The 115,343-nt window shown below is 57.4% G+C and carries 104 protein-coding genes and 1 tRNA gene (2 of these 105 cut by a window edge); 63 read left to right on the top strand and 42 right to left on the bottom strand.

Going from position 1 to position 115,343, the window contains the following annotated elements; genetic code table 11:
- The 5 genes from J2S31_RS11655 to J2S31_RS11635 form a co-directional block, all read left to right on the top strand.
- Positions 1-8,229: the end of a calcium-binding protein gene (locus J2S31_RS11655; RefSeq protein WP_237099263.1), read on the top strand. Its footprint begins 9,810 nt before the window's first position; 8,229 of the gene's 18,039 nt are visible here — the last part of the coding sequence; its start codon lies off the left edge, out of view; the stop codon is at positions 8,227-8,229.
- A gap of 177 nt (positions 8,230-8,406) precedes the next feature.
- Positions 8,407-10,281, top strand: coding sequence for an HlyD family efflux transporter periplasmic adaptor subunit (locus J2S31_RS11650; RefSeq protein WP_237099262.1), 1,875 nt, complete (start codon positions 8,407-8,409; stop codon positions 10,279-10,281).
- A 28-nt stretch (positions 10,282-10,309) separates the two neighbouring features.
- Positions 10,310-12,460 (top strand): hypothetical protein, encoded by a 2,151-nt coding sequence (locus J2S31_RS11645; RefSeq protein ID WP_237099261.1) that lies wholly within the window; start codon positions 10,310-10,312, stop codon positions 12,458-12,460.
- The gene (locus J2S31_RS11640) at positions 12,461-14,443 is read left to right on the top strand and encodes a preprotein translocase subunit SecA (RefSeq protein WP_237099260.1); all 1,983 of its coding nucleotides are present in this window, start codon (positions 12,461-12,463) and stop codon (positions 14,441-14,443) included.
- Positions 14,444-15,268, top strand: a complete 825-nt coding sequence (locus J2S31_RS11635; protein WP_237099259.1) for an efflux RND transporter periplasmic adaptor subunit — start codon at positions 14,444-14,446, stop codon at positions 15,266-15,268.
- A gap of 32 nt (positions 15,269-15,300) precedes the next feature.
- Here the strand turns inward: J2S31_RS11635 and J2S31_RS11630 are convergent, their stop codons facing one another.
- Together J2S31_RS11630 and J2S31_RS11625 are read right to left on the bottom strand one after the other, a co-directional pair.
- Complete coding sequence (locus tag J2S31_RS11630; protein WP_237099258.1) at positions 15,301-16,260, bottom strand: FHA domain-containing protein; 960 nt, start codon at positions 16,258-16,260, stop codon at positions 15,301-15,303.
- Positions 16,248-17,480, bottom strand: coding sequence for a S1 family peptidase (locus J2S31_RS11625; protein ID WP_237099257.1), 1,233 nt, complete (start codon positions 17,478-17,480; stop codon positions 16,248-16,250). Before J2S31_RS11625 ends, J2S31_RS11630 begins: the two co-directional genes overlap by 13 nt.
- An 866-nt stretch (positions 17,481-18,346) precedes the next feature.
- Between J2S31_RS11625 and J2S31_RS11620 the strand changes: the two genes are divergently transcribed.
- The 10 genes from J2S31_RS11620 to J2S31_RS11575 all read left to right on the top strand — a co-directional run bounded on the left by J2S31_RS11620 (position 18,347) and on the right by J2S31_RS11575 (position 30,187).
- The gene (locus tag J2S31_RS11620) at positions 18,347-19,342 is read left to right on the top strand and encodes a sigma-54 interaction domain-containing protein (protein WP_237099256.1); all 996 of its coding nucleotides are present in this window, start codon (positions 18,347-18,349) and stop codon (positions 19,340-19,342) included.
- A 259-nt stretch (positions 19,343-19,601) separates the two neighbouring features.
- Positions 19,602-19,877 (top strand): hypothetical protein, encoded by a 276-nt coding sequence (locus J2S31_RS11615; protein ID WP_237099255.1) that lies wholly within the window; start codon positions 19,602-19,604, stop codon positions 19,875-19,877.
- Between the two features lie 87 nt (positions 19,878-19,964).
- Positions 19,965-22,997, top strand: coding sequence for a hypothetical protein (locus J2S31_RS11610; RefSeq protein WP_237099254.1), 3,033 nt, complete (start codon positions 19,965-19,967; stop codon positions 22,995-22,997).
- A gap of 46 nt (positions 22,998-23,043) precedes the next feature.
- On the top strand, positions 23,044-23,445 hold the full coding sequence (locus J2S31_RS11605) for a hypothetical protein (protein ID WP_237099253.1): 402 nt from the start codon (positions 23,044-23,046) through the stop codon (positions 23,443-23,445).
- 191 nt (positions 23,446-23,636) lie between these two features.
- Positions 23,637-24,008: a hypothetical protein gene (locus J2S31_RS11600; RefSeq protein WP_237099252.1), complete on the top strand. Its 372-nt coding sequence runs from the start codon at positions 23,637-23,639 to the stop codon at positions 24,006-24,008.
- A gap of 45 nt (positions 24,009-24,053) precedes the next feature.
- Positions 24,054-26,321 (top strand): TOMM precursor leader peptide-binding protein, encoded by a 2,268-nt coding sequence (locus J2S31_RS11595; RefSeq protein WP_237099251.1) that lies wholly within the window; start codon positions 24,054-24,056, stop codon positions 26,319-26,321.
- Between the two features lie 11 nt (positions 26,322-26,332).
- Positions 26,333-27,760 carry a SagB family peptide dehydrogenase gene (locus J2S31_RS11590; RefSeq protein ID WP_237099250.1) on the top strand — a complete coding sequence of 476 codons (1,428 nt, stop codon included), beginning with the start codon at positions 26,333-26,335 and terminating at the stop codon, positions 27,758-27,760.
- Positions 27,757-28,791 (top strand): LLM class flavin-dependent oxidoreductase, encoded by a 1,035-nt coding sequence (locus J2S31_RS11585; RefSeq protein WP_237099249.1) that lies wholly within the window; start codon positions 27,757-27,759, stop codon positions 28,789-28,791. Before J2S31_RS11590 ends, J2S31_RS11585 begins: the two co-directional genes overlap by 4 nt.
- A gap of 24 nt (positions 28,792-28,815) precedes the next feature.
- Entirely contained in the window at positions 28,816-29,043 is a 228-nt protein-coding gene (locus J2S31_RS11580; protein WP_237099248.1) for a hypothetical protein, read from the top strand.
- Positions 29,030-30,187, top strand: coding sequence for a radical SAM protein (locus tag J2S31_RS11575; protein ID WP_237099247.1), 1,158 nt, complete (start codon positions 29,030-29,032; stop codon positions 30,185-30,187). The genes J2S31_RS11580 and J2S31_RS11575 overlap by 14 nt, the downstream gene beginning before the upstream one ends.
- Positions 30,188-30,336: 149 nt before the next feature.
- On the opposite strand, the gene J2S31_RS11570 is transcribed toward J2S31_RS11575, so the two are convergent.
- Positions 30,337-30,412, bottom strand: a tRNA-Lys gene (locus tag J2S31_RS11570).
- A gap of 209 nt (positions 30,413-30,621) precedes the next feature.
- Entirely contained in the window at positions 30,622-30,966 is a 345-nt protein-coding gene (locus J2S31_RS11565) for a hypothetical protein (RefSeq protein ID WP_237099246.1), read from the bottom strand.
- A gap of 254 nt (positions 30,967-31,220) precedes the next feature.
- Between J2S31_RS11565 and J2S31_RS11560 the strand changes: the two genes are divergently transcribed.
- From J2S31_RS11560 to J2S31_RS11550, 3 genes are all read left to right on the top strand, one after another.
- Positions 31,221-31,856, top strand: a complete 636-nt coding sequence (locus J2S31_RS11560; protein ID WP_237099245.1) for a peroxiredoxin — start codon at positions 31,221-31,223, stop codon at positions 31,854-31,856.
- A 79-nt stretch (positions 31,857-31,935) separates the two neighbouring features.
- The gene (locus tag J2S31_RS11555; RefSeq protein ID WP_237099244.1) at positions 31,936-32,826 is read left to right on the top strand and encodes a transglutaminase-like domain-containing protein; all 891 of its coding nucleotides are present in this window, start codon (positions 31,936-31,938) and stop codon (positions 32,824-32,826) included.
- 496 nt (positions 32,827-33,322) lie between these two features.
- Positions 33,323-34,015, top strand: coding sequence for an MlaC/ttg2D family ABC transporter substrate-binding protein (locus J2S31_RS11550; RefSeq protein WP_237099243.1), 693 nt, complete (start codon positions 33,323-33,325; stop codon positions 34,013-34,015).
- Between the two features lie 86 nt (positions 34,016-34,101).
- On the opposite strand, the gene J2S31_RS11545 is transcribed toward J2S31_RS11550, so the two are convergent.
- From J2S31_RS11545 to J2S31_RS11535, 3 genes are all read right to left on the bottom strand, one after another.
- Complete coding sequence (locus tag J2S31_RS11545) at positions 34,102-34,731, bottom strand: outer membrane protein (protein ID WP_237099242.1); 630 nt, start codon at positions 34,729-34,731, stop codon at positions 34,102-34,104.
- A gap of 94 nt (positions 34,732-34,825) precedes the next feature.
- On the bottom strand, positions 34,826-35,458 hold the full coding sequence (locus J2S31_RS11540; protein ID WP_237099241.1) for an outer membrane protein: 633 nt from the start codon (positions 35,456-35,458) through the stop codon (positions 34,826-34,828).
- 86 nt (positions 35,459-35,544) lie between these two features.
- A complete protein-coding gene (locus tag J2S31_RS11535; RefSeq protein WP_237099240.1) occupies positions 35,545-37,617 on the bottom strand; it encodes a transglutaminase TgpA family protein in 2,073 nt (690 codons plus the stop codon).
- 201 nt (positions 37,618-37,818) lie between these two features.
- Between J2S31_RS11535 and J2S31_RS11530 the strand changes: the two genes are divergently transcribed.
- The 3 genes from J2S31_RS11530 to J2S31_RS11520 are packed head-to-tail and all read left to right on the top strand — an operon-like array spanning position 37,819 to position 39,233.
- The gene (locus tag J2S31_RS11530; RefSeq protein WP_237099239.1) at positions 37,819-38,319 is read left to right on the top strand and encodes a peptidylprolyl isomerase; all 501 of its coding nucleotides are present in this window, start codon (positions 37,819-37,821) and stop codon (positions 38,317-38,319) included.
- A 48-nt stretch (positions 38,320-38,367) separates the two neighbouring features.
- The gene (locus J2S31_RS11525) at positions 38,368-38,856 is read left to right on the top strand and encodes a peptidylprolyl isomerase (RefSeq protein ID WP_237099238.1); all 489 of its coding nucleotides are present in this window, start codon (positions 38,368-38,370) and stop codon (positions 38,854-38,856) included.
- Positions 38,857-38,864: 8 nt separating this feature from the next.
- Positions 38,865-39,233, top strand: a complete 369-nt coding sequence (locus J2S31_RS11520; RefSeq protein WP_237099237.1) for an STAS-like domain-containing protein — start codon at positions 38,865-38,867, stop codon at positions 39,231-39,233.
- 75 nt (positions 39,234-39,308) lie between these two features.
- On the opposite strand, the gene J2S31_RS11515 is transcribed toward J2S31_RS11520, so the two are convergent.
- Positions 39,309-39,914 (bottom strand): DJ-1/PfpI family protein, encoded by a 606-nt coding sequence (locus J2S31_RS11515; RefSeq protein WP_237099236.1) that lies wholly within the window; start codon positions 39,912-39,914, stop codon positions 39,309-39,311.
- Between the two features lie 64 nt (positions 39,915-39,978).
- Positions 39,979-41,877, bottom strand: coding sequence for an ArnT family glycosyltransferase (locus J2S31_RS11510; protein ID WP_237099235.1), 1,899 nt, complete (start codon positions 41,875-41,877; stop codon positions 39,979-39,981).
- A gap of 330 nt (positions 41,878-42,207) precedes the next feature.
- Between J2S31_RS11510 and J2S31_RS11505 the strand changes: the two genes are divergently transcribed.
- The 7 genes from J2S31_RS11505 (at position 42,208) to J2S31_RS11475 (ending at position 50,184) form a co-directional block, all read left to right on the top strand.
- Positions 42,208-42,642, top strand: a complete 435-nt coding sequence (locus J2S31_RS11505) for a c-type cytochrome (RefSeq protein ID WP_237099234.1) — start codon at positions 42,208-42,210, stop codon at positions 42,640-42,642.
- Positions 42,643-42,768: 126 nt separating this feature from the next.
- Positions 42,769-43,653, top strand: coding sequence for a phosphate/phosphite/phosphonate ABC transporter substrate-binding protein (locus J2S31_RS11500; RefSeq protein WP_237099233.1), 885 nt, complete (start codon positions 42,769-42,771; stop codon positions 43,651-43,653).
- 9 nt (positions 43,654-43,662) lie between these two features.
- Positions 43,663-44,409: a phosphonate ABC transporter ATP-binding protein gene (gene phnC / locus J2S31_RS11495; RefSeq protein ID WP_237099232.1), complete on the top strand. Its 747-nt coding sequence runs from the start codon at positions 43,663-43,665 to the stop codon at positions 44,407-44,409.
- A gap of 102 nt (positions 44,410-44,511) precedes the next feature.
- Positions 44,512-46,260, top strand: a complete 1,749-nt coding sequence (gene glgP / locus J2S31_RS11490; RefSeq protein WP_237099231.1) for an alpha-glucan family phosphorylase — start codon at positions 44,512-44,514, stop codon at positions 46,258-46,260.
- 144 nt (positions 46,261-46,404) lie between these two features.
- On the top strand, positions 46,405-46,908 hold the full coding sequence (locus J2S31_RS11485) for a hypothetical protein (RefSeq protein WP_237099230.1): 504 nt from the start codon (positions 46,405-46,407) through the stop codon (positions 46,906-46,908).
- Positions 46,909-46,942: 34 nt separating this feature from the next.
- The gene (locus J2S31_RS11480) at positions 46,943-48,514 is read left to right on the top strand and encodes an ethylbenzene dehydrogenase-related protein (protein WP_237099229.1); all 1,572 of its coding nucleotides are present in this window, start codon (positions 46,943-46,945) and stop codon (positions 48,512-48,514) included.
- A gap of 128 nt (positions 48,515-48,642) precedes the next feature.
- On the top strand, positions 48,643-50,184 hold the full coding sequence (locus J2S31_RS11475; RefSeq protein WP_237099228.1) for an NHL repeat-containing protein: 1,542 nt from the start codon (positions 48,643-48,645) through the stop codon (positions 50,182-50,184).
- A 91-nt stretch (positions 50,185-50,275) separates the two neighbouring features.
- Here J2S31_RS11475 and J2S31_RS11470 read toward each other — a convergent pair whose 3' ends face one another.
- From J2S31_RS11470 to J2S31_RS11460, 3 genes are all read right to left on the bottom strand, one after another.
- On the bottom strand, positions 50,276-51,661 hold the full coding sequence (locus tag J2S31_RS11470) for a hypothetical protein (RefSeq protein WP_237099227.1): 1,386 nt from the start codon (positions 51,659-51,661) through the stop codon (positions 50,276-50,278).
- 23 nt (positions 51,662-51,684) lie between these two features.
- A complete protein-coding gene (locus J2S31_RS11465) occupies positions 51,685-52,791 on the bottom strand; it encodes a tetratricopeptide repeat protein (RefSeq protein WP_237099226.1) in 1,107 nt (368 codons plus the stop codon).
- Between the two features lie 149 nt (positions 52,792-52,940).
- Positions 52,941-54,752: a B12-binding domain-containing radical SAM protein gene (locus J2S31_RS11460; protein ID WP_237099225.1), complete on the bottom strand. Its 1,812-nt coding sequence runs from the start codon at positions 54,750-54,752 to the stop codon at positions 52,941-52,943.
- 367 nt (positions 54,753-55,119) lie between these two features.
- On the opposite strand from J2S31_RS11460, the gene J2S31_RS11455 reads away from it, so the two are divergent.
- The 16 genes from J2S31_RS11455 (at position 55,120) to J2S31_RS11380 (ending at position 65,922) form a co-directional block, all read left to right on the top strand.
- On the top strand, positions 55,120-55,671 hold the full coding sequence (locus J2S31_RS11455) for a hypothetical protein (protein ID WP_237099224.1): 552 nt from the start codon (positions 55,120-55,122) through the stop codon (positions 55,669-55,671).
- A 244-nt stretch (positions 55,672-55,915) separates the two neighbouring features.
- On the top strand, positions 55,916-56,938 hold the full coding sequence (locus tag J2S31_RS11450) for an NHL repeat-containing protein (protein WP_237099223.1): 1,023 nt from the start codon (positions 55,916-55,918) through the stop codon (positions 56,936-56,938).
- On the top strand, positions 56,931-57,563 hold the full coding sequence (locus J2S31_RS11445) for an Lcl C-terminal domain-containing protein (protein WP_237099222.1): 633 nt from the start codon (positions 56,931-56,933) through the stop codon (positions 57,561-57,563). The genes J2S31_RS11450 and J2S31_RS11445 overlap by 8 nt, the downstream gene beginning before the upstream one ends.
- A 91-nt stretch (positions 57,564-57,654) precedes the next feature.
- Positions 57,655-58,476, top strand: coding sequence for a tetratricopeptide repeat protein (locus J2S31_RS11440; RefSeq protein ID WP_237099221.1), 822 nt, complete (start codon positions 57,655-57,657; stop codon positions 58,474-58,476).
- A gap of 61 nt (positions 58,477-58,537) precedes the next feature.
- Entirely contained in the window at positions 58,538-58,933 is a 396-nt protein-coding gene (locus tag J2S31_RS11435; protein ID WP_237099220.1) for a hypothetical protein, read from the top strand.
- A 302-nt stretch (positions 58,934-59,235) separates the two neighbouring features.
- Positions 59,236-59,715 carry a hypothetical protein gene (locus J2S31_RS11430; RefSeq protein WP_237099219.1) on the top strand — a complete coding sequence of 160 codons (480 nt, stop codon included), beginning with the start codon at positions 59,236-59,238 and terminating at the stop codon, positions 59,713-59,715.
- Positions 59,716-59,842: 127 nt separating this feature from the next.
- Positions 59,843-60,340 carry an Lcl C-terminal domain-containing protein gene (locus tag J2S31_RS11425; RefSeq protein WP_237099218.1) on the top strand — a complete coding sequence of 166 codons (498 nt, stop codon included), beginning with the start codon at positions 59,843-59,845 and terminating at the stop codon, positions 60,338-60,340.
- Between the two features lie 193 nt (positions 60,341-60,533).
- Positions 60,534-60,974 carry an Lcl C-terminal domain-containing protein gene (locus tag J2S31_RS11420; RefSeq protein WP_237099217.1) on the top strand — a complete coding sequence of 147 codons (441 nt, stop codon included), beginning with the start codon at positions 60,534-60,536 and terminating at the stop codon, positions 60,972-60,974.
- A gap of 53 nt (positions 60,975-61,027) precedes the next feature.
- Positions 61,028-61,666 carry an Lcl C-terminal domain-containing protein gene (locus J2S31_RS11415; RefSeq protein WP_237099216.1) on the top strand — a complete coding sequence of 213 codons (639 nt, stop codon included), beginning with the start codon at positions 61,028-61,030 and terminating at the stop codon, positions 61,664-61,666.
- Between the two features lie 40 nt (positions 61,667-61,706).
- Positions 61,707-61,925: a UXX-star selenoprotein family 1 gene (uxx1, locus tag J2S31_RS11410; protein WP_237099215.1), complete on the top strand. Its 219-nt coding sequence runs from the start codon at positions 61,707-61,709 to the stop codon at positions 61,923-61,925.
- Positions 61,926-61,942: 17 nt separating this feature from the next.
- Positions 61,943-62,503, top strand: a complete 561-nt coding sequence (locus tag J2S31_RS11405) for an Lcl C-terminal domain-containing protein (RefSeq protein ID WP_237099214.1) — start codon at positions 61,943-61,945, stop codon at positions 62,501-62,503.
- Positions 62,504-62,515: 12 nt separating this feature from the next.
- Positions 62,516-63,403 carry an Lcl C-terminal domain-containing protein gene (locus J2S31_RS11400; RefSeq protein WP_237099213.1) on the top strand — a complete coding sequence of 296 codons (888 nt, stop codon included), beginning with the start codon at positions 62,516-62,518 and terminating at the stop codon, positions 63,401-63,403.
- Between the two features lie 3 nt (positions 63,404-63,406).
- Positions 63,407-63,874: an Lcl C-terminal domain-containing protein gene (locus J2S31_RS11395; RefSeq protein ID WP_237099212.1), complete on the top strand. Its 468-nt coding sequence runs from the start codon at positions 63,407-63,409 to the stop codon at positions 63,872-63,874.
- Positions 63,875-63,925: 51 nt separating this feature from the next.
- On the top strand, positions 63,926-64,360 hold the full coding sequence (locus tag J2S31_RS11390; RefSeq protein WP_237099211.1) for an Lcl C-terminal domain-containing protein: 435 nt from the start codon (positions 63,926-63,928) through the stop codon (positions 64,358-64,360).
- 157 nt (positions 64,361-64,517) lie between these two features.
- On the top strand, positions 64,518-65,213 hold the full coding sequence (locus J2S31_RS11385) for a YecA family protein (RefSeq protein WP_237099210.1): 696 nt from the start codon (positions 64,518-64,520) through the stop codon (positions 65,211-65,213).
- 109 nt (positions 65,214-65,322) lie between these two features.
- On the top strand, positions 65,323-65,922 hold the full coding sequence (locus J2S31_RS11380) for a peptidylprolyl isomerase (protein ID WP_237099209.1): 600 nt from the start codon (positions 65,323-65,325) through the stop codon (positions 65,920-65,922).
- Between the two features lie 78 nt (positions 65,923-66,000).
- Here the strand turns inward: J2S31_RS11380 and serA are convergent, their stop codons facing one another.
- The 4 genes from serA to J2S31_RS11360 all read right to left on the bottom strand — a co-directional run bounded on the left by serA (position 66,001) and on the right by J2S31_RS11360 (position 70,776).
- A complete protein-coding gene (gene serA, locus J2S31_RS11375; RefSeq protein WP_237099208.1) occupies positions 66,001-67,581 on the bottom strand; it encodes a phosphoglycerate dehydrogenase in 1,581 nt (526 codons plus the stop codon).
- 109 nt (positions 67,582-67,690) lie between these two features.
- Complete coding sequence (locus J2S31_RS11370; RefSeq protein ID WP_237099207.1) at positions 67,691-68,842, bottom strand: pyridoxal-phosphate-dependent aminotransferase family protein; 1,152 nt, start codon at positions 68,840-68,842, stop codon at positions 67,691-67,693.
- A 42-nt stretch (positions 68,843-68,884) separates the two neighbouring features.
- Positions 68,885-69,343, bottom strand: a complete 459-nt coding sequence (locus J2S31_RS11365; RefSeq protein ID WP_237099206.1) for an RDD family protein — start codon at positions 69,341-69,343, stop codon at positions 68,885-68,887.
- Between the two features lie 278 nt (positions 69,344-69,621).
- Positions 69,622-70,776, bottom strand: a complete 1,155-nt coding sequence (locus J2S31_RS11360) for a hypothetical protein (RefSeq protein WP_237099205.1) — start codon at positions 70,774-70,776, stop codon at positions 69,622-69,624.
- 167 nt (positions 70,777-70,943) lie between these two features.
- Here J2S31_RS11360 and J2S31_RS11355 point away from each other — a divergent pair, with 167 nt between their 5' ends.
- The 3 genes from J2S31_RS11355 (at position 70,944) to J2S31_RS11345 (ending at position 73,681) form a co-directional block, all read left to right on the top strand.
- Positions 70,944-71,312 (top strand): tetratricopeptide repeat protein, encoded by a 369-nt coding sequence (locus J2S31_RS11355; RefSeq protein ID WP_237099204.1) that lies wholly within the window; start codon positions 70,944-70,946, stop codon positions 71,310-71,312.
- Positions 71,313-71,520: 208 nt separating this feature from the next.
- Positions 71,521-72,681 carry a deoxyguanosinetriphosphate triphosphohydrolase gene (locus tag J2S31_RS11350; RefSeq protein WP_237099203.1) on the top strand — a complete coding sequence of 387 codons (1,161 nt, stop codon included), beginning with the start codon at positions 71,521-71,523 and terminating at the stop codon, positions 72,679-72,681.
- Between the two features lie 421 nt (positions 72,682-73,102).
- Entirely contained in the window at positions 73,103-73,681 is a 579-nt protein-coding gene (locus tag J2S31_RS11345) for a TIGR00730 family Rossman fold protein (RefSeq protein ID WP_237099202.1), read from the top strand.
- Position 73,682: 1 nt separating this feature from the next.
- Here J2S31_RS11345 and J2S31_RS11340 read toward each other — a convergent pair whose 3' ends face one another.
- The 11 genes from J2S31_RS11340 to J2S31_RS11290 all read right to left on the bottom strand — a co-directional run bounded on the left by J2S31_RS11340 (position 73,683) and on the right by J2S31_RS11290 (position 85,420).
- Entirely contained in the window at positions 73,683-74,297 is a 615-nt protein-coding gene (locus J2S31_RS11340; RefSeq protein ID WP_237099201.1) for a NifU family protein, read from the bottom strand.
- Between the two features lie 82 nt (positions 74,298-74,379).
- Positions 74,380-74,910 carry a macro domain-containing protein gene (locus J2S31_RS11335; RefSeq protein WP_237099200.1) on the bottom strand — a complete coding sequence of 177 codons (531 nt, stop codon included), beginning with the start codon at positions 74,908-74,910 and terminating at the stop codon, positions 74,380-74,382.
- Positions 74,911-74,940: 30 nt separating this feature from the next.
- Positions 74,941-75,363, bottom strand: coding sequence for a dUTP diphosphatase (dut, locus tag J2S31_RS11330; protein ID WP_237099199.1), 423 nt, complete (start codon positions 75,361-75,363; stop codon positions 74,941-74,943).
- 778 nt (positions 75,364-76,141) lie between these two features.
- Complete coding sequence (locus J2S31_RS11325) at positions 76,142-77,932, bottom strand: DUF4340 domain-containing protein (protein ID WP_237099198.1); 1,791 nt, start codon at positions 77,930-77,932, stop codon at positions 76,142-76,144.
- Positions 77,929-79,473, bottom strand: coding sequence for a GldG family protein (locus J2S31_RS11320; RefSeq protein WP_237099197.1), 1,545 nt, complete (start codon positions 79,471-79,473; stop codon positions 77,929-77,931). The genes J2S31_RS11325 and J2S31_RS11320 overlap by 4 nt, the downstream gene beginning before the upstream one ends.
- Before the next feature lie 4 nt (positions 79,474-79,477).
- Complete coding sequence (locus J2S31_RS11315; RefSeq protein ID WP_237099196.1) at positions 79,478-80,245, bottom strand: ABC transporter permease; 768 nt, start codon at positions 80,243-80,245, stop codon at positions 79,478-79,480.
- Positions 80,242-81,180, bottom strand: a complete 939-nt coding sequence (locus tag J2S31_RS11310) for an ABC transporter ATP-binding protein (RefSeq protein WP_237099195.1) — start codon at positions 81,178-81,180, stop codon at positions 80,242-80,244. The genes J2S31_RS11315 and J2S31_RS11310 overlap by 4 nt, the downstream gene beginning before the upstream one ends.
- A 301-nt stretch (positions 81,181-81,481) precedes the next feature.
- Entirely contained in the window at positions 81,482-82,372 is an 891-nt protein-coding gene (locus J2S31_RS11305) for a flagellin N-terminal helical domain-containing protein (RefSeq protein WP_237099194.1), read from the bottom strand.
- Between the two features lie 141 nt (positions 82,373-82,513).
- A complete protein-coding gene (locus tag J2S31_RS11300) occupies positions 82,514-83,365 on the bottom strand; it encodes a flagellin N-terminal helical domain-containing protein (RefSeq protein WP_237099193.1) in 852 nt (283 codons plus the stop codon).
- A gap of 140 nt (positions 83,366-83,505) precedes the next feature.
- Positions 83,506-84,372 carry a flagellin N-terminal helical domain-containing protein gene (locus J2S31_RS11295; RefSeq protein WP_237099192.1) on the bottom strand — a complete coding sequence of 289 codons (867 nt, stop codon included), beginning with the start codon at positions 84,370-84,372 and terminating at the stop codon, positions 83,506-83,508.
- Between the two features lie 340 nt (positions 84,373-84,712).
- Positions 84,713-85,420, bottom strand: a complete 708-nt coding sequence (locus tag J2S31_RS11290; RefSeq protein WP_237099191.1) for a cytidylyltransferase domain-containing protein — start codon at positions 85,418-85,420, stop codon at positions 84,713-84,715.
- A gap of 78 nt (positions 85,421-85,498) precedes the next feature.
- Here J2S31_RS11290 and J2S31_RS11285 point away from each other — a divergent pair, with 78 nt between their 5' ends.
- The 3 genes from J2S31_RS11285 to J2S31_RS11275 all read left to right on the top strand — a co-directional run bounded on the left by J2S31_RS11285 (position 85,499) and on the right by J2S31_RS11275 (position 87,377).
- Positions 85,499-86,431, top strand: coding sequence for a S66 peptidase family protein (locus J2S31_RS11285; protein WP_237099190.1), 933 nt, complete (start codon positions 85,499-85,501; stop codon positions 86,429-86,431).
- A gap of 158 nt (positions 86,432-86,589) precedes the next feature.
- On the top strand, positions 86,590-86,850 hold the full coding sequence (locus tag J2S31_RS11280) for a hypothetical protein (RefSeq protein WP_237099189.1): 261 nt from the start codon (positions 86,590-86,592) through the stop codon (positions 86,848-86,850).
- Positions 86,851-86,912: 62 nt separating this feature from the next.
- The gene (locus tag J2S31_RS11275) at positions 86,913-87,377 is read left to right on the top strand and encodes a DUF3592 domain-containing protein (RefSeq protein WP_237099188.1); all 465 of its coding nucleotides are present in this window, start codon (positions 86,913-86,915) and stop codon (positions 87,375-87,377) included.
- Here the strand turns inward: J2S31_RS11275 and J2S31_RS11270 are convergent, their stop codons facing one another.
- From J2S31_RS11270 to hisA, 3 genes are all read right to left on the bottom strand, one after another.
- Positions 87,378-88,397 (bottom strand): DUF481 domain-containing protein, encoded by a 1,020-nt coding sequence (locus J2S31_RS11270; protein WP_237099187.1) that lies wholly within the window; start codon positions 88,395-88,397, stop codon positions 87,378-87,380.
- 166 nt (positions 88,398-88,563) lie between these two features.
- Positions 88,564-89,400: an imidazole glycerol phosphate synthase subunit HisF gene (gene hisF / locus J2S31_RS11265; protein ID WP_237099186.1), complete on the bottom strand. Its 837-nt coding sequence runs from the start codon at positions 89,398-89,400 to the stop codon at positions 88,564-88,566.
- Positions 89,390-90,124, bottom strand: coding sequence for a 1-(5-phosphoribosyl)-5-[(5-phosphoribosylamino)methylideneamino]imidazole-4-carboxamide isomerase (gene hisA / locus J2S31_RS11260; RefSeq protein WP_237099185.1), 735 nt, complete (start codon positions 90,122-90,124; stop codon positions 89,390-89,392). Before hisA ends, hisF begins: the two co-directional genes overlap by 11 nt.
- 228 nt (positions 90,125-90,352) lie before the next feature.
- On the opposite strand from hisA, the gene rfbC reads away from it, so the two are divergent.
- A complete protein-coding gene (gene rfbC / locus J2S31_RS11255; RefSeq protein ID WP_237099184.1) occupies positions 90,353-90,901 on the top strand; it encodes a dTDP-4-dehydrorhamnose 3,5-epimerase in 549 nt (182 codons plus the stop codon).
- Positions 90,902-90,952: 51 nt separating this feature from the next.
- Here the strand turns inward: rfbC and J2S31_RS11250 are convergent, their stop codons facing one another.
- Positions 90,953-91,612 (bottom strand): hypothetical protein, encoded by a 660-nt coding sequence (locus J2S31_RS11250; protein ID WP_237099183.1) that lies wholly within the window; start codon positions 91,610-91,612, stop codon positions 90,953-90,955.
- A gap of 200 nt (positions 91,613-91,812) precedes the next feature.
- Here J2S31_RS11250 and J2S31_RS11245 point away from each other — a divergent pair, with 200 nt between their 5' ends.
- The 3 genes from J2S31_RS11245 (at position 91,813) to J2S31_RS11235 (ending at position 95,988) form a co-directional block, all read left to right on the top strand.
- A complete protein-coding gene (locus J2S31_RS11245) occupies positions 91,813-92,583 on the top strand; it encodes a hypothetical protein (protein WP_237099182.1) in 771 nt (256 codons plus the stop codon).
- A 119-nt stretch (positions 92,584-92,702) separates the two neighbouring features.
- Positions 92,703-93,404: an ABC transporter ATP-binding protein gene (locus tag J2S31_RS11240; RefSeq protein WP_237099181.1), complete on the top strand. Its 702-nt coding sequence runs from the start codon at positions 92,703-92,705 to the stop codon at positions 93,402-93,404.
- Positions 93,405-93,408: 4 nt separating this feature from the next.
- Entirely contained in the window at positions 93,409-95,988 is a 2,580-nt protein-coding gene (locus tag J2S31_RS11235) for an ABC transporter permease (protein WP_237099180.1), read from the top strand.
- 4 nt (positions 95,989-95,992) lie between these two features.
- Here J2S31_RS11235 and recJ read toward each other — a convergent pair whose 3' ends face one another.
- The gene (gene recJ / locus J2S31_RS11230; RefSeq protein WP_237099179.1) at positions 95,993-97,741 is read right to left on the bottom strand and encodes a single-stranded-DNA-specific exonuclease RecJ; all 1,749 of its coding nucleotides are present in this window, start codon (positions 97,739-97,741) and stop codon (positions 95,993-95,995) included.
- Between the two features lie 61 nt (positions 97,742-97,802).
- Positions 97,803-98,474 (bottom strand): ribonuclease HII, encoded by a 672-nt coding sequence (locus tag J2S31_RS11225; RefSeq protein ID WP_272908780.1) that lies wholly within the window; start codon positions 98,472-98,474, stop codon positions 97,803-97,805.
- Between the two features lie 64 nt (positions 98,475-98,538).
- On the opposite strand from J2S31_RS11225, the gene J2S31_RS11220 reads away from it, so the two are divergent.
- A complete protein-coding gene (locus tag J2S31_RS11220) occupies positions 98,539-99,420 on the top strand; it encodes a M48 family metallopeptidase (RefSeq protein ID WP_237099177.1) in 882 nt (293 codons plus the stop codon).
- An 80-nt stretch (positions 99,421-99,500) separates the two neighbouring features.
- On the opposite strand, the gene rplS is transcribed toward J2S31_RS11220, so the two are convergent.
- The 7 genes from rplS to ffh form a co-directional block, all read right to left on the bottom strand.
- Positions 99,501-99,920 carry a 50S ribosomal protein L19 gene (rplS, locus tag J2S31_RS11215; RefSeq protein ID WP_237099176.1) on the bottom strand — a complete coding sequence of 140 codons (420 nt, stop codon included), beginning with the start codon at positions 99,918-99,920 and terminating at the stop codon, positions 99,501-99,503.
- Positions 99,921-99,995: 75 nt separating this feature from the next.
- The gene (locus J2S31_RS11210) at positions 99,996-100,574 is read right to left on the bottom strand and encodes an RNA methyltransferase (RefSeq protein ID WP_237099175.1); all 579 of its coding nucleotides are present in this window, start codon (positions 100,572-100,574) and stop codon (positions 99,996-99,998) included.
- Positions 100,575-100,599: 25 nt separating this feature from the next.
- Positions 100,600-101,265: a tRNA (guanosine(37)-N1)-methyltransferase TrmD gene (trmD, locus tag J2S31_RS11205; protein ID WP_371831654.1), complete on the bottom strand. Its 666-nt coding sequence runs from the start codon at positions 101,263-101,265 to the stop codon at positions 100,600-100,602.
- Positions 101,266-101,287: 22 nt separating this feature from the next.
- The gene (gene rimM, locus J2S31_RS11200) at positions 101,288-101,803 is read right to left on the bottom strand and encodes a ribosome maturation factor RimM (protein WP_237099173.1); all 516 of its coding nucleotides are present in this window, start codon (positions 101,801-101,803) and stop codon (positions 101,288-101,290) included.
- Between the two features lie 3 nt (positions 101,804-101,806).
- Complete coding sequence (locus tag J2S31_RS11195) at positions 101,807-102,037, bottom strand: KH domain-containing protein (RefSeq protein ID WP_042252102.1); 231 nt, start codon at positions 102,035-102,037, stop codon at positions 101,807-101,809.
- Positions 102,038-102,167: 130 nt separating this feature from the next.
- On the bottom strand, positions 102,168-102,413 hold the full coding sequence (gene rpsP, locus J2S31_RS11190) for a 30S ribosomal protein S16 (RefSeq protein WP_005008731.1): 246 nt from the start codon (positions 102,411-102,413) through the stop codon (positions 102,168-102,170).
- An 83-nt stretch (positions 102,414-102,496) separates the two neighbouring features.
- A complete protein-coding gene (gene ffh, locus J2S31_RS11185) occupies positions 102,497-103,846 on the bottom strand; it encodes a signal recognition particle protein (protein ID WP_237099172.1) in 1,350 nt (449 codons plus the stop codon).
- Positions 103,847-103,939: 93 nt separating this feature from the next.
- Between ffh and queC the strand changes: the two genes are divergently transcribed.
- Together queC and J2S31_RS11175 are read left to right on the top strand one after the other, a co-directional pair.
- A complete protein-coding gene (queC, locus tag J2S31_RS11180) occupies positions 103,940-104,629 on the top strand; it encodes a 7-cyano-7-deazaguanine synthase QueC (protein ID WP_272908775.1) in 690 nt (229 codons plus the stop codon).
- A gap of 122 nt (positions 104,630-104,751) precedes the next feature.
- The gene (locus J2S31_RS11175) at positions 104,752-106,500 is read left to right on the top strand and encodes a tetratricopeptide repeat protein (RefSeq protein WP_237099170.1); all 1,749 of its coding nucleotides are present in this window, start codon (positions 104,752-104,754) and stop codon (positions 106,498-106,500) included.
- A gap of 24 nt (positions 106,501-106,524) precedes the next feature.
- On the opposite strand, the gene J2S31_RS11170 is transcribed toward J2S31_RS11175, so the two are convergent.
- Together J2S31_RS11170 and J2S31_RS11165 are read right to left on the bottom strand one after the other, a co-directional pair.
- A complete protein-coding gene (locus tag J2S31_RS11170) occupies positions 106,525-107,316 on the bottom strand; it encodes a peptidoglycan recognition protein family protein (protein ID WP_237099169.1) in 792 nt (263 codons plus the stop codon).
- Between the two features lie 36 nt (positions 107,317-107,352).
- Positions 107,353-108,072 carry an SDR family oxidoreductase gene (locus tag J2S31_RS11165; protein WP_237099168.1) on the bottom strand — a complete coding sequence of 240 codons (720 nt, stop codon included), beginning with the start codon at positions 108,070-108,072 and terminating at the stop codon, positions 107,353-107,355.
- A gap of 111 nt (positions 108,073-108,183) precedes the next feature.
- Here J2S31_RS11165 and moaB point away from each other — a divergent pair, with 111 nt between their 5' ends.
- The 6 genes from moaB to J2S31_RS11135 form a co-directional block, all read left to right on the top strand.
- A complete protein-coding gene (gene moaB, locus J2S31_RS11160; protein ID WP_237099167.1) occupies positions 108,184-108,702 on the top strand; it encodes a molybdenum cofactor biosynthesis protein B in 519 nt (172 codons plus the stop codon).
- Between the two features lie 84 nt (positions 108,703-108,786).
- Positions 108,787-109,692 (top strand): RluA family pseudouridine synthase, encoded by a 906-nt coding sequence (locus J2S31_RS11155; RefSeq protein WP_237099166.1) that lies wholly within the window; start codon positions 108,787-108,789, stop codon positions 109,690-109,692.
- A gap of 990 nt (positions 109,693-110,682) precedes the next feature.
- Positions 110,683-111,783, top strand: coding sequence for a rod shape-determining protein RodA (gene rodA, locus J2S31_RS11150; protein WP_237099165.1), 1,101 nt, complete (start codon positions 110,683-110,685; stop codon positions 111,781-111,783).
- 131 nt (positions 111,784-111,914) lie between these two features.
- A complete protein-coding gene (locus J2S31_RS11145; RefSeq protein ID WP_237099164.1) occupies positions 111,915-113,450 on the top strand; it encodes an Rne/Rng family ribonuclease in 1,536 nt (511 codons plus the stop codon).
- A 184-nt stretch (positions 113,451-113,634) separates the two neighbouring features.
- Entirely contained in the window at positions 113,635-113,952 is a 318-nt protein-coding gene (gene bamE / locus J2S31_RS11140) for an outer membrane protein assembly factor BamE domain-containing protein (protein WP_237099163.1), read from the top strand.
- 31 nt (positions 113,953-113,983) lie between these two features.
- Positions 113,984-115,343, top strand: the 5' portion of a protein-coding gene (locus J2S31_RS11135) for an MFS transporter (protein ID WP_237099162.1). 59 nt of this gene lie beyond the right edge of the window; 1,360 of the gene's 1,419 nt are visible here — the first part of the coding sequence; its start codon is at positions 113,984-113,986; its stop codon lies beyond the right edge, outside the window.

Below are 115,343 nucleotides of genomic sequence, written 5' to 3'. Positions count from 1 at the left end.
GCCACCATCGAGACCACGCGCGGTTTCCTCAGCAACGGCATCAGCAACGACATGACGATCAATGCTGGTGACGACGCGGACGAGATCGTCGTCTTCCACAACCTGGCGGTGCTCACCGTCAACGGCGACGCGGGCGACGACACGATCCTCGTGCAGGCCTTCGCGCTGGTCGGTTCGCAGGAAGACAAGCGCGAGCGCACCGATGTCAGCGGCGGCGCGGACGCCGACTTCATCGCCTACGCGGTGAACGCGCCGGTCAACATCGACGGCGGCGACGGGTTCGACACGGTCATCGTGGTGGGTACGGAGTTCGGCGACGACTTCGTCATCACCGAAAACGGCGTGTTTGGCGCGGGCCTCAACGTCAACTTCACCAACGTGGAGAAGCTGGAGGTCAACGGTGCGGAAGGCGACGACCGCTTCTTCGTGCAGAGCACGGGCGAGAACTTCACCACCAGCATCGTCGGCGACCGCGGAAGCGACACGTTCTTCGTGAACGGCGAAACCCCGGCGAACGGCGTCATCAGCAACGATCTCAAGGGGCACAGCGGCATCATCACCCACAGCGTGGAAAGCACCCTGCCGGGTTCGGAATACGACGGCGCGAAGGTGGTGGGCGTGTCCTCGAACGTGGCCGACAACGACGAGCCCGCCATTGTCATCAACCAGTCGGACGGTCAGTCGCAGGTGGTGGAAGGTGGCGGTACCGACACCTACACCGTCATCCTGTCGCGGCCGCCGCGTCCGTCCACCAAGATCAAGGTCACGGCCCTGCCGCCGGAAGGCCTGGTGTTCGTGGATGATCTGGGCAACGAACTGCGTAACGAGACCACCGGCGCGCCCATCGGCGCGGAGTTGATCTTCGACGAGACCAACTGGAACGTCGAGCAGGAAGTGCGCTTCAAGGCCATTGCCGACGGCGCGGTGGAAGGCGATCACACCGCCGCCATTCAGCATAAGGTTTCCACCATCGGCGTCAGCACCGGGCCGGTGTTTGAAGAACAGCAGATTTTCGTGCAGGTGCCGGTATTCGTGCCGGTGCCCATCTTCAAGGAAATTCACCTGCCGTTCATCGGCACGTTCAATTTCTTCGTCGGCTTCGAGACCCAGTTCTCGCATTTCAACAACGTCCCCGTCGGCACCGAACTGGTGCAGGTGGGTACGGAGAACGTCGAGACCGTGGAGAGCGACGCTTTCACCGGTGTCATCGAAGCGGCGACCGGACTCAAGTCGGATCCGGTTCCGGCCACGCCGACCCTGACCGATCTCGAAGGCGGGTTCCCGACGGCGGCGACCGATCCCACCCGGCCGGACGGCCTGCGCGGTGCGTTTGTGACCATCATCGACGATCCGGCCAATCCGGATGCGGTCGGCCAGACGCGGCTCATTCTGTCCAACACCACCACCACGCTGACCCTCGACCAGGCATGGGATTCCCTGCCGTCGAACCAGGCACGGTACGAAATCCAGCAGTTCAGCGGCCTCGTCGTCCCGACGGTGGAGGTGGCCATCTCGGATTCGGATGTGGCCAGCCTCGTGGTCAGCGAGACCCAGAGCGAGACCATCGTCTCCGAAGGCGCGGCGAGCGGATGGGATATCATTCAGGTGGCGCTCAGCCAGTCGTTGGCGGTCGGCGAAATCGTCAACGTCAACCTCGACGGACACGGTCAGTTGGAGTTCCGCAACGCAGTGACCGATGCGGTCATCACGTCGATCCAATTCACCGCGGGCGACTGGGATGCGGTGCAGGAGGTTAAAGTGGTGGCGGTCGATGACGCGGTGACGGAAGGCTTCCACCGCGCTGACCTCACGCTGACGGCGGTCAGCAACGACCCGGGCTCGGATTATAACGGCGTCGAGCACACGCTGGTGGCGGACATCGGCGACAACGAATTCGCGGGCGTGCTGGTCAAACAGACCAACGGCTCCACCGACGTGGTGGAAGGCGGCGACGACGCGGGCTTCCTCGGTCAGGGCACCGACACTTACACCGTGGTGCTGACGCAGGCGCCGCAGGCGGGCGAGGTGGTCACGGTGGCGGTCACGGCTCAGCCGACGCGCACCTCGCGCACCGGCACCACGCCGCATCCGGACAGCGTCCGCGCCTTTGAAGTCGAGGTCGAAGTGTCCCTCGACGGCATCACCTGGGCGGAGAGCGTCGATGTCGAGTTCACCGACGCGGATTGGGATGTGGAACAAACCGTGTTCGTCCGCGCCGTGGACGACAACCGCGTGGATGGCGGCGACACCAAGGTGTTCGCGCCGATCCTCGATCTCGCCAACAACATCAAGGGACCGCTGTTCATCGTCGGCGGGTTCGGCGAAGACCGCTCCGGCCTGTTCGAGCGCGAACCCATCATGCTCCCCGGCGAAACCAACTTGAAGGAATCCATGGGTGACGTCCTCGCCGCGACGGAAGCCGACGAGTTCAACCCGGCGACACTGACCTTCGACCCGACCGATCCGGATGTGCTCGATTTCCTCGGTCGCACGGCGGAGACGGTGACGGCGGACGATTTCCTTGAGTTGACGGTGGAGATCACGCGCGGCGAAGGCAAGAACAAGATCCGCATCATCGAGGCGGCGGAGTTCGACCTCGACGGCAACGTGGTGCTCACGCTCAACAAGGCATGGGACATTCCGTTCGCGGAGCCGGGCGTGCCGACTGCGGCCAGCGAGTTCACCCTCTCCGACACCAACCCGAATTTCCTGGTGGACGAAGCGACGCAGACCGACCTGCTGTTCTTCAAGGACACCGACAACCCGACCAACTTCGAGGAATCGGCGTTCGCCAGCGGCCAGTTGTTCTTCGACGACAGCTTCGGCTTCACCGGCCACCGCATCACCGGTCTCGGCATGGGCGGCGACCGCAACATCGGCGGCGCATTGCAGCCGGGCGGCGTCAGCTTCCAGCAGTTGGAAGAGGTGGAGATTGTGCTCGGTTCCGGCAACAATCAGTTCACCATCGAAGACACCCACGCGGGCACGACCACGCTCAAGACCGGCGACGGCGCGGACGTGGTGAATGTCAAGAGCATCAACGGCCACACCTTCGTCAACACCGGCGAGGACAGCGACACGGTCAACGTCACCAACGACGGCCAGACTCTGGAAGACCTTTTGGGCCTGCTCACCCTGAGCGGCGACATCCCGCAGGCGGAGGTGGTGCATTTCGCCAACGGCTCGCCGGTGCAAGGGTCGGTGCCGGCAGTGGACGCCATCCAGCATCTGAACATCGACGCCACCGGCGGCACGTTCACGCTGTCCCTGGGCGGCGAGACCACGGTGGCGCTGGCGCACGACGCGAGTGAGGTGGATGTGCAGACCGCGTTGGAAGGCCTGTCCACCATCGGCGCGGGCAACGTGGCGGTCACCAAAGCGGGCAGTTTCTACCGCATCTCTTTCATCAACGCGATGGGCGGCCAGGCGGTGGACCTGCTTGCGGTCAACGATTTCAATCTGACCAACGGCTTGGGCACGCACGACATCCTGAACATCGACGACAGCGGTTACGCTGATCCGACCGTGGCGCTCCTCACGCAGACCACGCTGACCGGACTCAGCACCATGCAGACCAACGAGATCCAGACGCTGGTGGTCGATGCGACGGCGGGCACCTTCCGCCTGAGTTACGAAAGCGACGAGACGGCGGACCTGGCGCACACCATCAGCGCCGCCGATCTGGAACTGGCGCTGGAAGGCCTGACGGGCATCGGCGACGGCAATGTCGCAGTCACGCAGAACGACGACGTGTACGTCATCCGCTTCCAGGGCAATCTGACCAACACCGATGTCTCCGAGATCACCGTTAGCCTGAACAACCTGGAGATCACCACCGAGACCTATCCCGACACGTTCGAGACCGTTGCGGGCGACGCTTCGGTGCACACGCGGGTGAACGGCGACGCCGCGAACGCGGTCAACGACATGCAACAGCTCACGGTCAACGCCACCGGCGGCACCTACACGCTGTCGCTCCTCGGCCGCACCACCGGCCCCATCGCCTACGACGCCAGCGCCGAAGTGGTGCGCAAGGCGCTTCAGGTTCTGGTCGCCGATGACGAAACCGAAGAATTCAAAACCGACGTCACGGTGGACAAGTTTGGCAGGACTTACCTCATCGGGTTCCAGGGCAAGCTGAACGAACTGAACGGTCAGCCGGGCGTGGAACTGCTGGTTGTGGACGGCTCCGGCCTGACCGGCGGCGAGGCCGGCGTGGCCACGCGCATGGACGGCATCAATTACTACGGCTTCGAGACGCTGAACCTCAGCCTCGGTTCCAACAACGACATCCTGAACATCCAGGGCACCAGCCCGGGAAGCAACGGCTTCGCCGCGGCGGGCGGCATTGCGGTGACCAACATCGATCTCGGCGCGGGCAACGAGCAGATCTTCGTTTCCTCCAACGCCGATCTCGATTTCGGTTCCGCCGACGCCTTCCAGTTCCTCACCGGCGATCTGGATGACATCGAGGGCGCTCTCAATCTCGACACCGGCGACGGCCGCCACCGCCTGATGATCTCCGACGAGGGCACGGATGTGGGTGACGGTGATGTGACCATCACCGACACGCTGCCTGCGGTGTTGAACGGCCTGGCCGCCACCGCCGACATCTGGATTCAGGGCCTGTCTCCGGCGGGCATTGCCTACGGCACCGACGGCAACTTCTACGACGGCATCACTTACTGGACGGGTTCCGGCGCGGACACCATCTCCATCGACGGCTCGCATTTCGTCAACGGCGAACGCACCACGACCACGCTCAACACGGGACTCGGCAACGACAACGTCACCGTGGACCTGGACGACGGCGAGGACGGATTTTTCGTGCTCAACACCATGGGCGGCGCGGAGTCGGCGAACCCGAACCTTTTGGACGGCACCGAATCGGATGACGACGACGTCGATGCGTCCAATTCGACCCTGCCGCTCACCATCTTTGGCGGCATCGGCGACGACACGATCCTGAGCGGCAGTGGCGACGACATCATCTTCGGCGACTTCGGCCGCGTCATCTACACCAACGCGCTGGGCGCGGTGGTGGCGGTGCACGGATTCGGCGGGCGCGGAGACCGCGTCTCCAGCGACATCCTGCCGCCCAGCCTGATGTTCAGCCTGCACCGCGACCTGGGTGGATCGGACACGATTTCCGGACGCGCGGGCGGCGATGAAATCTTCGGCGGCAACAGCGGCGACACGCTGTACGGCGACGACGCCACCGAGTCCTCCGGAACGGATGACACGATCGACGTTATCTTCGGTGACAACGGCGTCATCGAACTCGAAGACGGCCTGTATGCCAAGATCAAAACCACGGACACCACCGACGCCACCGGCGGCGCCGACACCATCTTCGGCAACGCCGACGACGACATCGTATTGGCGGGCGTCAACGGCAGTGTCGATGTGATCTACGGCAACGACAGCAAGGACGTGATCCTGGGTGACAATGGTGAGCTGGACTTCACCGTGGATGGTGATCTGACCACGCTCGACACCGTCAGGACCACTGACACGCATCTGGGTGGCGAGGACCATATTTTCGGTTTCGGCGACGACGACCTGATCTTCGGCGGCACCGGTGACGACCATATCCACGGCGGCACCGAAAACGACATCATCTTCGGCGACTTCGGTTACGCGGAACTGATCGACAATATCGTGCGCTACGTGGTCACCATCGACCGCACGGAAGGCGGCATGGACACGATCTGGGGTGACGAGCACGAGGACGTGGTGGTCGGCGGCGCGAACTCCGACCGGCTGGACGGTGGCCAGGGCCGCGACCTGCTGTTCGGCGACAACGTCGAGCTAGACCGGCTGGGCGTGCTGTTCACCGATTACACCAACCCGCGCTTCCGCACGCTGACCGGCGACCGCATGTACGGCGAGACGCCGGGCGTGGACGACGGCGAGGTGCTGGTGGCGTCCACGCATTATGTGGACCCGACGGGGTCGGCGGTGTGGGCGGACTTCGATATCACCCTGCTCGATCATTCGGCCACGGATGAAGCGCTGGCTCTCAACAACTTCGGCGACGACTACATGGCGGGCGGCGCGGACGACGACCAGATGTTCGGCATGCTCGGCGACGACACCATGCAGGGCGACGGCAGCATCGATCTGCCATACGATGTCACCGCCTACCGCACCGCGCTCAACATGCTGATGGGCAACCCGTCGGTGGAGAATGCGCTGACCGACGGCGATGACTACATCGAGGGCAACGGCGGCACCGACGTCATCTTCGGCAACCTCGGTCAGGATGACATCATCGGCGGCAGTTCCAGCCTGTTCAGCCTCGTCACGGCGGAACAGCGGCCGGACGGCATGGACCTCCTGTTCGGCGGCGCGGGCACGGACTTGGCACGCAACGACATGGGCGACGACACTCTGGCGGAAGGCCACGCGCTGGATTCGGACGCCATCGCCGGTGACAACGCCAACATCTTCCGGCTGTTGCAGTCGGCCGACCCGACGCAGTTTGAGTCGTTCAACTACGACATCTATTCGGCCACCCTGAGCATCATCCCGCGGCCGGTGCAGTTGCTGGATTACACGCCGGGCGGCCCGGACATCATGGGCGTGGATGCGGCGAGCCTGGGCGACATCGGCGACAACGATGAAATCCACGGCGAGTCCGGCGACGACTTCATCTACGGCATGACCGGCAACGACGTGCTGTACGGCGAGGGTCAGGACGACGACATCATCGGCGGCTGGGGGCACGACTGGATTTCCGGCGGCACGGGCAGTGACGGTGTGCTGGGCGACGACGGGCGCATCTACACCAGCCGCAACACCTCCACCACCGCAGGCCCGTACGCAGAACCGCTGTACGGCATCGAGACGGTGGAAACCGATCTGGCGATCACGTCCAGCAGCCCGTGGTTCACGGCGACCATCAACGTCGAAGGCGAACTCAAGAAAACGGTCAACCTGACGCCGTTCAATGTGGACCCGAATGCGACGCAGAACCCGCTGTACAATGCGCAGTACGCGGACGACATCATCTACGGCGGTCTGGGCGACGACTTCCTGCATGGTGGTTCCGGCGACGACGCCATCTCCGGCGCGGAAGCGCTGGCCACCTCGGCCGCGACGGTGTACCCGGACGACGGCACGACGGATGCCGCCCGCACCGACGGCGTCAACATCGTCACCGGGTACTACACGCCGTTCAATCCGGGCAACGTGCTGAGCTTCCAGGCACTGGTGGCGGAGGAGTTCGCTGCCTACGATGAGAACGACGGCCTGCGCAAGATCATGATCGGCGGCTGGGAGTTCTTCCTCAACTTCGATGAGACGGAAGGCCCGATCGCGGAAGGCAGCACCCTGCCGACGGATGGCAACGACCGCATCTTCGGCGACCTGGGCAACGACTGGATCGTCGGCGGCACGGGCCGCGATCATACGTACGGCGGTTACGGCAACGACCTGTTGAACAACGACGACAATCTCAACTCCACTGCGGGCACCGCCGATCCGGAAGCCAACGATACGGTGGACGGTCCGGAGTACAGTTACGAGGACATCTCCTTCGGCGGCGCGGGACGCGATGTGTTGATCGGCAACACGGCGGGCGACCGGCAGGTGGATTACCTGGGTGAATACAACAGCTTCATCCTACCCTTCTCACCCTACGGACCGGGCGCCGCGACGCGCGGCCTGGAGCCGGGCATGATCCAGTTCCTCTACGACTTGTCGGAAGGCGATGGCGTTGATATGACCCGCGCCGCGGATACGGGAGGCGATCCCGCCCGCAACGGCGAGCCGCATGGCGAACTGGGCCTCGTCACCCAGCAGGATGCGGATTGGGGCGACCAGCATGGCGCTCCGGACGATCCTCAGGCCGGCAACGGTAATAACCAGTCGGACCTCAATGGCCCGCGCACCGCGGAGCCGAGCGTGACGACCACCTCCAGCAATCAGCTGTTGAAGGGCAGTGCCAAGAAGTCGGATCCGATCGTCACCGAATCCACCCCGCCGGAAACGACCACGGAAAGCGAGACGCTGGTGTTCGATGACGGCTCCGGCTCCTTCCAGGAGATGGCCACCACGGATGAGGGCTGGGTTCTGGACGGTTCCACGGTCACCGATCCGACGGGCACCAGCTACAGCGTGTTCGACATGACCGAGGAGGAATACCTGTTGCTTATCTCCACCGTCGGCGCAGTCGATGACGATGGCGACCACACCCAGGTGCTGATCGACTGGAACGCCCTTTAATTTTTATCCCGGTATCGGAACAATCGAGATGACCGGGTGCGGCTTTTGCGTTACACTGGTTGAAGACCACAATCGACAAGGAATCAATGGGATCGCTGTTCATCCCGTGAGCGCGCGAGGCTTGAGGTGCATGAGTGCGCTTGGAAACCCTTGTCTTAATGTGTAAGGATTTCTGCAATGCGTCCAGAAACCGGGTCTGAAACCAGGGGCGATCCGCGCCGCGCTTTCGCTGATCCCGCCCAATGGAAACAGCTACATGAAGCCGTAACGGCTCAGGAATTTGCCGGCGCCTGGTTGGCTCTCCAGTGCAGTCACGTTCCCGGAATCACCCGCGGCGTGGTGGTGCTGGGCGATCCCAAAACCCGCGAATACGCTCCCGCCGCATTCTGGCCTGAAAAAAAAGGCATCCCCCTTCATCTCACCGGCGCCGTGGAAATGGCCATGGAACAGCGCAAGGGAGTGATGCGCAATCCCACTCAAGTCAACGGCAAAGCGGATGCAGCCTCCAAATTTTCCTACCTCGCGCATCCTTTTCTTGTGGATGGTGATTTGTATGGGGTTGTGGGAGTGGAAGTCGCTTCCCGCAACCCGAACACCTTGCGCATCCTCATGCGTCAACTGCAATGGGGGGCGGTGTGGGTGGAGCAGTTTTATCGCCGGGACAGGGGCAAAACCCCGTCCGGCAACAAGCACCTCGCCACCATTCTGGAACTGATCACCAGTGGTCTGGAAGAGGAGCGGTTTCATGACGCGGCCAATGCCGTGGTCACCGACATGGCGGTGAAACTGGGTTGCGAACGCGTGACCCTCGGTTTTACCAAAGGCACCAAGATGAGGGTGGTGGCGTTGTCGCACAGCGCCAAGTTCAACAAGAAGACCAACCTCATCCGCGACATCAGTCGCGCCATGGAAGAATGCCTGGACCAGGCGGCAACCATCCTTTATCCCTCGCCCGACCCTTCGTATCCCTTCATCAACCGCGTGCATCAGGAGCTTTCCAAACAGCACGGCAAGTCTGGAATCTGCACGGTGCCGTTGATTGTGCACGACCACATCATCGGCGCGTTGACATTTGAATTGTCCGGTGGAAAGCGGTTTTCGCCGGAGCAAACGGAAGTGTGCGAAGCCATTGGTCAGGTGGTGGGGCCGATTTTATACACCAAGCGTCGGGACGACCGGAATATTGTCACCAAAGTTGTGTTGTCGTTCTGGAATGTTTTGACCGGGTTGTTTGGTCCGCGCAACCTGGGGTGGAAGCTGGTGTGCCTTTTGTTTGCCGGGGTGATTGCATTTTTCTCTTTTGCCACCACGCAGTTTCGCGTTTCCGCGGATGCCACGTTGCAGGGCGCGGTGCAACGCGTCATGGTTGCTCCTTTGGATGGCTACATCTCGGAAGCGCTGGTGCGGCCGGGGGACATCGTGGAAGAGGAGCAGGTGTTGTTCACACTGGACGACAAGGACCTGGTGCTGGAACGGCTCAAATGGAAAAGCGAACTGGAAAAATACCGCCGGCAGTACCGCGATGTGCTGGCCAAGTTTGATCGCAGTGAAATCCGCATTCTCAAAGCGCAGATCGAACAGGCGGAGGCCAAGCTGGAGCTTGCGGAAAAGCAGTTGGCGCGTACCAAAGTGAAATCCCCTTTTCATGGCATGGTGGTGTCCGGCGATTTGAGCCAGTCGCTCGGCGCGCCGGTGGAACGCGGCGAGGTGATGTTTGAACTCGCGCCTCTCGATACGTACCGCGTGCTGTTGAATGTCGATGAGCGCAATATCAACCATGTGAAGCTTGGGCAGAAAGGCACGCTCGTTTTGTCGGGGGCCGTGGAGCAACGCCTGCCGTTTGAAGTGACGAAGATCACGCCGGTTACGGAAACCAAGGAAGGCGGCAACTTCTTCCGTGTTGAAGCACGGCTGGGCGGCAATCCGGATTTCCTGCGTCCCGGCATGGAGGGTGTGGGAAAGATCGAGATCGGGGAACGCAAACTCATCTGGGTGCTCACGCGCGAAATGATCAACTGGTTGCGTCTGCAGCTCTGGACCTGGTGGCCATAAACTTCGCATTCTGAAACGGGAAGCCATTATGTCCCTGGATTCGATGTACAGTCCGATGTGGTATCGCGTGGCGAACCTCAAGCCGCGGTTGCGGAGCCATGCGGAGGTGCACCGGCATCATTACCGCGGACGTCTCTGGTATGTGCTTCAGGATCATTCATCCGGTCGCTACCACCGGTTGAGCCCCGCCGCCTATTACCTTGTCGCGCAAATGGATGGCCATCGCACGTTTCAGGAAATCTGGGACCGCGCGGTGGATTTTCTCGGCGACGAGGCGCCGACGCAGGACGAAATGATCCGTTTGGCGGGCCAGCTCCATACCAGTGATACCCTGCTGTGCGATGTTCCACCGGACACGCTGGAATTATTCAGCCGCCACCGGCTCCACGAAAAAATGAAATTGAAGCAGTGGTTCTGGAGCCCGCTTTCCATCCGTTTCCCTCTCCTCAATCCCGAGCGGTTTCTCGAACGCTGGCAGTCGGTGGCGCGGTATGCGTTCAACTGGTTCGGCTTCTTCCTCTGGCTGGCAGTCGTGGGCTATGCGGTATCCCTTGCCGGGGTGCATTGGGGCGGGTTGACTCAGAACCTGGCAGATCGCGTGATGACGCCGGAAAACCTGTTTGTGCTGTGGCTGGTTTATCCGGTGGTGAAACTGGTTCACGAATTCGGGCACGCCTTCGCCACCAAGGTGTGGGGCGGCGAGGTGCACGAAATGGGAATCATGCTGCTGGTGTTCATACCTGTGCCGTATGTGGAGGCATCCAGCGCGTCGGCGTTCAGTGATAAATCGAAGCGCATGATTGTGGATGCGGCGGGAATCATGGTCGAGTTGTTTCTCGCGGCGCTGGCCATGTTCGTTTGGGTCAATGTTGAACACGGGATCATCCACACCATCGCCTACAATGTGATCCTGATCGGCAGTGTGTCCACGCTTCTGTTCAATGGCAATCCCCTCCTTCGTTTCGACGGCTATTACTTTCTGTCGGATGCCATCGAGATTCCAAACCTGGGAAGCCGTTCCACGAATTTCCTGGGCTACCTGTTTCAGCGATACCTGTTCGGTGCGAAGCATGTGAAGTCGCCTGCAAACGGCTGGGGCGAACGCCTGTGGTTCCTGTTTTATGGTGTGGCGTCGTTTTTTTACCGGCTGTTCATCATGGGCGTCATCGTGCTGTTTGTGGCAAGCAAGTTTTTCATAGTTGGTGTGGTGCTTGCCATGTGGGCTCTCATGACCATGCTGGTCATCCCCATTTATAAAAAGCTCGACTTCCTGGTCCGCAGTCCGGTGATATCCGGAAAGCGCGCCCGAGCGGTGGCGCTGAGCGCCCTCTTGGTGGTGTCGCTTGCCTGGTTCATATTCAAGGTACCGTTTCCTTATGCCACGCGGGCGGAAGGGATTATCTGGCCTCCGGAGAAATCGCTTCTGCGCGCCGGAACCGAAGGGTTTATTCGTGAAGTCAAGTTTGGTTCCAATCAGCGGGTTCATCAGGGCGATGCGATCATGATCAACGAAGACCCCTTGCTCGCGGCAGAGAAGAAAGTTCTGGAAAAAGAAATGCAGGAGCTGGAGGTTCGGTACATGGCGTTGCGCTTTGAAGATCGAACGCAGGCGGAAATCAAGAAGGAAGAAATGCTTGCGGTGCGCGCCCAGTTGGAACGCATGCAGGAAAAGGAATCGCAACTGGTGGTGCGCAGTCCGCTGAACGGCACACTCATTCTTCCAAATGCGGGGGATCTGGATAACCGCTTCGTCAAGAAGGGTCAGCTATTGGGTTACGTTGTCGATTATCCTTTGAGAACCGTGCGGGTGGTGGTGCCGCAGGACCGCATCGGGCTGGTAAAAGAACAAACCCGCGGTGTTCATGTGCGTATGGCCGAACGCATCTCCGAGGTGTACGTGGCTCAAGTGAAACGGCAGGTTCCGGCGGCGACGGAAAAACTTCCGAGTATGGCGCTGGGCTTGCCCGGAGGCGGTGAGGTTGCGGTGGACCCCAGCGATGAAGCGGGAATGAAGGCGTTTAAGTCTGTGTTCCAACTTGATCTGGAGTTACCCGCCCAGGCGGGAATGCGGAGCATTGGTGAACGTGTCTTTGTCCGTTTCGATCATGGCCGGGTGCCGCTTGCGGAGCAGTGGTACCGCACCGTTCGCCAGCTTTTGCTCAAGAGGTTCGGGGTTTAAATGTTCATAGAAAATTGGGCAAGGCCCGGCGTGGCTTCTGGTCTTTATCCAGAAAAGCAAAAGAAACATGAGGGGTGGCTGGATGGCACATGGCGTTGGCTCGTTCAACACCGTGGCCCCCAATCACTGCTTCCTCCTCCCGAGGCCTACCGTTTTTTGGAACAGGTGACTCGCCTGAAGGAAGAATTTCGCGGGTTGACGGAAAAGGAAATCCGCAAGGAAGCCCGGGGGTTCCGATCTCCCCTGCATCGTCAGGGATTTCAATCCTACTATGTGGCTCGGAGTTTTGCGTTGGTGGTGGAGTGGTTTGCCCGCAATGAAAATGTGAGCCCAGGCGACAGCGAAGTGCTGGCGGGATGGGGCCTGATTCATCAACGCGCGGTGGAGTCCGGAGAGGCAAACGACAATGCGGTTTCGATCGCCCTGGCGGCGATAACGGCGGCGCTGGCGGGCCTTCCGGTGCATGTCATCACCGCAACGGATTATCTGGTGCGGCGCCATGCCTCCCGTCTCTCCCGAATTTGCGGCACGTTGGGCGTTTCGGTAGGGCAGGTGGTGGCGGGGATGGATGTTCCTGCACGTCAGGAGCAATACCGCGCGGACATCACCTTCACCACTCACAAACAGGTTGCTTTCGACTACCTGAGGGATCACCTGGCTTCCGAGGGGCGGCGCAGCCGTCTGCACTTGCACCTCGGCCGATTGAACGGAGCGGAAGACCGTGAACGCAGCCTGGTTTTGCGTGGATTGTGCTTTGGCATCATTGATGATCTGGATACGGTGCTCATCGATGATGCGCGGGCGCCACTTCTCATCTCCAGAAATACGGATTTGCCCGGTGCGCGGCAGGTTTATGAAAAGGCGCTGGAACTCTCCGCGCTTCTTCACGCCGGGATGGATTTCGAGATCGACAACATGCGGAACCATGTCCGGTTGACGTCGAGTGGACGAATTCACGTTGCGCAGATCACCGAGTCTCTGGGAGGAATGTGGTCGGGGATGGAGCGAAGCCAGGATTTGATAACCCAGGCTCTCACTGCGGTTCATCTCCTCGTTCGGGATCGGCATTACCGGGTGAGCGGGGAAAGAATCCATGCGGAAGAACGCGCCCTGCGTGCCCTGCAAATTCAGCCGTCGTGGCAACGTGGCCTGTTTCAGTTATTGGAATTGAAGGAAGGGCTTCCCAGCTCCGGGGGCCGGGAGACGCTGGCCAAAATTTCCTACCAGGAATTATTTCAGCGCTACCTGCATCTGGGCGGCATTTCCCACACCCTGGTGGGAGCGCGGAAGGAGCTGGAAAAGACATATCCGCTTAAGGTGATGCGGATTGGAAATCGAGATGGAATTAAAAGACGGGCGGGATGCTTCCGGCTGTACCCTGATGCGGAAAAGAAATGGGAAGGTGTTGTGGGACGGGTGCAGGCCCTGCATCGGTCCGGCAGGCCGGTGATCATCGGATTGCGGTCCTTGCCCATGGCAGAGTTGCTGGCGTCCATGCTCGCCAAGCGTGGCCTTCCGCATCAGGTGATTGCAGGTATGCAGGAGGAAGACGAGGCTCACCGGCTGGAGACGGCCGGGCGGCCGGGCAGCATCACTTTATTGCTTTACCATGCGGGAAAAGGAATGCGCGCGGCGGTCCATGCGGACAAGGCTGTTCACGCGGGAGCGCATGGAATCCTTGCCGAAGTCAGCGAATGCCGGCGGCATGACCGGAAGCTGATTCAACGTTGCGAAGCGGGGCAGGCTGAAGGGGATTATGACTATTTTCTTTCCCTGGAAGACGAGGTGGTCCGGATGTTTGCGCCGGCCTGGGCGGTGACAGCGGTAAGAGGATTCGGCTGGATGGGTGGCTGGGCGCGGCATATGTTTTTGAACTTGACGCAGCGGCAGGTAGAACGGCAACATGCGGTTTCGCGCGCGAAACTCATGGACACGGACAAACAAGCTGGCAAAATGCTGGCGTTTTCTGGGCGAGCGGAATAAATGAAAACAAAAGTTTCTATTTTTCTTTGGTGGATTCTGTGGTGCGGTCTTTTTCCCGTACACTCGGCGGTGGCGCAGAAGGGAACGAGTGACTTTGACTGCGTGATCGAACCGTTCATGACAGTGGAGTTGAGCACCTCGATTCGCGGAACGCTGGAGGAGGTGTCGGTGAAGCGCGGTGACTTGGTGAAAAAAGGTCAGGTGGTGGCGCGGTTGCGTTCCGGCGTCGAGGAGGCGGGAGTTCAACTGGCCAAGGCGCAGGCTGAATCGAAAACGCAGATTGAGATCAACAAGGAAAGGTTTGCGTTGAGCCTGCGCAAGTTAAAACGGGTCAATGAGCTGTACGAAAAAAACATGGTGCCGAAAAACGAACAGGACGAGGCGGCGACGGAAAAAATCCTGGCTGAACTGGAAGTCCTGAGGGCGGAAGAGGGGCATAGGATTGCCGGACTGGAACTGAACCGAGCCAGGGAGGTGTTGGATCTCCGCAGTATTGTGAGTCCCATCAACGGGGTGGTGGTGGAACGCCTGAAGTCGCCGGGTGAATTTGTGGAAGAGCAACCTGTGGTGAAGCTGGCTCAGATCGACCCGTTGAACGTAGAGGTCATTGCTCCCATTACCTACCTTGGAAAAATCAAAACAGGTATGAAAGCCACGGTGTTCCCGGAAAACCCGGTGGGTGGAAGTTACAAGGCGGAGGTGAAGATCGTGGATTCGGTGGTCGATGCCGCCAGTGGCACGTTCGGCATCCGCCTGGAGTTACCCAACCCAAAAAACAAAGTCGTCGCCGGTCTCAAGTGCGGCGTGCAGTTTCCTATTAAATAACAAACGCGATACCGCCCCGCATGCTTTGGCGGTTATTCTTCATCCAGGTGCTCAAACTCCCTGGCCCCATTGTTTAAAAACTCATCCAAAGATTGCGGTTCGAACAATGGCCCCATCCCCGGTGCCAGTTTGCTGTGATAGATGGGATCGTTCTGGAATCCCATCTGGTTGGAGTTCTTGCCGTAGCCGGCGATCAGCACCAGGATCAATGGCACCCAAATCAGCCCAAACACCTCACGCCATGTCAGGGAGTCCTTCGCCATCCGGACACTGGCCCAGAACATGCCGAGCGTTATGATGAAGTTGATGAGGTAGTCCAGGACCTGCATCCAGGTTTCATTCAAAATCCAGAAATAAATAAAGGGGTCGATGCCTTCCAAAATGAGACCCAGGAAAAGTCCAATGTCCGCGATCACGAGATTGCGCACGAAGTAGGACTTTCTGTATTTAAAAAATGTGTACAGGCTGAGCAGGCCGGCAAAGCTGAGAATGCTGGCGGCGAATCCAATTACAATGCTGTAAAACTCTTTCTTCCAGAACGAATCGCTGGGGTCCACCATACGCCCCATCCAGGTTCCCGCCGCAATGACCACCAACGAAAAAACAATGGGCACCCACGGACGGTCGATGAAGTCCCGGAACGCCATGAAGCGGTCCATCTTCCTTGTGCTTTCCACCGGGTGATTCGGAAGCAGAACCCGGAAGCGGGTGCGCCCGATACTGATGACGTCTCCGGAGTTCACCGCCACGGTCTTGTCGTGAATTTTTGGGGCGCCGTTCACCTGTGTGCCGTTTCTGCTGCCCAGATCCTTCAGGTACACCTTGCCTTCTTTGCAGAGGATGAAAAGGTGCTCCGGGCATACGAACAAATCATCAACGATGACATCGTTCGAGTACGCACGCCCGACGCGGATGCGGTCGCGATCGAACACGTGGCGCGATTCCACCGCCGGTCCCTGTGGCGCAAGCAATTCGATGATTATTCGGTCCACTGGATGCTTCCCATGAATTTCTTTAAAAACCGCCGTGCCAATGGTTCCGTCAGTCCGGCCATTCCTACCTGGATGATGTATTTGCGCGGCGAATCGCCGAGTATGGCGAAGCTCACGAACACGTCATGCAGTTTGGGGTACTTGATGTAGCGGCGCACGCAATATGCGGCCTTCCAGTTGTGCGAAGCGAGCATGACGAAACTGTTATGGCAGGAAAATTTTGTGACTTCTCTACGGGTCGCATAGGGATAAAAATGCCCCTGTGCGTATTGAGCGGAAAACCGTTTGTAGAACTCGAGAGAACTCAGGCTCTGGCTTTCCAACCAGAAAAAAGAGTAGCCGACCGTACCGGTGGAAAGGTCGGATGAAAGATAGATGTTGCGGTCGCTCTGGCACCGTTTATCGCCGTAAAAGAGAAACGCATTTTGTGAAGGATCCTCCGACCGGCTACGTCCCCAGCACTTCACGACGGAAGGCAGGATGCTTTGCGGCACCTTGAGCGCGCCCAGATTTTCGAACAGCCAGTCGGACTTCACCGCTTTCTCGATAATGTGTTCGTAGCGTTTGAGGATCTGTTCCTGAATGACCTCCGGCCAGTTTTTAGGCTCGCGTTCGGTCTTAATGCTTTTTTTCAGTTTGATCAGGTACTCCACCGGGACGAGGTAACTGAGGTCGTTGCCCTCGATGGCGACATTCACCCCGACCACCTTGCCTGCGGCATCGAAGGCCGGGCCGCCGCTCATACCTGGGTTCAATGCCGCGGACAACAGAATATGTTGATAGGGTGCATCGCCGACCAAGCCGTTGTATGTGCCTTCCAAAACCACCATGCCAACATCCAGCGGATTGCCCATGGGGTACACTCCCGTTCCCTGCCTTTGCTTGGACGATCCAAGATGGACGGGTTTTTTGCGCGACGGTTCGCCACGCAGAATGGCAAGGTCGTGTGCAACATCGATCGCCTCGACGGTGAGGTTCCCCACCTTTCGACCCTTGCGGTAGTACTCGATGCGGTACTGGTCCGGTTGATCGACCACGTCCGAGATGACATGGAAATTGGAGGCAAACAGGCCATCCTTGGAAATGCGAAAGCCGGAGCCGATGACGTATTTTTCGCGCGAGTGGATATCGATGACGCGGATCTGGTACACCGCCTGGTTGTTGCGCTGAAATACTTTTTGCGCGGTGCCGGTGAGGGCGCGGGCCGATTCTATGAACAATGTCCCGGAAGCAATCCAGAATAAAAATGTAAAAAGAAAAAGAGAGATGCGCGAGGATTTGGGTAAGTGGATCATTTTCGGACCGGCCTTCATGCAAAGGTGAACGGTAAAAAATGATTTAATTTTCGGAATACACACCCTTGTATTTTAAGGTAAGGGAAGGCGTCCGGGGAGGCAACGAAATAAAACCGTTTCAGGCCAGATAGTGACGGAAAATACGGGAGAACCGGCCAGGTCTTACCAAAAAGGATTACTTTTTGTTCAAGTTGAATAGGCCCAATTTGGCATAAGCTATCCCACTCGATGGAGGAAGGTAGGTTTTTGTATGATTGCCAGCCGCGGCGCCAACCCGGGTAGAGCGATAGAGGTCAAGTCACTGCCGAGTTTTAAGATATTGAGACCGTGAGGAATCGAGCCTCCTACCCGCTGATTGCGAATCCGATTTTTCCCGCAAGGATTTTCGAAAATCCACCCACAGGCAGTTCAGGTTTATCCTTTCAAGCTCCCCTGAATATGTTGCAATGGGCATTCTCAGCCGCACTCTTGGGTTTCTACTTGATTTAGGGTATTTATTTCGACTTCCGATTTTAAGACAAAAAATTCCCAAAGAAATTGCAATATATTTCGGAAATCCGTATAATTTCAAAAAAATATATGGAAAGTAAAATATTAATGTCGGAAAACCTTCCTCGGGGGCAACGTGAGGGAGGAGGTTGCCGGCTTCTTTGAGACCACGCCCTGTAGTCCTAAGTTCATATAAGCCCGGGTCGTAAACTTTGATCCCCTGACCTGCTTTCGGTTAATTGAACTGCATTTCGTACCCAAAGCTTCAATTTGTAAGGTGACTTATCTTTCCTAAGGATGCAATGCCGGATAAATTCAGAGCATTCAACTTAATAGGAAAATCTCCAAAATTTCAAAAAGCTTTGGATTCAATCGACAAATGCTCCCAATGCCTTGCTCCGGTGCTTATTCATGGAGAGACGGGTACGGGTAAGGAATTGACCGCCCGGGCCATTCACTACCTGAGTCCGAGGAAGGGGCGCCCCTTCATTCCGATCAATTGCGGTTCGATCCCCGAAAACCTGATTGAAAATGAGTTGTTTGGCCATGTGAAAGGTGCGTATACCGGAGCTGATAACGTCCAGCCGGGTCTCATTGCGCAGGCTCAGGGCGGCACTCTGTTTTTGGATGAAATAGCCAGTCTCCCGTTAAGTGCGCAAATTGTTTTGTTGCGATTTTTGCAGGACCGGCGTTATCGCCCTCTGGGCGGGAATAGTTTGCATGAGGCCGACATAAGAATCATTGCCGCAAGCAACGTTGACTTGCGCCTCTTGAAAAAGAAAGGAAAATTTCGGGAGGATTTCTATTACCGCCTTGATGTTTTGAGGATTTTTTTGCCCCCTTTGCGGGAACGTCTGGAAGACCTGGAACTCTTGAGCCAGTACTTTCTTCTACGCTATTCCTTGCGCTACAATTTTCCAGAAAAAAAGCTTCAGCCCCAAACTCTTTGCTGGATGCAAAACTATCATTGGCCTGGCAACCTCCGCGAGTTAGAAAATTTTATTCATCGTTCTGTCCTGATGTGCGAAGGCGATGCCATTTCGCCCCCCGATCCCGTTTTCACTGAAATGGATTCGGGCCCTCTTTATGAACTTCCTACCTCGGACAATCTGAAAAACTTTAAAGAGGCCAAGGCACAAGCCCTTGCTGAGTTCGAATCCAATTATCTTTCCCGGTTGATGACTGAAACCCATGGAAACATTACTGAAGCGGCGAAGCGGGCCGGGGATATGGATCGAAGCGCCTTGAGAAAGCTTCTGAAAAAGAATGGTATCAACAGAAAAAGCTTCATACCTTAAGCTTTGATTCCGATTTTCAACTTTTCAACTGCGTTGCTTCACACTCCCTCATGTTCAGCCGCAGATAGGATAAAAAGCACCCACCCGGGAAAGGTTTGTCCCATTCCGGTAAAGCCATTAGATATTCAGCGTTGGCAATCCATTGCCCTTTTTTTGCCGGGGTTGAAATTTCCCACCGTTACTTTTTTCTCATCCTAAACCCATTAAAAAACAAGCGTAAACAACCTCGCTCTTCCGGCATCATATTTGCTGTAACAACGTGATTGTGGAAGACATGCCTCGCAGGTCACTCGATAAAGATGTCGTTACCCTTTGGAGTTTGATCTGCGATATCGAAGGTTATTTAAAGGTTCACACTCAGGCAAAAGACAGCATAAGCGGCGTGAGGATCTGGCTGACACAGCAGAGGATGGAAGCCAGGACGGAACTGATTCAAGAAGCGCTGGATTATCTGGTAAGCCGAGGCCTCATTGTGGAGGGCGAATTGCCGGATGGAACCAAGGTTTATGGCAAGCCAGATAATTTCAACAAATGAAAGCATTGGGGTGGCTGTGATGAAAGTCCATTCGTCCGGTAACCGGAACTCGTCCCGATGGGAAACGTGGCAAAAGGAGGAGAGAGGATGATAAGCCGTATATCTGCGATATTAGGTAAAGGTGCCCCCAAGGCACCGGGGTATACAAGGTCTGTTTCACGGGTAAGAAGCTACAAAACGCTTTCGGCGATTTCCGCCAAGGCCGCCGGCTGGGTGACCCCAGACTCCCGGATGGATCGGATTGATATATCCGATTCCATGGACCCTTTTATTAAAGAGCTGTCGAAAATCATTTCCAAGGGCCAGATACCGACCAACCTCGATCTGGTGCCTATGGGGCGTGGGTTGAAAAACTCGGATGGTTCATTTGGCTCCATGACGCTGGATATCCGCAATGAATTGTTTGAAGTACTGTTCGAGCAGGAAGTATTGAAAGAACGATCCAAGGCGGTTTTTTACCAAAATTCCGGCGAGTCCATTGCTCAGTTTGGTCATTTTCACGTGTTTGGCAGTGGTATTGATCTTGGCGCGCGCAACCTGAATGATGACGCCTTGCGTGCCTGTGAGGTGCTGTCCTATCCGAACCTACTGCGCAAGACGGTGGGCACCATGGGGATAGGCTCGCAGGAACTGACGCCGTCCCAGGCCGCAATGAAGCAAAGCATCAGCCGTCCCTTTCACCGCGTTGAAAATGGGTATGACATTGGCGCCGGGTTGGATCCTGTTGCCTCCCGGGAATATGCCATTTCCCAGTGGAAGGCAAATGCATCGGTGGATCAGGTCAACTTCTTCCTCGGAAAAGGCTCCATGGTGGAGGCGTGCTTACCGGAAAGCTGGGCTTCCAAATATACCACGTCGGATGGCTTTCATGTCTATGCATTGCCGTTGCAAACCTCAGGGCTGGCCCATCCGTTGGAAGGGAGTGCATTGCACATTGTGGGTGTCCATCCCAATGGATTTTTAACGACGTATGTCATTGGCGCAGGCAAACATCCCTGGTTGCTGGTGGATCAAATGAATCAGCCGGTCGCAGGGTCCATGTGGAGTGTGCGTCATGACATTCTTGAGCTGACGCTGAACAATGATGTTTCTCTTAGGGAAACCATGGGGGCCTCTGGTTTTGAAGACGCTCAGGTGTTCATGCGCGAATACTGGGACTGGGTGCGGACGCTTGATAAGGGCGAGTGGATGCGCTGTATGAAATTGAGTGCATTTGATCAGTTGAGCCCATACATGGCGGGCTACAGTAAGTCGGAGCAAAGCCTGCTCAGCTATATTGCCGACCGGACGGTTACGGAAGAAGATTTGCTGGAATGGGACAGTTCCATGGAAGAGCGGGGTGGCCCGCCGGAGTTGTTTGATGACCCGAATGACCAGATTGAAGCCGACAAGGCCTTCGATGTGTCGGATAAATCAGAAAGGCTGATGGCAGGGTTTCACTACATGCATTCCCTTCCCCTGCAGACCACGGACCTGACGGCGGGCAATAGAATGATGTCTCACCTGAATTCTGTGAAAGGTGCGGTGGGGCAGGGTTTGGCGCTGGACCAGTCAGCGGACAACGTGACTTTCATCCAAAACCTGTCGAACCCGGCCGATCTGAAGCATCTCAAAGGCCGTCTTAAAGCCGGCGGTGGCGTTGTTTTGTGTTATCCCACCGAGCAAACACTCAAGTGTTTCTCCGAGGCCCTGAATGTTCCAGTGCAGGATGATCCGGAATCCATCGAAATGTACGGGGTGCACTGCAACGCATGCGTCATTTCTTATAAGCCGGTGTCTTCGCCGTTGCCAATTCAGGGAACCGGCAACCTGCCGCCGAACGAACAACTGCTTGGTATGGCAGAGCCCCATGTTCAACTGAGTGAAGGAGAGCAGGCGCAACAGCGTATTTCGATGGTGGTTGATGGGCTCAGGAAGGCACAGAGGCATGATGTGAATGCCGTTCATAAACGTATAACCGGTACGGAACTGAAGGCCGGTGAGAGTGGTGGCGGACCCTCAGATATCTGGGGTATGGCGAATATGAACCTGGGTGGAAACTACCGTCATTATAACTTTCATCTGGATGGCGAAAACAAAACCGTTCAATGCAGTTTCATTACCAATCTCTGGGGCGCCGCGATGAATGTCTGGGCCAACCCGGATGGAACCAAGGCTCAGCAGAAGGGGAGTGATTGGTATCTGATGATGGCGACCTGCGTGTTCGGTCCAAGCAATGCATGGCATCCCAGCTCCGATGGTTTGACCAAGGGCTGGTATGCCTATGAATACATTTTGGGACTAGCGCCGCAGGACTATCCCAACCAGGTTCCCGGTCCGGACACCTTGCAGTTGATGAGCTCTTCGCCGGACAGTTCGCCTCCTTCACCAGAAACCAGGGGCGTGTCTACCAGCCAATCCACCAATGTCAATGGCTCCATTGGGTTCTTCGGTCCCACTCTGACGGGCACCATCGGGGTTGGTCATTCATGGAGCATGAGTGACAGCTCATCGTTCTCAGTGTCTTTCTGTGATTTGCAGAATTCATCGACCAATGGCGGCAGTGGCGCCAATGGTTACTGGAGCTACACGTTCAATGACTTCACTGCGGATGGATCTCCTTCAAATTTTGAGATCAACACCTTTCAGCCCAGCGGGGCGCTGGTGTGGAAAATGCCGGATGAATACCGGAAAAAGAATACCAATTATTTCCAGGTCCAGCTGCAATTCGGCGCCACTTTCCGAAACTGGTATTACAACGATGGTTGGAATTCTCAGGATTGGAAAGTAGGTATCAGTGGAAGCAATCCGAGTGAGGGTATGGCGACAGTCAAAATAAAATTCCCGCTGGATGAGGCACAGCAAAAGGCCAAGGAAGCCGCGCAGGAAGGATGGGTGAAAACGAGCCGGGTTTGTGATGTCTGGCAATCCGACGGGCTCAGCCCGATCACTCAAACAGGCACCACTATTCCGGCGGGAACGGAAATCAGGGAGATCATCCGGGCTATCTCCCAGGTTGGTGAAAACAAAACCGATAAGGAGTTCTGGAAGGTCAAGTGCAAGGACCAATCGGTCTACAAGGGAGATTTCTATATCCCGGTCGAGCAGGCACCGGTGCAAAAACCATCCAAGAAATCGTAGTAAAAAGTCGCTAATCAATAAGTCAGATTAATGGAAGGAGTTGAAGATGGCCCAAAGTCATATCGATTACCAAAAGCAGTTACGGGACTTGTTTTCAGAATATGTGGAGCAGGTCCTGAAGCAGAAGTGGAAGGGAACCCCCAACCCGGACTTCGATCCGGATAACCCCAAGCCCTGGGTTGAAAAAAATATTCCGGGCGACTGGGAGGGCTTTGAATTCAAAGTGGATCCTATCGGCTATGGGTGCGGGCTTGAAGAGCCGGAAAAAAATCAATTCATTGTGGAACTGCCTGGCGCGCCGAATCCTCCCTCGGACTTGTCGCCCGACGAGGTTTTGGTTAGCGGCAGTCCTCCCCCTCCCCCAACTCACGACAAGTCCGGTGGCCATTCAAAGGGCGGCGGGGCGGTTTGCTGTTGTTCAAGCCTTGTCTGTTGCTGTTGCTGTTAGTGAAATGATTTCGTTCGGCAAAGATGAATTCCCGGACCGGGTCTCCGGCCAGGAATTCATCTTCGCTGGCGCCGACCAATTTTGCGTGGGAGGCTTTGAAGCAAAGGGGGCGAGCGGGTACCGGTACAGACACCTTCAAAATCGTAGCACGAAGTCACTAATCAAGAAGCCAGGTTAAAGAGGATTGTGCAATGACAAATAATGTCGACTATCAAAAACAGCTTCGCGATCTGTTTTCAGAATATATGGAGCAGGTCCTGAAGGCAAAATGGAAGGGATCTCCGAACCCGGACTTTGATCCGAATAATCCCAGGGCTTGGGTTGAGAAAAATATTCCGGGCGACTGGGAGGGTTTTGAATTCAAAGTGGATCCTATTGGTTATGGCTGTGGACTTGAAGAGCCCGAGAACAACCATTTTGTTGTGGAACTGCCTGGCGCGCCGAATCCTCCTTCGGACTTGTCGCCCGACGAGGTTTTGGTTAGCAGTGGTTCATCGCCTTCTCCAAAGGGGGTCGAGGCTGCTTGCTGTTCATCGAGTCTTGCTTGCTGTTGTTGCTGTTAGTGAATCGATCGTAAAAAACATAACGAGTTTGTGAAGCCCTGGGTGATGTCCATTCTGTATTACATATGTCCAAATTTAAATATTGTCGGTTTGGAAGGGTATACATATATATACAGTTCGGACCACTCCATTTGCTCTACCGACGCCATTTGGTGTCGAGTGGCCCGGTTTTTCAACGATCGACTATCCTCGCATTCTTCTTCATTCAGTAAAGATGAGTTCCTTGATCAGGTCTGCGGGCAGGAATTCACATTGCTGGCTTCGGCCAATTATGCTTGGGAAGCTTTGAAGCAGAGGGATTTTATTCGGGATCAAGAGTACCCGCTGTTTCTCGCTCCTCAGGTTTCAGGGCCATCCGGCTGGCAGGTGGACGAATGGGAAAGGGCCAAGGCGGAAGCCGGGTTGCTCAACAGCCCGATTGAAGTGGTGCTGGTGAAGGACTACCTGGATGAAGCCATGTGCCAGTTGAATCGTGACCGGTATGCGGAGGGCGCCTCATGGGTTCCGGTCTGTCTCTATGGTGAGAACATACTAATCGGCCCCGTGTTTTCGCCGGAAGACGGGTGTTATGAATGCCTGCGTCAGAGGCTGATCGACTGCCAGTTCCCAGCCCGGCACTATTATGCCACCCGGGAATTATACCGCCGATCCAGGGAGTTGATCGGCAGGGACCATCCCTTCACCGGCTTCTTTCAACGGAGTTTGTCCTCAGCGTATTCAGGTGACATGGCCGATGCGGTCGCCGGACTTGTTAAACGCTACCTGGAAGATTATCGATCGGGGAAAAAGCAATTCGGCAACTCCATCCTAAAAGTGAATGCCAAAACACAGGCAATGGAACGACACCCAAACCTGCCTTTCCCTCAGTGTGACGTGTGTGGCGATCCTACCCTGTGGTGGCCGGAGAGACCGGATCTGACTGAGTCCTCATCCGATGACGACTCTTCCCGTTGGCGAAGTTGGTCGGGAGAGGAAGCGGCGGCTGTATTGAAAGAATTCTGTGACCCCATTTCCGGCGCCGTCGTGTCATCCTCCGGGGACACCTCAAACAGCGATGGTTTCTTTGCCGCCAACGTCAGGCATCCGTTCTTTTTGAGTATCTGGGACAGGGAGCGTCCATTGCGGCTCAGTGATCAGAGGATTTATTACTATGGTTCAGGTCAGGCCGGCCGGCTGGATCAAGCGATAGCCTGGGCGGTTTGCGAAGCTTCTGAACGAATGTCGGCGGCTATGCCATTTGTTCCGCCGGCGAAAGAGGGAGTGCTGGTCAAGGGATCGTATCGGGAGATGAGACAGCGCTTTGGTGAATGGGTTATCCACCCCAACGCCATAGACCTGTTCAGCGAATCTCAAATTCAATCCTGTGTCGAAGAAGACAGCGAATATGATCGGCCCAGTCGTTTCGATGACGATCTGCCGGTTTTTTGGAATCGGGCATACCAGCTTGATCCGGACGAGCCCTCCCTGCTGACTTCTCAGGAAGCCTATGTGCCGTTGCAAAAGGTTCGTGCGGGAATAGGCTTTCCAGGGGCGGTTGATGTTGCGGCGGATACCCGACTGCTCTGGACGTCAAACGGCTTAGCGGCGGGCGCCACCCGCGCGGAAGCCTGTTTTTACGGACTGCTTGAACTGGTTGAGCGGGATTGCGTTGGTATCTGGTGGTTCAATCGAACTCAACGCCCATCCGTCAGCGTAGCCTGCGAAGACTCCAAATTTTATGTGGATACCAAGGCTTCTTTAAATGCCCGTGGTTATAGTCTGTGGGCACTCGATTTGCGTAATGACCTGAACATTCCGGTCTATGCCTGTGTGATTGCAAGACAGGATGATGGCCGTTCCATTGCCTTCGGATTCTCCGCGCATATCGATCCACGCATCGCACTTGAGGATGCATTGAAAGAAGCCTTGCAGACTCTATCTGCATTGGAAGATTTCTTGACAGGTAAAAACACATCCGTGCCGAAGCGCATGTCGAAATGGGTTACGGAAGCGACTTTGGAACAGGAGCGTTACCTACTGCCTGCGCAGTGCCCGGAGAATCGATTGCCTGAGCCAGCCGATGGGGTTACAGGTTGTGAACAGGGGATCCGTCACATCGTCAGGCAGTTTCAGTCCGTAGGCATTCATGCCTGCTGCGTTGATGTTTCCAGACCAGACCTGCCTGTTAAAGTGGTGCACACCTTTGCGCCGGGTTTGCGCTCCATGTGGAAGCGATTGGGCCCCGGCCGGCTTTACACGGTACCAAGAAAACTCGGTTGGCTTGGCCATGAATTGACCGAGAAGGATATGAATCCCTACTCGGTCTGGTTTTGAAGGGGGACCTCATGGAAGAACAGATTCAGTTTCGATCCTCCGTTCAGGTTGCCGTCAACGACGATCCACCTGCCGTTCAAGTGGATGGCGAGGGTTTCTATGCCTCGCGGTTCACGGGCAAGACGGCCGTCATATTGGCCGGGCTCATTTGCGAAGGATGTTTCTCCCGCAATGAAATCATCAGGGTCGCGGAAGAACGTCATGGCGTGATTCCATTCAGCACAATGATGTTTCTTGCAGACCTGGATAAAATAAATGCGCTTCAGGTCTGCATGAGCTTTGAAGATCCGGAACTGACGTTTGTCGTGGATGAAACCAAATGCTCGGATCAACTGAATGGCAAACCGGAAGACGATTCAACTCTTTATGTCGCCTCTCGCTTTCACTTGACCCGCTTTGATGGGCACGAATGGATCGTTGAATCCGCTCACGGCGATGGCCGCATCCGCAGTCGTACCCCTCAGCCATTAAACCTTTTGGGACTATTTTCAGAACCGAGATCCCTCCAGTCTGTTGTGGATACCCATAGCGGTTCCGTGCGGGAATGGAGCCGGTCTCTATGCCAGGCATTAGTGAGCGTCCGGATATTGGTTCAGCCGGAGAGTGAAGAGCAGGCGGCGCTCAGGCTATGGGATTTCCATGATTTGTTATTTCAAAGCCGGTCCCGTATCGGGCGCACCATCAACCCCGGGCTTAGACTGTTCCGCTTCAAAGAGGATCCGGGCATCCCACCTTTACCGAAAGAGCGCCCGTTCGAAGGAACACGCATGCCCCTTTGCCGGGACGACACCTGTTCGCATGAAGCCTCCCGCCCTCTCAGGCAGGTCATGCAAAGCCGTCGATCTGCCACCCAGTTTCCAGAGTCGGGATTGACGGTTGAGCAGTTGGGTCGATTTCTGGATCGATGCAACGGGAATGTGCCCGTCCCGGAGAGTGCGAAAGCAGTGCAGGCCAGCAATCGTTTTCTGGGGAATGGCAAATATGATTTCGTCAAAAAAATCTATCCCTCTGCCGGCGGAATTTATGAGCTGGAACTGTTCCTGGTTGTCCAGCAATGTGAGGGCATCGATAGCGGACTCTATTATCATGATGCCAACAGCCATGAGCTGGTGCTCATCCGGTCGATGGATGCCAGCTTACGTCACCTTACTGAATTGCAGGCCGTTCAAGGATCCATGCCCGGTGTCCTGATCATGCTGGCTTCCCGTTTTGGCCGCCTGTCTTACAAATATGAATCCTTTGCTTATTCTCTGACACTGCGCAATGCCGGTGTGCTCACAGCATATCTCTATTTGATTGCGGAGGATATGGGGTTGTCGGGATGTGCTTATGGCACGGGCAACGCGGAATGGTTTACGCGGCTGACAAACACCAACTGGTATGAATACGCCTATGTCTCAGATTTTGGTCTTGGGGCTGGAAACAAGGAACGTGAATGATGGAATTTGGACTTTCATTTTTGCCGGATTGCAGTCCTGACAACAAAAGTGGCGCTCAATATTTTCAGGAAAGCATCGACTTATCGGTTGAGGCGGAGAAGTTGGGTTATGCCTACAGCAAAATCACCGAACATTATCTGCATCCCTATGGCGGCTACTGCCCGGACCCTCTGATGTTTCTATCCGCGGTAGCGGCCAGGACCAGCCGACTGCGTTTGATGACAGGCGGTATCATCGCACCATACAGTCACCCCATTCAAATCGCGTCCAAAATCGCCATGGCAGATGCCATCAGCAACGGTCGAATTGAAGCCGGGTTCGTTCGGGGATACCTGCCTTTCGAATATGATTCATTGGGCATCCCTATGGACGAGAGCAAAGCCCGTCACGCCGCAACCGTCAAAGCCGTCGACCTGTTACTGCATAACAAAAAGGTCAGCATTCAGAATGATTATTTTGCGTTTGCCGATGCCACGATTCTCCCGAGGCCGACGCAACCGAGGATTCCCATCTGGCACGCCAGCATTTCCCGTAGCAGTATCGAGTTTGCGGCGGCGAATGGTTATGACGTGGCGCTGGTCCTGGCATTCAAACACCCGGCTTCGATTCGTGGTGCGATAGATCAGTACCGTCGGGAAAATCCCGCAGGACGTGTTTGTGTGTTTGCGCCCCTGGTGCTGGATACCGATCAGAATCGGGCGGAATCGATCGGCAATGAGCATTTAAAACGATACCACTCCGTCTGGGCCGATGCGGCCGCTTCATGGATTGGCCGGACTTCCAGGGATTTCGATCCCATGTACGGCAGTCTGACAAATGCCATCCAGACTGTGCCCGTCGAGGCCATGCGGGAATTGCGGACCACCTATTTCGGCACGCCGGATGATGTGCGGCGCCGTCTCGATGAAATGATTGAAATCATCGAACCTTCACGCATTTTGTGGAATGTGGATATCGGCTCCATGCCGATGGACCTTTCTCTTCAAACTATACGTTTGTTTGCGGATTCGATCATGAGCCACTATCAGTGAGCGGCCGCCTCAAAGGGATTAAATATGAAGCACGATCGAAGTTTGGGAGACCCTGTCACTGGCAGAGGATACCGGTCAAAAATAACCTGGCAGCTTGGAGAGTGGCCGCGTCAAAACAAGCTTTGGGTGATTGACGGGGAAGGGAACAAGGTTCAAGTGGCGTTGACGCGTGAGCTGATGTCCGCGCATCCCAAACTCGCTTCTTATATTGAAAGTGTCATTATCAGAAGACGCATCCATGATTATTTTTAAGATTCATTCCCGTTGCAATCTGGATTGTAGCTATTGCTACATGTATCGGCATCATGACGACTCCTACCTGAGAAAGCCGAAACAGGTTCCCTGGCCGGTCGTGGAGCAGGTGGCAGAAATGATCGACAGCCATTGCCGCAGTCATGACTTACATCAGTTCACCATCAGTCTCCACGGCGGCGAACCTCTATTGGTGGGAAAAGAGTATTTGGACCGGATGCTCTGTTTTTTTCGGGCGCAAATATCCGATGTGCAATTGAAATTCTCCCTGCAAACCAATGCGGTTCTGGTGGATGAAGAGTGGATTGAAATCTTCAACAAGCACGATGTGGCTGTTTGCGCGAGCATCGATGGCCCCGAACAGGCCAACGTTTTGCGCCTGACCCATGATGGCCAAAGTTCCTGGCAACAGACGGTGAACGGCATAAGGCAACTTCAGGAGGGCTGTGAACAGTTTGCCGGCGTGTTGACGGTGGTCAACCCGGCGGCAGATGGCCGGCGCGTCGTTTCTTTTCTTATAAATGAACTGAAAGCTCGATGGTTCGATCTGCTGTTGCCGGACTATTCCCATGACAGCATTCCGGAAAACTTTCAAAAAATTCAGGCCGGCTTGCGGAATTTTATGATCGGAGCCTTTGATGAGTGGTTTCTGTATGCTTTGGAAGATGGTGTGCAATGCCGACTGTTTGATAACCTGTTAGCCCGCCTGATGGGAGAGAGCAGTCATATCGACACCATCGGCCATGATGGCGCCTCCGCAATCAATGTTGAAACCGATGGGACACTGGAACCTCATGACGCTTTGCGGGTTTGTCAGGGATTTGACCGTACGACAGGTATTGTTGCGGGGGCGGGCGCTTTGGATAGGATTGGCCAGTCGGACAGCTACGTTACGGCATTACAAAAAACCCGGGAGATTCCTGATAAATGCAGAACCTGTTTTGAGTTTGATATATGTAAAGGCGGTCACGTAATCCATCGCTGGAGCCGCAGTAAAGGCTTTGCCAACCCATCCGTGCATTGCGATGTTCTATACGGCTTGATCAGACATGTTCAAACTCGTTTGGGCGGTATGTTGCTCAGCCAGGATGCCCAAACCGTATGTCAGGGTCTTACGATCACACCCCACCCTCGGCCTTCATAATATCGCGGACGACCTCCTCCAACTAAACCTGCGTCCACGCCGTTGGTTAAAAAATAATCAATCGTCTGGTCAGAGCAGTGCGGTTTTGACACAAAATAGACACAAGGGAAGGCCCGGTTTGGAAGGAAAGTTGCTGAACCATTGAAATTTGGTGAGCCGTGAAGGAATCGAACCTTCAACCTACTGATTAAGAGTCAGTTGCTCTGCCAGTTGAGCTAACGGCCCACCTTTTTATATATGTATAGATTCCTGCGCCGAATTCGCGTTCGGGTAAATTAGCACGGTTGCGGGCAAATAACAAGATGATGACTGGCGTCGCATCTCTAAATTTTGGCTCCCAAAATGAAAGCGGGATCGGGGGCTTCCCCTGCACTCATCCGGTGTCCGGCCTGCCTTCTCATAGACGGGCTTCCGTACCGCGTGGCACCCGTTTTTCACCCTAATATAAAGTTGAACACTTTGAACTGTGTTGCGCCGATGAGGGTGGACAGCCCGCCCATGAGAAGCGACGCGAACAGGTACATGAACGCCTTGTCGCGCTCGATGCGGGTTTGCACGATATCGGTCAACAGCCCCAGCCCCAAAAGGCCGAAGTAGAGCACCCGCTGGATGTTCCACAGGTTCTCTTCCCCCTTCAGCGGCTCTTCGCGAAAGCCGGGAAACCGGAATTCGTTGTAGATGCAGGCGCCATACAGCGCGATGAGGAACACCACCCAGATTTTCTTGAGCAGGGTCAGGGTCTCGTCGATTTTCTGGATGCTGGGTTCGTCGTCGGCCATGGTTGCGCGGTTCTGAGGGGGCAGTTTCAATAAAACCTTTCGCGGGATTCCGGCATCGTATCGATAAACAGACGAGAACCGTTGCCCGTCCTCCCGGCCCCTTCGGGAGGTCCGAACGGGGCACCGATTTTCTTGCAATAGTATGGTATAATCCGAGCCAATCCAACGACAAGTTTTTCTTGCCCACGGGATAAGACGGATTGGTTGGCCCTGCTCAAAGTTTCAGGTAAACCCTTATTTTGAAAGGATTTGTTATGGCTATTCGACTGGGAGACACCGCGCCGGACTTCTCGGCGGAAACCACGGAAGGAAAGATCAATTTTCACGAATGGCTAGGGGATAGCTGGGGCATCTTTTTTTCGCATCCCAAGGACTACACTCCGGTCTGCACGACGGAACTGGGACGGGTGGCCAATTTGAAGAAGGAATTCGAGAAGCGCAACGTGAAGGTCATAGCCCTCAGCGTCGATCCCCTCGACAGCCACAAGGGCTGGATCAACGATATCAATGAAACGCAGAACTGCACGATGAACTACCCGATCATTGCCGATCCGGAGCGCAAAATCTCGCAGATGTACGACATGATTCACCCCAACGCGCTGGACAACATGACGGTCCGCTCCGTGTTCATCATCGGTCCGGACAAGAAAGTGAAGCTGACGCTCACGTATCCGGCCTCCACGGGCCGCAACTTCGACGAACTCCTGCGCGTCATCGACTCTTTGCAACTGACCGCCAACTACAGCGTGGCCACGCCCGCCGACTGGAAAAACGGCGAGGACTGTGTGGTGGTTCCGGCGATCAAGACGGAAGATATTCCGGCGAAGTTCCCGAAAGGCTTCAAAGAGATCAAGCCGTACCTGCGGATGACGCCGCAACCGAACCTGTAACCGCAACATACAGGCCGGTCTGGATGGAGTGCGGTCTCCATCCAGGCCGGAATCCCTCTCACCCTTTACCGAAAGCGCTATGAAAAATTCTCCGGCAGGCAACGACTCCAGGACCACCCCCGAAAACGGCAACGCGGAAATCGATTCCCTCATCCGCCTGATGGACGATCGAGACGCCTTTGTGCGCGAGCGTGTTCAGGTGCGGCTGGTGGAACTGGGTGAAGAAGCCCTGCCGTTTCTGGAAAAGGCGCGGAGTGTGGAGAATCTGGCCCTGCGTGCGGAAATCGCCGAGGTGCTGAAACGCATCGAGCCGCGCCTGATCGGGCAGGAGTTCGAAGCACTCGCACAAACTCCCGCCAGCGAGGACCTCGATCTGGAGCAGGGGGTGTGCCTCATCATGCGCTACGGTCACCCGGATGCGGACCCGGTGCAGGTGGAGGAGATGCTGGACAGCCTGGCGGCGAATCTCGCCCCGCGCATCCGTGCGCAGGCGGGCGGGGAGGAGCTGGTGCGGGCGCTCACCGATTTTCTGTTCCACGAAAAAGGATTTCACGGCAACAAGACCGATTACTTCAATCCGAACAACAGCTACTTCGACACCGTGCTCTCGGAGAAGGCGGGCATTCCCATCACGCTCTCCGTGCTGTGCATTCTGGTGGGACAGCGGCTGGATCTGCCGATCTCCGGCGTCGGTCTGCCGGGGCATTTTGTCGCCCGATGCGATACGGGCAAGGCCCCAGTGTTTTTCGATCCGTTCAATGACGGCCGGGTGATCACCCCCGCGGGATGTGAAGAGATGGTGAAAGGCTTCGGCATCCAATTCGAGGAAAGTTTTCTTTTGCCTGTCACCAACCGCGAGATCCTGATCCGCATGCTCCACAACCTGATCATGATCTACAACCGCACCAACGACACCGACAAGGCGGAACAGCTCACCGAGTACAGCCGCATCCTCATGCAGAGGAAATGACCGCCATCGTAAGTTCTGACAAGTGAGTTTCCAGGCGGAAAGCCGGTTTGCACTATAAAATGAGAGGCGGAATTTTTGCTCCTTCCCGCATAGGGTCCCCCCCTTTTCAGTAAAGAGGTCCCGACTTTCTGGTAAAAATCCCCACCCAGGACAGAAATCTTTCGGTTTTCTGAATTCAAGCGGAAGAGACGAAATTAGCAAAAGTTGCGATTTTTCAATGGAATTTAGCCGGAGAAGGCTTGAGGTCGGGCCAACTCCAAGAGGTGGGCAGTTAACTTATTGTATTTACAGAATTTAAATTTATGTTACAATTGCATCACAGTTATTTCCATCCAAAGAGGGGGCCGGGCGCGAGGGCAGTTCTGGTTTCAGAAGGGCGATACATGATGAGGGTTGTCGGAAATCCACTAAGGAATGAGCAGGATTTTTATCACGGCGCCGGTGCGTTTTTGATTTCCTTTAGGGAACGCATCGCCAAATGGGGGAGGGCTGTGTGATGATTCCGCGTTCGATTTCCTGGAAAGCGGAGGTCGCTTTGATTTTGGTTTTGTTGTGGTCGTTTCCGCACTTCGCGTTTTCCGGCATCCGCAGTCACGACAAACCCGTGCATCTGTCGCCCGCGTCGCTTAGCACATCGAAAGAATTGTCCAACATTCTGGTGAGTGGTTTTGCATTTTCCCAGCCCGCGCGCATGTTGAAGGAAACCATTCATCGCGTGCTGGAGGTGGTGACCGAGGAAGAACTGAAGAAGGATGCGGAGCAACGCCGCATGGTGTTGCGCCGGGTCATTCACGATCGGCTGAATTTCAACCGGTTTGCGCAGTCCACCCTGCAAGGGCACTGGCAGGCGCGCACGTTTGCAGAGAAGCAGCGCTTTGTGGCCCTGCTGCAGAAACTGCTGGAACAGTCTTTTCTGCAATTCATTGAAAATTATCAGGAAGGCACCCTGCACTACCTGCAGGAAAGCGTGAAAGGCGAATTTGCGCTGGTCAAAACCCGCGTCGTCACCCCCGCCGACACGGTTTCCATCGACTACCGCATGGTGCTTGAAAACGGGGAGTGGCAGGTGTTCGATTTTCATATCGACGGCGTCAGCATCGCCCGCAACTACCGCGCGCAGTTTCAGAAAATCCTGAAACGCGAACCCTTCCAGAACCTGCTGGACCGCCTCGAAGACCAGACGGCATAGCCGCCTTCCCCGGTCTTTCCAGAAAGTCTTCTCTATCTTTCAAGAAAAAGAAACTGCGCCGTTCGAAACCGGATTCCCTTCACTTTTCAGAAACGGTAACGCACACCGAACAGGACTTGCTGCGTTTCATAAGAAGTATCCAGGTTGAGTCCGCCCAGAGTCAGGTTGGGATCCTGCAGGTATTGCAGGCGGAACTCGCCGGTGAGCGTCCAATCCGGGTTGAGATCGGTTTGGAAACCAACCATCGCCTGCCAGGCGCCGACCACGTCGGTGTTCGAATCGGGAACGTTGCCGACGAAGTTGGCGGACTTGGTCTGCACCCGCACCACGGCCAGGCCGATGCCCGCGCCGATATAAGGTTCCACCGGCAATTTGTGTTCCCGGATTTTGAGCGGGACATCGAAATATGCGTTGACCATGGTGGTGAAGGCGGAGAAACTGCCGGCTGAGGAGACACTGGTTTGGGGGTTCAGGCCCTCGAAGGAATTGCGGTTGTATCCCAGCTCGAGTTCCACACGGTACGGTCTGTCAAACTCATATCCCGCCGCGCCGAGAAAGCTGATCCCCGTATTGAACTCAAGCGTGGCCGCTCCCAGCGTGTTATCGAACTTGCCGGTTCCGCCGACCTTGCCCGAAACGTAGGGACTGCCCGCCCACGCGGTGGTTGCTCCCAATACCAGAATCCATCCTGCCATCCATACTGCAAATCGCTTCATGATTCTCCCCAAACGAACAAAAAGATTAAGATCATAGCCGAAGGCACACGATTGTCAATAGTCGTTCAGAGAAGTCGCGAAGCGTTGCTGGACCTTACTCAAAATCGAATCGCACGCCGAAAATCAGGTCGTGGCTGTCCAGGTCCGTTTGCGCGCGCACGCCGCCGAACTGGAAATCCGGATCGGTGGTGGCGAAGTAACGGTACGAAGAAAAGAAGGACAGCCGGTGATTGTGGCGGTACTGCAGGCCCGCGATGAACTGGTAAGCGAACACCGCATCGGTATCGGTGTCGGAAAAACCGAAGTTGTCTTCGAGAGAGGACGTGGCCAGGCCAAGCCCCATACCGAGGCCCACGAAAGGCTGAATCTGATGCCGGACGGGGATGTCGTAATAGCCGTTGACCATCAGCGTGGCCGCGCCCACGTCCCAGTCCCGGAATGCGGGAAGGGGCTCGTCCACACCGTTGTTGCGGAAGGCAACCTCGCCCTCAATGCGGAAGTTGTCCGGCAGGTACATACCCAGCGCCGCGCCGCCCACGCCGCCGATGCTCACATCCTGCTCGCCGCGGGGGTTGCCCGCCACGCGGGATCCGCTGAACGAGGAGTCCGCATCGGTGCGGAACGAAGGACCGATCATCAGGCTGAAGTATTTTTTGCTTGCCGCGTCCGCCGGCCCGGGGGCGGCGAAAGCGAGAACTGTCAGGGCCGCAATCAAAAAACGTCGCATGGAATTATCTTCTCCTTTTCAAAAGTGATGGGTTCATGCACACAATCGGCGGCAAGAGAACCGCGTGACTGTATTCTGCCGCTGGTTCACAACTGGCGCACCAGTTTTTCCATATGTTCGATCTGCTGTTTGGAGACGAAGTCCCGGCCGAACCGGTACCGTTCGTACAATCCGGTGATCTCGCGCACGCAATTCCGCTTGTCCGGGGCGAGGCCGGTCAGGCGTTCGAGAAACTCCAGATGCGTGGAAGATGCAGGTTTGTGGATGCCCCGCTTTTCCAGTTTGCGGAGCATCTTGCGATAGAGTTGAGCCGCGTAAGGCGGCTTGGGCATCCAGGACCATCCCCGCCAGAACGGCGAGCGCAGGAGTCCGATTAGAAGCACTGCCAGGACCAGCAGGCCCAACCAGATTTCCGACCGGTTCTTGAAAAATTGAAGGACCTCGTCCATCGACACCGAACGGAGTTTTTTGAACTGGTCGGTAAGACGGTGCGCACCGCGGTTGAAAAACTCGACCACCCGCACCTGGTCGCGCGCGGAGTATTTGACGACGTACCTCTGCCAGTACAGGCGCATCATGTCGTAAGTTCGGGACAGCGCGTTGAGGCGGTTGAGCCCCGCGGCCGGGTCTGGCGGGGTGGGGTCGTACGTCTTCCATCCTTTACCGGGGATGTAGGCCTCCACCCAGGAATGCGCGTGCGCCTGACGGACGATCATGTAGTTTCCCATCTCGTTCCATTCCGTTCCCATGAAGCCGTTCACCATCCGTGCGGGCACCCCGTTGAGGCGGAGCAGGAGCACCATGGCCGACGCAAAGTACTCGCAATGACCTTCCTTGCGCACGAACAGAAACTCATCAATGGCGGAAAGCCGGGTTTCCCGCTTCATGTTCATCGAATAGTTGAAGTGCTGGAGGTGGTTCAGGATTTTTGATGCCTTGAGTTCCTCGGGGTCCGAGTCGTTCACCAGTGTGGGCGCAAACTGGTGCAGTTGATCGCTAAGCTGGGGCAGTTGCAGATGGGGAGTCGGGCCGTTTCGCAAAAAACTCAGGTCCGGTTGCACGGGCAGGCGAAACGCATGGTAGTCCGCCCCCAGGTCCGAGATCATGGAAAACCGGCGCGGCCCCATGTGATTGTCGGTGGTTTTGAACACCTGGCCGTTGTCCATCTGGATGCGTTCGAAGGTGCCGTCTATTTTCATCACCACGCCGTGGGTGAAGATGACCGGCGAGTCGAACGATTCCATGTAGATTTCCTGCTCCACCACATCCTTGGGATTGGGCACGTGAAAGAGAACGGTATTGGTGCCGGGCCGGTGGCGGGAACGCCACACCATGGGCATGGTCGATCTCCACATCTGCCCGTCATAGTGGTCCAGCGCCACGCCGCGCCAGAGCACTTTCGATTTCGGCCGGTAGGGTTGTCCGTGGCGGGTGAATTCCACCCGCATGACGACGCTCTGGTTTTGTTTGATCTCGCCCACGTCTCCCAGCCGCACCTGATCGGAAAACCCCGTGACCGGCGAACTGCTGCTGGCCAGTTCCAGAAACCCCAGGCCGAAGCGCGGAAACGTGAGAAAGATGGTGGCGGTGATCCCCAGGCTGACCAGGATCATGAACGAAGACAGGCCGAACAGCGAGCCGCGCGCGGAGTCCGCCTCCCCTGCAAAGCGGAAATCCTGTGGGGTGGCGCGGCTTCCCACCTTTTCCACGATCATGTGGTAGAACATCAGCGCCCAGCACAAAATCAGGTAAAACGCGAGGAACATGAAGGCGAACACCAGGTCCTGCGTGAAGATGGCGCCGATCAACAGGCAGACGATGGACACCAGGTATCCGTAAAGGTAGTCGTTCAATTCCGTTTTGTACAAAAACCGGGTGAGCAGGACGAACAGCAGGAATCCCGTCACCAGGTTCAACATCTCCGGCTGAAATACAAAGTAAACCGCAGGCAGGGCGACGACTCCGATCTTCCACAGGGAAAACAGTCGGTGAGGCATCACCGGAATTTTCTTGTTCCATTCCAGTATCCAGAACGCCCCCAGCGTGGTGAGCACCAGAATCCCGAAGGAAAGTTCGATCACCTCTCCCATAAGCAGGCAGGTCACCGCGAGCAACGCCAGCAGGTAATTGAAGGTGATGAAGTACGTTCTCACGCGCATGGGAAGACCCTTGCAAATTGACAATTTCTAATTCGTTTGGCTACAATGGCGGACGTTCCAGCCAGAGCGCAGACCGGTGCCGGTGGTATCCCGCCTGCCGGACGATGCGGTTTTTTCCCCTATAGTTTAATTGAAAATCTGGGAGACAAAATGCATAACTTGATAAGAAGTGTCTTTATAACCGTTTTCATTGCGTGGGGAATGTCCACCACCGCCTGGGCGGGTGACATTGCGGTCATTCAAACCAAATTCGGCGACATGAAGATCGAATTTTTTGAAGACAAGGCCCCGGGGCATGTGAAGAACTTCAAGGACCTCGCCAAAAAAGGGTTTTATGATGGAACCTTGTTCCACCGCGTGATCCCCGGTTTCATGATTCAGGGCGGCGACCCCAACACCAAAAGCCAGCCCCGCGAGATGCACGGCATGGGCGGCCCCGGCTACACCATCAATGCGGAGTTCAACGACATCCCGCACGACCGCGGCATTGTGTCCATGGCGCGCTCGCAGGACCCGAACAGCGCCGGCTCCCAGTTTTTCATCGTCGTCAAGGATGCGCATTTTCTGGACGGAAACTACACGGTGTTCGGCCGGGTGGTCGAAGGCATGGAGGTTGCGGACAAGATTGTCAGCCAGCGCCGCGATCACAACGACAACCCGTTCGATTCTATTTCGATGAAAGTCATCATCAAGGACAAATAACCCAAACCGAAACGGAAGACACGTCTTTCATATAAAAAGGAAACCATCATGGCAAATGCAACAGCGGTGATCGAAACCGTTCACGGGACCATCGAACTGGAATTTTTCGAGGACAAGGCCCCGGGGCACGTGCAGAATTTCAAGGACCTTGCCCAGAAGGGGTTTTATGACGGCACCACCTTTCACCGGGTGATCCCCGGCTTCATGATCCAGGGAGGCGATCCCAACAGCCGCAATGAGGACCGCTCGCGGCACGGCACCGGCGGGCCGGGTTACACCATCGACGCCGAGTTCAACGACGTCAGCCACAAACGCGGAATCCTGTCCATGGCGCGCTCGCAGAATCCGAACAGCGCCGGCTCGCAGTTTTTCATCGTGGTCAATGACTCCACGTTTCTCGACAGGCAGTACACCGCCTTCGGCCGCGTGACCTCGGGCATGGAGGTGGCGGACAAAATCGTGAACGAACCGCGCGATCACAACGACAATCCCCATTCGCGCATGGAGATCAAATCCATCACTATCAAGGAAGGCTGAAGATTTCCATGGAGGATGAACTGTTCATCAATCTGTACCAGTACATCGGCGAGGACATGCTGGTCGGGCGCACCTCTCCGGACGGGTCCCCGTCCGCCGAGTCTCTCCGGAAGTACATTCTCGACAACTGGGACAAGTACGCGAAGATTTCCATTTCCTTTGAGTTGATTGTCAAAATCACGCGCACGTTTTACGATGAAGCGTTTGCCAAGCTTCTGGAGGACAAGACGCTCGATGAGTTCAACGCAAAGATTTATTTTCCGGATGCCAAGGAATCGTTCGTCAAGGAGATGAACCAGGCATTCAAACTGCGTCTGAAGATCATTGCTGCGAAGAAGGAAAGAGAAGCAGAAGCCGGAGACGGGCTGGGGTTGTGACGGAGAGGCGGGTTCGCAAGGAACCCGTCGAGCCTTCCCCCTCCCGCGGGGAAGCGGGGAAAAGGAAGTGGAGGCTCACTTCAGTTTCGTTTGTTCTATCAGGTCGATCATCGCGTAGGCAAACTCTTCCGCCACCTCTCCATCGGCGGCGGTGACGATGCGGTCGTGTATCGTGAGCTTCTCGTCCGCGACCGTTGCGCCCACGCGTTCCAGTTCCGGCAGGGAGTATTTGTCCTGCGCGGCGGCCAGCTCCAGGTTGTTGATCAACTGTGCTTCCGCCAGACAGGGAACGGCGTTGCCCAGCGCGCCCACCACCATATTGCTTTTGTAGCGGTCGATCAGCAGGATCCGCAGCAGGTTGTCCTTCCACAGGTATTTGCGCGCACCCTTGCCGCCCACCACCACGACGCCGTGGAACACACCCTTGATTTGCCGCGTACCCTTGCCGTCGGTGACGTAGCTGTCGCCGGTGATGCCCTCGATGGAATCCACGATCAGCACATCGGGCATGGCGCGCCCGCCGTTGTCGCCCACGGCTTCCTTGAACTTGCTCGAAGCCACGCGCACGTCCGCGCCTTCCTTCAGGAAAATCTCGCGCGGAATCTCCAACTGCTTCTCGTCGTAGTAATCCTTGGGGATGATCATCAGGATGTTTTTCTTCAAGCCTTCCAGACGTCCCATGATCTTTCTCGCTCCTTCCTCCCGGTCGGATACACCGCCCGGCGGTGGTGGTCAATGAGGATGGTCAGTTTATCACAATGCGGTACAGGTAATAATGGCGGTGCCGGGCCACCGGTTCCGTCCAGTTTTGAAGAAAGCGGTGGAGCAGGGCCTGATGTTCGCGGGAAAAGGCAGAGCCGGTTCCCCAAACATAATTTGAGTCGAACATCATATGGGTTGCGCCCAGCGATTGCAACCGCTGAAAAACCTCTTTTTCGTCGCGTGCGGACTCGAGCACGGTTTGCAGGGTGTGCGCTTCGAACACGCTGTCGCTGATGAACTCGCGATGAGCCAGGTACCCCAGGTTGCGCATGTAAACGAACAACACACGGCCGTTTGGAGGCACCAGCGTGTTCATCGCGCGGTAAATGGGGTACGCGCTCACGTTTCGCGCCAGGTAGGCCTCCCGCGTTTCTTTTCCGGTCAGGTACGCCAGCGGATCTTTCTTTTTCCATATCTCCGCCGTGAGCAGGGTGTTGAATGCGAGGCCCAGCGCGATCAATCCCATCCACGCGCGGTGGAGCCATGTGCCGAAATCTTGCCGTGGCGTTCGCGCCTGCCATCCTTCGAGTCCCGATACCAGCAGGAGTGACAGGAAAACCAGCGCCGGAGTGAGAAACCGGATGTACTGGAAATACACGAACCAGAAAACAATGAGGACTGCGAACACGATCGTCAGCGGACCCAGCCGCGGGCGGCGGCACAGCCACAGACCGATCAGCGACGGCATCATCAACAGGTAAACGATTCCCAGTTGCCCGTCGAAGCGAAGCGAGTGCGGCTCGCTGCGGAACGTCAGGTTGTAGGGCAACATGAGAAAGTCCGTGATGCTGCGGCCTATGCCGAACATGCGGACGTACTGGTCCATCATCAGCGCGCGGGTGGGGTCCCAGTTGATCTTGTCTTGTCCGCCCAGCACCTGCATGAACAGCGGCACAAAGGGGTTTTCCGCATACGCGTAATTGCGCGCCCACCAGGGCGCCATGCAGAGAAAGGCCACCCCGGCGAAGACGAACAGCTCGCCCAGCACCCGCCCGGCGGAAGTGCTTTTCCGCCGCACCCAGACGATCCCCAGCACCGCCAGCGGCAGTACGATGAATCCCGTCAGCTTGGTGGCGAAGGCGGACCCCGCAAACAGGCAGAGGAGCCCGAACCAGAACCCGTGCCCCGTTTCGCGCCAGCGCTCCCAGGCGTAAAACGCGAAAAAAATGAAGCCCGCCAGCGGCAGGTCCACATAAGCGGAGCCGGCGATCTCAGTGAACGTCGGCACCGAAAAAAAGACTGCGGGCACCAGCCAGCCGTAGCGGGATCCCAGGTAGCGGCGGTAGTAAGCCACCAGTCCCAGCGCCAGTGCCGCCGCCTGCGCCACGCCCAACAAAGCGGGCAGGCCCTCGACTCCAAACGTCAGGCCGAACAGGTACACCATCTCAAACAGCAGAGGGAAAAAGGAATACATGTTGTGGGGCAGGTTCATCACCCCGTGGTGTTCGAGATAGGCTTTAGGGATGGCCAGGTGATAGACCAGCGCGTCGGTACGGACCGGAGGCGCCCATGCCAGCGTGACGGCAAGCATCGCCAAAATACTGAGTGCCAGAATGGCAAAGGTTTCCAGCCCGGTCCGGTTTCTCCAGAACAGCAGAATGGACGGGCCACGCAGAGATTGCCGCAGAGTGGTGAGGAAGGGAGGAATCCGGTTCCGTGCGAATAGTAGTAGCAACGCCAGCACGGCCCAGCCCGTAGCCGGGTAGAGTCCACCTAAGAAGGTGAGCGCCGTCATCAAACCGGCCGTGGCGGTCATGCCCAAAGTAATGGAGACGGCCACCCTTTCTTCCGGCGAAGTCCAGTGGACCCCAAAGATCGAAGCAATCCGGGCGCCGAGCAGACCCCAGGTGAGGACAATCAGGATGGTCAGGAGAAGGGCCATGAAACCACGGGAGCAGAACGCAGTCTCCTTGAGTTTACCAGGAATGCCTCTGCTCTTCTAATTGGAAATGGTTGATTTAGAGTTGGTTTGTTGGCTTTGTTGAAGCCGGGCCGGGTTCCCGGTAGGAGCCCCGGGGGCGTCCTGAAAGGGTAATTTTTTATTGACACTGAACCAAGATGGAATATAATTTGGTCCTCATTTTTGCCAATGGTTAGAATATCCGCTGGGCCACCCCACATTGGTACTATAACAGATTTTTCTTGGTAACTCGTTTGCCGTCTTTGATGCATTTGGATGCCTGTTAAATCCCCTTCAGAAAGGATGATTTCAATGAAAAAATCACTGATTGCATTGGTCGTAGCCGTACTGGCCATGTTTATGGCTAACTCGGCGTTCGCAGGTGGCGACTGCCCGCAGAAACGCAAAACCAAAAAAGCGCCGGGCGCGGTTTATTCTCAGGACAAGACCGGTAGTGCTGATGCCAGCAAGGGCAAAGAGCTTTACACCAAGAAAGCCAAGCCGATGGCTTGCCAGATGTGCCATGGCGCTAAAGGCGCTGGTGATGGCCAGTTGGGTAAAGCACTGAAACCCTCTCCGCGCAATTTCACCTGTGCCAAGACCATGGCAGACGTGAGCCCCGGTCAGATGTTCCACATCATCAAAAACGGTTCTCCGGGAACCGGTATGGCTCCGTTTGGAAAAACGCTGAGCGACAAGGATATCTGGAACGTGGTCAAGTACATCCGCGAAGAATTGATGAAGTAAGTCGGTTCTTCCGGTTACAGCTTCAAGAGGGCAGGGCGCCACAGGCGCTCTGCCCTTTTTTATTTCTCGAACCGCCTCCTCATCCGGGTGTGGTATGGTGACTTGACTTTTTAGAGGGACCCGACCATGCTCCGCGTTCTTTCCGTATTGACCCTCAGTTTATTCCTTGGGACCGGCATCGCCCAGGCGGAAGAATTGGGAAGCGCCGAGCGTCCGCTCACCATGATGTTCGTGCCTTCCGGCGAGGCGCAGGTGATCCTGAAAGGCGGTGAGGAGATCGCCCGCCGCCTCCAGTCCGTCACCGGGCTTCATTTCAAAGCGTCTATCGCCACCAGCTATGCCGCGGTGGTTGAGGCCATGGGCGCGGGCAAGGTGGATGTCGGCTGGCTGACCCCCTTCGCTTACGTGCTGGCGAAGGAGCGTTACAGCGTGGAGCTTCTGCTCATCGTGCAACGCTTCGGCAGTCCTTTTTACCGAGGGCAGATCGTCACCCGCGCCGACAGCGGCATCCGCAACCTCGACGACCTGAAAGGCAAACGTTTTGCCTTTGTCGATCCCGCCAGCACGTCGGGGCATCTTTACACCAAGGCCCTGCTCAAGGCACGCGGGTTGTCTCCGGAGAAGCATCTGGGCAAGACGGTGTTCGCGGGTTCGCACAACGCCGTGGTCCTTGCCGTGCTGAAAGGCGAGGTGGACGCCGGGGCAACCTACGACGATGCCCGCGCCGAGCTGGTCAAGTCGTTCCCCGACATATTTGAAAAAATCCGCGTCATCGCCCACACCCGGGAAATTCCCAACGACACGGTGTCCGTGCGCGGGGAACTCCCTGTTGAAATCAAACAACGCGTCAAGGAAGGCTTGATCCACCTCACCAAAACTCCCGAAGGCTCGAAGGCGTTGAAGCGGACCTACGGCGTCAGCGGGTTCATGGATTTCGACGGGCTGTACGATCCGGTGCGCGAGGCCGGACGCCTGCTCAACATCGATCCCGCCCGGATGGAAGGAAAGTGAGGCGGTGCCATGCTGATCCTCGACCGGGTATCCAAAACGTATGGCGACGGCACCGAGGCGGTGAAAGAGGTGTCGTTTGAATTGAAGCCCGGCGAGTTTGCCGTGGTGCTGGGCCAGAGCGGCGCCGGGAAATCGACACTCCTGCGTTGCATCAACCGGCTGGTGGAACCGACGACGGGGCGCATCGCGCTGGATGGCGAGGATATCACCGGCGCACCGCCGCAACGACTGCGCGCTCTGCGTTGTCAAATCGGTATGATTTTCCAGAACTACAACCTAGTGGCGAGAAACAGCGTGCTGACCAACGTGCTGGCCGGGCGGCTGGGCTACACGCCGTCTTCGTTTGCCCTCATCAATCACTTTTCCTCAGGGGATGTGGACGAGGCGCACGCGACGCTGAGGCGTCTGGGCATTGCCGACAAGGCCCATAGCCGCGCCGACAGCCTGAGCGGCGGTCAACAGCAACGGGTGGGCATCGCCCGCGCCCTCATGCAACATCCCAAGCTGATCCTCGCCGACGAGCCGGTGGCAAGCCTCGACCCTGTCAGCGCGGAGTCCATCCTGGAAATTCTGAAGGATATCAACCAGAAGGACGGCGTCACCGTGTTGTGCAACCTGCATGTGCCGGAGCTGGCGCGGCGTTTCGGCAGGCGGATTCTCGGCATGAAGACCGGGAAACTGGTTTTTGACGCGTCTTCCGAAGTGCTGGACCCCGCTCAGATCGACGCACTTTATGATCTGCCCGTCTCCCCGTAGAATTTGCTTGTCTCGGACCCGGATCGGTAATACATAATAGGAGCGGGCCAGCCTTTTCGAGTTAAAGCGAATCGCTCTGATATTTTCTCACTCAAGGAATCCATGAACAGTTACCTGCGCGGCGGCATCGGCACCGAACCCACCATCGCTTACTTCAGCATGGAAATCGGCATTGCCTCGGACATCCCGACCTACAGCGGTGGGCTGGGAGTGTTGGCGGGCGACACGTTGAAGTCCTGCGCCGACTTGGGTCTGCCCGTCGTCGGCGTCACTTTGCTGTACCGCAAAGGCTATTTCCGGCAGGAGATCACGGACAAGGGCGAGCAGAAGGAGCACCCCGTCGAGTGGCGGCCGGAAGACCGTTTGCTGAAACTGCCCGGCAAGGTCGTGCTTGACGAGATCGAAGGCCGCGCCATCCTCGTGCAGGCGTGGCTGTATACCTACACCGGCAACACCGGCAAGCCGGTGCCGATTTTGTTCCTCGATACGGACATTGAGGGGAACGACGAAGCCGACCGCCACCTGACCGATTCCCTTTATGCCGGCGACTCCGAGTTCCGCCTCAGGCAGGAGATCCTGCTCGGCATCGGCGGCGTCAAGTACCTGCGCTCGCTCGGGTTCAACCGCATTCACACCTACCACATGAACGAAGGCCACTCGTCTCTGCTGACCCTGCAACTCCTGCGCGAGCACCAGCGCACGGTGTTCGAAACGTGGGACGAGGAGACCGTGTGGGACGTGGACAAGGTGAAGAGCCTGTGCGTGTTCACCACGCACACGCCGGTGGCGGCAGGGCACGACCGGTTCGGTTTCGACCTGGTCGAGCGCGTGCTCAAGACCGGCATCTCGATGAACGTGATCCGCAAACTCAGCGGTGAGGATTGTCTCAACATGACGACGCTGGGGCTCAACCTGAGCCGCTTCGCCAACGGCGTGGCGTACCAGCATGGTGATGTCTCCAGCGGTATGTTCCCGCACCACCAGATCGATTTCATCACCAACGGCATCCACACCTACACCTGGGTGCACGAACCGTTCCGCAAACTGTTCGACCGCTATGCACGGCTGTGGAACAATGATCCCAAATACCTGCGCGAGGCGATGACCATTCCGCGCGATGAGGTATGGCAGGCGCATCTCGACTGCAAGAACGAGTTGTTCGACCGCATCTCGAAGATGATGGGAGAGACTTTCGATCCCGAAATCCTGACTCTGGGTTTCGCCCGCCGCGCGGCGGCGTACAAACGCGCGTCGCTGATGTTCCGTCACCTCGACCGGCTGATCGACATCGCCGAAAACAGTCCCGGTTTGCAGATTGTTTATGCCGGGAAGTCGCACCCGAAAGATGAGCCGGGCAAAGGCCTGATCCGCGAGATTCACGAGTTTCAGAAGAAGATCGAGAAACGCACGAAGAAACTGAAGCTGGTGTATGTGCCCAATTACAACATGGACCTCGGTTATTACATCACCGGCGGGGTGGACGTGTGGGTGAACACGCCGATCCGCCCTCACGAGGCTTCCGGCACCAGCGGCATGAAGGCGGCACTCAACGGTGTGCTCAACCTCAGCATTCTTGATGGCTGGTGGGTGGAAGGGTGCATCGAAGGCGTCACCGGCTGGGCGATCGGCGACCTCGATCCCCGGCTCGATCTGTCTCCCGACGACCGCGACGATCTCGACTGCATGAACCTGCACGACAAGCTGGAGTCGGTGGTGATTCCGAAATATTATGAAGACCGCACCGGCTGGACCAGCATGCAGTGTCAGGCCATCGCCATCAACGCCTCCCTGTTCAACACCCACCGGCAGATGGAGCAGTACGTCACCAAGGCGTATTTTTCCTGCCGTTGAGCTCTTATCTGGCCCAATCAGGCGGTTTTAGGCCCGTCTATCCTTGAGTTTCATTGGTTAGGGAATTGTGATACCTTAATTTGAATAAAATTTCTTTGGTGCAGGGTGCAAGACAGGCAAGGGGGCTCCTGCAAAGGAGTGTGCATGTGGCATCAAGCCAAAATCTGGATGGCGGGAGCGGCCCTGATCCCTGTTTTGCTGGGGAGCGTCTCGTTCGCCCGGGCGCAAACGTTTGAGAACCCGGGATTCCGCCCCACCGTGGACAATCCCATCCCGATAGAACCGGGATGGAAGGACCCCACGTACCGTGGCTGGGAACTGCTCAGCGTGCCCGGTCTCATTGCAACGTATTACGACCTGAACCTGGATGGCACGTTGGATTACCAGGTCATCAGGAAAATCATTCGCAAGGCGGCGAGTGAAGAATTAACCATAAAAGAAGCCATCCAGAACGCCCGGATCGATAATTTGAGCGTTTATGTTTCCTACCCGGTCATTTACTTCACCTCGAAGTATCCCCTGTTTTACTGCCTGGGCGTGGACTTCCGCAAAAATTGTCTCAATATCTGGGTTGATATCGCCGAGGACGGTCTGAACGGCAATGAAACCAAATACACGTTATCCGATCCCAAGCCTCTGTTCCGCTAAGACCCCGCTCTTCGCTCTGAGTCTGGTTCTTGTGGTGACCCTCCTCGGTTGGCGCGGGGAACCTGCACTGGTCCACGCGCACGGCGGTGAAACCCAAAAAGAAAAACCGAAGGAAGTGAAGCCGGAGCCCTCCGGGCATTCCCACTCCGGCTCTGCCGGCAATGGCCACTCCCACGGCCAGGGACGCAGTGTGACCATCGGCGCCACGGTGTACAAGCACATGTGCATCTTCTGTCATGGCGAGGATGGCAACGGCGGCGGCAAGGCGATGGCCTATCTCTACCCGTGGCCACGTGATTTCCGCAAAGGCGTATTCAAGCATCGCTCCACGCCCACCGGGTCGTTGCCTCTCGACAAGGACATCTTCGATACCATCACCAAAGGCATTCCCGGCACCGCCATGCCCGCATGGGAAAACGCATTGACGGAAGACGAAACGTGGTCGGTGGTGGAATACCTCAAGACCTTTTCCAAACGGTTCAAGGACGAGACCCCGCAAAAACCCGTCACCCCCGGTCCGGTGCCGCCCACCAGCAAGGAAAGCATCGAGGCGGGTTATATGATTTTTAAGGAAATGCGGTGCGCGCGCTGTCATGGTACGGATCTCAAGGGTGACGGACCGATCGCCGACAGCCTGTATGACATCTGGGATCACCGCGCGTTTGTGTACGATTTGACCAATCCCAACACCTTCAAGTTCGGTTTCGATAAAGAAGACATATACATGACGCTCAGCACCGGCATCGATGGCACGCCGATGAAGGCGTACAATCACCTCACCTCCAAAGAGCGGTGGGACCTGGCGTCGTTCATCCATTCCCGCATTCAGCAGGACCGCTACCGCAAAGCCAAGTATGAAGTCACGCTGAAATCCGAACAAGTGGAAGGCGATATCGGCATCGAACCGTTCAGCGAGTTGTGGGACCCGGTGCCCGCCACCAACGTACACCTGATCGTGCTGAACGCCCGGCGCGACCCCATCACCCGCGTGGAGTTTCAATCCGTGACCAACGGCAAACAGATTGCGTTCCGCGTGCAGTGGGAGGACCCGGTTCCGAACCGCTCGTCGAGCCGCCACCAGGATTTCAAGGACGCCGTGGCACTGGAGTTCGCGCTGGGGGATGTGCTTTTGCATACGCACGGCCACAACGAGCCGTTCTTTGGCATGGGCAACCGCGAGAAGCCGGTGAATATCTGGCAATGGCGCGCCGACTGGCAAAAGGAAATTGAAACCAAGGAAGAACTGGAGCAGGCGACCGAAGGCCAGGGAATGGACATGGACGTGATGATTTTCGGCGGTGAGGTCAACCCGGTGGAATCGCTCAATCCGTTCCGCGAGGTACCCATCGAGGAGATGAACGCCGAGGGCTTCGGCACCCTCACGCCGCAACCCAAAACCAAGCAGAATATCCGCGGCAAGGGATTGTGGAAGGACGGAAAATGGACGGTGGTGTTTGTTCGGGATATCGAATCACTCAACAAGTGGGATATCCAATTCAATAAAAAACAACCCATTCTCATCGGATTTGCGGTGTGGGACGGTCTGCATCAGGACCGCAACGGCCGCAAAACGGTTTCCATGTGGCAGAGGTTGATTTTGCCTTGAACAATGGGTTGGTATAGGATATGTATTTAGGAAAAAGCCTGATAATTGAACCGTTTGAGATGCGTTGTCCGGGGGGTCCCGGCGCTGGATCGCGAACGGAGATCGTTTGAATTTTGGGAGGTGGTTCCATGTCTGACGACCAGACCAGAAAAGAGGAAGAAGCCCGGGAGAGGGAAGAGTCTCTGGAAGTGGCTGAATCCGATGTCGATGAGGTCGATGAAGAGGAAATTGATGAAGACGTCCTGACCGAAGATGAACTGGACGAGGTGGACGAGGTCGAGGAGGTCGACGAAGGTGAAAAGGAAATCGGCGCGATCATGGTCCTGGGCCAGAGTGGGTTCGAAGAAGGCCAGTCCAACCGGGGAGCGGACGACCCCAGCGACAACACGCTGGCCGAGCCGCAGTTCGTCGCGAAGTATGGCGAGATGCTGTTCGTCGCCGACCGCGGCAATCACCGGGTGCTGGGCTGGAACACGTTTCCGGAAGAAAACGGCGAACCCGCAAGCTTCGTGCTCGGTCAGGAGGATTTCTCCGACTGCCTGGAGAACCGTGGCATCACCACTACCCTGGACGAGATGACCTCGGGTCTCGGTGATGAAAGCCTCGACGGCTTCACCATCAGCAAACCGGAGGAGGACACGCTGTCCCAGCCCGCGGGCTTGGACATCATCGACGGCAAGCTGTACGTCTCCGACAGCGGCAACCACCGCGTTCTGCGTTGGAACGGCCTGCCCTCGGACGACGGCGAGGCGCCCGGACTGGTTCTGGGGCAGGACAACCTGGAATGCGGCGAGGCCAACCGGCGCGGACTGGTGGGTTCCGGCTCGCTGTTCTTCCCGTTCGGCGTGCGCTCCGGTGACGACCAGCACGTGTTTGTGGCGGACAAGGACAACCACCGCGTCCTCATCTGGAAAAAGATTCCGTTCAACAACGGCTGGAACGCGGACATCTGCCTCGGCCAGTCGGACATGGACGAGCGCGAGGCCAACCGTGGCGACTTCGAAAACGTCACTCCGGATTCGATGAGTTTCCCCACCGGTGTGTTCTACCACGCTGAGACGGGCAAGATCTTCGTCGTCGATCAGGGCAACAACCGCGTTTTGATCTGGAACAAGATGCCGTCGCACAACGGCGTGCCCGCGGATCTGGTACTCGGTCAGCCGAACTTCTACAGCCGCGATGTGAACGCAGGACAAGGTGGATACCGGTGCGACGCGGTGGGCATGTATTTCCCCACCGACGTGGTGTACGGCAGAAAAGGCCTGTTCGTTTCCGACTCCGGCAACAACCGGATTCTCGGCTGGAAAGAATTTCCGACGGAGAACGGCCAGCCTGCCGACTTCGTCATCGGCCAGAAATCGTTTTACGAAAATAAATTCAACCGCAACGGCGATCCCGCACACTGCACGCTGAACGATCCGTACGGCCTCTTCCTCGAGGAAGACCCTGAAGATGAGGACGATCCGGGCCGCCTCTACATCTGCGACCGCGGCAATGCACGGGTGGTGATCTGGGAAGAGTTGCCGATTGCGGAAGTGGAAAAACCGGAAGAGGACGAGGAACAACTGCACGCCGAGGTCGAAGACCCGGAACTGCTCATGGGCGAAGACGAGGACTTCTTCGAGGAAGACGAGATGCCGCCCGAAGAGCTGGAGGAAGAAACGGCATAACGGTTTCTCCCCAACGCAAAATACAAAAACCCCCTTCCCGAAACCGGGAAGGGGGTTTTTTTCGTTGAACGGGATGGGGCGCGCGGTGGTCTCAGCGCAGAGTCAGCCGGCAGAACTGGATGGGCGCGTCGGCTCCTGAGAAACTGCGCTGGATGTCCTTTTCCCGGTAGCCCAGCTTGCGCAGGGGTTTTTCCACGGTGCGCACTTCGCTTTCCGTCACGTACGCCACCGTGTCCGGCACGCCGCGTGCACTCAGGTTTTTCACCAACTGGGCGATGAGTTTGCGCTGTTTCTTGGGCGTTCCGGGCAGCGCCGGGTAATCCAGTTTGTTGGCGTAGGGACTGCGGTAGTGCGTGTTGAGCGCCTGCAGGGTCTCCAGCATCAACACATCCACGTCCCACGGCGCCATCCCACCCACCTGCGGGTGGTTCTGCACCAGCTCGATCAGGCTGATGACCGGCTCCTCCAGAGAGCGGTTCACGAACGCATGCTGGGGTTCGAGCTCGATGTGCTGGAAGCCCGCGGCCCGTCCCACCTCCGCCAGCAGGGGGAAGTTGACCATCGACGTGTACTGTCCGCCGTAGAGTTTGAAGTACGGCCGCCCCACCCGGTTGAGATGCGCGGTGGACAGCATGCCGTAATCGAACCCAGTGTAGCCCGCCGAATGTTGCGGATGCAGGAGCCGATGGGCTTTCTCCAGCGTGCCGAACGCGCCCACGTTGATGGGCGTGGGGATGTCGTCGTCGATCGTCTCCATGTGCTTCTGCACTACCTCGCCGAACGGCCAGTCGCCGACGTCCGTGCGCTGGAAGGCGCGTTCCCAGACGATCTGGTCGAGAAACGGCGGCTGCGGCTTGAGTGCATCGAGGTCCGCGTTCTGGAATTGCTGGAGGAAGGAGTTGAAGTCGCCTTCGATGACGGCGGGGTCGATCAGCGGTTGCAGGTATTCCTCGTACAGCGTGCCCTGGCTTTTGATCAACACACGGGTGGCGAGGTCGTCCCAGATTTCGTTGGACAGCACCCAGGTGAGCGACCCCGGTTCCGCGCCTTCCGGGTCGCGCGCATCGATGAGCGCCGCGGTATAGCGCTCTCCATGAGCCTGCAAGTCCGTGTTGGCCTCGACGCCGTTTAAAATTTCCTGCGAGTAATCGCACAGCGTGTATTGAAGGCGCGGGTACACGCGGCCTTCAGTGTCGATCTCTTTCAAGCGGTCGAGGAAACGCGCCGCCAGGTTGCCGTTGCCGACGCCCCATTCCTGCACGAGGATGGGTTCTTCGGCGGGAAGCGATCCGCAGTGGGCGTAAAAATCTTCGGCCAGCGCGTAGGCCAGACGGTGGTCGCGGCTGACGTAGGTCTGGAAATGGTGGTGGATAGCGGGACCCTTGGTCCCGTAAAAGATGTGGTTGACGTGCACCTGCCACGTATCGGCGGGTTGGAAATCGCCGAGCGCGGCCAGCTCGGTGTGGCCGGAATGCATCCTCGATCAGATCCGGTAAGAGGCTATTGTTTTTCCGCCGCGGTCTTGCCCGTGGTGGCCACCCCGCCGGGGATGCCGGACATTTCCGTCCCGCCGCCGCCCTGCGGCCGGATGAGTTCCTGATACTTGTCGTGCGCCTTGGTGGCGTCCTCGTGGCGGCCGATTTCCTTGTAGCACTGGTAGAGGTTGAGCCAGGCGCTGGCGTCGCTGTCGTTCAGGCTGACGGCCGTCTTGAATTCCTTGATGGCGCTTTCGATGCGGTTGACCGAAGCGTACAGACTGCCCAGGTTGGTGTGCGGCAGGGAGAACTCCGGGTCCAGTTCCATCGCTTTTTTGAACGCGTCGATGGCTTCGTCCACCATGTTTTTTGCGGAAAAGGCACTGCCGAGATTGCACCAGGCCTGCGGGTCTTTTTCATCCAGATCCACCACGCACTGGTGGGTGGTGAGCGACTCGTCGAAATCGCCGTTGGCAAAGTAGGCGTTGCCCAGAGCCGCGCGCAGCTCCTTGTTTTCCGGATCAAACATCAGCACCTTTTTGAGCGTGCGGATTTCCTCCAGGTGGCTCTGCAGCATGTTGTAAGCGGCGGCCAGGTTGGCGTAGGAGGTGGTGTCCGTCGCGTCCAGCTCAATGCAACGCTGGAAGGCACGCACGGCGTTTTCAAAATAATCTTTCAGCATGTAAACGCCGCCCAGGTTGAAGAACACCTCCGGGTCGTCCGGTTCCAGCTCCGCCGCGCGGTTCAACTCGCGGATGGCTTCGTCTTCCTGTGCGGACAGGGCGTAGGCGGTGCCCAGCACCTTGTAGGCACGGCCGAATTTCGGGTCCTTGCTGAGGACGGCTTTGAGTTCTTTGATCGCTTCTTCGTAGTTGCCGCCGTCGATGAACAGCGTGGCCAACTCCACCTTCTTTTCCAGGTTGTCCGGATCGTTGCGCAGTTCCTTTTTGATCTGCCGGGTTTTTTTCATGATGGCGGTTTCCAGCTTGATCTGCTCCGGGTCCCGCACTCCCAGCTCTTCAAAAATCTCCGGATGGATTTTCATGGTCATCCAGTCGGACTGCTTTTTGCTGTCCTGACGCTTGCGAAAACCCTCTACGTCAAAGTCCTCATTGACATCGATATCTGACATGAATCGAACCTCTATTCGAACGGTTGCGGTTGACCACGCCGCTTTGGGGCGGCACTGCCTGAATGTTGAAAGTATTTGAATTCTAGGTTATCGGGCGTGGGGGTGTCAAACCCAAAACCGGAGGGAGGTTCGCCGAAGGCGTTGCGGAATCAGGCCTCCACGGTTTCCGTCAAGGTTTCGTCCTGCGCCATTCTCAGGATTTCCTCGCGGCCGAAGCGGTCGAGGTACAGCAGGAAGTGTTCGCGCGACAGGTATTTCCAGATTTTGCGCGATGGAAAGCATTCATCGAGGACGGCGTCGAAATGTTCGTACACGTCCATGACCTGGTCGCGGGTCATGCCTTTTTTGATTTCGAAGTCGAAGACGATGGCCATGTCGCGTTCCGGGTCCTGCACGATGTGGTCGATAGCGAATTTTTTCGGGTTGTGGAAGATGGCGGAGTCCTTTTCCAGCGAGAAGGTGGACTGGCCGACGGAATGCACGACACCGGTGCCGCATTCGCTGTTGTCCACGGTGAACCGGATGGTCTCCTCTGCTTCTTCCAGTTCCTCGGTGGGGAAGCCGAAGAAGAGATAAAGATGGTTCCAGATTCCGGCGCGGGCGCTGTTGGTCAACACGCGGCGCTCGGTTTTCTGGTCGCACCCCTTGTCGATGATCGACAGCACCCGGTCGTTGGCGCTCTCCAGCCCGTAGAACAACATGATGAATCCCGCCCGGCAGATATCGCGGAACAGGTCTTCGGTTTCCACCGTGTCCGCCTCGAACTTGAGCATGCCCAGCGCGCGCATGTCCACATTGTTTTTGAGGATGGCCGCGGCCATGCGCTTGAAAGCGTTGGGTGAGATCGCTTCATCGGAGAACGTGAAGTATTTCGTGTTGTGCCGTTTGCCGAGGTAGTCGATGTCCTCCGCCACGCGTGATTCGTTTTCCTTGCGGTAGTAAGAATCATAGATGTGGCTGTGCGTGCAGAACGTGCACTTGCCCCAGTAGCAACCGCGGCTTGCCATGTACGGCAGGACGGGATACGGCATCAGGTATTTGTCCAGCGGCATGTCGTCAAAATCCGGACGCGCCAGTTGGTCGTACGGCAGGGACTCGGCTTTGGGATTGTGGACCACCTTGCCGTCCTGCAGGTGGATCAGGTTCGGCACCTCACTGAGCGAGCCGCCGGACTGCAATTGCTCCAGCAGACGGCGGAGCGGCAGTTCGCCTTCGAACAGAATCAGGCTGTGAAAAAACTCCTCGAACAGGATCTGCTTGTCGTCGAGGATGTCGATGTGCCGGGTGAACACGCTTCCGCCGATGACGACGTGCAGGTGCGGGTATTGTTTTCGCAGAAGGCGGGCGAGGCTGAGCCCGGCAATCACCTGCCCGATGTGGATGATGGAAATGCCCACCACACCGTACTCGTTCCAGTTCACCCGCGGCAGAAGGTGGTCTTCAAACAGGTGCAGGTACGGGTTGGCCACACGATCGGCGGTGGCGCTCAGGATGCCTTTTAAATTTTCTTCCGGGTTGCCCTGCATGAAGAACGATTCCAGGTCCACCTGGCTCGGAAAGTGTGCGAACGAGATCAGCTTCATCGCAATCTTGAGCGTGGTGTAGGCGCGCTTGTACACCGGGAACTGGAAAAACAGTTCCTCCGTGCGCAGGACCTCCTTCGCCTCTTCCACGCCGGAGTAAATCGACTCCAGGTAGTCCGGGTCGGACAGGATGTCGCGGTACACGTTTTTCACCTGGTTTTCTTCAGGCGTGTAGGCGGGGCGGGACAGGCGTTCGCGGATGATCCCGACACATTCTTCCAGGTACGGGCGGGACAGGAAGGTTTCGTATCCTTCGATATTGAAATCGAACTGATCCACCGGGTGGCCATGCGACTTCAGGTATCCGGCGAGCGTGGGCAATGCCAGGTAAGGCTGACTCGGAAACCACTGTGGTGGAAATATGAGGGCCGTCTTCATTTAAATTCCTAATTCCATTAAGAATAGGTATGGTCATCATAGAGAACCGAAGAACCCGCTGTCAATGGACGAGGGGCATTTTCAGTTGGCCGGCCGGCGGCGCGAGAGCGGGAAGAATCGGTAAAGAGGGCCGAACAGGCGCAAGTGCCCGTTTGACCGGGTTTTTAAGGAAGGCAATTGTCTTGACACCCTTTTTCCTATGTATATATAATGCGTAAAACCCAGAAAGGCCGTAAACTTTTATATCTTTGATGGTTACGACCATTTCCCGATTTGAACCGTTTGTTTTTAAGGAGATCAGGTTTTGAGCGAACACGATACCCAAACCAATCCCGAAGATACTGAGGCCCCGGAAGATGGTCAGGAGATGAGCCAACGGACTGACGACCCGATGTCCGATCTTTCGGAACTGGAAAAAATAAAAAAGGAGCTCGAAGCGGAAAAAGCCAAGGCCGCCAAAGAGCTGGAAGAAGGCGAAGAGGAAGGTGAGGATTTACGCGAGGTCGATTACCTGCAGAAGGTCATCGATCTGGCCGTGAAATTCGACCACCATGTTGGCGTGTACCTGATGGCGGGGTACATTGACTGCGGGTTGAAATACAATCACCAGTTGGCCGACAGCTACATGAAACACCTCGCCACCATTCAGGGCTTCCTGCGCCTGTTGGAAAAAGTGGACGGCGTCACCCGGGAGATGGTCACCAAGGACTGCATCGTGCGCATGCGCAATGTCATTCAGGAGATCCACAAGCACCTGGTCAAGCCGGTTTACAAGGAAGTGTCCCTGATGAAAAAGAAACCGAATATGGAGAACCTGGAGAACTTCCAGCGTGAATGGAACGAGCGGCTGAACGAGCTCCAGAACGCGTGCGATTTCGAGTACCAGATTCTCGACGTCAAAAAGTTCATGGTCAATTGATGCCGGTGTGGCCGGTTGCGGCTGGCCGGTGTTCTGACCGGGTTGTTTCCTGCCGGGGTGGTGCGCTTCCCCTCCAGGGGTTGGATGACTGGAGGGAGCTCGCCTTGTGCGGGACTCCGGGTCCCGGTCATCCTCAGGAATCCACCCCCATCGCCCCGTAACCGACCCCGAAACCAACCGCAATGACCTGAGTGCAAGTACGGTGCTTACCTTGAACAGAATGCTGATTGATTGAGGAACTGGCATGGCACAAGATAATGAAGCGGTAGAAGAAGTCGAGACCGAGGAGGTCGTCGGCGAGTCGGCCGCGATTGAGGTCCGGGAACCGGAGACGATTCCGGAAGAGAAACCGAAGTGGGCGGACGTCGATCATTCCAAGCTGTACGTATGGGTGGCGGATGCGGGCAACGACCGCATTCAGAAATTCGATGGCAACGGCCGGTTCCTGTTCGAGTTCGGCAAGCCCGCGGGGACGCGTCCCCCGTACCGTCCGGGGGAGTTCAAGGGGCCGTTCGGCGTGGCGGTGGACAAGGAAGGCAACATCTGGGTGGCGGACACCGGGTGCCACCGCATTCAGAAATTCGACCCCGACGGCGACTTCATCCTGGAGTTCGGCGGCGAGGGGTACGGGCAAAGCAAGTTTTACTGGCCGGAGGCCATCTGCGTCGAGCCCATGGGTACCGTGCTGGTGGCGGACACCCACAACCACTGCATCAAACGTTACGATGAGGACGGCGAGTTCCTGCTTGGCTTCGGCTTCGCCGGCAACTTCGACGGATTCATGAAATTCCCCACCGGGCTCGCCACCGACGCCGAAGGCAACATTTACGTTGCGGACCGCGACAACCAGCGTGTCCAGATTTTCAACGAAGAAGGGCAGTTCCTTTCCAAGTTCGGCGAATACGGGTTCGAGGAAGGGCGGTTCAATTTCCCGTCGGATCTCACGGTACGCACCGACGGCACCCTGCTGGTCGCGGAAAAAAGCCAGAACCGCCTGCAACAGTTCGACCGCGACGGCAACTTCATCGCCTCTTTCTGTGAATACGGAAAACGCGATGGGCAGTTCAACTGTCCGATGGCCATCGCCGAGGACCCGTATGGATTCGTGTTCGTGGTGGACACGCTGAACAACCGCATTCAAAAATTCGACCCGGAAGTGAATTTCGTCAGCAAGTGGGGCACCATCGGCCGGGAGGAAAAACAGTTCCAGAACCCGAGCGGCATCTGGCTTTCCTGGGAGCCGGATTGGGAGCCGAAAGATGAGTGATAAACGCACGCTGTCCGTTTGCAGGATGGCTGGGTGGCTGGCGGTAACCCTGTTTTTAATCCTTCCGGTTGCGGTTCTGGCGGAGGAGGAGAAACCTTCCACATCGGATCATGATTTCGGTGGTCAGATCCTCAGCCTCACCGAACCGCCCAAGGCCGAATTCAAAACCGACGACCCCCGGTTCCGTGACAATCAAAACGGCACCGTCACCGATCTGCAGGAAAAGCTCGTCTGGGAGCAAATGGACTCCTACCAGTCGCTCAAACAGTGGCTGAACTGGAACGACGCTCAAAACTACATCCGCAAGATGAATGAAACCGAATTCGGCGGTGCCGCCAACTGGCGCCTGCCCACGCGGGAGGAATTGGCGAGTCTGTACGACGAAAACAAGTCGGTGCCGTGGAATTATTACTGGACGAAAAACGAGGTGCACATCGACCCCATCTTCGGCAACAGCAATTGCTGTTACTGGTCGGTGGAGGAGGTGAGCGAGGAGATGGCGTGGGGATTCAATTTCATCCGCGGCAAAGCCTACCCCAGCATGAAGGGCGGCATCCAGAAATCGCTCACCGTCATCCGCGCCGTTCGCGACCTCAAGGAAAACGAAAAGGTGAGTTTGAAGTGACCCGGCCAACCCTTCATGCGCGGCAGGCCGGTTGCGGCGAGCGGGAGTCTGGTACAATGAGGCATTCATCACTTTTTAAGGAAAGCCGGGCATGAGTTCCGATCAAGAAAAGAATCCGGACGAGTTGGAAAACGAGGGAATGCAGGAAGGCGACGTGCAGGAAGGCGACGAGGACCTGAGCAGCAACTTCCGGGTGCGGGACGACGATCCCCTGGAACGCGCTCAGAAAGAAGGCGGCGAGGAGGCGGAGTTCGACCTGGAATCGCAGATCGAGGAGTTCCGCGCACAGATCGAAGAAGAGCCTGACAACTGCATCCACCACTACAACCTGGCCGAGGCTCTGGAGGAGACCGGTGATCACAGGGAAGCGCGCGCCGAGTACGAACTGGCGCTGGAGCTGGACAAGGAACGCGATTTTCACGCGATCATCCATTTCGGCCTTGCCAACATGCAGTTTCAGATGCTGTTGTCCGGCATCCAGTCGGTGGTGGTGAAAAGCTCCATCGGCCTGCACTCGGCACACAAGCCCGGCGACTCCATCACCCAGGTCAACGACGATGACTACAGGGAGCCGATCCACAATTTTGAAAAGGCGGTGGAGTTTTTGCCGCAGTTGAAGGCGGATGAAGACCTGGTGGATTACATCTCGAAGGAGGCGCCTTCCCAGCTGGCCAACCTGTATTACAAGTGGGCGTCCGACCTGATCGACAAGAGCCGGCAGATCGATCTGTACGGCGAGGAGATCCAGGACGTGGAGAAGGCGCTCAAGCTTCTCAAGAAGTCGATGGACATCGACCCCAATCATGCGCAGGCCAGGATGATGATCACCTACGCCAAGAAAATGCTGGCGGAAGGCTGGAAGACGTATGATGAGTATGGGTTCGAGGCCAAAACCATCGAAGGCCGGGGGTGAGGTGGTCCGGGTGCTTATTGTATGAACCTGATGGCATTGTGTAGGGAGTGATACGGAATCGATGGCAGACATTCGGCGGTTGATCAAGGACGGGTTGAGCAAGGACGGACAGATTTTGAATCTGAAAGCAAAGTTCATCCGTGAAGTGGGAGCCAAGGAGCTGGCGAAATGCGAGGAATTGTCCAACGTGCGGTCCATGGACCTGTCGCAGAACGACATTGGCGACGAAGGCGTGAAAGCGATTGCGGCATCGCCCATTTTCTCCAATCTCCGGAGCATCAACTTGAAGTCCAACCGCATCGGCGACGACGGCGCCCGGGCGCTGGCTAACTCCACCACCCTGGTCAACCTGCGGAGCCTGCAATTGGTGGTCAACGATATCAGCGAAGAAGGCGAGCGGGCGCTCATGAATTCCGTGCACCTGGTGAGCCTGACCACCCTCCGTTTCCGCGTCTGAGAGGGGCGTTTCCGGAAAGGCGGGAGTTTTATCTAAGTTCCCAGTTTTAAAGGAATTTCTTGGGTTCTGACGGCGTGGAAGATAAAAGCTTGACTTAGGTTGAGGGTTCTGATATTTTTGCCACATCCTGAGGTAGCCTTAGTCTGCGCAAGACAAGGCTTTAGGGACCATCTCCCTTTATCAGAGGGGGACGCCCGCAAGGGCTGATGTGAAACGGATTTTTCAAGTCGAAAATGACTTTGTCAGTTTAATAGTTTTATCCACATCACCTTCATTGAAAGGGGGAGCAAATGGTAAGAAAAATGGTTGCCATCGCGGCTACGGTCCTGGCTTTCGTTGCCGTCTCCACCATGGCGAGTGCCAACGAAACTGTTCTCGGAAAAGGAGAGAGCTCTGTTTGTGAAAACGCTTCCTGGATTGTTTACAACACCAGCGAAACGGAAGAGACCACTCTCGAGTTCGACATTGGCCCCTATGCTTATTCCTGGGACAAAGTATTCACGGTAGAAATCGCGCCGGGCGGGTATGAAACCAACGCCATCGCCGTGCGCAGCAGTTTCACCAACAAGGGCCCGGGCTCTATTGTTGTGAACTGTCAGCGCCAGCGGTTCGACCGGCATGACTGGAAAATCGACGCGGGTTCCGGTAAAACCTATCAGTCCGATTACCATCTGGACCATGTCCGCCCGATGACCTACATCGAGCCGGGTCTGGGTTTGCCGCAGGGCACGGAACGTGGTATCACCGGCGTTACCGGTCATAAACCCGAAGCGTATCGTTAAGCTTTACTGTTGTTTGGAAAAGCCGGAAGGTTTCGACCTTCCGGCTTTTTCTGTTTCCGCCTACCGGTTTCCGCGGGCTCTGCAAGCGGCCGGTTGCGGCCGACCCTCAAGATCAGGAGCGTGATGGATGGCTGAAGGACGTTTCGTGGACAATGGCGATGGCACCGTCACCGACACGCATTCCAAGTTGATGTGGATGCAAAAGGATTCCTACCTGGAAATCAAGGACAACATCACCTACGCCAGAGCCAAAAAATACCTCAAAAAGAAAAACGAAGGCGCGTTCGCCGGGCACAATGACTGGCGTTTGCCCAGCAAAGACGAGGCGCACAGCCTGTACCTGCGGGAAAAAGATGCATCCATTCTGGACCGGTACGAGATGACCATTTACATCGACCCCGTCTTTACGGAAGGGTGCGGCTTCAATACCTGGACCTCCAACACCATGGGAAGCATCAACGCCTATGTATTCTCTTTTGCCAGCGGTACCGGCGGACACACGGATGTGGACGATATCCTGCACACCAGCGTGCGCCTGGTGCGGGGCACCATGGACCCGGAGTTCAAAAAGAAACTGGGAAAAATCCCACCCCGAAAAGGGCTCTACACCTCCGAACAACGCTGAGGTCCAAAAAGACCGGAAACCGTTATTTACACTGGATTTATGCGGGGGCGATTGGTATTGAAAAATGGCGATTAGAGTGATATTTTAAGCGTATATTCGATTTAAATTTCTGAAATTAAACGTCTAGCAACCCTCGCTCCCAAGAGGGCCCCGATACGGGGAAGGGGGGTGGCTTTTGAAAGTCGGTTTGGTTATGTCAGATTGGAAGGAACTGTTTCGGGAAAACGGCGACAACACGATTTCTCAAGTGGATGAAGACCTGGTCTGGGCGAAAAAAGACTCTCGCCAGGAGTTGGGCAAGTGGCTCAACTGGGACGAAGCGGTGGCCTACCGGGATGCCTGCAACGAGCAGAACTACCTGGGCCACAACGATTGGCGCATGCCTACCAAAAGCGAACTGCGCAACCTTCTCAAGCACACGGACGCTTATTGGGAACTGTTCATGAATCTGCCATCCAAGAAAAAGCGGAACGTGTCGAATTACCAGGCCGGGGGTGAATGGAGCTTCTGGACCGCGGACACACGCTACGATACCTACGCATGGAAATGTTATTTCCCCTCCTGCAAGGAGGTGTGTGTGGACCAGCAGGTTTCCACAACGGGAACTTCCGTCCGCCTGGTGCGCGACGAATGACGTGCGAGCGATTTTAACCGGGCCCACTTGAGCCCGCTGGGAGGAATAAAGCTGTGTCGGACGAAGATATCAAAAAAGAAGTCGAGGAAGACGAGGGCGCCCAACCCCTTTCCGATGATTTTCTCGAGGATTTCGAGGACGAAGACTTCGACGTCGACTGGATCGGCGAAGAAGACTGGGACGAGATCGAAAGCGAGGAAGAAGATGAGGAGATCCCTCTCGGCCCTCAGTTCGTGGACAACGGCGACGAAACCGTCAGCGATGCTCACAACAATCTCATGTGGAAGAAAAGCGACTCTTTCGCGGAATACGGATACGGCATCAACTGGTTCGAGGCCAACGACTACATCGAAGAGTTGAACGAGAAAAAGTTCGCCGGCTTCGACGACTGGCGTCTGTGCAGTTTCGAGGAAGCCAAGCGGATGTTCGCTTTCACCGTTTCCAATAAGGACAAGGACGGTGCGGAAATCCACATCGATCCGTTGTTTGCGGATGGGGGCGGACACAATACGTGGACCTACGAGGAAAAACCGGATTACCAGCAGTACGCCATGATCTTCAGCTACGTGACCGGCAACGAAAAATGGGAACGCAAGGACAACGAGTACTGTCATGTGCGTGCGGTCCGGGATGAAGTCAAAGAGGAGTGGGAACCCACTTGGCGTAAGGATACCAAGAAATTCGATGGTTGAGCCTGCGGGGCGGTCAGCCATCCTGATTCGGGTGCTTTAGATGAGCAGTCATTACATGATTTTCGGTAAGGACGACTGTCCTTATACCCAGAAGGCCCGCGCGGATTTCAAGAAACAGTGCAAGCCGTTCATTTATGTCAACGTGGACAACAATCCGCACGGCCTGGAAAAAATGCTGGAGTATTCGGAGGGTCAGTATATCGTCCCGGTGATCGTGGACGTGGATAAAGGCGACGTGGTGATCGGGTACACCGATTGATTCATACAGGAGACAGCATGGCGGACGAGGAAGCGAACAAGAAAGCGGAACCGGAAGAGGAGTTGAAACCCGCTCTTCGTGAAGACGGCAAGGAGCAGCTCGAAGTCGCCGAGGAAGAAGGCCCAAAACGGTTTGTGGAAATGGGGCCTCACGTTGTGCAGGATACGGTGACGGGTCTGTTCTGGATGAAGAAGGACTCCTGGCAGGACCGGGGCAAGTACTATAACTGGCACGAAAGCCGGGAGTACGCGGATCTCAAGAACATCCGCAAAATCGGCGGCTTCACCGACTGGCGTCTTCCCACCATGGACGAAGTGGCCACCCTGTACGATCCCAACCTGTCCAATACCGCCAAGGGCGGAACCACCATCCATATCGACCCGGTATTTCCGGAAGGTTCCTTCAAGCTTCACTGGACGACGTCGGACACCTCCACGCGCCGCCCGCGGTTCGATTACGCGGAGGGCAAGATCGTGCATGTGGATGAGTATGTGTTCGGGGCGGTACGGCTGGTGCGCAAGGAACCGGTCAACAGGGGCGACAGCCGCAAAGCCCGTCCCAGCAATCCGAGGCGTTAACGGAGTAAACCAATGGCCGAAACCAAAACCAAAGTGAGGTTCGTGGACAACGGAGACGGCACCGTCACCGACACGCGCAAAAACCGCATGTGGCTCAAGGACGACTCCTGGGTGGAAAAAGGCCATCTCATTTCCTGGTGGCAGAGCCAGGAATTCCTGCAGGAAAAAAACGAACAGAAATTCGCCGGGTATCAGGACTGGCGCATTCCCAACGCTCACGAGGCGAAGGAACTGTACGACCCGGAGCTCAGCAACACGGACATGGAAGGGTGCGAGGTGCACATCGACCCGGTATTCACCTCCGGGTGCGGTTACACCACGTGGACCACGGAGACGCGTGGCGCCAAGGCGGCGATGGGTTACGACTTCCGCGCCGATTACGAATACTGGCTGGCGAAGGAAAACATCGGCTTCCCCAGTGCGGTCCGGCTCGTGCGCATCGTCGGTGATGAAAACAAAATGCCGGACGAAGAGCGCTATGCGGACAACGGCAACGGCACCATCACCGATCAGGAAATGAAGCTGATGTGGAAGAAGGATGACTCGTACCTGGACCTGGACAAGTGGGTCAGTTGGGATGAAGCCAAGACCTTCGTTCTGGAACTCAATAAGGAAGAGTTTGCCGGTCATACCGACTGGCGCATGCCCACGCGCAAGGAAGCGCAGAGCATCCACCGGCCAGGCAACCCGGTTACGGATACGTATGGCGACACCCTCTACATCCCGTCCATTTTTTCACCGGGGGCGGGACAGACCAGTTGGACCAAGACCCTGCACAAAACGGACCCGACGGTGGCCATCCGCTTCAATTATTTCAGCGGAGACTACAAGTTCCATAAAAAAGGTTTGCGCAGTCACGGCGTCCGCCCGGTCCGCGATCTGAAAGAGGAAGATCAATAAAGCATGAACGAAGCCTCCGCCGCATCTCAGAACACGCCGGGCAATGCGCGTTTCATCGAAAACGACAAGGACACCATCATCGATATGAAACGCAGGTTGATCTGGTGCCGGCAGGACAGTTGGCAGTTGACGGACAAGTGGCTGAGCTGGGTGCAGGCAAGGGATTACGCGCAGGAGTTGAATAAGCAAGCGCACGGCGGGTACAGGGACTGGCGCATGCCGACCACGGACGAGGTGCGAAGCCTGTTCGACAAGTCGCAGGAAAACACGGATCACATGGGACAAAAGGCGTTTCTGACGAGCCTGTTTCCTTCCGGCTTCGGGTTTCTGTGCTGGACCAAGGAGACGCGGACCAAAACCCAAGCCGTGCGTTTCAATTTCCGCAAGGGTGGCATCACGTTCGACGACGTGTACCGCACGTCCCGCGGCGCCACGCGCTATTGCCGGGACATCCCGAAATCCGAGTTGTGACGGCGATCAAAATCGTGAACCCTGTTTTTGGCAAGGAGACGCAACGTAAGAATGGGCAAGCGTTTTAAGGATAACGGAGACGGCACCGTCACCGACACCGACACCAATCTGATGTGGAAACAAACCGACGCCTTTCAGGATGAAAGCCAGTTTCACGACTGGTTCCAGGCGGAAACGTATATCCGGAAACTCAACGACGCCAAATTCGCGGGCTATCGCGACTGGCGCATGCCGACCTATCAGGAGGCGGAAAGCATTTTCACCGAGGACACCTCCATCCGCGACCGGGATCGGTTCGAACTGTTCATCGACCCCGCATTCTCGCCGGGTGGCGGGTATTCCACGTGGACTTCTACGCTCAAACCGCACAACGGTGCGGTGATTTTCTATTACCGGTACGGCCATGCAAACGTGAATAACCGGGACGATCCCTGCAAGGACTCCATTCGGGCCGTACGGACCATTACCGATAACGATAAGAAGTGACAGGAGGCGTACCATCGAAGCGTACAACGTCATCAATTATCAGGAAAGCACGAACGCGGTTCTGACCTTCCGTTTCGAGGCGGAGGATTTCCGGAATCTCTACGTTCTGGAAGACTACTACTGCACCAACCCGTTCTGCGACTGCAACCATGTCACCGTGGGCCTGAACGACAAGGAAAACGACGCCAACCGGTTTTCCTTCATCGTGCATTTCAACAAAACCACGGCGCTGTTGCCGAATCACCCGTCTCTTACCGAGAAACAGAAAAAAATTCTGGAAGAGTTCAAGGGAGAGCTGACGGATGAGATGATTCTTCATTTCAAACAGCGCTACATGGAAGCCAAGGCCTACGGGGAGAAGAACCCCATGTCGTACCTGGTGTTCGAGCCGGGGCAGTACGTCAATTACATGGAACTGTTTCCGCGTTCCAGCAAACTTCTGGATTTTTCGTACAAGGACCAGAAGCATTTTGCCGAAGATTCTTACGAGCTGGATCCAAGGAACGACAACAAAAGCGTCCGCATGACGTTTTTCAAATTCGAGGAAGGCCAGCAGGACAAAGTGCCGCCGCTCTTCACCTACACGTATTATTTCAACGAAACCCTGCGTGAGGAGGAAGACGCGAAGCTGGAACCAAAGAATGCGGCCTTGCTGTTGGGTTTTCATCAATTCATTCCCAATCTCCACGAAATTCTGAAGGACCGCTACAAGGAAGCGAAGAAGATCGGCGAGGAGTTGATGAAAACGACGCCGGACATCAAGTTTCAGAGTCACAAACCTCAGCGGAACGATTTGTGCCCGTGCGGGTCCGGCAAAAAGTTCAAGAAATGTTGTGCTCTCAAGGTGAATTGAGATAACAAATGGAGTTTCCCCATTTTCTACATTGACGGACGGGGAACCCTACGCAGGGCCCAAGGGCCGGCGCTGTGACTGCATCAACCACATCCAAGGGTGATACGATATGAGTGCCAAGGAAAAGAAGGTCAAAAAAGTTCAGGCGCGGCACATCCTGGTGGCCACAAAGGAAGAGGCCGAGGATCTGAAAAAGCGAATCGACGAGGGTGAAGAGTTTGTCAAACTGGCGGAACAGTACAGCCAGTGCCCGTCCAAAAAACGCGGCGGCGACCTGGGCTGGTTCGGCAAGGGCGCCATGGTCCGCCCCTTCGAGGTGGCCGCGTTCAGCGCGGAGGAAGGCGACATCGTCGGTCCGGTGAAAACCGAGTTCGGCTGGCACCTGATTTATGTGTACGAGATCAAGGACGACGTCAACCCGGATGACGGTCCCCCCACCGGCGACGAAGACGCCGACGACAAGACCCTGCGCCTGGTTGCGGAAAACTACGCGCATGAGTTCATGATGCTAGGCTATTCCAGCAAGAAAGTGTTCAGCCTGTTCACCAGCCCGCATTTCAAATCCGCCAACGCGGTGTACAACATCCTGGGCGACGAGGAAATCTTGAAAGTGATCGCCAACGTGTACGGGCAGAAATACGAACCGCCGACGAAGAAGGAGGCGGCGTCTTCCGGCGAGGGCGACGGAGCTGGAGAAGCAAAGGAATAAGTCCCGCCACGACCAAGGTATAAAAAAACCCGAATCCGGTTTCCCGGATTCGGGTTTTTGTTTTTGCGATGCAGTTGGCTAGATGACTACCGAAAACACTTCCAGCACGTTGGAAGTTTCCCGCAATTCGCGGAGAGCCTCGCTGGTCGGCGGGGTGTCGATGTTGATCACCGATACCGCATTGCCGCTTTCACCGATGCGTCCCAGGTGGAACCCGGCGATATTGATGTTGTGTTTGCCGAGCACGTTGCCCAGGTTGCCGATGACGCCCGGCACGTCCTTGTTGCTCAGGATCAGCATGTGCTTGGAGATCACCGCTTCGAAGTAGTAATCGTCGATGCGAACGATGCGCGGATCGCCCTTGCCGAAAATACTTCCGGTGATTTCGCGCGCGCCTTCCTTGGTCGTGACGTGCACCTGAATGGTGCTGGTGTAGTCCTTGATCTCGTTGCTCTTCAACTCCTGCACCTCGACGTTGCGTTCCTTGGCGATGAACGGGGCGTTGACCATGTTGACGCCGTCGATCGCGCGCTCGAGCAAGCCTTTCAGCACTGCGATGGTGATCGGTTTGACGTCCGTCTCCGCCACCTCGCCATTGTACTGAACCTTGACCTGCGTGACGGGACCCGCGGCCAACTGCGACACAATCTTGCCCAGGTCTTCACCCAATTCGAGAAACGGTTTGATCTTGCGCAGGGTTTCTTCATCGATGGAAGGCATGTTGACCGCATTGCGGATGCTTCCATATTTCAGGTAATCGATGATCTGGTCGCAGATGGCGATGGCGACCTTGTCCTGAGCTTCTTCGGTGGAGGCGCCGAGGTGCGGCGTGCAGATGATTTCATTCACTTCCAACAGCGGGCTGTCTGCCGGCAGGGGCTCCTTCGAGTACACGTCCAGTGCCGCCTGTGCCACCTTGCCGTCCTTGATGGCCTGCACCAGCGCGGCTTCGTCGATCAACCCGCCGCGAGCGCAGTTGATGATGCGCAGACCCGGTTTGACGATGTCGAATTCTTCCTTGCCCAGCAGAGGTTTGCCGTCGATCTTCGGCGTGTGCAGGCTGAGGAAATCCGCGCGTTGCAGAAGCTCCTTGAGGTCCACGAGTTCGACGCCGATTTTCTCCGCGTGTTCCTTGTTGACGTAGGGATCGTAGGCGATGACCTTCATGGCAAAGCCCTTGGCGCGTTCCGCCACCACGGAACCGATGCGGCCCATGCCGACGATGCCCAGCGTTTTGCCATACAGCTCAACGCCCATGAACGTTTTCGGCGACCATTTCTTTTCCTGCTTGAGTGAGTTGGCGGCTTGCGGAATGTTGCGGGACATGCTCATCATCAAGGCCATGGCGTGCTCGGCGGTGGTGATCATGTTGCCGTCCGGCGCGTTCATGACGATGATGCCCTTTTTGCCTGCGGCGTCGAGGTCGATATTGTCCACGCCGACGCCGGCGCGGCCGATGACCCGCAGGTTGTCGGCGGCTTCGATGACATCCGCGGTCACCTTGGTGGCGCTGCGCACCACCAGGCCGTCGTAGTTCGGGATGATTTTGATCAGCTCTTCCTTGGACAGACCGGTGTTGACGTCCACTTCAAAGCCGTCTTCTTTTTTTAAAATATCAACCCCCAGCGAAGAGAGGTTGTCGCTGACAAGAATTTTCATAATTCAAACTCCGAGGAAAACCGAATTTTCCAGAGAAGGATTCAAGCCAAGAGCCGGAGCCGGGGCGCCGGAATCTGTTCCGGGCCGCAGTGGCCCGGAACCCGATTGGTTATTTGCAGTAGGCTTCCAGTAAAATTTCCTGCGCGGCGGCCACGCCCTTGCCCATCTGTATGTTGGCGCCGAATTTCTTGAGCGCCATCTCGAGGGCGGCGATCGCCACGACGGTGTCGAAGGTATCCACGTACCCCAGGTGCGCGATACGAACGACTTTGCCTTTCCACTGGTCCTGACCGCCGGCCATCGTGACGCCGAATTCATCACGCAGGCTTTTCACCAGCTTGCCGCCGTCCACGCCTTCCGGGACGAACATGCCGGTGGCGCTGTCCGCCGGGGAGTCCGGCGCGACCGGCTTCATGCCGAGCGCATTCACCGCGGCGCGGGTGGCGCGGGCCAGGCGGTTGTGCCGTTTGTGCACGTTCTCCAGGCCTTCCTCCTTGATGTTTTTAAGCACTTCGCGAAGACCGATGACCAGCGACACGGCGGGCGTGTAAGCGGTGGTCTTGTCAGCGAGGTTCTTGCGTTCCTTGCGCAGGTCGAAATAAAAATGCGGACATTTCGCGGTCTCCGCCCGTTTCCAGGCTTTCTCGCTGAGTGCCACGAGCGCCAGGCCGGGCGGCAACTGCAACGCTTTCTGCGATCCGGTGATCACTGCGTCAATGCCCCACTCGTCCATCGGCAAGGGATACACGCCGACGGCGGTGATGCCATCCACCACCAGCAGGAGATCCTCGCGTTGCCGCGTGAGTTTGGAAATTTCCTCGATGGGGTGCGAGACGGTGGTGGAGGTTTCGCTGGCCTGCACCAGCACACCGCGGATATCCGGATTCTTTTCCAACGCCGCCTTTACGTCCGCTACGTTCACGGCCTGTCCCCACTCGACGTTGATCCAGATGGGTTCCAGTCCGTAGGTTTCGGAGATTTTGCCCCAACGTTCGCCGAATTTACCGCCGTTGATCACCAGCACCTTGTCTCCCGGAGAGAACAGGTTGGTGATGCACGCTTCCATGCCGCCGGTGCCGGTGGAGGCCAGGATCATGACATCCTGCTTGGTCTGAAACAGATACTTGGCGTCCTCGGCGGCTTCCCCGAAGATCTTGCTGAATTGCGGGGTGCGATGGTGGATCATCGGCGCGGCCATTTCCAGATTCACTTTTTCCGGAACCGGTGTCGGCCCGGGTGCGAGCAAATACGTCTTATTCATAATCCTCTTTTCCTGTTATCGATATCCGTTGCAGTTAGGGTTTTATCCAACAATAAAGACCCGCGTTTCCGCGAATTTGTCATGCAGGGCCTGTTGACGCGGGTCGGTCAGGGCCAACAGAAATCCAAGACCCAGAGTGACGGTGGACAGCAGGTAGCCGGGAATGGAGCGAACCGCCGCACCCCGAAAACCTACAGGCTGGCCGTCCGCCATGCGGACCTGAATCCCCATCAACTTTTTTCCGGGAGTTTGACCGGTGATGCCGGTAAACACCACGAAGTAGACACAAATCAAAATCACCTGCAGAAAGCCACCCACAACCAGCAAGGGCAGGGTGTTCCCTTCGTGGAGTCGGCCCATCGCCATGCTTATGAGCATGGACCCCATATCGGTTCCTGCCTGATTCAGAAAGGTCCGGCTTAGCAATAAACCAAGAATTTCCAAAACGGTGATATCCAGCAGTAATGCAATGTAACGGCGGCGGAAACCGGCCGGCTTCATGGAGGATATCAAAGGATATGGCAAAGAGGGAAAACGCGGTATGGGTCTGGAAAACAGCCTGCCAGTCTCCACCCGGCTCCCGGGCAGAGCGGGTGCTTCCCACAAAATGATTTCGTATCCCAATTTATAATGGAAATCGGGCGGAAAATCCAATTTTTTTGAGGGAATGCGGACAAGCGGAGAGAAAAAAGGAGGTTGGTGGGATTCAAAACATTTACAAAGGGTTGGAAGCAATTCCAGAGACTTGCAAGGAAGGGAAAATCGGGAGAGGGGAAGGTTTACTTGTCGTCGTCGGGATCGGTGTCGAGATCGAGCTCAAGGCCGTCCAGATCCAGATCGTCCAGACCGAGGTCGGAATCCGAGGGGGTGCTGGATTCTGCATCGTCGTCCAGGTCAACCACCGGTTCGGCGGAAACATCATCCAGGTCGAGGTCCAGCTCAATGCCACTGTCATCACCTGCGTCCAGCGTGGCGGTATCGCCTTCATCGTCCAGGCCTTCCACCTGCGGTTCCTCATCGAGATCGAGATCCAAGCCGGTGTCCGCGTCCGTGTCGTCTTCCAAATCCAACTGAACGTCGGGCTCGTCGTCACCCAGGTCCAACTGGACATCGGGCTCGTCGTCACCCAGGTCCAACTGGACATCGGGTTCGTCCTCGCCTAAATCCAGTTCGACGCCCGGTTCGTCGTCACCGAGGTCCAGATCCGTGTCCTCATCTCCACCCAGATCGAGATCCAGCCCGGCATCGGTATCCGAATCGTCACCCAAGTCCAAATCCAGATCCAAATCCATATCGGTGGAAGCGTCCTCGCCCAAATCCAGACCGGCGGTTTCGCCGAGGTCGAGATCGTCCGTGTCCACATCGGCGCTGGCGTCTGCCTCGTCATCGAGTCCAAAACCCATGCCCTCAATTTCCGAATCGCCGAAATCTTCTTGGGTATCCAGATCGAAATTCACATCCGCCTCGGCGTCGTCGTCAAAATCTTCCATCGGCGGAGGTTCGTAAGCGCCGGGTTCGATGGTGTCGGCGGCGTAATCGGCCGCGCCTGCGATCCCCGCACCCACCACACCGGCGGCGGCCATTTCCCCGAAACCCGGGGTTTCTCCGGCGTAACCCGCTTCAATGGCTTCCGACAGATCCAGTTCAAAGTCGTCCGGGCCGATGTCGGTGAACACGCCGTCGGCGGAGACGGTCATGGCCTCCTCGCCTTCCGCGTACATGGATTCGTCTTCACCCAAATCCGGCGCCCCGTAGGTGTCGTACATGTCCGCAGAGCCCACCTCGGCAGGGGCGTATCCCTCGCCTTCGAAAATGACGAACATTTTCTCCTGCGCCAACTCCAGGTGCGTCTTGGTCTGCCGCACGTTGGCGCTACAGCTGGGACACCGCTTGGACTTGGTGAAGTATGTGTACCCACAATCTGGACAAAGCATGTGATTATTATAGGATCGGAGGAGAATAACGTCAAGAAAAATAATGCATTAGGAGAGGAGCCCGGGGTGGGCCCGGTGGCCGGATTTTTTTTGTCCGCCAGGGAAATCCGGTCCCGGCGTTTTTTGGTATCCTTAAGGCATATCCAACCTTGGAAGGGAGGACGGTCATGATCAGAAAATGGATGATGTTGGGACTGGTGTGTGTGGGGTTGATGGCTCCGGTGTATGCGGTGGCGGAAGAAGGGCCGCTCAGCTTTCCCAACCGGGAAGGTTCTGATGCCAGCGCTCATCAGCATAATGAGGAAGGCATCATGCATTATAACAAGGGGCACTTTGAGGAAGCCCTCAAGCATTTCCGCACTTCGGTGAAGATGGATCCGCACGTTGGGGAATCGCATTTCAACATGGCCATCACTTTGGACAAGCTGGGCAACCACGGACGGGCGACGCGGCATTTTAAAAAAGCAAAGGAATTCGCGCAGGACCGCAAGGAAATCCTGCAATCTCAGATTTTGAAGGACCACATCGGAGGGTGACTGCCACCTGCACCCAGCGCATACGGGCCGGAGTCCGGCGGGACTCCGGCTTTTTTTGTGGAAGTTGGGAGGCCTCGCGAGGGGGATTCCTTCTGGAGGGTGAATTGCAAATCAAGGCGAATGGGATACAATGCCATGTCCGGGTTTCCTGTTCGGAAACGGTGCATCGGCTTGTTTGCATCCTCTCATCAAATTTAAGGAAAACGACGTGCTCAAACGTCAGGACATAGAAAAGCTGGAAGAGCAGTACCTCGCTCCCTATGCGGTGAAAAGCGGCGCCAGCCGGGGAAGGCGCATCCGTGAGAAGGAACACGCCTACCGCACCCGTTTTCAGCGTGACCGCGACCGGGTGATCCATTCCTCCGCCTTTCGCAAGCTCGAATACAAGACGCAGGTGTTCGTCTATCACGAAGGCGACTACTACCGCACGCGGCTCACGCATTCGCTGGAAGTGGCACAGATCACGCGCTCCATCTGCAAGTCACTCCGCCTGAATGAAGACCTGGCAGAGGCCATCGCGCTGGCGCACGACCTGGGGCATCCGCCTTTCGGCCATACGGGTCAGCGTGTGCTCAACCAGTTGATGAAGGACCACGGCGGATTCGAGCACAACCGGCAGAGCCTGCGCATCGTCACCGTTCTGGAAAAGCGCTATCCGGATTTTGAAGGGCTGAACCTGACGTGGGAGGTGCAGGAGGGCATCAGCAAGCACAGCCGCGATGGCGACAACCCGATCCTCAAAAACAAACGGTTCAAGTACCCGACGCTGGAAGGACAGGTGGCGGACTTCTCCGATGGCATCGCCTACAACGCACACGACCTGGACGACGGCATCACCTCCCAGCTGCTGGATCCTGAGGAACTGCGCAAGGTGGCGCTGTGGAAAGAAAACGAAAAGCTGTTGAACCAGCAGTACACCAACCTCGACCTTGAATTGAAGAAGTACCAGATTGTGCGCGCCATCATCAACGACCTGGTCACCGATTTCCGCAAGACCACGTTGAGGAACGTGCGTAAGTACAAGATCGGGACGGTGGACGATGTGCGGTCGTGTCCGGCGCGGGTGGCCGGCTTCAGCGAGGAGTGCAACGAAAAGAACCTGGAGTTGAAGCGGTTCCTGTTCAAGAACATGTACCATCACCGCAAGGTGCGGCGCATGGAGTTCAAGGCGGAGTTGTATCTGACCAAACTGTTCGAGGCTTACGCGCGGTATCCCGAACTGTTGCCGGAACCGGCGCACAAGGATGGTTTGAAGGATTCGATGGAGCGGCGGATCTGCGACACCATTTCAGGAATGACCGACCGGTCTTCCATCGACGAATACAAAAAGCTGTACAGCCCGGATGAAGGGTTGGGCACGCCGGTTTGATTGGGATTCCAAAAGCAGAAAGGGCCATCCCCCCGGGATGACCCTTTGCCCGTATCTTTTGGAAAGCGCCGTCTGGTTTATTCGAGGTTTTTCCCGAACAGATACATGAACGCGATCGCGGCCAGGATCGCCAATCCAGCGATCAGGAACCTTCCACTCTCACCGATGTCTAACCATTCCATGGTCCACTCCTCCTTGGAGGGGTTTGGGTCGGGGCTTGTCGCTCCAACCTGGTAATTACCTTTATGCGATTAAATATGGGCAGAGGGTTCATATCTGTCAAGATAGCCAAATTATTGAAAACAAAAGAGAATCAATTTTATTTTAAAGGGGCGTCCGATGCCGGGCCCAAATTCGCCCAAGGTTGGGGTGTGTGGGTGCCGGGCGGATTTGCTCTGGTTTGGGAAGGCGGTGTGGAACGATGAACGCGATCCGGGCCATTTGTGTGTACTGCGCGTCGAGCACCCGTGTGGATGCGGTGTACCTGGATGCGGCGGACGATCTGGGCCTGCGCATGGGCCGCGCGAAGGTGGAGTTGATTTACGGCGGTGCGTCCATCGGCCTCATGGGCGCGGTCGCGCGCGGCGTGCACAAGGAAGGCGGCAGGGTGGTCGGCGTCCTTCCGAAATTCTTCATGAAAAAAGGCATCAAGTACGATGAGGCGGACGAGTTGATCGTCACCCGCGATATGCGCGAGCGCAAGGCGACGATGGACGAACGCGCCGATGCCTTCGTCGTGCTTCCGGGGGGAGTGGGCACGCTGGAAGAGGCCATGGAAATTTTTTCCATGGTGCAGTTGGGGCTCACGCACAAACCGCTGGTGTTCATCAACACCGCCGGGTTCTACGACAGCCTGTTTGCGCACTTTGCGAAAATGGTGGAGTTGAATTTCGCCAAGGAAGAGACGATGGAAATGTTCGCGCTGGTTCAAACGCCTGAACAGGCGATGGGATTTCTCGAGTCGTTTTCGCCGCCGGAGTTGCCGAGCAAGTGGTTCTGAATCAGACGAGCGACGCGTTGTCCGCTTCCACCTTGAGGTCCTGACTCAGCGTGTTCTGCAGAAAGTTCTCGATGTACTGAAGCGTGCCGGTGGTGGAGCTGGGGCAACTGCCGCACGCGCCCTGGTAGTGCACGTGAACCACCTTGCCCTTGACGTCCAGCAGGGTGATGCCGCCGCCGTCGTTCGCCAGTGCCGGGCGGATGGCGTGGTCCAGCAGGGCGTCGATGACTTCCATCTTTTTCTTGTCGGGCAGGTTCGGGAAATCCTCGACTTCCACTTCTTCCAGAATGTTTTTGGTGGCGGATTCGGGTTTCTGATCCTCGTCGCAGGTTTCGTAGAACGTCATGTTCTTTTCGAGCGTGTTCTGCACCGGCTCCATCAGCGTGGTCCAGCCCACAACGGGGGACTTGGTGATGGTGACGAAGTTCTCCTTGATGAACACGTTCTCTACACCGTAGATGTTGAACAGCGCTTCGGCGAGGGCGTCGCCGCGTGCGTTTTCGGGCGAACTGAAAGTGCGCGTGCCGCGGGCGATGACATCGCCGCTCATGATGAACTGAGCCGCTTCCGGATTGGGTGTGTGGTGAAAGGTCATGACTTTGAATCCAGATTTCATGGCCGGTCCCTCAGTAAAAAAGGTGTAGTGTGAGGATCAAATCACTTCATTATACGGGGAAATTTCAAACATTCCCAGAAAATCAGCCCTCTGCCATCGAAGAAAGTTGTTTTTCAAAGACTTCGAGGCTCTTGGCGTCGAACAGCACGAACCGGACCCGGCGCAGTCCGGTTTTGCCGGACAGGTATCCCTCCGTAGCGGAGAGCATGATGCGGGCGCAGTCCTGAATGGGAAAACCGAACACGCCGGTGCTGATGGCGGGAAAGGAGATGGAGGTGAGCAGGTGGTCGTCCGCCAGGCGCAGACTGCTCAGCGTGGCGCTGCGGAGCTTTTCATCTTCGCCACCTTCGCCGTATCGCGGGCCGACGGCGTGGATCACGTAGTCGGCTTTCAGGTTGCCGCCCGAGGTGATGACGGCCTCGCCCACCGGGCAGTGTCCGAGGAGCCTGCATTCCTCCTGAATGAGCGGACCGCCCTTGGTGCGGATGGCCCCGGCCACGCCCGCGCCGAGCGTTAAATTGGAATTGGCGGCATTGACGACGGCGTCGGTGTCGCTTTCGGTGATGTCGCCTTTTTGCAGTTCGATTTCGGATTGATTGATCTTGAGTTTCATACTACCCGAACGGAAAGTCAGAACCGGCGGTCATCCACTGGAACCAAACCCGTTGGCCCCGCGGGCCGTCTCATCCAGGTCCTCTACCGGGGTAAAATCCACCCGTTCCACCTTTTGTACCAGAAGTTGGGCGATACGGTCGCCTTTTTTTACGGGCACGTCCTCATCGGAATGATTGAACAGAAGGACCCGCACCTCGCCACGGTATTGGGAGTCGATGACCCCGGCGCCGCAGTCGATGCCCTGTTTCACGGCGAGTCCACTGCGAGGCCAGATGAGCCCGACGTGTCCGGCGGGCAGGGCAATGCGGATGCCGGTGCCTACCAGCTTGCGGCCACGCGCGGGAATGACGTCATCCGCGGCGGCATGCAGGTCCGCCCCGGCGTCGCCGGGGTGGGCGTAAGCCGGCAAGGGTTCACCCTGTACCCGGCATATGGCCGACGGTTCTGTCATCGTGTTTTCTCCGGGATGTATATCCAAGCCCCACCGGCACGCCAATCCGAAATCAGCATAACAGAGGTGTTTTGTCTGTCCTTGGCAAAACCCGCAAATCCGAATCAAATTCCAAAACCGGATCAGCGTGCCGGCAGGGTGAAAAAGTGAGGTGGTGGCGGGTTACTTTTGGATTCTGAATCCCGAAGGACCCGAATCCCAAAAAACGATTCCAATCGACGCCGCTTGGATAGGGTTTCGTAACCGAATAAATACTTAGGAGATTCCGGCCGGCGCTCAATACATTTGGGGATATGGGAAGGGCCTTTTCGCGAACCCCGGGCAAGCCGGAATCCACTGGATAATTGGAAAACGCCTTTAAAGTAACCCGCCTTTCAGGGCAGGGAATTGGGTGACTCGCGTTGTGCTGTCTAAAACTGTGTCTGTTCATACCGAACCGTGGTTCCGGTTTGTCTTGATGCAACCCAGTTTCCGCGTGTACAACATCCTTTATCTTGTATTGGTTCCGAAGGATACCACTATATATTGTAGATCGTCAAGAGGTTTGTCTAAAAAGTGTGTGTTAAATTTAAAACTCATTATTTTTCAATTAGTTAAGTGGCGATTTTAATTTAGGTGGGAGTCGTTTGCAGGGTTTGGAATACAAGATATTGGGGCAAAATCTGGTCGTTATTCCATATGCGGTGGTGGAAATCTTCGTATAGGAAGAAGGATGTTGGGGCGCGGAAACGTTGCGTGGGAAGGTGGGAAAAGTGCGGCTGGGGCACCTTCGGAAGGGTCAGGACGCCTTGGCCCGGAACCGCTCCACGCTCGCTGGAATCTCGTCCAGGAACCGGTTTTTGATGGAATACCAGGCGGACTGCCCCTTCACCTGGGCGTAACGCCGGTCTTCGTTGGGAAGCAGGTTGCCGACGGTGAGGCGGGCCAGTGGTTTGCGGTCGGCGGATTCCACGCTGAGGCGCAGGGCGGGCGACTCCAGCCCCATCCCGTTGTTTGACTTTTCGGGCGTCCCCTGTGATTCGTATTCGAGGTTGTTGAGCGTCCATACGATGCCGCGGACGATGTGGTCGGGAACGGATTCGATGTTCTCCGGCTGGACGAGCGACCATTTCCCGCCGTTGTTGCGGATCAATTCAAACGTCTGGTCCGGATATTCGAGAACGATGCGCCCGGCCTTTTCCGCATCGATGGAAAACAGCTTGCGGTTGCGCAGGTCGTGCAGACTGCGGAAAATTTTGCCCACGTCCTCCGCGCTCAATGCAAACACGGCGTTGTCGGAAGTGCGCTGGGCGAAATACAGGTCTTTCTGCATATTGGAATTGCCGAGGCGGATGGACACCGTCTGGCCCCCCTCCGCCTGCACTGTCACCACCTGCGTCGAATTTTTAAGGCCGAACAGGTCCAGTCGCTCGGCTTCCACAAACTCTTTCACGCGCACGTCTTTCAGGTCGAACAACAGGCTGTTGACGGCGGCGGGATTCACCGCTTCATTCTCCGGCTGGATCAGCACCCACGCGCTTTCACCCTTCTCCTTGTTTCCATCCTGGCGTTGCAACACCACGGTTTCTTCTTCGCTCTTCAACGTAATCGAGGCGATTTCTTTTTCCTCGAAGGTCAGCAGTTTTTTATCGAGGAAAGTGATGGCATTGCGCGACAGGGTGGTGACCAGGTGCTGGGCGATGGTGAACACGTTGCCGGTTTCGCTCAACTGTGCGTAGTACTGGCCTTTTTTGTGTTCGTTGCCTACGCGAAGGGTGAGGGTGCGTCCTGGCTTGTCGTCTTTGCCCTTCAGGTCGGCGGTGAGCACGATGCGCGGCGATGTCAGGCCGTAAATGTCCAATGCGTCCGGCGTCTCGTCGATGAACTCCACCGCGTCCGCCGATTGCAGTGCGCTCAGGAAATCCAACACCTCGTCGGAGTCTGCAAGGCCGTTCACCTTTCCGGAAAGCTGCCAGGTTTCTTTCTCCTTGGAAACCGTTTGCGTTTCCTCCCGATAACGCAGGGTGAACCGTTGCACGTCGGCGGTTGAGAACGAGAACAGACTGCGGTCGCGCAGGTCATTGGCGGACTTGTCGATGATGCGGGCATCCAGTTCCGACAGGTACACCGCTTTGGCGTCCCCCACTTTCACATAGTGGGAATGGCCGATGGGGCTGGCGTTGCCGAGCTCAAGTGATAACGTCTTGCCGCTTTTCAAATGAAGCGTGATGACCAGCGGGGGCGAGTCCAGCCCAAAGGGTGCGAGGTCGGCGGGATCTTTTTCGACGATGCGGCTGTGCCGCGCCGTCTCCAATTCATAGAGAAGTTGGTCGATGGCGCTCCGGCTGGCTTTGGCCTGCAGGGGTTCTTCAATCTGCCAGGAGTCTTTGTCCAGGCGCCTGATTTGGGTGATGGTATTGCCGCGCTTCAGCATCAGCTTTTCGACGTCGCCTTCCTTGAACAGCAGGAGTTTTTCGGCGCGCACTTTTTCTTCCTGCTCTTTTTTTTCGGAAGGCAGTTCGATCAGCCCGACGTAGGCCGTCAGTGCGGCGAACACGGCGATCCAGATCAGTGTGCCCCGGAACTTCATAGCGAACGGCGTTTCCACCAGATGCGAACGCCCAACACCCCCGTCAGCATGGGCAGAACCACCATTCCCGTTACCAGCACGAGGTTCCGTTGCGGGCGGGTGAGAGTCAGAGGGCTGTATTTTCTTTCATGCGGCCGGATGGAAATGAGTTCTTCTTCTTCCATCAACCACGATGCGGTGTTCAGAAAAAAATCACTGTTGCCGTACGTGGAGAACGTGGTGTTGGCCACGAAATCCGAATCGCCGACCACCACCAGCCGCGGTTCTTTGGGAGACGATTTCTTCTCCGGCGATTCCGATTTGGAACCGCTTTCCTTGGTGGCCGCGACCGGTTTGGTCACGACAATGGCTACCGGCACGTTGCCCTTCAGGTCCTTTGCGGAATCGTACTCCACCTTGCCACCTTCATAATCCACCTCGCTCCAACTGCTATCGGAAGCGAAGGCGAGGGACGTCACCGTCAACCCCTGGGTCTCGATGGGCGAGGTGGAGCGCACCAGGGGAAAGATGACCGGCATGGTGAAGTCCTGGGTGATGGCGTGTTTGACGAAGCGTTGCACGATGGGGATGGCGAGGTTCAGCGAATTGGGATCGACCACGATATCGTCCTTCAACTCCACGCCCCACCGGCCCAGAAAATCCTTGAGCCCCGCGTCGTATTGAGGATCGAGCAGAAGGAACACGGAACCGCCCCGTTGCAGGAACGCTTCCAGCGCCTTCATTTCCTTGTCCTGCAGTTTCTTTTTGGGACCGGCAACGACCACGAGGTCGGCGTCTTCCGGAATGCTTTCGGTTTGAAGCAGAAACAGGCTGCTGACCTTGAAATTGTTTTTCTCCAGTCCCTCACGCACCTTGGAGAAGCCCGCTTTTTCCTGATCGTCAATGTCCTTCTCTCCGTGGCCGCCGACGAAATACACTGTTTTCTGCCGGTCCCGGGTGACGCTCAAAATGCCGTTCAGCAAGCTTTCTTCGGTGACGTTTTCGATTTTATTCTGCTGCGGACCGCTTTGCAGGACCACCGTGCGGTCGGTTTTCAAACCATACTGATTGGAAAGCGTCGGGCTTTGGATAGGATCGATGAATTCGATTTCGATCTGGTTCGAAAGTTGCTTGAATCCGTCCACGAGTTGCACGAACTCTTTTTTGACCGGATCGTCCACCTGATAGAAGGCCATGATCTTGACCGGGCGCGTGAGGTTGGACAGCACCTTTTCCGTTTGTGGCGCCAGCGTATAGTATCCCGTCTCCGTCAAATCCATGCGGACCTTGTGCCGGTGCGCGAGGATGTTGAGGAAAATCAGGATGCCGGTGAACACGAGCACCAGCACCGCCGCGTTCATGCCGTACATGGCCTGGCGCGTGCGCAGGGCGCGCTTCAGGTTGTGGCGGTCCACGATGGCGAAGGTGGCGAGGTTGAGCACCGACAGGATGAAGAACGTCATCGGCCACACCGGGAACTGCGGGATCACGATATAAAGCAGGAGCGCCAGGGCTCCAAAGGCGATGCCGATCCATGCAAGGTAAGGCGTCATTCGTTTCATGATGTCAGCTCCACCTCCGCGATTCCACCACCCGGTACGTCAGAAACAGACCGAAGGCGATGAACGACAGGTAATAGGCCACGTCGCTGGAATCGATCACCCCCTGCAGGAACGACTCCATGTGGCTGACCAGAGAGATGTAATTGAGCAGTTCACCCAGTTGCGGCCCCGCGGACTGCGCCGCCCAGCCGATGATCCACATGAACAGAATGAAGCCGAAGCTGATCACTGCGGCGATGATCTGGTTGTCGGTCAGAGACGAGGCGAAGATGCCGAGCGAGATGTAACACGCGGCCATCAGCAGGATACCCAGGTAGCCGGAAAGGATCGGGCCGACTTCCGGCGAACCCATAAAGAGGATGAAGATCACCGAGTAGGAAGACAACAGCAACATCACCGCCACCACGCACAGGCATCCCAGAAACTTGCCCGCGATGATCTCGCGCATGTGGACCGGAGAGGATAACAGCAGGGGAAACGTCTTGTTCTTTTTTTCTTCGGCGAAGGCGCGCATGGTGATCAGCGGAATGATGAACAGCAGGATGACCGACATGTTGGCCAGCGACGGCTCAATGACGAACTGATTGACGTTCAGGATCTGCCCCATCTGCTGGAACTGCGGCGCCTGAAAACTCTGCGCTCCGAACAGGGCGAGGAGGCTGTAAAACATCCAGCTGTAAAGCGCAAGGAACACCGTGGTCACCACATAAAATATGGGCGACTGGAAAAACGCGTTCAGTTCCCGTTTTGCGATCCACAGCGATTGCTTCATGACGTCGTATCCAGTTTTTCTTCGGTGGTCAGTTTCAGGAAAATATCTTCCAGCGTCATCGACACCGGCTTCAATTCTTCAAGGCCCCAGCCCTGGTCCAGCACCAGCCGCGCCACGTCGTCCTGCACCGGCTGGCTGGATATGCTGTCGATAAAAAACCGGTTGGCCCCGTCCGTCTGCACTGCGGAGACCTGGTCCAGCGCTTCCAGTTTGGAGGCGATGCCGTTGTCCGCGTTGCGCACTCTCAACTCCAGCCGGTTGCTGTGTCGGAGCGATGCGTTGAGGCCGTCGAGCGTGTCCATCGCGGCGATCCTGCCTTCGTGAATGATGATGACGCGCTGGCAGATCTGCGTCACTTCCGGCAGGATGTGCGAGCTCAAAAGAATCGTGTGCGATTTGCCCAGTTCCTGAATGAGTTTGCGGATCTCGATGATCTGGATGGGATCGAGGCCGATGGTCGGCTCGTCGAGGATGAGGATTTCCGGATCGTGGATCATCGCCTGCGCCAGGCCGATGCGTTGCTGGTAGCCCTTCGAAAGGCGGCCGATGATGCGGTCCTGCACGTCGCGAATGTGGCATTGTCCCAGCACCCGGTCCACGGCGGAGGCGATTTGTTTTTTCGGCACACCGCGCAGGCCCGCGGCGAAGGCGAGGTATTTCGACACCACCATGTCCTGGTACAGGGGCGGCGTCTCCGGCAGGTAACCGATGCGTTTGCGGATTTCGTAGGACTGCTCGAAGATGTCGAATCCGCACACCCGCGCCGTGCCGCTGGAAGCGGGAAGAATGCAACAGAGGATATTCATGGTCGTGGTTTTTCCGGCGCCGTTGGGTCCTAAAAAACCGACCACTTCCCCCTGGTTGACTTGAAATGTGAGGTCGTGAATGGCTGACCGGGGACCGTACGATTTGGCCAGATGTTCAACCTCTATCATGGAATCCTCGGATGCGTGCTATCAGGTGGGTGATATGCGCAAAAGAAATTAAGTTTTATTTTCCAATAACTTCCCTCCGCAAGGGTCACTGGAAAAAATTATCACAGGGCTCGGCCGGAATCCATTAAAAATTTTTAATCTTAGGGAAGGGGAAAGCAAGATGCAGAAGTGCCGGCCACCCCGGTCAAGGCAGGAGGTTGTGTGGGGACGCGATGGTCCGTGTGGAGTAAAAAAAAACGCCCCCGTCAGGTGGGGGCATGAAATGAAAGGGCTCCGTCTTGCGGAGCCTTGTTTTTGGGATTTACTGGAGCAATTGCAGGACCGTCTGCGGAATCAGATTGGCCTGACCCACCATCGCCGTCGAAGCCTGCACCAGGATCTGGTTGCGGGTCAGGTTGGCGATTTCTTGCGCAATGTCCGCGTCGCGGATCTGCGATTCGGCGGCCTGCACGTTCTCAATGGTAATGGACAGGTTGTTGATGGTCCGCACCAGACGGTTCTGCACCGCACCGATCTTGCCGCGCGCCGTGGATACAGTATCCAAAGCGGTGCCTATCAACTCCAGTGCGGTCAATGCATTGGCTACGGCGGTGATATTGATTTCCTGCAAGCCGGTGAACGCCATGGTGGTGACGGCAATGGAGCTGATGCCCAAGGTCGAGGTGTTGATGGCGTCCAGGTCCACTTCCGCGTTGAGATCAAATCGGCTGTCCGAAGACGAGTCGATGCCGATTTGAATGACGACCGGATTGGTGGCGCCGGCGCTCATGGAGCCGTCGAGCAGTTTTTGTCCGTTGAAATTGGTGGCGCTGGAGATGCGGTTGATTTCGGCGCGGAGCTGATCGAACTCGATCTGCAGGGTGGCGCGCTCGGTATCGCCCAACGTGCCGGTGGCCGCCTGCGCCGCGAGTTCCTTGATGCGGATCAGCATGTCGGCGGTTTCGCCCAGCCCGGCCTCGGCGACGTTGATCATGGAAACGCCGTCGTTGGCGTTGCGCAGTGCCTGGGTCAGTGCGCGGATGTCGCCGCGCAGTTTTTCTGAGAGAGCGAGTCCCGCCGGGTCGTCGGCGCCGCGGTTGATGCGCAGGCCCGAGGAGATGCGCTCGATCGACTGCGCCAGCCTGCTGTTGTTGACACCCAGCAGGCGTTGCGCCGTCAGTGACGGAATGTTGTTGAAAATCCGGATTGCCATTTCGATCCTCCTTGACCGAAGGGAGCGTTCCAGCTGCTTCCGTGCAACTTCCAGAAGAAGGCTTCGCGGGTGTTTTGTATTGGCACCCCTTCCTCTAAAGGGTCATCCCGCATTAAAGCGCCTTTGCAGAAATGCCGTCCATTACTGGAGCAATTGCAGGACCGTCTGCGGAATCAGGTTGGCCTGGCCCACCATCGCCGTCGAAGCCTGCACCAGGATCTGGTTGCGGGTCAGGTTGGCGATTTCTTCCGCAATGTCCGCGTCGCGGATCTGCGACTCGGCCGCCTGCACGTTCTCAATAGTTACGGACAGGTTGTTGATGGTCCGCACCAGCCGGTTCTGCACCGCACCGATCTTGCCGCGTGCCGTGGATACGGTTTCGATCGCGGTGGTGATCGCTTCCAGCACGGTCAGGGCCTCGGCGACGGCGGTGATGCTCAGATTGTCCAGTCCCAGCACGCTGGTATTCATCGCGGTGAGATCGACTTGTTCATTCAAGTTGAAGCGGCTGTCTGATGTGGCATCGATGCCGATCTGGATGACAATCGGAGAAGCGGCGCCGGAGGCCATCGAGCCGTCGAGCAGTTTTTGCCCGTTGAAATTGGTGGCGCTGGAGATACGGGTGATTTCGGCGCGGAGCTGATCGAACTCGATCTGCAGGGTGGCGCGCTCGGTGTCGCCCAACGTGCCGGTGGCCGCCTGCGCCGCGAGTTCCTTGATGCGGATCAGCATGTCGGCGGTTTCGCCCAGCCCGGCCTCGGCGACGTTGATCATGGAAACGCCGTCGTTGGCGTTGCGCAGTGCCTGGGTCAGTGCGCGGATGTCGCCGCGCAGTTTTTCTGAGAGAGCGAGTCCCGCCGGGTCGTCGGCGCCGCGGTTGATGCGCAGGCCCGAGGAGATGCGCTCGATCGACTGCGCCAGCCTGCTGTTGTTGACACCCAGCAGGCGTTGCGCCGTCAGTGACGGAATGTTGTTGAAAATCCGGATTGCCATTTCGATCCTCCTTGACCGAAGGGAGCGTTCCAGCTGCTTCCGTGCAACTTTATATGGAAGGCTCCGTTACGATTTCATTCGCGAACGTTTCAAGCGAATTTATAGTTACCTTAAATCTCCCTAAAGGGAGGGGTCATCCTTTATTGGAGCAACTGCAAGACGCTTTGCGGAATCAGGTTGGCCTGGCCCACCATCGCCGTGGAGGCTTCCACGAGGATCTGGTTGCGGGTCAGGTTGGCGATTTCTTCCGCAATGTCCGCGTCGCGGATCTGCGATTCGGCCGCCTGCACGTTTTCAATGGTGACGGACAGGTTGTTGATGGTCCGCACCAGCCGGTTCTGCACCGCACCGATCTTGCCGCGCGCCGTGGATACGGTATCCAAAGCCGTGGTGATCGCCTCCAGCGTGGTCAACGCGTTGGCCACCGACGTGATGGATAAGGCGGTGCCCGCCAGAGCGCTGATGCCCAAGGTCGAGGTGTTGATGGCGTCCAGGTCCACTTCCGCGTTGAGATCAAATCGGCTGTCCGAAGACGAGTCGATGCCGATTTGAATGACGACCGGATTGGTGGCGCCGGCGCTCATGGAGCCGTCGAGCAGTTTTTGTCCGTTGAAATTGGTGGCGCTGGAGATGCGGTTGATTTCGGCGCGGAGCTGATCGAACTCGATCTGCAGGGTGGCGCGCTCGGTATCGCCCAACGTGCCGGTGGCCGCCTGCGCCGCGAGTTCCTTGATGCGGATCAGCATGTCGGCGGTTTCGCCCAGCCCGGCCTCGGCGACGTTGATCATGGAAACGCCGTCGTTGGCGTTGCGCAGTGCCTGGGTCAGTGCGCGGATGTCGCCGCGCAGTTTTTCTGAGAGAGCGAGTCCCGCCGGGTCGTCGGCGCCGCGGTTGATGCGCAGGCCCGAGGAGATGCGCTCGATCGACTGCGCCAGCCTGCTGTTGTTGACACCCAGCAGGCGTTGCGCCGTCAGTGACGGAATGTTGTTGAAAATCCGAATTGCCATTGTTCAATCCTCCTTGACCGTTTGTCTTCCTCGGACCGGCTTCCGTGCCAACCCGCTTTCAGGATTGCGGTGTTATTCCTTTTTAGAGTGCGAATTATGGCGGACGAATGTCCCAAGCGGAACTTCATCCACGCTCACTGGATTTATCGGGATATTTCCCGATTTCTTGATATGCAAAATGTGTTTTGAATCGGAAATCCGTCAGGACGCGGTTTGGCGGGAGTTTTGGATGGACGGAAAAGGGAGATATTCGGGAAGCTTTGAACAGGCTGGAACGGCCCTATCCCTCTTAGCGGAATCCGACCTGAGAAACTTGAGTGCGTTTTTGCGGAATTGTGACTCAGGTCAGGTTGTAGCCGGCGATGCCCGGGTTCTGGCTGAGAAAGTAAATGACTTCGTCCAGCGCCACGGTTCCGGAATCCTTCCAATATTTGGCGTACAGCATGCCCAGCAGTTCGTGGTCCTTCGGCGTTTCCACGATCAGGCGCACGTTGATGTTGCGCAGGTACCAGGGGGCACGGGTGGTGGCGGAGGTGAATGAGCGCGCCGGATCTTCCAGCGCGGCGAGCAACGCGCGCAAATTTAAAACAGACGCGTCTGCTTCGGCCAGTGTGCGGCATGCCTCCAGACGGATCACCGGTGCACCGGTGCCGGGCGGAATGTAATCGGAAGTGATGGTATAATCGGCGCGGGATTTATGGTGTTCTTTCACGAGGGCATCGAGCAGTTCCACATCGATCAACGGCTGGTTGGCGCCGATGGGGATGATCTGGTCCGCACCCAGTTCTTGCGCCGCCTGCACCCAGGCTCCCGGCGAATTCGGGACGGAGGCAGTGACGAACCCCGCTTCCATGGCTTCCGCTACTTGCGCCAGTCGGTCGTTGGGTCCCGCCTCGCCGGTCAGCAGGGCAATGCGGTCGATGCGGTCCGATCCACGCAGGCGTGTCAGCACGTGCTGGGCCAGCGGCACCCCTTCGAGCAGGTTGAGAGCATGGCCGGGGTCGGTTTCCGGTACGGCGGGGGTGTAAACGATGGCGGCGGGGGTCATGATGTTCTCACCAAAAATTTGGTCCCTTCGTAAACCCTACGGTTTGTTTTTATTGAAACCGGCTTCTGGAGCAGTTCCATGACAAAAACCCGGTTGACGCGCCCGAAAAAACTGAAGCAGGGAGACGCCGTTGGCGTTGTGGCTCCGGCGGGGCCGGTGGACCCCGAACATCTCGAAAAGGGATTGCGCGTGATCCGGGGCATGGGGTTCCAGCCCGTGTTGGGAGAAAGCGTCACCGCCCGCAACGGGTTTCTGGCCGGAACGGATGCGGACCGCGCACGGGACCTGATGGCGATGTTCGAGGATCCCGAGATAAAAGGCATATTCTGCGCGCGCGGAGGCTACGGCGTCAACCGCGTTTTGCCTCTGCTCAAGCCAAAGATCATCCAGGCGAACCCGAAGGCGGTGGTGGGGTCGAGCGACATCACGCTGTTGCTTCTATATCTTATGCAGAAGTGTTCGCTGATCGGGTTTCATGGCCCCATGGTGGCGGGCAGTTTCGGTTGCCGGCCGATGACCCTCTCCAAAACCCAGTTTCGCAAAACATTGACGGGCACCCCCGGTACCGGGACGCTCACCGCCCCGCACGCGCGGGTGCTCCGGCCGGGAAAGGCGCGGGGCAAACTCACCGGGGGCTGTCTCACGCTCCTTTGCCGGTCGCTCCGCACCCCGTATGAAATCCAGACCGACGGCCACCTGCTGGTGATCGAGGATGTCAACGAACCCGCTTACCGCATCGACGGCATGCTGTGGCAGTTGAAGACGGCGGGCAAGTTCAAAAATGTGCAGGGCATCGTCTTCGGTGAGATGGTGCAATGCAGTGCGGGGCCCAATGGCACGGGCCGGCTGGACGACGTGTTTCTCGATGCCTTGCAGGACACCTCGTTTCCCATTCTCACCCACTGTCCGGTGGGCCACGGCAACGAGATGTGGACCCTGCCCTGGGGCGTGGAGGCCGTGCTCAACACCGAATCCCGGTCGCTGGAAATCAAGGGCCGCGCCCTCGCCTGACCCCCCTCGCTGAAAACGCGGCGCGTATCGAAAACAACATATCCGCCTTCCGCCTGGCCTCCGTCCTTTTTTGTATTTTAGTAAATCCGAACTTGACGAATCCGGTCCCAGCCTTTCAAATAAAAAAGACTGCGCGGTGATGGGGAGGCGCGATCTATATGGTGGTGGAATGCATTCATTGTGGCAATTTCGTTCAAAAGAGAGCGGGAGTCTGCCCGGTATGCGGCGGCGGGCTTCAGGACCGAAACGAGGCCGGCCGCCCCGCGGAAACCGGCACCCTGCTGGGAATGAGCTGGCGCAACCTGCGTGACAACTGGCGGGATTGGGCGGCGGTCAACCACACTGAAGCGTTGATCCTCAAAATCATCGCCGGGCTCATGCTGGTTTTGTCCGCGGTCACATTGTTTCTTTCTTTTTAGATGGGGCACGGCGGTTTGAGGTAAACGCGTGAAATAAACGCGCTTGCCGGAGGAAAACGACGATGGGGATTCCCAACTGGATGGGCCTGATGTTTGCCGTGGTGGGGCTGGGGGCGGTGGTGTATGCCTGGCGCGTCGGAAAAAAAGCCGAGGCCGCCCGCTTCTGGCCCACAACCCAGGGTAAGGTTCAGCGTTCCTCCCTCAAACTGGAGAGTGGAGGAGGTTATCAGTCTAACAACAGTACCTACCGCGCCGACGTGCGTTACCGTTACCGGGTCGGTGGCCGTTCCTACACCAGCAATAAAATCCTCATCGGAGGGCAGCTGCAGATGGCGTTCCGAAACCGTGCCGAGGAACACTGCCGCCGCTACCCCGTAGGCACCGAGGTGGAGGTTTTGTACAATCCCGACAACCCGCAGGAAGCCTGCCTGGAAGCGCGTGAGGAAACCTCCGGTTTCCTCAAACTCGTCGGCGGGGGATTTGCCGTGTTTGGCCTGTTGTTGTATCTCGGACTGCTTCCCTTCTGATCAATCGCCGAAATTGAATTGCAGGGAAAAGAGAAATGTCTGGTCGGTTTTCTTGACGCCGGGCGAGGGTTTCGAGTTCTGGTCAAGGATGTGGGTCAGCTTGAACGACCAGTGTTCGGTGAACTTGGTGTTCAGCGACGCCTCGTTGCGCAGGCGGTATTCGGCGGGCTGAGCAATTTTCGGGTACACCAGCAGGAAGTTGGTGAACTTCAGGTTGTCGTTGAACAGGTACATCAGGTTCGATGCAAAACGCGCCGTCGTGAACCGCTCGTCCTGGCCCACCCGCAGGTCTTCGGAGAAGTACGTGACGCCCAACTCGAACTCCAGGTTTTTGGTGTCGTTTTCCCAGAACTTGTAACCGACACCACCGCCGATGATGGCGCGCAGGTTCAGGTTCTTGAACTCGTCTTTCAGAAGCTCGGTGCTGATCAGTCCGTAAAACCGGTCGGTGAAAAAGTGGTCGAACTTGAACGCGCCGAAGGTGTTTCTGCTGTTGATCTCGCCATCCTGCTCCACATAGTTGTGGAAGGCGCGGAGGGACAGGCGGTCCCGTTCCCATTTGCGTTCGGCTTCGGCTCCGCCGCTGATGCTGGTCACCTCCACGTTGCCGGTCTGAATCGACCCGCCGAGGAAAATATTTCCCTTCCACCTTCGGGGGGTCTTGTTTATGTATCTGATCTCCTCCCAGCGCAGCGACACCACTTCCTTCATGGGTATGAGTTCGATTCCCAGACTGCCATCTTCCTTCGTCACCAGCCGGCCTTTTAAAATGGCCCCCTCCTTCAACTCGATGGTGACGATCTCTTCGGTGGTGATGGTTTGGATCTGGTCCACCGGAATCTTGACTTTCTTCGCGTAGTCGGTGGAAAAGGTCAACTCGCCCTGCTTGAAGGACGCGATGGTGCCTTTCAAAACATTGCCGTCGCCGAAGTGCACCTCGCCCGTCCAGCCCGTGCGGGGCGCACACACCACCGCCATGAGCGCGAGGACCAGAAACCATCTGCGAGCGACTGAAGACAAGGTCATGGAAACAGAAAACGGGATGCGACGGTTATTTTGAAAATCATCCGAATGGGCCAAATCCCCCCGGATTGAGCCTATCAAGATAGAGAATATTTCCGGTAAAAATCAACCCGGAATCCCGGTTTGCCGGGAAAAACAACCGCATCGTAACAGAGAATCGGTTTCAAATGCGGATGGGAATGCCGCGTTGCTTGAGGTACCGTTTGCTTTCGGGAATGGTCAATTCCTTAAAGTGAAAGATGGAAGCGGCCAGAACGGCATCCGCTTTGCCTTCCACGATGCCGGCGTGCAGGTGCTCCAGCGTTCCCGCCCCGCCGGAGGCGATGAGCGGAATGGACACCGCCTCGGCCACGGCGCGGTTGAGCGGCAGGTCGTAGCCCGACTTCGTGCCATCGCGGTCCATGCTGGTCAGCAGGATTTCCCCGGCCCCGTACGATTCCATCAGCCGTGCCCACAACACGGCGTTGATGCCCATTGGGTTGCGTCCGCCGTGCGTGTACACCTCCCACGCGGGCTGGGGAGGCTCGGGCATGACGAACAGGGTGGGGTGCTGGTTTTTCCATTCCACCGCGGGTGGATTTGGCGGCGCGTTGCGGTCCACCTGCTTGGCATCGATGGCGACGACGATGCACTGACTGCCGAATTTCTCCGCCGCCTGTTTGACGAATTCGGGGTGGTGCACGGCGGCGGTGTTGATGGCGACTTTGTCGGCTCCGGCTTTCAGCAGGTTGCGGATGTCGTCGAGCGTGCGCACGCCGCCGCCGACGGTGAGCGGCATGAATACGTTTTCCGCCGTGCGTTGCACGACGTCCAGAATGATGCCGCGCTTTTCGTGTGACGCGGTGATATCCAGAAACGTCAGTTCGTCCGCGCCTTCTTTTTCGTAGGCGGCGGCGATCTCAACGGGGTCGCCCGCGTCGCGCAGGTTGACGAACTGCACGCCTTTCACCACGCGGCCGTCTTTCACGTCGAGGCAGGGGATGATGCGTTTAGCCAGCATGCGCCTGCACCTGCGAAAGCACGTCGCGGTAGTCGATGCTTTTGTCATACAGCGCCTTGCCGATGATCATGCCCTCGACGCCGCAGTCTTTCAACTGCACGAGATTGAGCGCATCCTCCACGCGGCTCACGCCGCCGGAGGCGATGACCGGAAGGGATGTCGCTTGTGCGAAGGTGCGGATGCTGTCCAGGTTGGGACCCTGCATCATGCCGTCGCGGCTGATGTCAGTGAAGATGAACCCGGCGACGCCCATCGGTTCCATTCGCTGTGCCAGGTCGGTGGCTTTCTGGTCGGACACCTCCACCCAGCCTTTGACCGCCACCATGCCGTCGCGGGCGTCGATGCCCACCATGATCTTGCCCGGAAACCGCTTGCAGGCTTCGGCGACGAAATCGGGCTCCTGTTGCGCGATGGTGCCGAGGATCACACGGTACACGCCGGCGTTGACGTAGGCTTCGATGGTCTCCAGGTTGCGGATGCCGCCGCCCACCTGAATGTCCACGGTGCTGTTGTAGATGATGCTCTTGATGAGGTCCTGGTTCACCGGCCGGCCATCGAATGCGCCGTCGAGATCGACCACGTGGATCAGCTGGGCTCCCTGTTCGTCCCAGTGGGTGGCCATCTCCAGTGGATCGTTGGAGTACACGGTTTCCTGGTCCGCCCTGCCCTGGGTGAGGCGGACGCACCGACCGCCTTTGATATCAACTGCCGGAATGACGCGCACGAATGGGATCTCCTGAGTTTGAGGTTTGGAGTGAAACGGGTGGATTATAAGGAGAAGCCCGGGCCCTGTCAACGCGCCGTCCGGGCTGCTCATCCGGCATCATTCTAACAGGAATTATTGGAGATCGCCGTGGGCCCTTGCAGGGCCGCCGGGCGGGCGGTGGAAAGCGCTTCTCCTTTGGGGTACAATTCCGCCACCTGCTTCCCGCAGGATGCGAAAGGGCAATGCATGAAATTCATTCCCACCGAGCTGGACGGCGTAGTGCTCATTGAGCCCGTGGTGCATGACGACGCACGCGGTTTTTTTGTCGAAACCTACGTCCGCTCGCTTTTCCGCGACCACGGCATCGACGTCGATTTCGTGCAGGACAACCACTCGCAGTCGTCAAAGGGAGTCCTGCGCGGCATGCACTACCAGGTCCGCCACGGCCAGGCCAAGCTGGTGCGGGTGGTGCGGGGAGAGGTGTTCGACGTGGCGGTGGACGTGCGTCCCGGTTCGCCTTCCTTTGGCCGCTGGACGGGCCACACGCTGTCCGCGAACAACAGGCGCCAGTTGTTCATCCCCGCCGGGTTTGCGCACGGATATTGCGTGCTCAGCGATACGGCGGAGGTGATTTACAAATGTTCGGATTATTACCACCCGGAGGACGAGGGCGGGCTCATCTGGAACGACCCGGAAGTGGGCATCGACTGGCCGGTTGAGGAACCGGTGCTCTCGGAGAAGGACCAACGGCACCCACGGCTGAAAGACATTCTGCCGCCGGAGGTGAAGGGATAACGGGTTCGCCGGCGACTTGCGCGATCGTTCGTGGTTGCGGGAAGGGGCGGGTCAGGAGTTGATTTCGAGCGAGTGCATGAACTTGTCGAAAATCAACTGTACGTTCTTGTCGATGTTGACTACCTTTTCTGGATTCTTCGACTGATACTTGCCCAGCGCGTCGTCGATCTGGCCTTTCAACTGCTCCTGAAATTTCGGGAAGCTCTTCATCTCTTTCAAATACTCCCTGATGATCTCTTCCATGATCTCGTATGCAGGCTGGGAGTCCATCGACTCGTTGTACGACATGCCCTGCTGGCCCATCTCCTGTAAAAACGCCTTGATGCGTCCGGTGTAGATGTCGTACTTCTCCTCGCCCAGGAGGGATTTCACGGAATCGGCGAGCAGGGGGAACAGGCATTCCTTGAACAGCGGCCCTTTCAACTGATCTTCCAGCTTGTGCAGGAAGAAGCGGCCCACATGGTTGCGGCGCTGGCCTTCTTTTTCCGTGAGGAAATACTGTTCGATGAGTGGACGCGAGCCTTCTTCGAACGAAGACTCCACACACAGGTCGCAAATCTGCACCGCTTCCTTTTCCGCCATTTTCTGGATTTCCTCGTCGGAAGCCTTGGGAAACTGGCGTAGCAATTGAATGGTTTTGCGGACGATCACACGCCGGAACTGCTTGGTCCGTTGCGATTCTTCAATGAATAAAGGTGTGTATTCTTCCATGGTTCAAGACCCGTTGATGAAAAGGACAATGCCGGACAACTGGGGTTTTTACAACCGGCTTGACGTCACCGCTATCCGGAAATCAAAAACCGTTGATCCTGGCCTCAAGTTTTCCGATGCGCCTGCCGTTAATTATAAAGGAAAAGCTGTCATTTGGGAAAGCAGTTATTGCAAGTTAAATCAAATATGTAGCGGCAATCATGGAAATCAGGACCATTTCCGAAAATTCAGCCATTTTAGCTCACCAGGGTGTGAAGGTGAACGCGGGCATCTATTTGTCCGGCGATCTGAACCTGACCACGAAGGAAGGGGACAAGGTGCAGATTTCCTTTGGGTCCGACCGCGCGGTCTCCGGATCGCAAAGTCAAACGCGCACCGCCGACGGGTCCGTCGTGGAACGGCTGTCGCTCACGGCCATTGCCGCGTCGCGTTATTCGGTTTCGGTGCAGGGCGAACTGAATGAAGACGAACTGGCTTCCATCCAGCGGCTGGTCGGGTTGATCGACCCGCTGGCCGGAGATTTCTTCGCAGGGCGGGAAATCGATCTCCCCGGCTCTGCCTTCACGCTGGCGGACAACCTGGGCGCGATACAGGAGTTGTCGCTGGAACTGGAAAAAACCGTGTTCGCGTCGCTTCAGGGCACGCGCTTCTCGCGTGCGCCGCAGAGTGGCACTGGAAGCAATCCGTCTCTGCCGCCGGATTTGCCTGATATCAATCATGTTCGCGATTTTCCGGCGCTGGTGGAATCGGTGCTGGACTCGGTCTTTTCGCAGCACGCCGCGGGCGTGCTGGACGAGGCACGCGTGATTCACAAGTTCGGCGACTTTCTCCAGTTCCTGAAGGAACGCCTCCAGTTTCCGAAAGAGAACGATGGCGATGTGGTCGAGACCGGTATGTCCGAGCCTGCTTCGACAGACTCGGCACCGCCTGCATCTTCCAAGCCCGCAGAATCCCCCGACTCCGGCAATTAGTCCGCGAGGTCGCCCCCTCTTTATTCATCCCCTCTTGAAAAGAGCGCATGCCTCCCGGCTTGGCGGTCCTTAAAAGTCTGGTATGATGGCGCTTCGTTTGAGTTCCGGAGCGCATTTCCATGTCCACCCCCGATCCCATCATTCGCCTTGAAAACGTTTCGCGGTTCTATCAGGCCGGGTCCGTGCGCGTCACCGCACTCTCCGGCATCGACATGCAGTTGAGCCGTGGAGACTTTGTCACCATCATGGGGCCGAGCGGCGGCGGCAAAACGACGCTCCTCAACCTGATGGGCGGACTCGACCGGCCGGACGAGGGCGACATCCACATCAACGGCCACCACGTTTCGGAGATGGACGACCACGATCTCACCGAGCTGCGGCGGCGGGAGATCGGTTTCGTTTTCCAGTTCTTCAATCTGCTTCCCACGCTCACCGTGTGGGAGAACGTGGAGTTGCCCCTGCTGTTGAGCGGCGCCCCCAGCCGCGCGCGACAGTCGATCGAAACGCTTCTCGACTACGTCGGCCTGCTGGCGCGCAGGGATTCGTTTCCGGCGGAGATGTCCGGCGGCGAGATGCAACGCGTCGCCATCGCCCGCGCGCTGGTGCACCAGCCGTCGATTGTGCTGGCGGACGAGCCCACCGGCAACCTCGATTCCGAGAACGGTCACAAGATCCTCGATATCCTTAAAAAAGCGTCGGACGATTTTGCAACCACCGTCGTGGTGGTGACGCACAACCCCACCGCCGCCGAGTATGGCAACCGTCACTTCCGTATTCAGGACGGCCGATTGCAAACCGTCAACGGCAACACGGGCGGGTGACGCCATGCGCGAGGCGGTGTATTTCAAAAACCTGTTCGGCCCGCTCATCGTGCGTCCCCTGTGGCGCGACCCGTTCCGCTTCTTCATCACCACCGTCGGCGTGGCGTTGGGCGTGGCGGTGTTTCTGAGCATCCAGCTCGCTAACCGGCAGACGCTGAGTTCCTTCACCGAAACCGTGGATCTGGTGCTCGGCCGTGCCAACGCCGTGGTGCACGCCGACGGTGTTCCCTTCGATGAAACGGTTTTCAAAAACCTGCTTCCACTTCGCGATCAGATCAAGGCGTACCCGGTGATCGAGGGGTATGGCGTGGAGACCGAGAGCGAGGAGGTGGTGGAAATTCTCGGCACGGACCTGCTACAGGACAGCGGCATCCGTGACTTTTCACTGAAGACCGCCGATGACACCCTGCAAGGCCTCCTGCCGCTGATCCTCGATCCCAGGGGCATCGTCATTCCGGAAACGTTCATTCCCGATCATCACTTTCAGCCCGGCGACGCCATCGAATTCATTATCAACGGCCAACCCGTCACCCTGCGCGTCACGGGCGTGCTGGAGAATAAGGGCATCGCCAAGGCATTCAAGGGCAACGTGGCGTTGATGGACATCTCCGCCGCGCAATCCGTGTTCGGCAAGATCGGCAAACTCGACCGCATCGACGTCCGTTTTCTCAAAGACAAAAGCTTCGACCGCATGCAGATGGAGATTGAAAACGTCCTGCCGGATTTTCTGCGCGTGGACCGGCCGCAACATCGAGGCAAGCAGGTCGAGAAAATGCTGCGTGCGTTTCAGTACAACCTGACGGCGCTCAGTTTCGTCGCTTTGCTCGTCGGGCTGTATCTCATTTACAACATGATCTCGCTTTCGGTGGTGCGCCGCCGGACGGAGATCGGCACCCTGCGCGCGCTCGGTGCGTCGCCGTACTGGATCGCCGCCATCTTCATTCTCGAGGCAGGGGTGATCGGCGCCATCGGCTCGGCTTTCGGCGTGGCCATCGGTTATTTTCTCGCGAAGTTTTCATTGCAGGCCATCACCCTCACCGTGCAGAACCTGTACGTGTCGGCGAACGTGGCCGACTTCGATTTTCACTGGAGCGAGGGCATTCCCTATTTCGTGCTGGGTGTGGTGCTGTCGTTGTGTTCCGCGTTGCTTCCCGCATACGACGCCGCCACCACGCACCCGACGCAGGTGATGCGTCGCGGCAGTTATGATCTGAAAGTGTTCCGCGGCAACCGCAGGCTGACTTACCTGGGGCTGGCGTGCCTGGCCTGGGCGGCGGCGTGCGTGCCGCTTCCCGCCATCGGCGGTTTTCCGTGGCTGGGTTTCGCCGCCGTGTTTTTCGTGATCCTCGGCATGTCGTTTCTGTCGCCCGGTGCGCTGGTGGTCCTGCGCGATCTGTCGCACAACCTGTGCAAACGCTGGTTCGGCGGGGAAGGACTGCTGGCCAGCCTCAACCTCACGCAGAACGTGGGCCGCAACGCCATCGCCGTGTCGTCGCTTGCCATCGCCTTCATGATGGTCATCAGCATGTCGATCATGGTGCACAGCTTCCGCCAGACGGTGACGGTGTGGATCGACCAGACGTTGAAGGCGGACCTGTTCGTGCGCGCCGCCGGAGGCAAGCACATCGACTACCAGTACACCCTGCCGGTGGAACCGGTGGCCGACCTCAAACAACTCGACGGCGTGAAGGCGGTGGATGCCTTCCGCGCCCTGCACATCACGTATGATAACCAGCCTGCGATCCTCGGCTCCGGTGATTTCGCCGTGTTGTCGCGCCACGGCAACCTCGTCATTAAAGATGGCCCGCCCGCGAGGAAGCTCGCCGACGTCATGGTCGGGGCCGACCGCGCCATCGTCTCCGAACCCTTCGCTTACAAACACAAAGTGGGTGTCGGCGATCGGGTGAAGATCGAGACGCCGAGCGGTCCGATGAACCTGGAGATCGTCGCGGTGTATTACGATTATTCGCAGGAGCGCGGCTACGTCATCGTCGATCGCCGCACGTTTTTGAAATATTACGGTGATTCGACGGTGAACAGCTTCGTCGTGTATCTGGAAGACAAGGCGCACCTGCCCACGGTGCGGAAAGCGATCCTCAACACCATCGGCTCGTCGCATCAGGTTATCGTGCGCTCGTACGGCGAATTGAAAGAGGAGGTCCTGAACATCTTCGACAAGACCTTCGCCATCACTTACTCGCTGGAGATCATCGGCATCGGCGTGGCGCTCCTCGGTTTGTTCAACACGCTGGTGTCGCTCATCATCGAGCGCCGCCGGGAGCTTGCTGTGTTGCGGTTCATTGGCGCGTTTCCGGAGCAGGTGCGCAAGATGGTGTTGATTGAGGCGGGGCTTTTGGGCTGGATCGGATCGCTGATGGGGCTGGTGGCGGGAATTGTGGTGTCCTATATTTTGAATTTTGTCATCAACAAGCAGTCGTTCGGCTGGACCATCCAGGTGTTTCACCCGGTGGCGTTCATGGTGGCGGCGACCTTGTTCTTCGGTGTGGTGGCGGCGGTGGCGGGGCTGTACCCGGCCAGGATGGCGATGCGGCAGGACCCGCGCGAGTCCATCCGCGTCGAGTGAAGGATCAGTCTGCCGGGTCGGAGGGCTTCACGTCCAGCAGTTTCAATTCCACCTTTTCGCGTCCGTTCCAGGCATTCACTTGCAGTTCGTAGGCAATGTCGATCAGCGTATCGGGGTCGAGGTAACGGAACGTCTCCGCCAGGCGGAAACCCACCACGTTCATCGCGGCTTTGCCCTGGGTTGCGCGAAAGCGCACGTGCGTGCGGTCGCGGCCGATCTCGCGGAAATCGCGGATGCGGATTCGGCGCGAGCAGAACACCGGAAGCGTGTTGACCTGGCCGAACGGTCCCAGCTTCTGCATTTCCCTGTACACATCCATGCCAATATCCTGAAGGTTGAGCGTGCTGTCGATCTTCAGTTCCGACACCATGCGGTCGTCGGTGAGGTACGGGGCGCCGACTTCATTGATGGCGCGGCGGAAATCGTCGATGCGCCCGGCCTCGATGTTGAGCCCCGCCGCATAGGCATGCCCGCCATATTGGGTGAGGTGTTCCGAGCACTGCGCGAGTGCCTTGTACAGGTTGAACGTCGGGATGCTCCGCGCCGAGCCCTTGCCCATGCCGTCGCGGATGGCGATGAGGAACGTCGGGCGGTAGTACTTATCCGCCAGTTTGGAAGCGACGATGCCGATGACGCCCTGGTGAAAGTTTTCGGAGGCCAGCACCAAAACCTTTTCTTTTTCCAGATCGACTTCGCGCTCGATCAGGTACTCCGCCTCTTCCTGCACGCCGTGTTGCGTGTGCTTGCGTTGTTCGTTGATCTGGTCGAGCTGTTCGGCGATGCGCCGCGCCTCGCCCTGGTCGTGTGTGACCAGCAGATCGAGACCGGAATCGGCGCGACCGAGCCGGCCCGCCGCGTTCAGCCGCGGCGCGAGTCCGAAGCCGATGGAGAAGGCATCGACCTTGCCGTCGATGCCGGCGACGTGTTTGAGTGCCACTAGTCCCGGTTTTTCCGTGGTGCGCAGGGCTTCCAGGCCGTTGTGCGTGAGCACGTGGTTTTCCCCCGTGAGCGGCGCCATGTCGGCGATGGTGCCCAGCGTGAACAGGTCGAGGTGTTTTTTCAGGTTGGGCAGGCGGTCGGCGCTCCACCCGGCATCGCGAAGGGCTCGGCGGATGGCGACGGCGAGCTTGAACACGATGCCGACGCCGCTTAAAAATTTGAACGGGTAGGGGCAGTCCGGCTGGAACGGATTGAGCACCGCCACCGCATCCGGCAATCCTTCCTCAGGCACCTGGTGGTGGTCGGTGACGATGACGTCGAGCCCGATGCTCCGCGCATAGGCGACCTGTTTCACCGCGGTGATGCCGCAGTCGGCGGTGATCACCAGTTTGTTGCCGCGCGCCTTGATCTCGTCGAGCGCGTTTTCGTTGACGCCGTACCCTTCTTCCATGCGCTCCGGAAGATAATGATCGAAGCGGATTCCGAGTTCGTGAAAGAAATGATGCATCAGCGCGGTGGAGGTGACGCCGTCCACGTCGTAGTCGCCGAAGATGGTGATGCCTTCGTCGTTCTCGATGGCAGTGAGGATGCGTTTCACCGCCTTGTCCATGCCGCGCATGAGATACGGATCGTGCGTGCCTTCGAGGTCCGCGTCGAGAAACACGCGGCCTTCTTCCGCGTCCGTGATGGCACGGTTGACCAGCAGGGTCGCGGTGAGCGGTGAGATGCGCAGATGATCCGCAAGGTGTTGCACCGCATCCGGTTCTGGTTTCGCGAACACCCATCGTTTTTTCAGAAGTGACAGCACAGTCATGGTGGTGGCGCTCTTATGACACAGCGGCGTTGCAAGACAGACGCCGGGGTTTATGAACGGTTCAGGCGCTGGGAGGAGTGTCTGCGGTCGCGGGAACGTGCAGGTGTTCTTTCACACCCTTGAAGGTTTGGCGGTGGATGGGGCAGGGCCCCCACTCGCGAATCCGGTCGCGGTGAAACCGGGTGCCGTAACCCTTGTGCCGGTCGAACCCGTAATGCGGGTATTCGGCATGATAAGCATCCATGAGACGGTCGCGGTGCACCTTGGCCAGCACGGACGCGGCGGCAATCGACAGGCTTTTGCCGTCCCCACCGATGATGGTCTGTTGACCGGCGGTGATGTCGATCGGTTGGTTGCCGTCGATCAGCACGAAGTCCGCCTGCAGGGCGAGTTGTTCGACCGCCTGCTTCATGGCCAGGCGCGCCGCCTGCAGGATGTTGATGGCGTCGATGGTTGCCGCTGTCACCACCGTGATCGCGTGTGCGCGGCACACGTCGAGGATCACGGAATACAAACGTTCCCTTTGCGACGGGGTCAGTTTTTTCGAATCATCGAGTCCGGGTATCGAAAGGCCCGCAGGCAGGACCACCGCCGCGGCGACCACGGGACCGGCCAGCGGCCCGCGCCCGGCTTCATCCACACCGGCGATGCATTGATACCCGTTAGACTCCGCTGTTCGTTCGAAATTGAGCATGGCCCCCCAGCGTTTTGTCCGATCATAGGGTATTCCCATCAGGCAGGCAACTCAAAAAACCCGCCGTTGCAATCGCTTCCCGCCGAAACGTATAATCGAATCCATGTTGAAGAAATGGTTTGCCGCAATTTTTTTGTTGTGCGCATTGGTTTACGGATGCGTCACCACCCCCGTGTCGGAAAAGTCCGCGCTGATCCTCATCCCCTTCTCGCAGGAAGTGTCGCTGGGCAAGCAGGCGTTCGGGGAGATACTCCAGAAAGAAACGCTTTCCACCAACGTGCGTTTGCATAAGGTGATCGAGCGCGTCGGGCGGCGGCTTGTCATCGAGACGTCGATGGCGGACCTCGACTGGGAGTTCAAGCTGTTCGCCTCCAACCAGATGAACGCGTTCGCGCTTCCCGGCGGCAAGGTGGGTGTGTACGAAGGGATTCTTCCCGTGTGTTCCAACGAGGCGGGACTGGCGGCGGTGCTGGGTCATGAAATCGCCCACGCGGTGGCGCGTCACGGCGCGCAACGCATGTCGCAACAACTGCTCATCACCGGTGCGCTGACCGCGTCATCGGTCACGCTGTCCGACAACAAGAACCGCGGCCTGATCCTGGGGGCGCTGGGCGTCGGCGCGCAGTATGGCGTGGCGCTTCCGTTCAGCCGTGGCAACGAGTCGGAGGCCGACGAGATCGGCGTCATCTACATGGCAAAAGCGGGATACGATCCGAGGGAGGCGGTGCGTTTCTGGCAGAGGTTTTCCAGCATGAAGGGCGGCGGGCAACCGCCGGAGTTTTTATCGACGCACCCTGCCGACGAGAGGCGGGTCCACGATATCGAACAACTGTTGCCCGAAGCCATGCGTATCTACAACGCGCATCCCAACAAGCAGGGGCTGGGCGAATCTTTCCTTTATATTATGAATGAAGAGCGGTTGAAGAATTCGGGTGGGATGCGGAAGGATCAACTGGGAGTCGATCCCCGCAACCCGGCGCGCTGACCGGGTCTTTGCCAGGATTGGAAAATAAAAAAGCCGGGCCCGCAGGCCCGGCTTGATTTTTTTTCGCAGGAAATGAAGGTTCAACCTTCGGCGGCCGCTTTCTTGGCGGCGGCTTTGGCCCGCTTCTTGCGTACGCGTCCGGTCTTCTTGGTGGTCTGCACCCTGATTTCTTTCAGGCGCGCTGCCTTGCCGCGCAACTCGCGCAGGTAATACAGCTTGGCACGGCGCACGCGGGCGTGCTTGACGACTTCGACTTTTTCCAGCCGCGGTGAATGCAGGGGGAAAATCCTCTCGACCCCGACGCCAAAGGACACCTTGCGCACGGTGATGGTCTTGCGGTTGGCGGAACCGCGCATCTTGATGACCACGCCTTCCACCACCTGCACGCGTTCCTTGTTGCCCTCGACAATGCGAATGTGCGCGCGCACGGTGTCGCCGATGCGGATCTGGGGCGCATCCTGCTTCATTTCCTGTTGTTCGATCTGTTGCACCAGATTCATTATTTTGCACTCCTGTGAATGGAATCTGGAATAGTACCAAATTCCCCCGCCCCGGCACAAATAAATTTTTTAAAATCAGGCCTCCCGGGCCAGAAGCCGGTCCAGAATGACGGCAATGGCGGCCCGGACGGGCAGGTGGTTGTAGCCGCTCAGGCCCTCGATGGGGGCCAGCACGAAATCCGCCCGCTGGACCAGCCCGTGCTCCAGCCCCCAGCCGGTGCCGAACACCAGCAGGTACTGTTCGTCCTGGTTTTTCAACTCCTCGCGGATGGCGGCGTAATCCCGGCTCTGCGGAAAGGCCTTGGCGTCGGGAATGACGATCTTCGGCCGTTTCCCGGTGCGCTGAGCGATGTCGGCGATGGATTCGTCGAGCACGTTTTTGACCCGCGTGACCAACAGCGCTTCTTTGCGGGTCGGGTTGTAGGTGGCGCCGTAGCCCTCCTTCCAGTGTTTCATCATGCGTTCCACCAGCACCTGCTGGGTGGCCAGCGGGGTGACCACGTAGAAGGTGGCGATGTTGTAGGTGCGCGAGATGCGCGAGATGTCATGCACATCCAGCGTGGTGACCGACGAGGTCACGATGTCGCCCACCTTGTTGTACACCGGGAAATGCACCAGTGCGATGTGGATGTTGGAGGGAGTCGGGTCGGTCACGAAACAGGTTCCTGGAAAAGTCGGATTATTCGGCGTTGCCTTCCGGCGCGTCGTTCAGGAGGTCCGGACGGTTTTGGCGGGTTTTCTTGCGGGCTTCGTCTTTCTGCCAGTCGCGGATTTTTTTGTGGTCGCCGGAGGTCAGCACGTCCGGCACGGTCCACCCTTTATAATCGCGCGGCCGCGTGTACTGCGGATATTCGAGCAGGCCCTGGCTGAACGATTCCTCCTCGAGGCAGGTTTCGTCGCCGATGACGCCGGGCACCAGACGCGACACCGCCTCCACTAGCACCATCGCCGGGATCTCGCCGCCGGAGAGCACGTAGTCGCCGACCGACAAGTCTTCATCGACGACGCATTCGCGCACGCGTTCGTCCACGCCTTCATAGCGGCCGCAGACGAGGATGAGGGCTTCCTTTTTCGACAGTTCCCACGCCTTGGCCTGGTCGAACGGGCGGCCGGAGGGCGAGAGCAGGATGGTGTGGGCGTTGGGCGACTGTTGTTTGACGGACTGGACGGCGCGGTCGATGGGTTCCACGCCCATCACCATGCCCGCCCCGCCGCCAAAGGGGTAGTCGTCCACGCGGTTGTGTTTGTCGAGGGTGTGTTCGCGCAGGTCGTGCACGCCGATCTGCACCAGGCCCTGTTCCTGCGCGCGCTTGAGGATGCTTTCATTGAATGGGGAGGCGAACATCCCCGGAAAGATGGTGATGATGTCAAACCGGATGGTCTTCAACGAGTCCTTCGACCTTGTGAAAAATGAGGGTGCGTTCGTCGAGATCGATTTTTTTGATAACGGAATCGATCATCGGCAGGAGGAGTTCCTTGTCGCCGTCTTTCACGACGTACACGTCGTTGCTCCCGGTTTCGATGATTTCCTCGACGGTGCCGTAGAAGCGGCCGTCTTCGTCGAACACGCGGAGGTTGAGAATCTGGAACCAGTAGTATTCGCCTTCGGCGAGGCCGGGAAAATCCGTGTCCTGCACCTCAAGCGTACACCCGGCCAGTTCCCGCGCCTGGTCTACCGTGTTGCAGTGCTGAAATTTGATGATGAGGGGGATGCCTGCGCCGCGAACCGATTCAATGGTCCATTCGCGGGGGGCATCGTCCATCGCCAGCCGACCGTGCCGGATGGTTTTCAGGAGTGATGTGTCGGACACGAAGGGGTGGAACTTGAGCTCCCCTTTCAGTCCGTGGGGTTTTGTGACCCGTCCGACCGCAATCCATTCCATGCGTCACTCAATGATCTCCAATACGGCGCGTTTTTTGAGTTTGGTGGCGTTGGCGTTGAGGATGGTGCGCATGGCGCGAGCGGTTTTGCCCTGCTTGCCGATCACCTTTCCGAGATCGTCCTTGGCGACTCTCAACTCGAGCACCGTGGTCTTCTCCCCTTCAACTTCCCGAATATTGACTTCTTCCGGATGGTCCACCAACGCTTTCGCGATAATTTCAATTAGATCTTTCATGCCCGATCCCTCCACGAAGCCAACGGTTGATAAGTCACGCTGAATCAAGTTCATGTACGTTCAGAGACAGATATGGACCGATTGACGAAAAACGGGGATCCAAAAAACGGAAACCGGAGCTTGAACGGTATTACTGACCGACACCAGCCTGCTTGAGCAGGGTGGCCACCGTACGCGAAGGTTTGGCGCCTTTCTGAATCCAGCTTTGTGCTTTCTCGGCGTCGATCTTCACGGCGTCCTCGGTCTTCAGCGGATCGTAAGTTCCAATGATCTCCAGAAACTTTCCGTCACGCGGCGACCGGGAATCGGTGGCGACCACCCGGTAAAACGGCTTCTTTTTTGCTCCTCGTCGGGTTAAGCGAATGACTACTGCCAATGTTTCCTCCTGATTGTCTCAATAAAGGGTTGTTGCGTTGTTCCTGCGCGGCCGCGGCTTGCGGGGCGAGTGCAGAAAATGATTTAACCAAAGGGGCTCATCCCCCGGCCGCCGAAAAAACTGCCGGGATTGAAGCGTCCCATTTTTCCTGATGACACTTTCTTCATCATCTTTTTCATCTGCGCGAACTGCTTGAGCAGTTTGTTGACCTCGTTGACCGTGGTGCCGCTTCCGGTGGCGATGCGTCGCTTGCGACTGCCGTTGATCACGTTGTGGTTCGCGCGTTCGCGCGGCGTCATGGAATTGATGATCGCTTCCACGCGCACGAATGCCTTGTCGTCAATCTGCACGCCTTTCAGCATCTTGCCCGCGCCGGGGATCATGCCGAGCAGTTCCTGCATTGATCCCATCTTGCGGAACTGCAGGAGCTGATTGCGGAAATCTTCCAGATCGAATGAATTCTTTTTGACCTTGCGGCCCAGTTCCTCGCGCTGTTCCTGGTCGTAGGCCTGCTCCGCCTTGTCGATGAGCGACATCACGTCGCCCATGCCGAGGATGCGCGACACGATGCGGTCCGGATGGAACGGCTCCAGCGCGTCGAGTTTCTCCCCGGTGCCGATGTACTTGATCGGTTTGCCGGTGACGGTTTTGATGGAGAGCGCCGCGCCGCCGCGGGCATCGCCGTCCATCTTCGTTAAAATGACGCCGTCGATGCCGACTGCGTCCTGAAACGTTTTGGCGATGTCCGCCGCCTGCTGGCCCATCATCGAGTCGGCAACGAACAGCACCTCGTGCGGCTCGATTTTTTCCTTGATGCGCCGCACCTCGTCCATCAGCGCCTCGTCGATCTGCTGACGGCCGGCGGTGTCGAGGATCACGGCGTAACGCAGTTCCTTCTTCGCCTGCTGGACGGCCTTTTCGCAGATGGCGACGGGATCGCTTTCGCCTTTGGCGTCGTACACGTCGATGCCGAGGTCGCGCCCCAGAATGTTCAACTGCTCGATGGCCGCCGGACGGTACACGTCCGCCGGAACGAGCAATACGTTCTTGCCGTTCTTCTTCCACTGTTTGGCCAGCTTGCCGACGGTGGTGGTTTTACCGGAACCCTGCAGGCCGACCATCAGAACGATGGTGGGCGGCTGGTCGGAAAACCGGATGGGGCTGACTTCATCGCCAAGCAGGTGCTCCAGTTCGTCATTGACGATCTTGACCATCTGGTGGCCGGGAGTCAGGCTGTTCAGGATCTCCTGGCCGATGGATTTTTCCCGCACCTGCGCGAGGAAATCCTTGATGACGGGGAGGCTGACATCGGCTTCGATGAGCGCCACGCGGATTTCGCGGAGGGCCTCATCGACATCACTTTCTTTTAATTTACCGCGACCCTTGAGCTTTTTATAGACGGCTTCCAGGCGCTCGGACAGGTTTTGGAACATGAGCTTCAAATAACAGAATTTACGGGATTTGGTTACCTTAATGGGCTACCATATACTACCAGCGAAACCGGGTAAAGGGGATAAAAAAATACGATGAAACGGGCAATTGTGTTACTCAGCGGGGGTTTGGACTCCACCACCGTGCTGGCCATCGCGCGGAATGAAGGATTTCAACCGTTTACCCTCAGTTTCGACTACGGGCAGAGGCACCGGATCGAACTCGAGCGCGCGGCGGTGGTGGCGGAGGCCTTCGGCGCGAAAGACCACCGGGTGGTTTCGGTGGACCTCGCCCAGTTCGGCGGCTCGGCCTTGACGGCCGACATCGCGGTGCCGACGGGTCGTACCGCCAAGGAGATGGCGGGGGAGATTCCGGTCACCTACGTCCCGGCGCGCAATACCATCTTCCTCTCCTACGCGCTGGCATACGCGGAAGTGACAGGATCACACGATATCTTCATCGGTGTCAACGCGCTTGATTACTCCGGCTACCCGGACTGCCGCCCGGAATACATCCAGGCATTCGAGACAATGACCAACCTCGCCACCAGGGCCGGGGTGGAAGGCACCGAACGGCTCACCATCCACACGCCCTTGATCGAGATGACCAAGGCCCAGATCATCAAAAAAGGACTGGAGCTGGGCGTCGATTACGGCCTCACCCACAGTTGTTACGATCCCAAAGTCGGCGGCGTGCCCTGCGGTGTGTGCGACAGCTGCCTGCTCCGCAAAAAAGGGTTCGAGGAAGCCGGGGTGGAAGATCCCCTTCTGCAAGGCAATACCTGATCCCAAACCTTTTCCAATCAAAAACCCGCCACAATAGGCATTGGATTTTTCCGTTGCTGTCTTTACAATCCTTCTCAGTGCGGGGAACCTGCTTCACCAGGCTTTTGTAAGGAGGGCGGACGATGCGAGGCGAATGGCAAGCGGCGGTGGCGGGTCTGCTTCTTTTGACCGTGGCCTGCGCGGGACCGGAGACGAAAACGGATGCGGTGCCACCGGATTTCCAAACCGCAACCGCGCCCAAGAAAAAACCGGCAGTCACCCCATCAAAGAAAAAGTCCACGCCTTCGTCTAAAAAGAAGGTCACGGCGACGAAAAAGCAAACCCGGCCGTCGAACGAACATCATCTGCAAATCGACACCAAGGTCGAGGGCGTGCAGGCGCTGGTGGACCGCGCCATGGTGCTGACCTTCGGCTTCAACCACGCCGAAGCCAACAAGCTGTTCAAGCAGGCGGCGGAAAAGGACCCCAACTGCGCCGCCTGTTACTGGGGCGCGGCGTATGTACTCGGACCCAACATCAACGCTCCGATGGAGCAGTCGGCGGTCGATGAGGCGTTCAGCCTCGCGCGCAAGGCGTACCAACTGCGCCACAAGGCCCGGCCGCGCAACCGCGCCCTCATCGAAGCGCTGGTGCACCGATACGGTCCCGATCCCATCCCCGACCGCACGCATCTCGACGAAGCCTACGCGCAGGCCATGCGCGGCGTGGTGCGCAAGTACCCGGATGATGCCCTGGTGCAGGCGCTGCTGGCCGAGGCGTTGATGGACCTGCACCCGTGGCAGTACTGGCAGGAGGATGGCTCGCCGCAACCGTACACGCCGGAGATTCTCGCCGCGCTCGATGACGCCTTGCGTCACAACCCCGATCACCTGCTGGCGAACCACCTGCACATCCATGCGGTGGAGGCGTCGCCGCACCCCGAACGCGCAGAGGAAAGCGCCGACCGACTGCACCGCCTCGCACCCGATGCGGGGCACCTGCTCCACATGCCGGCGCACATCTACATCCGCATCGGACGTTATGCGGATGCGGCGGCGGTCAACCGCACCGCCATCGGCAACGATGAGGCGTACAAGGCGCATGCGCATCCGGAAGGCATCTATCCGCTCGCCTACATGCCGCACAACCGGCATTTCCTGGTGATCGCGCTGGCGGAGTCGGGACAAAGCCGCGCCGCCGTCCAACAGGCGTTCGAGTTGGCGCAGAGTGTCGACCCTGAGAAGATGCGCGAGCCCGGGTACGGCACGCTCCAGCACTTCTGGAGCATGCCGCTGTATATCCTGGTGCGCTTCGGGCAGTGGGACGAAATCCTGACCCAGCCGTCGCCGGACGCGGGATTGAAGTATCCGAAAGGCGTTTGGCATTACGCGCGCGGGCGGGCCCTCGCCGCGCTGGGGCGGCTGGTGGAAGCGGAACAGGAACTGCGCATGCTGGAGCGGCTCGCCAAACATCCGTTCCTGCTGGACGTGACCATCTGGGACGTCAACTCCACGGCGCACTTGTTGCAGATCGCAACCAGGGTGCTGGACGGGGAGCTGGCGTATCAGCACGGCGACATGTCGGTCGCCATCGAACATCTGGAAGAAGCGGTGGAGTTGGAAGACGCGCTCACCTATGAAGAGCCGCCGTCGTGGTATTACCCGGCAAGGCAGTCTTTGGGCTGGGTTCTCCTGGAGTCGGGGCGGTTCGAGGAGGCGGAACAGGTTTACCGCGAGGACCTCGACCGGCACCGTGAAAACGGCTGGTCTTTGAAGGGGCTTCAGCAGAGCCTGGAAGGGCAGGGCCGCCATGCCGATGCGAAGCAGGTGAAAAAACGATTCGACAAAGTGTGGAAGGACGCCGACGTGCCCATCGCGCGGTCAAGAATATAGGAAACCTTAAAAGGAGGGACGATTTCACTCCTCCAGTTTTTCCAGCAGGGCGGCTTCGGTGTTGGGTCCCCACAGGCCGTCGGCGGCGAGGCCGCATTTCTTCTGAAACGCGATCAACGCGGCGCGCGAGCCGGGTCCCCACAAGCCATCCACCGTCCCCACGTAAAACCCGCAATCCTTGAGTCCTTGCTGGCGCTGGCGCACGCTGGAGAAACTGCGTTTGCGTTTTTTGGGCGCGTTGAAGCGCACCGCCTCGACGACCGTTTGCAGAGTGTCGCCGGGGCAGGCGGGTTTGCCGAACAGGAAATGGCCGTACAGGTCGCCCGCCTTCCACTTCCACATGTCCTGGCAGACGCGCCACAGGATGAGGCCGGAGAGCAGTTGCCGGTCGTTGGGGTGCCCGGCGCTGGGATCGTCCACCCCCGTGCCCTGAAAGAAACCTTCGAACATCACCGACAGAAACTCCGCGTTCTCGTCGCCTTTCCTGCCGGCGTAACCCTGCGACCAGGGGGCGCGGTCGAGATCGTTGCACAGCACGACCTGTCCGTTCTTGCGGATGGCGAAGGTGTAGGCGATGGACTCCACCCCGCCCGCGTGCAGGTGGCTGTCGGGCCCGGTATGATATTGCGCGACGGCTTCGATCGAGCCCCAGCCCAGTTCCTGGTGCCACACCATGCCCTGCAGGGCTTCGGGATCGCGGCGTTTCCATTTTTTGCCCCGTTTGTTGGTGGCGAGGGTGGTGCGGCCGTCGAACGGTTTTTCGATTTTGAGCGCCAGCGCCGCGGCGTTCAGGCGTTCCAGCAGTTGTTCTTCCATCGTTCGGGTCCTTTCGAAATTAAAGAAGAATATCCGTTACTGGGGACTGCGCCGCGCTTTCGATTCGCCGCCGTCAATGAACAGCACCTCGCCGTTGACGAACCGGCTGGTGAGCAGGTAATCGAGACCGTGGGCGACGTCCTCCACCTTGCCGTGGGTTTTGGTTGGCACGTACGGCGCGTTGCGGGTGAGGTAGTCGTCGCCATGACCCGGCGGCGGCAGGATGAGTCCGGGGGCGATGCCGTTCACGCGCACCGTGTCGCCCCATTCCACCGCGGCCAGGTGCGTGGCATGAGCGAGAGCCACCTTGGCCACGGAGTAGGCGGCGAAGGTGGGGATGTTTTTGAGGATGCGCTCGTCGAGGATGTTGACGATGAGGCCGCGGTTGACGTGCCGCTTGTACTCGCGCATCAGCAGGTACGGCGTCATCAGGTTGAGGTGCAGGGTGTCGTTGAGGGTTTCATTGGTGGTGGCCTCAATGTTCTGCTGGATGAAGTTGGCGGCGGAGTTGACCAGCACCTCGACGTCGGGAAAATCGTTCAGCACGTCGGGGATCAGTTTCTCTGCGGCGGAGAGATCGGTGAGATCGACGGAATACGGCTTCGCCTTCACCCCTTTTGACCGGGCATAGGCCAGCACGTCGTCCGGTTTGGAATGACAGTGATGCACGGCCAGGTCGTAGCCCCGGTCCGCCAGGCGGCAGGCCAGGGCTTTGCCGATGCGCACGGCGGCTCCGGTGACGATGGCTGTGGGCATGAGGTCCCCCAGAGTGAGAAAGATTCCTTATACCATACCGCACAAAGGAATTGAAAGCGCCTGCACCGGGTTGGTACTATTCCCTCAAAATCGAACCAAGGAGATAATTACATGGATGCACCTGCAGGCAAAGTTGTGAACATCGCCATCATGACCGTTTCCGACACGCGCACGGAAGCCGACGACAAATCCGGCAACACGCTGGTCGAGCGCGCCCAGAAGGCGGGTCACAAGGTGGTGGACCGGAAGATCGTGAAGGACGAGATCGACCTCATCCAGAAACAGTTGAAGGAATGGATCGCATCGCCGGACGTGGATGTGGTCATTTCCACCGGCGGCACCGGTGTGACCGGACGCGACGTGACACCGGAAGCGTTCGAAGCGCTGTACGACAAATCCATTCCCGGCTTCGGCGAGCTGTTCCGCTGGCTGAGTTACCAGAACATCAAGACCTCGACCATCCAGTCGCGCGCCACCGGCGGCGTCGCCAACGGCACCTTCCTGTTCGCCCTGCCGGGCTCGACCGGCGCCTGCAAGGACGCGTGGGACGGTATCCTGGTGCATCAACTCAACAGCAACAATCCGCCGTGCAACCTGGTGGAGCTGATGCCGCGCCTGCTGGAAAAGTAAACCCCCGCCCCAATTCTCTGAGTGTGGGACCGGTCCGTGGTGTACGATGGGGGGTTCGCATGAACCCCCCTGCAGGAACCTGCCGTGGAACATTTTGAATACGACATCGATCCCGCCTGCGCCGCCAAGCGTCTGGATGTGTTTCTCACCGAAGTGCAGTCCGACATCAGCCGGTCCTACATCCAAAAACTGATCGACAGCGGACGGGTAGTGGTGAACGGCTCGGTTTCCAAGTCCAATTACAAAGTCAAAACGGGCGACCGCGTGGAACTGACGGTGCCGGACCCGGAACCGCTGGACGTGCGTCCGGAAGCGATCCCTCTGGACATCGTGTACGAGGATGCGAGCCTGATCGTGGTGAACAAACCGCCGGGCATGGTGGTGCATCCCGCTCCCGGCCATTCCACGGGCACACTGGTCAATGCGTTGTTGCATCATTGCCGGGACCTCACCGGCATCGGTGGCGTGGCGCGCCCGGGCATCGTGCACCGGCTGGACAAGGACACCTCCGGTCTCGTGCTAGTGGCGAAAACGGCGGCCGCGCTGGAAAACCTGTCCGCGCAGTTCAAGGAACGGCAGGTGAAGAAGGTGTACCTTGCGCTGGTGAAGGGAAGGGTGGAGCCGGCCTCCGGATGGATCGATGCGCCCATCGGCCGGCACCGGGTGCATCGCAAGAAAATGGCGTTGAACGAAGGCGGCCGCGAGGCGCAGACGTATTACGCGGTGGAAAAGCAGTTCCGCGAGTACGCGCTGGTGCGGGTGGAACCCAAAACCGGGCGCACCCACCAGATCCGTGTTCATCTGGCTTCTATCGGATGCCCTATATTAGGCGACCGGTTGTACGGCCACTTGCGGGGGGCGTCGGTTCCCCGCCTGGAACGGCAGGCCCTGCATGCCTACCGGCTGGAGGTCACCCATCCTGAATCCGGGGAACGAGTGCAGTGGGAGGCCCCCCTGCCGGAAGATCTCACTCGAGTTCTCATTGTCTGATTTTGGATAATATAGGAGATTCTATGTTTATGATGTTTTCAGACATTATCGGATTTTCTAAATGAGGCGGGGAAGGCGGCCGACTTTATAAATGCTCGTCCCTTCGTTCCCGGTCTTGTGGAAAACCTGTGAGTAGAAAGTCTGCCTCATCATAATTTACCTAAACAGGGTAAAATACCCCTCGTCTTTAGCTTCCATTTCTGTCAATTAAACCCAGCAAAAATCAAAGGTTTTCCCGATAGCTCAAAATTGCTCTTTTTTTGGGCTGTTTTTCATAAGTTATTCACAATTATTTCGTCTGACTGGAGGAAAGGGCCGCTAAAGCCCGACAGTTGAACCCCAGAGGCCCCATTTAAAATTTACTATGCGGATTTATTAGCGAGTCCCGTTTTTATAAAGAATATTCTAGCCTTCATCGGATAGACTGAAAGACGCCCATAAATAAGGGCCGGTGGTGCGATCAAAATATTGACGGTGGGTTTCGCCTTTATTTATGCTGGAATGCAGGCGTGCAAACTTCCGTTAATGCAGAATCCCCCCCATTTTTTGAGGTCTGCGGCCATATCGGGTCAGAATGGGCTTGCTACAAAAGGAGAATCCGCCTCGTGCCATTTTAACGTATTGATTTTAATTATATTATTATTATTTTGAGAGCAACCATGCAGTTTCCACACAATTTGTGTATAAGCTGTGAATAACTTTGGGGGTATCCCTGCAACCTTCAAAAAATGAAGGGCTAAGGGAACTTCGATTACAATCTATGCAAAATAAATGATCATTGTTTTTAAATGAGTTATGGCTACGTGGAGACGCTCACTTTCATTGTGCCTCATTTCCCAGAGGCAAAATGAAGCCATGCAACTTTATCCACAGTATAAAATCCTATAATATGTAGTAAAAAAACGACAAAGTATGGATCGGACTTCAACATTCTCTCGAAAATCTATCCTCTCCAATTCTGCAATATGCTAGGATAAATTCCTGAATATTATGGATAGAAGGCTGTTTTCCCATTTCAACCTCTGGTATTTCCTCCTGATTCTGGTCATCGCCGGGATCGGGGTGATCACCATTCACAGCGCCAACCACGCGCGGGTGGAGACCTTCTTCCGCGGTCTGTACCTCAAGCAGATTTACTGGATCCTGATCGGCCTGGTGGCGATGTTCATTGCCGTGGCTGTGGATTACCGCATTTGGAGCCGTTACGCCTGGCTGATATATGTGGGCATGGTGCTGGCGCTCCTGTACGTTTTGTTTTTTGGCAAGGTGGCCTCCGGCGCGCAGCGGTGGATTCACCTGGGGCCCCTCACCCTGCAGGTCTCGGAGTTTGCCAAGTACGTGCTCATCATCACCCTCGCCAAGTATTTTGAAGAAGCCAAACCGCAGGGCCAGAAATACGGTCTGAAGGACCTGGTGGTGCCGTTCCTGCTGACGGCGGTGCTCGGTGGATTGATCGCCCTGCAACCGGATCTCGGCACGGCGCTCATCATTTTCTTCATCTTTTTTGTGTTCGTCGTGGCGTCGGAGATCGAGTTCCGGACCCTTTGGCGGCTGGGCGTGTCGGTGTTGATCCTTGCGCCGCTCACCTGGTTTTTGATGAAGGATTACCAGAAGCAGAGGGTGATGACCCTGTTCAATCCGGAGCTCGATCCATTGGGTGCGGGCTACCACACAATTCAATCGAAAATCGCGGTGGGCTCCGGCGGTTTCTGGGGAAAGGGTTTGTACGCGGGAACGCAGAGCCGCCTCAATTTCCTGCCGGAGAAGCACACGGACTTCATTTTTTCCGTGTACGCGGAGGAGATGGGGTTTCTGGGGGTGATGGCCCTGCTCATGCTGTTCCTGATCCTGGTGCTGAAGGGACTCAACATCGCGTACCGTGCGGCGGACCGGTTCGGCGTGTTTCTCGGGCTGGGCATTGTGGCGGCCCTTTCGTTTTACATCATCTTCAACATCGGGATGACGGTGGGCCTGTTTCCCGTCACCGGACTGCCTCTGCCGCTGATGAGTTACGGCGGCTCGTCGCTCATCACCACGTTTTTTGCGCTCGGTCTGCTTCTGAACATCGAAATGCGGCGGAACGTCCTGTGATTTCAGGTTTTTGACTCACGAGTCAAAAAATCACGTTCAACCGTTTGCGGGCGTGATATACTTTTTCCACTCTCCTCACCCGGCAAATCGGTCTGAAGCCCGGCGGACGCTCCCGGGCTTCCACAAAATTTATGGCATCCGAAATCATCATCAATTCCAATCCGCGGGAGATCCGCGTGGCCCTGGTGGAAAACCACCAGTTGGTCGAGATCTTCGTCGAGCACAAGGCGAAGCGCGGCATCGTCGGCAACGTCTATAAAGGCGTGGTGACCAAGATCCTCCCCGGCATGCAGGTGGCCTTCGTGGACATCGGCCTCGAGAAGGCGGGATTTCTGTATGTGGGCGACATCGACGTCGGCGACCTTTTGGATTACGACGGGGAGCCTCCGAGCCAGGTCGATATCAACGAAGACAAGGACGGTCACGAGGAAGGTGAGACTCTATCACCCACCCGTTCGATGGATCACATTCCCATCCAGGACCTGCTCCGCGAAGGGCAGGAGATCATGGTGCAGGTGGCGAAGAATCCGCTCGGCACCAAGGGCGCGCGCATCACCTCGTACATCACCCTGGCCGGACGCCACATCGTGTACATGCCGACGGTGGACCAGGTGTGCGTGTCCCGCCGCATCGAAGACGAGGCCGAGAAAGAACGGCTGAAAGCCATCATCGGCGAAATCGGCCGGCCCGGCGAGGGTTACATCATCCGCACCGCAGGGCAGGGAAGGCAGAAGGAAGACTTCGAAACGGACATCAAGTTCCTGCACAAGCTGGGCGACAACCTGAAAGTGTGCGCCGAAACGGAGCCCGCTCCCAGCCTGCTGTACGAAGACCTCAACCTCATTTTCCGCTCCATCCGCGACCTGTTCAACGAGGACGTGCAGAGACTGGTCATCGATTCCAAATCCGATTACGAAAAGTGCGTCGAGTTCTGTTCCAATTACCTGCCGGAACTGGTGGACAAGATCGAGTTGTACAAGGACTCGGTGCCCATCTTCGATTTTTTCGGCATCGAGATCGAGATCAACCGCGCGCTCGGCCGCAAGATCTGGCTCAAGTCCGGCGGCTTCATCACCATCGACCAGACCGAGGCGCTGGTGGCGATCGACGTCAACACCGGCAAGTTCGTCGGCCACTCCGACCCGGAGGAGACCATCCTCAAAACCAATCTGGAAGCGGTCAAAGAGATCGTGTACCAATTGCGCCTGCGCAACATCGGCGGCATCATCATCGTCGATTTCATCGACATGTCGCGCGAGGAAAGCAAGGAGATCGTGTGGAGCGCCCTGCAACAGGAGTTGCGCTTCGACCGCTCGCGCACCAACATCCTGAAAATTTCCGAACTCGGCCTGGTGGAGATGACGCGCAAACGCGTGCGCGGCAGCCTCAGCCAGACGCTATGCGACCCGTGTCCCTACTGCGAGGGCAAGGGGCACATCAAATCCCCCGCCACGGTGTGTTACGAAATCATCCGTGCCCTGCAACGCATGGTGGGCAACCACCTCACCCCGAAACACATCACCATCGAAGTCCCGCCCGCGGTGTATGAACTGCTTTTCGAGGAGGAAACCTCCTACATCGACGAGCTGGAGAAGTTTTACGGAATCGAAGTCAACATCAAGGTCAATCCGAAACTGCATCAGGAAAAATACAACATCATTACCTGAATGCTCTGATTTCATTCCGGTTCCCAACTTGCGTTTGGGTTGCCCCGTGCCGCGTGATAGAATCGAATCATCCCGTCAGGAATGTTGGCCTGTTTGGACCCGAAGATGGGTTCCGGCAGTCCGCCCAACGCATCCGGCGGAATTTGCAGGAGATGCTAACTGGATTTCCGAAAGGAGGTAGGCCATGAAACAGAATGTATTGTTTGCGATGTTGCTGGCGGGGGGCGTATTGCTTGCGGGGTGTGGGTCCGTGGGTAAGGATTTCGACCTGTCACAGACGCAACACATCACTCAGGGCAGTACCACCAAACAGGATATCCAGGCCATGTTCGGTGAGCCGTTCCGCACCGGCGTTCAAAACGGGCACCCTGTCTGGGTTTACGAAAAAAGCGTATATCGGGCCATCGGTGACGACACGACCAAAAGCCTGATCGTCGAGTTCGACGACAACGACGTGGTGCGCAAGTACCAGGTCATGTCCAACGAACCCGATACAAAATAAACATCCCGAAAGAAAGACTCCTTAGCCTTACATGTTCGGATTCGACAGGAACCAGCAGGGCGTCCTGCATTTGACATGGATTGCCTTCTTCCTGACGTTTCTGGCATGGTTCAACATGGCGCCGTTCAACACCACGCTGGAACACCATGCGGGGCTGAGTGCGGACCAGATCCGCATCCTCATGGTGTGCAACGTGGCGTTGACCATCCCCGCCCGCATCGTCATCGGTGCGCTGGTGGATCAGCACGGCCCGAAGATCGTTTTCGTCTGTCTGCTGGGTTTCTCCGGTCTGATCAGTCTGTACTTCGCGCAATGCACCCGCTTCAATGAGTTCCTCACCGCGCGCCTGTTGATGGGCATTGCGGGCGCGGGATTCGTGGTCGGCATCAAGATGATCGCCGAATGGTTCCCGCCGGAGAAAATGGGCACGGCGCAGGGCCTCTACGCCGGCTGGGGTAATTTCGGCGCGGCCGCGGCGGCGTTCGCTTTGCCGCCGATCGCCGTGTGGTTCGAGCCTGCCACCGGCTGGCGCGTGGCCACGGCGTTTTCCGGCGTGCTGTGCCTCGTCTGGGCGTGGGTGTATCACCGCCACGCGAAGGAAATTCCGGAACGCGCCACGCAGTTTCCCGTCACGCTGGAAAAAACCATCGAAGTCACCTCCTACCGCGACCTGGTTTTGCAGGTCCTGCTGTTCCTGCCGCTGTATGGCGCGCTCGGCGTGTTCGTGTGGAAGCTGTCGCATCCGTCCACGCCTCTGCTTTCGGACTGGGAGATGTGGGGACTGCTGGCGGCGGTCGGGGTGTTCTGCCTGTTCGAGATTTACCGGTGCCTTCAGGTCAACCTGCCGCGTCTTAGAAACGGCCTGCACGAGGATCGGCATTATCCCTTCCAGCAGATCGTGGTGTTGAGTTTCGTCTATGCGCTCACCTTCGGCTCGGAGCTGGCGGTGATCTCCATGTTTCCCGAATACCTGGAAACGACATTCGCACTGTCGGCGACCGCCGCGGGCATTCTGGGATCGTCGTTCGCGTTTTTCAACCTGGTCACGCGGCCCAGCGGCGGCTGGCTGGCGGACAAGATCGGCCGCCGCCGCGTTTTGTTTGTTCTGGTATTGGGCTGTATGATCTGTTATTGGTTTATGGGCGAAATCACCCCGGCGTGGCCGCTTTCCGCCGCCATCGCGCTGTGCGTGGTGTGTTCCATGCTGGCGCAGGCGGGCAACGGCGCGTGTTTCGCCATGGTGCCGCTCATCCGCAAGGACCTCACCGGCAAGATGGCAGGGATGGCCGGCGCCTACGGCAACGTCGGCGCGGTGTACTTTCTCACCCTGCTCAGCTTCGTGGACGCATCCGAATTCTTCCGGTGGATCAGCGCCTACGCTTTGTTCGTGC

The sequence above is a fragment of the Nitrospina gracilis Nb-211 genome, assembly GCF_021845525.1.
Lineage (GTDB): Bacteria > Nitrospinota > Nitrospinia > Nitrospinales > Nitrospinaceae > Nitrospina > Nitrospina gracilis_A.
The sequence above is the reverse complement of the archived record's forward strand: the minus strand, read 5'-3'. Positions and strand labels throughout refer to the sequence as shown.

Coding starts and splice junctions, on each gene's coding strand:
- J2S31_RS11650 (WP_237099262.1), top strand. CDS start 8,407: ATGCGTCCAGAAACCGGGTCTGAAACCAGGGGCGATCCGCGCCGCGCT.
- J2S31_RS11645 (WP_237099261.1), top strand. CDS start 10,310: ATGTCCCTGGATTCGATGTACAGTCCGATGTGGTATCGCGTGGCGAAC.
- J2S31_RS11640 (WP_237099260.1), top strand. CDS start 12,461: ATGTTCATAGAAAATTGGGCAAGGCCCGGCGTGGCTTCTGGTCTTTAT.
- J2S31_RS11635 (WP_237099259.1), top strand. CDS start 14,444: ATGAAAACAAAAGTTTCTATTTTTCTTTGGTGGATTCTGTGGTGCGGT.
- J2S31_RS11620 (WP_237099256.1), top strand. CDS start 18,347: ATGCCGGATAAATTCAGAGCATTCAACTTAATAGGAAAATCTCCAAAA.
- J2S31_RS11610 (WP_237099254.1), top strand. CDS start 19,965: ATGATAAGCCGTATATCTGCGATATTAGGTAAAGGTGCCCCCAAGGCA.
- J2S31_RS11605 (WP_237099253.1), top strand. CDS start 23,044: ATGGCCCAAAGTCATATCGATTACCAAAAGCAGTTACGGGACTTGTTT.
- J2S31_RS11600 (WP_237099252.1), top strand. CDS start 23,637: ATGACAAATAATGTCGACTATCAAAAACAGCTTCGCGATCTGTTTTCA.
- J2S31_RS11595 (WP_237099251.1), top strand. CDS start 24,054: ATGTCCATTCTGTATTACATATGTCCAAATTTAAATATTGTCGGTTTG.
- J2S31_RS11590 (WP_237099250.1), top strand. CDS start 26,333: ATGGAAGAACAGATTCAGTTTCGATCCTCCGTTCAGGTTGCCGTCAAC.
- J2S31_RS11585 (WP_237099249.1), top strand. CDS start 27,757: ATGATGGAATTTGGACTTTCATTTTTGCCGGATTGCAGTCCTGACAAC.
- J2S31_RS11580 (WP_237099248.1), top strand. CDS start 28,816: ATGAAGCACGATCGAAGTTTGGGAGACCCTGTCACTGGCAGAGGATAC.
- J2S31_RS11575 (WP_237099247.1), top strand. CDS start 29,030: ATGATTATTTTTAAGATTCATTCCCGTTGCAATCTGGATTGTAGCTAT.
- J2S31_RS11565 (WP_237099246.1), bottom strand. CDS start 30,966: ATGGCCGACGACGAACCCAGCATCCAGAAAATCGACGAGACCCTGACC.
- J2S31_RS11560 (WP_237099245.1), top strand. CDS start 31,221: ATGGCTATTCGACTGGGAGACACCGCGCCGGACTTCTCGGCGGAAACC.
- J2S31_RS11555 (WP_237099244.1), top strand. CDS start 31,936: ATGAAAAATTCTCCGGCAGGCAACGACTCCAGGACCACCCCCGAAAAC.
- J2S31_RS11550 (WP_237099243.1), top strand. CDS start 33,323: ATGATTCCGCGTTCGATTTCCTGGAAAGCGGAGGTCGCTTTGATTTTG.
- J2S31_RS11545 (WP_237099242.1), bottom strand. CDS start 34,731: ATGAAGCGATTTGCAGTATGGATGGCAGGATGGATTCTGGTATTGGGA.
- J2S31_RS11540 (WP_237099241.1), bottom strand. CDS start 35,458: ATGCGACGTTTTTTGATTGCGGCCCTGACAGTTCTCGCTTTCGCCGCC.
- J2S31_RS11535 (WP_237099240.1), bottom strand. CDS start 37,617: ATGCGCGTGAGAACGTACTTCATCACCTTCAATTACCTGCTGGCGTTG.
- J2S31_RS11530 (WP_237099239.1), top strand. CDS start 37,819: ATGTCCACCACCGCCTGGGCGGGTGACATTGCGGTCATTCAAACCAAA.
- J2S31_RS11525 (WP_237099238.1), top strand. CDS start 38,368: ATGGCAAATGCAACAGCGGTGATCGAAACCGTTCACGGGACCATCGAA.
- J2S31_RS11520 (WP_237099237.1), top strand. CDS start 38,865: ATGGAGGATGAACTGTTCATCAATCTGTACCAGTACATCGGCGAGGAC.
- J2S31_RS11515 (WP_237099236.1), bottom strand. CDS start 39,914: ATGGGACGTCTGGAAGGCTTGAAGAAAAACATCCTGATGATCATCCCC.
- J2S31_RS11510 (WP_237099235.1), bottom strand. CDS start 41,877: ATGGCCCTTCTCCTGACCATCCTGATTGTCCTCACCTGGGGTCTGCTC.
- J2S31_RS11505 (WP_237099234.1), top strand. CDS start 42,208: ATGAAAAAATCACTGATTGCATTGGTCGTAGCCGTACTGGCCATGTTT.
- J2S31_RS11500 (WP_237099233.1), top strand. CDS start 42,769: ATGCTCCGCGTTCTTTCCGTATTGACCCTCAGTTTATTCCTTGGGACC.
- phnC (WP_237099232.1), top strand. CDS start 43,663: ATGCTGATCCTCGACCGGGTATCCAAAACGTATGGCGACGGCACCGAG.
- glgP (WP_237099231.1), top strand. CDS start 44,512: ATGAACAGTTACCTGCGCGGCGGCATCGGCACCGAACCCACCATCGCT.
- J2S31_RS11485 (WP_237099230.1), top strand. CDS start 46,405: ATGTGGCATCAAGCCAAAATCTGGATGGCGGGAGCGGCCCTGATCCCT.
- J2S31_RS11475 (WP_237099228.1), top strand. CDS start 48,643: ATGTCTGACGACCAGACCAGAAAAGAGGAAGAAGCCCGGGAGAGGGAA.
- J2S31_RS11470 (WP_237099227.1), bottom strand. CDS start 51,661: ATGCATTCCGGCCACACCGAGCTGGCCGCGCTCGGCGATTTCCAACCC.
- J2S31_RS11465 (WP_237099226.1), bottom strand. CDS start 52,791: ATGTCAGATATCGATGTCAATGAGGACTTTGACGTAGAGGGTTTTCGC.
- J2S31_RS11460 (WP_237099225.1), bottom strand. CDS start 54,752: ATGAAGACGGCCCTCATATTTCCACCACAGTGGTTTCCGAGTCAGCCT.
- J2S31_RS11455 (WP_237099224.1), top strand. CDS start 55,120: ATGAGCCAACGGACTGACGACCCGATGTCCGATCTTTCGGAACTGGAA.
- J2S31_RS11450 (WP_237099223.1), top strand. CDS start 55,916: ATGGCACAAGATAATGAAGCGGTAGAAGAAGTCGAGACCGAGGAGGTC.
- J2S31_RS11445 (WP_237099222.1), top strand. CDS start 56,931: ATGAGTGATAAACGCACGCTGTCCGTTTGCAGGATGGCTGGGTGGCTG.
- J2S31_RS11440 (WP_237099221.1), top strand. CDS start 57,655: ATGAGTTCCGATCAAGAAAAGAATCCGGACGAGTTGGAAAACGAGGGA.
- J2S31_RS11435 (WP_237099220.1), top strand. CDS start 58,538: ATGGCAGACATTCGGCGGTTGATCAAGGACGGGTTGAGCAAGGACGGA.
- J2S31_RS11430 (WP_237099219.1), top strand. CDS start 59,236: ATGGTTGCCATCGCGGCTACGGTCCTGGCTTTCGTTGCCGTCTCCACC.
- J2S31_RS11425 (WP_237099218.1), top strand. CDS start 59,843: ATGGCTGAAGGACGTTTCGTGGACAATGGCGATGGCACCGTCACCGAC.
- J2S31_RS11420 (WP_237099217.1), top strand. CDS start 60,534: ATGTCAGATTGGAAGGAACTGTTTCGGGAAAACGGCGACAACACGATT.
- uxx1 (WP_237099215.1), top strand. CDS start 61,707: ATGAGCAGTCATTACATGATTTTCGGTAAGGACGACTGTCCTTATACC.
- J2S31_RS11405 (WP_237099214.1), top strand. CDS start 61,943: ATGGCGGACGAGGAAGCGAACAAGAAAGCGGAACCGGAAGAGGAGTTG.
- J2S31_RS11400 (WP_237099213.1), top strand. CDS start 62,516: ATGGCCGAAACCAAAACCAAAGTGAGGTTCGTGGACAACGGAGACGGC.
- J2S31_RS11395 (WP_237099212.1), top strand. CDS start 63,407: ATGAACGAAGCCTCCGCCGCATCTCAGAACACGCCGGGCAATGCGCGT.
- J2S31_RS11390 (WP_237099211.1), top strand. CDS start 63,926: ATGGGCAAGCGTTTTAAGGATAACGGAGACGGCACCGTCACCGACACC.
- J2S31_RS11380 (WP_237099209.1), top strand. CDS start 65,323: ATGAGTGCCAAGGAAAAGAAGGTCAAAAAAGTTCAGGCGCGGCACATC.
- serA (WP_237099208.1), bottom strand. CDS start 67,581: ATGAAAATTCTTGTCAGCGACAACCTCTCTTCGCTGGGGGTTGATATT.
- J2S31_RS11370 (WP_237099207.1), bottom strand. CDS start 68,842: ATGAATAAGACGTATTTGCTCGCACCCGGGCCGACACCGGTTCCGGAA.
- J2S31_RS11365 (WP_237099206.1), bottom strand. CDS start 69,343: ATGAAGCCGGCCGGTTTCCGCCGCCGTTACATTGCATTACTGCTGGAT.
- J2S31_RS11360 (WP_237099205.1), bottom strand. CDS start 70,776: ATGCTTTGTCCAGATTGTGGGTACACATACTTCACCAAGTCCAAGCGG.
- J2S31_RS11355 (WP_237099204.1), top strand. CDS start 70,944: ATGATCAGAAAATGGATGATGTTGGGACTGGTGTGTGTGGGGTTGATG.
- J2S31_RS11345 (WP_237099202.1), top strand. CDS start 73,103: ATGAACGCGATCCGGGCCATTTGTGTGTACTGCGCGTCGAGCACCCGT.
- J2S31_RS11340 (WP_237099201.1), bottom strand. CDS start 74,297: ATGAAATCTGGATTCAAAGTCATGACCTTTCACCACACACCCAATCCG.
- J2S31_RS11335 (WP_237099200.1), bottom strand. CDS start 74,910: ATGAAACTCAAGATCAATCAATCCGAAATCGAACTGCAAAAAGGCGAC.
- dut (WP_237099199.1), bottom strand. CDS start 75,363: ATGACAGAACCGTCGGCCATATGCCGGGTACAGGGTGAACCCTTGCCG.
- J2S31_RS11325 (WP_237099198.1), bottom strand. CDS start 77,932: ATGAAGTTCCGGGGCACACTGATCTGGATCGCCGTGTTCGCCGCACTG.
- J2S31_RS11320 (WP_237099197.1), bottom strand. CDS start 79,473: ATGAAACGAATGACGCCTTACCTTGCATGGATCGGCATCGCCTTTGGA.
- J2S31_RS11315 (WP_237099196.1), bottom strand. CDS start 80,245: ATGAAGCAATCGCTGTGGATCGCAAAACGGGAACTGAACGCGTTTTTC.
- J2S31_RS11310 (WP_237099195.1), bottom strand. CDS start 81,180: ATGATAGAGGTTGAACATCTGGCCAAATCGTACGGTCCCCGGTCAGCC.
- J2S31_RS11305 (WP_237099194.1), bottom strand. CDS start 82,372: ATGGCAATCCGGATTTTCAACAACATTCCGTCACTGACGGCGCAACGC.
- J2S31_RS11300 (WP_237099193.1), bottom strand. CDS start 83,365: ATGGCAATCCGGATTTTCAACAACATTCCGTCACTGACGGCGCAACGC.
- J2S31_RS11295 (WP_237099192.1), bottom strand. CDS start 84,372: ATGGCAATTCGGATTTTCAACAACATTCCGTCACTGACGGCGCAACGC.
- J2S31_RS11290 (WP_237099191.1), bottom strand. CDS start 85,420: ATGACCCCCGCCGCCATCGTTTACACCCCCGCCGTACCGGAAACCGAC.
- J2S31_RS11285 (WP_237099190.1), top strand. CDS start 85,499: ATGACAAAAACCCGGTTGACGCGCCCGAAAAAACTGAAGCAGGGAGAC.
- J2S31_RS11280 (WP_237099189.1), top strand. CDS start 86,590: ATGGTGGTGGAATGCATTCATTGTGGCAATTTCGTTCAAAAGAGAGCG.
- J2S31_RS11275 (WP_237099188.1), top strand. CDS start 86,913: ATGGGGATTCCCAACTGGATGGGCCTGATGTTTGCCGTGGTGGGGCTG.
- hisF (WP_237099186.1), bottom strand. CDS start 89,400: ATGCTGGCTAAACGCATCATCCCCTGCCTCGACGTGAAAGACGGCCGC.
- rfbC (WP_237099184.1), top strand. CDS start 90,353: ATGAAATTCATTCCCACCGAGCTGGACGGCGTAGTGCTCATTGAGCCC.
- J2S31_RS11250 (WP_237099183.1), bottom strand. CDS start 91,612: ATGGAAGAATACACACCTTTATTCATTGAAGAATCGCAACGGACCAAG.
- J2S31_RS11245 (WP_237099182.1), top strand. CDS start 91,813: ATGGAAATCAGGACCATTTCCGAAAATTCAGCCATTTTAGCTCACCAG.
- J2S31_RS11240 (WP_237099181.1), top strand. CDS start 92,703: ATGTCCACCCCCGATCCCATCATTCGCCTTGAAAACGTTTCGCGGTTC.
- J2S31_RS11235 (WP_237099180.1), top strand. CDS start 93,409: ATGCGCGAGGCGGTGTATTTCAAAAACCTGTTCGGCCCGCTCATCGTG.
- recJ (WP_237099179.1), bottom strand. CDS start 97,741: ATGACTGTGCTGTCACTTCTGAAAAAACGATGGGTGTTCGCGAAACCA.
- J2S31_RS11225 (WP_272908780.1), bottom strand. CDS start 98,474: ATGGGAATACCCTATGATCGGACAAAACGCTGGGGGGCCATGCTCAAT.
- J2S31_RS11220 (WP_237099177.1), top strand. CDS start 98,539: ATGTTGAAGAAATGGTTTGCCGCAATTTTTTTGTTGTGCGCATTGGTT.
- rplS (WP_237099176.1), bottom strand. CDS start 99,920: ATGAATCTGGTGCAACAGATCGAACAACAGGAAATGAAGCAGGATGCG.
- trmD (WP_371831654.1), bottom strand. CDS start 101,265: ATGTTCGCCTCCCCATTCAATGAAAGCATCCTCAAGCGCGCGCAGGAA.
- rimM (WP_237099173.1), bottom strand. CDS start 101,803: ATGGAATGGATTGCGGTCGGACGGGTCACAAAACCCCACGGACTGAAA.
- J2S31_RS11195 (WP_042252102.1), bottom strand. CDS start 102,037: ATGAAAGATCTAATTGAAATTATCGCGAAAGCGTTGGTGGACCATCCG.
- ffh (WP_237099172.1), bottom strand. CDS start 103,846: ATGTTCCAAAACCTGTCCGAGCGCCTGGAAGCCGTCTATAAAAAGCTC.
- queC (WP_272908775.1), top strand. CDS start 103,940: ATGAAACGGGCAATTGTGTTACTCAGCGGGGGTTTGGACTCCACCACC.
- J2S31_RS11175 (WP_237099170.1), top strand. CDS start 104,752: ATGCGAGGCGAATGGCAAGCGGCGGTGGCGGGTCTGCTTCTTTTGACC.
- J2S31_RS11170 (WP_237099169.1), bottom strand. CDS start 107,316: ATGGAAGAACAACTGCTGGAACGCCTGAACGCCGCGGCGCTGGCGCTC.
- J2S31_RS11165 (WP_237099168.1), bottom strand. CDS start 108,072: ATGCCCACAGCCATCGTCACCGGAGCCGCCGTGCGCATCGGCAAAGCC.
- moaB (WP_237099167.1), top strand. CDS start 108,184: ATGGATGCACCTGCAGGCAAAGTTGTGAACATCGCCATCATGACCGTT.
- rodA (WP_237099165.1), top strand. CDS start 110,683: ATGGATAGAAGGCTGTTTTCCCATTTCAACCTCTGGTATTTCCTCCTG.
- J2S31_RS11145 (WP_237099164.1), top strand. CDS start 111,915: ATGGCATCCGAAATCATCATCAATTCCAATCCGCGGGAGATCCGCGTG.
- bamE (WP_237099163.1), top strand. CDS start 113,635: ATGAAACAGAATGTATTGTTTGCGATGTTGCTGGCGGGGGGCGTATTG.